The sequence below is a fragment of the Lunatimonas sp. genome (assembly GCF_020832325.1).
In the GTDB taxonomy this organism is placed as follows: Bacteria; Bacteroidota; Bacteroidia; order Cytophagales; family Cyclobacteriaceae; genus Lunatimonas.
Genome location: NZ_JAFIEU010000006.1, coordinates 1 through 105232, shown reverse-complemented (window position 1 = coordinate 105232; position 105232 = coordinate 1). Strand labels below are relative to the sequence as shown.

General features: G+C 48.1%; 69 protein-coding genes. 40 read left to right on the top strand and 29 right to left on the bottom strand.

The window, feature by feature from the left end; genetic code table 11:
• The first annotated feature begins 394 nt into the window (after window positions 1-394).
• From JJU34_RS01535 to JJU34_RS01525, 3 genes are all read left to right on the top strand, one after another.
• Window positions 395-1435 carry a Fic family protein gene (locus tag JJU34_RS01535; protein WP_228690550.1) on the top strand — a complete coding sequence of 347 codons (1041 nt, stop codon included), beginning with the start codon at window positions 395-397 and terminating at the stop codon, window positions 1433-1435.
• 234 nt (window positions 1436-1669) lie between these two features.
• Window positions 1670-2260, top strand: coding sequence for a hypothetical protein (locus JJU34_RS01530; protein WP_228690549.1), 591 nt, complete (start codon window positions 1670-1672; stop codon window positions 2258-2260).
• A gap of 350 nt (window positions 2261-2610) precedes the next feature.
• Window positions 2611-2781: a hypothetical protein gene (locus JJU34_RS01525; RefSeq protein WP_228690548.1), complete on the top strand. Its 171-nt coding sequence runs from the start codon at window positions 2611-2613 to the stop codon at window positions 2779-2781.
• Window positions 2782-2966: 185 nt separating this feature from the next.
• Here JJU34_RS01525 and JJU34_RS01520 read toward each other — a convergent pair whose 3' ends face one another.
• The gene (locus JJU34_RS01520; RefSeq protein ID WP_228690547.1) at window positions 2967-5138 is read right to left on the bottom strand and encodes a carboxypeptidase-like regulatory domain-containing protein; all 2172 of its coding nucleotides are present in this window, start codon (window positions 5136-5138) and stop codon (window positions 2967-2969) included.
• Between the two features lie 175 nt (window positions 5139-5313).
• Between JJU34_RS01520 and JJU34_RS01515 the strand changes: the two genes are divergently transcribed.
• Window positions 5314-6180 carry a phosphoenolpyruvate hydrolase family protein gene (locus tag JJU34_RS01515; protein ID WP_228690546.1) on the top strand — a complete coding sequence of 289 codons (867 nt, stop codon included), beginning with the start codon at window positions 5314-5316 and terminating at the stop codon, window positions 6178-6180.
• Window positions 6170-6922 carry an AAC(3) family N-acetyltransferase gene (locus JJU34_RS01510; RefSeq protein WP_228690545.1) on the top strand — a complete coding sequence of 251 codons (753 nt, stop codon included), beginning with the start codon at window positions 6170-6172 and terminating at the stop codon, window positions 6920-6922. The genes JJU34_RS01515 and JJU34_RS01510 overlap by 11 nt, the downstream gene beginning before the upstream one ends.
• An 84-nt stretch (window positions 6923-7006) precedes the next feature.
• Here JJU34_RS01510 and JJU34_RS01505 read toward each other — a convergent pair whose 3' ends face one another.
• Window positions 7007-7792 (bottom strand): NIPSNAP family protein, encoded by a 786-nt coding sequence (locus JJU34_RS01505; protein ID WP_228690544.1) that lies wholly within the window; start codon window positions 7790-7792, stop codon window positions 7007-7009.
• A gap of 119 nt (window positions 7793-7911) precedes the next feature.
• Here JJU34_RS01505 and JJU34_RS01500 point away from each other — a divergent pair, with 119 nt between their 5' ends.
• The 4 genes from JJU34_RS01500 to JJU34_RS01485 all read left to right on the top strand — a co-directional run bounded on the left by JJU34_RS01500 (window position 7912) and on the right by JJU34_RS01485 (window position 11393).
• The gene (locus tag JJU34_RS01500) at window positions 7912-8193 is read left to right on the top strand and encodes a GH3 auxin-responsive promoter family protein (RefSeq protein WP_228690543.1); all 282 of its coding nucleotides are present in this window, start codon (window positions 7912-7914) and stop codon (window positions 8191-8193) included.
• A gap of 191 nt (window positions 8194-8384) precedes the next feature.
• The gene (locus JJU34_RS01495) at window positions 8385-9332 is read left to right on the top strand and encodes a UDP-glucuronic acid decarboxylase family protein (RefSeq protein WP_228690542.1); all 948 of its coding nucleotides are present in this window, start codon (window positions 8385-8387) and stop codon (window positions 9330-9332) included.
• 462 nt (window positions 9333-9794) lie between these two features.
• Entirely contained in the window at window positions 9795-10193 is a 399-nt protein-coding gene (locus JJU34_RS01490) for a response regulator transcription factor (RefSeq protein WP_228690541.1), read from the top strand.
• Between the two features lie 6 nt (window positions 10194-10199).
• Entirely contained in the window at window positions 10200-11393 is a 1194-nt protein-coding gene (locus JJU34_RS01485; protein WP_301005302.1) for a sugar transferase, read from the top strand.
• Here the strand turns inward: JJU34_RS01485 and JJU34_RS01480 are convergent.
• Window positions 11390-12625, bottom strand: coding sequence for a glycosyltransferase (locus tag JJU34_RS01480; RefSeq protein WP_228690540.1), 1236 nt, complete (start codon window positions 12623-12625; stop codon window positions 11390-11392). The two genes, JJU34_RS01485 and JJU34_RS01480, sit on opposite strands and share 4 nt — an antisense overlap.
• A gap of 86 nt (window positions 12626-12711) precedes the next feature.
• Here JJU34_RS01480 and JJU34_RS01475 point away from each other — a divergent pair, with 86 nt between their 5' ends.
• Window positions 12712-13956 carry a glycosyltransferase gene (locus JJU34_RS01475; RefSeq protein WP_228690539.1) on the top strand — a complete coding sequence of 415 codons (1245 nt, stop codon included), beginning with the start codon at window positions 12712-12714 and terminating at the stop codon, window positions 13954-13956.
• A gap of 10 nt (window positions 13957-13966) precedes the next feature.
• On the opposite strand, the gene JJU34_RS01470 is transcribed toward JJU34_RS01475, so the two are convergent.
• The 7 genes from JJU34_RS01470 to JJU34_RS01440 all read right to left on the bottom strand — a co-directional run bounded on the left by JJU34_RS01470 (window position 13967) and on the right by JJU34_RS01440 (window position 24532).
• Complete coding sequence (locus JJU34_RS01470) at window positions 13967-16678, bottom strand: phosphoenolpyruvate carboxylase (RefSeq protein WP_228690538.1); 2712 nt, start codon at window positions 16676-16678, stop codon at window positions 13967-13969.
• Window positions 16679-16794: 116 nt separating this feature from the next.
• Window positions 16795-18132 carry an oligosaccharide flippase family protein gene (locus tag JJU34_RS01465; RefSeq protein WP_228690537.1) on the bottom strand — a complete coding sequence of 446 codons (1338 nt, stop codon included), beginning with the start codon at window positions 18130-18132 and terminating at the stop codon, window positions 16795-16797.
• The gene (locus JJU34_RS01460) at window positions 18129-19268 is read right to left on the bottom strand and encodes a glycosyltransferase family 1 protein (protein WP_228690536.1); all 1140 of its coding nucleotides are present in this window, start codon (window positions 19266-19268) and stop codon (window positions 18129-18131) included. Before JJU34_RS01460 ends, JJU34_RS01465 begins: the two co-directional genes overlap by 4 nt.
• Window positions 19265-20182, bottom strand: coding sequence for a glycosyltransferase family 2 protein (locus tag JJU34_RS01455; RefSeq protein WP_228690535.1), 918 nt, complete (start codon window positions 20180-20182; stop codon window positions 19265-19267). Before JJU34_RS01455 ends, JJU34_RS01460 begins: the two co-directional genes overlap by 4 nt.
• Window positions 20148-21611 (bottom strand): O-antigen ligase family protein, encoded by a 1464-nt coding sequence (locus tag JJU34_RS01450; protein ID WP_228690534.1) that lies wholly within the window; start codon window positions 21609-21611, stop codon window positions 20148-20150. The genes JJU34_RS01455 and JJU34_RS01450 overlap by 35 nt, the downstream gene beginning before the upstream one ends.
• 12 nt (window positions 21612-21623) lie before the next feature.
• Entirely contained in the window at window positions 21624-23765 is a 2142-nt protein-coding gene (locus JJU34_RS01445) for a lipopolysaccharide biosynthesis protein (protein WP_228690533.1), read from the bottom strand.
• A gap of 2 nt (window positions 23766-23767) precedes the next feature.
• Window positions 23768-24532 (bottom strand): TolC family protein, encoded by a 765-nt coding sequence (locus JJU34_RS01440; protein WP_228690532.1) that lies wholly within the window; start codon window positions 24530-24532, stop codon window positions 23768-23770.
• A gap of 152 nt (window positions 24533-24684) precedes the next feature.
• Between JJU34_RS01440 and JJU34_RS01435 the strand changes: the two genes are divergently transcribed.
• Window positions 24685-25314 (top strand): acyltransferase, encoded by a 630-nt coding sequence (locus tag JJU34_RS01435; RefSeq protein ID WP_228690531.1) that lies wholly within the window; start codon window positions 24685-24687, stop codon window positions 25312-25314.
• Window positions 25315-25375: 61 nt separating this feature from the next.
• On the top strand, window positions 25376-26074 hold the full coding sequence (locus JJU34_RS01430; RefSeq protein ID WP_228690530.1) for a LytTR family DNA-binding domain-containing protein: 699 nt from the start codon (window positions 25376-25378) through the stop codon (window positions 26072-26074).
• A 10-nt stretch (window positions 26075-26084) separates the two neighbouring features.
• Here JJU34_RS01430 and JJU34_RS01425 read toward each other — a convergent pair whose 3' ends face one another.
• Window positions 26085-30197 (bottom strand): response regulator, encoded by a 4113-nt coding sequence (locus tag JJU34_RS01425; RefSeq protein ID WP_228690529.1) that lies wholly within the window; start codon window positions 30195-30197, stop codon window positions 26085-26087.
• A gap of 331 nt (window positions 30198-30528) precedes the next feature.
• On the opposite strand from JJU34_RS01425, the gene JJU34_RS01420 reads away from it, so the two are divergent.
• The gene (locus JJU34_RS01420; protein ID WP_228690528.1) at window positions 30529-31707 is read left to right on the top strand and encodes a glycosyltransferase family 2 protein; all 1179 of its coding nucleotides are present in this window, start codon (window positions 30529-30531) and stop codon (window positions 31705-31707) included.
• Window positions 31708-31726: 19 nt separating this feature from the next.
• On the opposite strand, the gene hrpB is transcribed toward JJU34_RS01420, so the two are convergent.
• The 3 genes from hrpB to JJU34_RS01405 form a co-directional block, all read right to left on the bottom strand.
• Window positions 31727-34216: an ATP-dependent helicase HrpB gene (gene hrpB / locus JJU34_RS01415; protein WP_228690527.1), complete on the bottom strand. Its 2490-nt coding sequence runs from the start codon at window positions 34214-34216 to the stop codon at window positions 31727-31729.
• Window positions 34217-34388: 172 nt separating this feature from the next.
• Window positions 34389-34898, bottom strand: a complete 510-nt coding sequence (locus tag JJU34_RS01410; protein ID WP_228690526.1) for a DUF2911 domain-containing protein — start codon at window positions 34896-34898, stop codon at window positions 34389-34391.
• A 76-nt stretch (window positions 34899-34974) separates the two neighbouring features.
• Entirely contained in the window at window positions 34975-36120 is a 1146-nt protein-coding gene (locus JJU34_RS01405) for a Gfo/Idh/MocA family oxidoreductase (protein ID WP_228690525.1), read from the bottom strand.
• A gap of 289 nt (window positions 36121-36409) precedes the next feature.
• Between JJU34_RS01405 and JJU34_RS01400 the strand changes: the two genes are divergently transcribed.
• The 4 genes from JJU34_RS01400 to JJU34_RS01385 all read left to right on the top strand — a co-directional run bounded on the left by JJU34_RS01400 (window position 36410) and on the right by JJU34_RS01385 (window position 41782).
• Complete coding sequence (locus JJU34_RS01400; protein ID WP_228690524.1) at window positions 36410-37360, top strand: SMP-30/gluconolactonase/LRE family protein; 951 nt, start codon at window positions 36410-36412, stop codon at window positions 37358-37360.
• 8 nt (window positions 37361-37368) lie between these two features.
• Window positions 37369-38634 carry a mandelate racemase/muconate lactonizing enzyme family protein gene (locus tag JJU34_RS01395; protein WP_228690523.1) on the top strand — a complete coding sequence of 422 codons (1266 nt, stop codon included), beginning with the start codon at window positions 37369-37371 and terminating at the stop codon, window positions 38632-38634.
• Window positions 38635-38651: 17 nt separating this feature from the next.
• A complete protein-coding gene (locus JJU34_RS01390; RefSeq protein ID WP_228690522.1) occupies window positions 38652-40106 on the top strand; it encodes an arylsulfatase in 1455 nt (484 codons plus the stop codon).
• Between the two features lie 101 nt (window positions 40107-40207).
• The gene (locus JJU34_RS01385) at window positions 40208-41782 is read left to right on the top strand and encodes a sulfatase (RefSeq protein WP_228690521.1); all 1575 of its coding nucleotides are present in this window, start codon (window positions 40208-40210) and stop codon (window positions 41780-41782) included.
• Between the two features lies 1 nt (window position 41783).
• Here JJU34_RS01385 and JJU34_RS01380 read toward each other — a convergent pair whose 3' ends face one another.
• Together JJU34_RS01380 and JJU34_RS01375 are read right to left on the bottom strand one after the other, a co-directional pair.
• Complete coding sequence (locus JJU34_RS01380) at window positions 41784-43562, bottom strand: SLC13 family permease (protein ID WP_228690520.1); 1779 nt, start codon at window positions 43560-43562, stop codon at window positions 41784-41786.
• 3 nt (window positions 43563-43565) lie between these two features.
• Window positions 43566-45875 (bottom strand): acyl-CoA dehydrogenase, encoded by a 2310-nt coding sequence (locus tag JJU34_RS01375; protein ID WP_228690519.1) that lies wholly within the window; start codon window positions 45873-45875, stop codon window positions 43566-43568.
• A gap of 124 nt (window positions 45876-45999) precedes the next feature.
• Between JJU34_RS01375 and JJU34_RS01370 the strand changes: the two genes are divergently transcribed.
• The 3 genes from JJU34_RS01370 (at window position 46000) to JJU34_RS01360 (ending at window position 50399) form a co-directional block, all read left to right on the top strand.
• A complete protein-coding gene (locus JJU34_RS01370; RefSeq protein WP_228690518.1) occupies window positions 46000-47241 on the top strand; it encodes a polysaccharide deacetylase family protein in 1242 nt (413 codons plus the stop codon).
• Window positions 47242-47244: 3 nt separating this feature from the next.
• Window positions 47245-48294: an alginate lyase family protein gene (locus JJU34_RS01365; RefSeq protein WP_228690517.1), complete on the top strand. Its 1050-nt coding sequence runs from the start codon at window positions 47245-47247 to the stop codon at window positions 48292-48294.
• 155 nt (window positions 48295-48449) lie between these two features.
• Window positions 48450-50399: a heparinase II/III family protein gene (locus JJU34_RS01360; protein ID WP_228690516.1), complete on the top strand. Its 1950-nt coding sequence runs from the start codon at window positions 48450-48452 to the stop codon at window positions 50397-50399.
• A 224-nt stretch (window positions 50400-50623) separates the two neighbouring features.
• Here the strand turns inward: JJU34_RS01360 and JJU34_RS01355 are convergent, their stop codons facing one another.
• From JJU34_RS01355 to JJU34_RS01345, 3 genes are all read right to left on the bottom strand, one after another.
• The gene (locus tag JJU34_RS01355) at window positions 50624-52882 is read right to left on the bottom strand and encodes a penicillin acylase family protein (RefSeq protein ID WP_366512658.1); all 2259 of its coding nucleotides are present in this window, start codon (window positions 52880-52882) and stop codon (window positions 50624-50626) included.
• Window positions 52883-52979: 97 nt separating this feature from the next.
• The gene (locus JJU34_RS01350; RefSeq protein ID WP_228690515.1) at window positions 52980-54857 is read right to left on the bottom strand and encodes a CocE/NonD family hydrolase; all 1878 of its coding nucleotides are present in this window, start codon (window positions 54855-54857) and stop codon (window positions 52980-52982) included.
• A gap of 53 nt (window positions 54858-54910) precedes the next feature.
• A complete protein-coding gene (locus JJU34_RS01345) occupies window positions 54911-55639 on the bottom strand; it encodes an RsmE family RNA methyltransferase (RefSeq protein WP_228690514.1) in 729 nt (242 codons plus the stop codon).
• Between the two features lie 59 nt (window positions 55640-55698).
• On the opposite strand from JJU34_RS01345, the gene JJU34_RS01340 reads away from it, so the two are divergent.
• Window positions 55699-56589: a 6-bladed beta-propeller gene (locus JJU34_RS01340; RefSeq protein ID WP_228690513.1), complete on the top strand. Its 891-nt coding sequence runs from the start codon at window positions 55699-55701 to the stop codon at window positions 56587-56589.
• Window positions 56590-56622: 33 nt separating this feature from the next.
• Here the strand turns inward: JJU34_RS01340 and JJU34_RS01335 are convergent, their stop codons facing one another.
• The 10 genes from JJU34_RS01335 to zupT all read right to left on the bottom strand — a co-directional run bounded on the left by JJU34_RS01335 (window position 56623) and on the right by zupT (window position 69312).
• On the bottom strand, window positions 56623-57165 hold the full coding sequence (locus JJU34_RS01335) for a ferritin (protein ID WP_228690551.1): 543 nt from the start codon (window positions 57163-57165) through the stop codon (window positions 56623-56625).
• Window positions 57166-57456: 291 nt separating this feature from the next.
• Window positions 57457-59331 (bottom strand): CocE/NonD family hydrolase, encoded by a 1875-nt coding sequence (locus tag JJU34_RS01330; protein ID WP_228690512.1) that lies wholly within the window; start codon window positions 59329-59331, stop codon window positions 57457-57459.
• Between the two features lie 116 nt (window positions 59332-59447).
• Window positions 59448-60944, bottom strand: a complete 1497-nt coding sequence (locus tag JJU34_RS01325) for a M28 family peptidase (protein WP_228690511.1) — start codon at window positions 60942-60944, stop codon at window positions 59448-59450.
• A 265-nt stretch (window positions 60945-61209) separates the two neighbouring features.
• Window positions 61210-61938, bottom strand: a complete 729-nt coding sequence (locus tag JJU34_RS01320; RefSeq protein WP_228690510.1) for a pseudouridine synthase — start codon at window positions 61936-61938, stop codon at window positions 61210-61212.
• Between the two features lie 2 nt (window positions 61939-61940).
• Window positions 61941-63143, bottom strand: a complete 1203-nt coding sequence (gene mnmA / locus JJU34_RS01315; protein ID WP_228690509.1) for a tRNA 2-thiouridine(34) synthase MnmA — start codon at window positions 63141-63143, stop codon at window positions 61941-61943.
• A gap of 180 nt (window positions 63144-63323) precedes the next feature.
• A complete protein-coding gene (locus JJU34_RS01310) occupies window positions 63324-64478 on the bottom strand; it encodes a lactonase family protein (protein WP_228690508.1) in 1155 nt (384 codons plus the stop codon).
• A gap of 103 nt (window positions 64479-64581) precedes the next feature.
• Entirely contained in the window at window positions 64582-65448 is an 867-nt protein-coding gene (locus JJU34_RS01305) for a bile acid:sodium symporter family protein (RefSeq protein WP_228690507.1), read from the bottom strand.
• A gap of 21 nt (window positions 65449-65469) precedes the next feature.
• A complete protein-coding gene (locus JJU34_RS01300) occupies window positions 65470-67038 on the bottom strand; it encodes a hypothetical protein (RefSeq protein WP_228690506.1) in 1569 nt (522 codons plus the stop codon).
• 147 nt (window positions 67039-67185) lie between these two features.
• Entirely contained in the window at window positions 67186-68469 is a 1284-nt protein-coding gene (locus JJU34_RS01295) for an acetylxylan esterase (RefSeq protein WP_228690505.1), read from the bottom strand.
• Window positions 68470-68484: 15 nt separating this feature from the next.
• Window positions 68485-69312: a zinc transporter ZupT gene (zupT, locus tag JJU34_RS01290; RefSeq protein ID WP_228690504.1), complete on the bottom strand. Its 828-nt coding sequence runs from the start codon at window positions 69310-69312 to the stop codon at window positions 68485-68487.
• Window positions 69313-69558: 246 nt separating this feature from the next.
• Here zupT and JJU34_RS01285 point away from each other — a divergent pair, with 246 nt between their 5' ends.
• The 19 genes from JJU34_RS01285 to JJU34_RS01195 all read left to right on the top strand — a co-directional run bounded on the left by JJU34_RS01285 (window position 69559) and on the right by JJU34_RS01195 (window position 104733).
• The gene (locus tag JJU34_RS01285) at window positions 69559-71034 is read left to right on the top strand and encodes a mandelate racemase/muconate lactonizing enzyme family protein (RefSeq protein ID WP_228690503.1); all 1476 of its coding nucleotides are present in this window, start codon (window positions 69559-69561) and stop codon (window positions 71032-71034) included.
• Between the two features lie 342 nt (window positions 71035-71376).
• Window positions 71377-71979: a sigma-70 family RNA polymerase sigma factor gene (locus JJU34_RS01280; RefSeq protein ID WP_228690502.1), complete on the top strand. Its 603-nt coding sequence runs from the start codon at window positions 71377-71379 to the stop codon at window positions 71977-71979.
• A 115-nt stretch (window positions 71980-72094) separates the two neighbouring features.
• Window positions 72095-73111, top strand: coding sequence for a FecR family protein (locus JJU34_RS01275; RefSeq protein ID WP_228690501.1), 1017 nt, complete (start codon window positions 72095-72097; stop codon window positions 73109-73111).
• 244 nt (window positions 73112-73355) lie between these two features.
• On the top strand, window positions 73356-76880 hold the full coding sequence (locus JJU34_RS01270) for a SusC/RagA family TonB-linked outer membrane protein (RefSeq protein ID WP_228690500.1): 3525 nt from the start codon (window positions 73356-73358) through the stop codon (window positions 76878-76880).
• A 50-nt stretch (window positions 76881-76930) separates the two neighbouring features.
• The gene (locus JJU34_RS01265) at window positions 76931-78484 is read left to right on the top strand and encodes a SusD/RagB family nutrient-binding outer membrane lipoprotein (RefSeq protein WP_228690499.1); all 1554 of its coding nucleotides are present in this window, start codon (window positions 76931-76933) and stop codon (window positions 78482-78484) included.
• A gap of 94 nt (window positions 78485-78578) precedes the next feature.
• The gene (locus JJU34_RS01260; protein WP_228690498.1) at window positions 78579-79526 is read left to right on the top strand and encodes an RraA family protein; all 948 of its coding nucleotides are present in this window, start codon (window positions 78579-78581) and stop codon (window positions 79524-79526) included.
• Between the two features lie 47 nt (window positions 79527-79573).
• The gene (locus tag JJU34_RS01255) at window positions 79574-80851 is read left to right on the top strand and encodes a mandelate racemase/muconate lactonizing enzyme family protein (RefSeq protein ID WP_228690497.1); all 1278 of its coding nucleotides are present in this window, start codon (window positions 79574-79576) and stop codon (window positions 80849-80851) included.
• A 158-nt stretch (window positions 80852-81009) separates the two neighbouring features.
• The gene (locus JJU34_RS01250; RefSeq protein WP_228690496.1) at window positions 81010-81942 is read left to right on the top strand and encodes an RraA family protein; all 933 of its coding nucleotides are present in this window, start codon (window positions 81010-81012) and stop codon (window positions 81940-81942) included.
• Between the two features lie 105 nt (window positions 81943-82047).
• Entirely contained in the window at window positions 82048-83538 is a 1491-nt protein-coding gene (locus JJU34_RS01245) for a mandelate racemase/muconate lactonizing enzyme family protein (protein WP_228690495.1), read from the top strand.
• A 178-nt stretch (window positions 83539-83716) separates the two neighbouring features.
• Window positions 83717-84370: a sigma-70 family RNA polymerase sigma factor gene (locus JJU34_RS01240; RefSeq protein ID WP_228690494.1), complete on the top strand. Its 654-nt coding sequence runs from the start codon at window positions 83717-83719 to the stop codon at window positions 84368-84370.
• Window positions 84371-84792: 422 nt separating this feature from the next.
• Window positions 84793-87981 (top strand): TonB-dependent receptor, encoded by a 3189-nt coding sequence (locus JJU34_RS01235; RefSeq protein ID WP_228690493.1) that lies wholly within the window; start codon window positions 84793-84795, stop codon window positions 87979-87981.
• A gap of 19 nt (window positions 87982-88000) precedes the next feature.
• Window positions 88001-89482, top strand: coding sequence for a RagB/SusD family nutrient uptake outer membrane protein (locus tag JJU34_RS01230; protein WP_228690492.1), 1482 nt, complete (start codon window positions 88001-88003; stop codon window positions 89480-89482).
• Between the two features lie 388 nt (window positions 89483-89870).
• The gene (locus JJU34_RS01225; protein ID WP_228690491.1) at window positions 89871-93182 is read left to right on the top strand and encodes a TonB-dependent receptor; all 3312 of its coding nucleotides are present in this window, start codon (window positions 89871-89873) and stop codon (window positions 93180-93182) included.
• 19 nt (window positions 93183-93201) lie between these two features.
• Window positions 93202-94995 (top strand): RagB/SusD family nutrient uptake outer membrane protein, encoded by a 1794-nt coding sequence (locus JJU34_RS01220; RefSeq protein ID WP_228690490.1) that lies wholly within the window; start codon window positions 93202-93204, stop codon window positions 94993-94995.
• 179 nt (window positions 94996-95174) lie between these two features.
• On the top strand, window positions 95175-96254 hold the full coding sequence (locus JJU34_RS01215) for an alginate lyase family protein (protein WP_228690489.1): 1080 nt from the start codon (window positions 95175-95177) through the stop codon (window positions 96252-96254).
• 54 nt (window positions 96255-96308) lie between these two features.
• Window positions 96309-98231, top strand: coding sequence for a heparinase II/III family protein (locus tag JJU34_RS01210; protein WP_228690488.1), 1923 nt, complete (start codon window positions 96309-96311; stop codon window positions 98229-98231).
• Window positions 98200-101004, top strand: a complete 2805-nt coding sequence (locus tag JJU34_RS01205) for a polysaccharide lyase family 8 super-sandwich domain-containing protein (protein ID WP_228690487.1) — start codon at window positions 98200-98202, stop codon at window positions 101002-101004. The genes JJU34_RS01210 and JJU34_RS01205 overlap by 32 nt, the downstream gene beginning before the upstream one ends.
• Window positions 101005-101029: 25 nt before the next feature.
• The gene (locus JJU34_RS01200; protein WP_228690486.1) at window positions 101030-103189 is read left to right on the top strand and encodes a polysaccharide lyase family 8 super-sandwich domain-containing protein; all 2160 of its coding nucleotides are present in this window, start codon (window positions 101030-101032) and stop codon (window positions 103187-103189) included.
• A gap of 131 nt (window positions 103190-103320) precedes the next feature.
• A complete protein-coding gene (locus JJU34_RS01195) occupies window positions 103321-104733 on the top strand; it encodes a BNR repeat-containing protein (RefSeq protein WP_228690485.1) in 1413 nt (470 codons plus the stop codon).
• Window positions 104734-105232 lie beyond the last annotated feature (499 nt).

The window sequence follows — 105232 nt, the reverse complement described above, 5'->3', positions numbered from 1 at the left end:
TTGAAGCTCCTGTAATGGGAGTAGAGCGAAGGGGTGAGCATACCATGTTTCGACTTCATTTACAACCTTGATTATTCAGGGGAGGATTTATGGAAAAGAAGCAGAACCACCGCTACCTAATGAAGCTAGCGCATTACCTTTCCCGTTTTTACGGGAGTTCCGTGGGAAGGTAGGGGTGAATTGGAAATCACGAACGCCGCTTAGAAATAATAAATACAGTGAGTAAATTCCCCTGCGTGACCCGATTAGTAGCCAGGCGAAACGAATCCACAACACGAAATCCGAACGACTGAAAGCAAGGACACTTTTCGTATCATAATCCTATCTAAACGTATCAAATCGTACTTGAAGTTTCAGATCATCATCGTATATTTGCGTATCGAATCGAATCAAATTGAAAAACATTGTATATAATTTTACGCTGGATATTGATTGGAAACTGATTAACTTAATCAGCAAAATAGACCGTTTTGATGCAAATTGGACAGCTATTGAGCGTAAAGAAGGACAAAGCCTCAAAGAGTTAAAAAGCATTGCCACTGTGCGAAGCGTAGGTGCTTCAAACCGTATTGAAGGCAACAGGATGAGCGATGAAGAAGTTGATGTGTTGCTTCATAAAATTGACATTTCCAATCTTACTGACAGAGATTCGCAGGAGGTAGTCGGATATTTTGAAGTATTGGACTTGATTTCGGAATCTTATGAAAATATCGGCGTTACCGAAAGCCATATCAAGTTTTTACACAACGGTTTGATGAAATACAGTGCCAAAGACCAATGGCACAAAGGCAATTATAAGGTGCATAGTAACGCAGTAGAAGCATCATTTCCTGACGGCACACGACAAATCATTTTTCAAACCACCCAAGCGGGATTTGCCACCGAAGACGCCATAAGGCATTTGATCCATTGGTATCATTCAGAAACGGAAGTGCACACGTTAATCAAAGTAGCATCTTTTGTTTATGATTTTTTGAGCGTTCACCCATTCCAAGATGGAAACGGTAGATTAAGCCGTTTGATTTCAACGCTTTTGCTGCTCAAAAATGGCTATAAATGGATACAATACGTGAGTTTTGAGCACGAAATTGAAAATCGAAAAAAAGAATATTATCAAGTTCTCAGAAGTTGTCAGGCGCAACGCCCAAACGAAGATGTAACCGAATGGATACTATTCTTTTTGAATTGCTTGGCAAATATTCAGTCACAACTGCTGACAAAATTGCAAAAAAGCGGTTCAGAGACACAACTTTCGCATAAAGAAAAATCAATTTATATAATTATCCAAAATCGTCCAAACATACAGTCGGGAGAAATCGCTGAAAAGTTGGCGATACCTGCACCAACTGTAAAACGCATTTTGTCAGAGTTGGTCAAAAAAGGACTAATTGAAAAACAAGGAAACGGACGAAATGTGAGTTATACGATAAATTAAAAATGAAATCTGAAAGAACAAATGACCCAACAAGTATTAAGAACGCCCAGCTACTAACATACAAGCCTCACGTCCTGACGCGTCAGGAGTTCTGTGGGAAGGTAGGGGTGAATTGGAAATCACGAACGCCGCTTATACATAATGAATACAGTGAGTAAATTCCCACGCCTGAACCGATTGGGTTGCAGATATAAAACTTTAGAAGTACTTTAGATTTTATTATACTCAAATACGATGTCAGATAATCAGTCCCTTTTAATCAGAGCGATAATTTACGGAACATTTATAATTGGACTTGGATTCGCATTGATAGGTGTATGGTTAGTTTATTTTGGAGCTAGTGGTGAAACTGAAATTTATTTCTTTGGCCAAAATTTTAAATCTGTTAATGTTGGGATTAGTGCAGTTTTCATAGGTGGCGCTATCATAGTTATTTTAATCAAGCGTGCATTTAAATCAATTGACCTAGGAATTAATAACTCTACTTTTAATAAAGATAGAACCGATGGGCTATCTGAAAAACAAACCCCATCGCTGAATATTATTACAGAACATAGAGAAAACTCTACTATCAATAAAGATAGAACCGATGGGCTATCTGAAAAACAAACCAGATTGCTGAATATTATTGCAGAACATAAAGAAAGAGGAATTTATACAATGCAATTAGAAAAAGAAGCTGGTTTAGGACTGAACCGTGAAGGTATTATTTATCGATGCAGGGATTTAGAAAGAAATGGCTATATAACCATCCAGGCATTAACTGATTTTCTTTACAAAATAACCAAAGAAGGTGAAGAATATTTAAAAGTAAATAAGTCATAAAATACGCAACCTATCGAGTAGACCGCCTCGCTAACCGTTAAGTTGACGAGGTGCAGCGCCTCTCACACCACATTCGCGTCTCGTCCTCCCCACAGCCCGGCCCTTTACTAAAATGATCCACCGAGGCGGATCATTTCTTAACGCTCGGCTCCTGTTCACTGAATTGTAGGTCACGATTTGAGGTAATAGGAAATCGAGCATCCAAAAAGCGAATTTCGGAGACTTTCGTGTGTCAAACATGCGAGATTCAATCCCGATAATCCGGGACAAGTTGTGGCCATTGAAAATATTAAAATATACATTATAGCATATATTAAGTAATCCTTGAGAATTATTTCGTACAAGAAGTTATGCAGCATTCAGCATCAAAAATTATAGGAAAACTTGTAATGCTTATAGGATTAGGTATGTGTGTATATGGAGGTGTAGTAAAAGAGGGTATTTTTGGCGCTATTGGCGGGCTGGTTACTCTATTAGGTAGATTTATAGACGAATATTTTGATGAGTGGTTTGGTTCATAGTGGTTTAAACACTGAAGTAACTATATAAAATGAGTATAGAATTATGAGGTAGGAAGGATTAATTTGAAAGTAAAAAAGAGCGACCAAACATCATTTAGCCCACTAGCGAAAAGCCCTGATTGATGCATTGATCTATCAGGGCTTTTTATGGATAGGGGTGGTTCAAGCTATTCTTAACTACCTAGCTATTTCGCCAGCGGATCAGGCCTCATTTGAAATTGATACACTTTACTGGTGGTGCCTTTTCCGCCTTCCATGTGAAATGGGGTGCGGGTACTGATGGTGGCCCAAAGGCCTCTACCTTTCCAGCCGGCGTCGGGGTCATCGATGCGTCCATCTACCCACTTGGTGTAAAACCCGAGCGGATAGGGAACCCTGAGAACTACCCACTCTCCGTCTTTGAGGACCAGAAGTCCCTCTGATTCGTTTCCGGTATTAATCGGGATATTTTCGCCTAGTCCAAAGGTGTTGAATTGGTCTACCCAGGTATAATAGCTGCCTTCGGCGCTTCCTTCATAGGTCACACCTTTCATTTGAGGAAGCGGCTCCACGAAAAATGTCCAGCCTTCGGGACAATGCTGACCGGTAGCATCCGGGCCAATAAGTGGTCCCTTGCACTTGCTCCGGTCAAAGCTAGCCATGTGACCGCTCGCAAGTGCTACCCAAGCTATGCCATTGCGGTCAATGTCCATGCCTCTTGGGGAAAAGCCCTTTACGGGTTCCCCCTCCGCATCTAAGGGCAGTTCAAAGTATTCCGTCAGGGCTGTTTCAGAAGGGTTATCTCCCGGTTCTATGCGAATCAATCCTCCGGGGTAGCCCAGCGTGGAACCCCACACGGATCCATCCGCGGCAGGCGAGACTGCATAGAGCCCCTTTGCAATGCGCTTATCTTTTTGCGGGTTAACGGGGTCGTTGGGTTCTACATAGTCATCCCGCCTACCGTTCCCGTTGGTGTCGAGGATCAAAGGCGTCCAGCCTTGGGAGGCAACCTCGTCGCCGGTTTCGTCAAATTTCTTCACGTCCAACCACCCTACTACTGGGCCGCCACCACTAGTCCAAAGGGTATTGTTTTCATCTTCGGCAAACATCAGGTGGTGGGTGCTGAAGCCGGTGCTGATATGGGTGTATTCTTTGGTGTCGGGATCGTAGACACCTAGATGCCTGCTGGCGCGGTCCATTGGAAAAACACGGGCAGAAGGGTGACTCGAGCCCTTTCGAAATACGTCGGGGTTTTCAGGAGGCCTTACCGCCGCTGTAATCCATACCCGGCCATTTTCATCAAACATCGGGTTATGCACATTTGCTTTGCTATTCCAGATTGGTTCGTCTCCCCAATAGGGCGAGGGGGCGGGCATTTCGGTTCCCGAAGCCGGTTTGGTGGCCTCGTCACGCACGGTAAGCGGCACCTGACTGATGGTGTGGTTCACCGGGTCGAGTACAGGGAGGTAATCTGCGCTGGCTTCCAGCGCGCCATAAATCAAGCCATACCCATTTACAGTGGGGTTTCGTCGGTCTGTGGTGACTAAGTCGTGAAGGTAGGCCTTGGGATCAGCCCAGTCCCATTGGGTGATCACCACGTTTCGTTCCAGCCCTTCGGGCCGTTTTGGCGTTTCTGGAAGCTCCCCCGCTGCTATTCGATCTGTCCAGTCGGCAAACATCTTCAGTACGCCTTCTTTGCCTAAATTTGCCACCGAGGAGACCATGTTCGCCCCAGCTTGTCCAGATCGTATCCGTCTTTCCCACGCATGCACGCCTGATTCAAAGCTTCCCAATGCTTCCGGGATATTTCTGGTTCCAAGGCCACCTAATTGATGGCAGGCTAGACAGGTACCGGATTTTACCTGCCAAAGGAAATGGGCCTGGCTTTTTATCTCCGGGGAGAGGCCATTTCCGTCGGGACCGGTTCCGGGAAATTGATTTTTATCCGGAACATGTAACAGGGCGTACCAATAGCCTGCCGGGTAATAGTAGGCTGCTGCGGCTTTGTCTGGCGCAAGCGTCGCCCTTAGGTTTTTGACAGTTCCGGGTTGGACGCGTATTTTTTCTGAATCCACCAGCCCATACCCCCGCACCCACACGTCATAGGTCGCATCCGGTAGTTCAGGGATAAGATACCGGCCCTCTTCGTCTGTGACCACGATTTTGGCAAATCGCGTGGGCAAATCATGGGTTTCAGCGATCACCCAGACCCCAGGTTCGGGGCCATCTGGACCGGTAACCTGTCCTTCGATGATGCCGCTGTCGGTTTTTCCGTCCTGTTGTTGGTTGGCGTTGCACGCTGCTAGCAGAAGTATGGCAACGAATGCGAGGGTGGGAGCATACGTTCGCACGGGGTAAAAAATGGCGGGGATCTTCATGTTTTTACTGGTTTGGTTGGGTATATTGCTGGTTTTCAAGTTAATGCTATTTTCGCTGAAATCAAATACATTCGATAGCTTTGTGCGTCGCAGGCAAGCGGATAGACAAACGCTTGAATCAACGTTAGATTTAGGGTAAATTGCGGTATCTTTTATTTAACCCAAGCAGAGGAATATGCCAAATCCATGGACAGGTAAGGGAAATCCTTACACGCGTAAAGAAGTACGTGAGCGGCTGAGAAGCACATTGAATAAGCAACAAGCCATTATAGCGGCGGGTGCCGGTACGGGTATCAGCGCGAAATTTATCGAAAAAGGTGGCGCGGATCTGATCATCATCTACAACTCCGGACGCTTCCGCATGTCAGGGCATGGGTCCACGGCGGGTTTGATGGCCTATGGTGACGCCAATGCGGTGGCCATGGAAATAGGTGAATTTGAGGTGCTACCAGTCGTGGAGGAGATTCCTGTCATCTGTGGTGTGCATGGATCAGATCCCCGCAGACGCATCTGGCATCATTTGCTCAAAGTGAAGGAAATGGGTTTTTCCGGTATCAACAATTTTCCCACGCATTCCATCGTAGATGGGCATTTCCGGCAGGTGTTGGAAGAGACCGGGATGGGCTTTGACAAGGAGGTGGAAATGGTCCGCATTGCTGACAAGATGGATTTGTTTTCCATCGTCTACGTGGCTAAGCCCGAGGAGGCCAGTCAAATGGCCGAGGCCGGTGCGGATGCCATCATTTCACATGTCGGTACCACCGTGGGGGGGTCTATTGGGGTTACAGGGGCGACTTGTAGTATGGAGGAAGCCATCGATAGGACGCAGGAAATCATTGATGCATGTAAAGAGATCAATCCCGAGCTTTTTTTTCTGTGCCATGGGGGACCTATCAACACGCCCGAGGATGTACGGGAGGTACTTTCCAAAACTACCGCCCACGGTTTTGTGGGAGCCTCGTCCCTGGAGCGCATGGGGGTAGAGCAATCCCTCACTGATCTCACCAGGTCCTTTAAATCCATTGGGTGGCATGGAGATTGACCAGCTTGTCGAAGATTTGCAGCGCTTAGGCGTTCGTGAAGGAGGTAGCCTCTTGGTTCATGCGTCCCTTCGGTCATTGGGGGAGTTCCCACAGCGGGCTCAACAGGTACTCGCTGCACTGAAGTCGGCGCTGGGGGCCTCAGGGACCCTGCTGATGCCGGCGTTGTCCTACAAGACAGTCACCCAAGAGCAGCCGATTTTTGACTTGAACGCTACGCCTTCCTGCGTAGGGGCGCTTTCAGAATATTTCCGAACCAATGGGGATGCCCTTCGAAGCATGCATCCAACCCACAGTGTCTGTGCGTGGGGAGCGGATGCCGCTTGGTTTGTGGAGGATCATTTGCAGGATCGAACACCGGTAGGCCCCCACTCACCCTTTTCCAAATTGCGGGAAGCGGGAGGCTATCTCTTGTTTTTGGGCTGTGGATTACGCCCAAACACCAGTATGCACGGGGTAGAGGAGGAGGTTATTCCCCCCTATTTGTTTGGATCCGAACGGGAATATTCGCTGATTTTTTCAGATGGAACAGTTCAGGAGAAGCGTTATTTGCCGCATGATTTTTCAGGTTACGAGCAGCGTTATGACCGCTTGGCCCATTTGTTGGACGAGGGGGAGCTGCGTTTTGGAAAGGTACTGCGCGCGGACAGCTACTTGCTTAGCGCAAAAGCAGTATGGGAAAAGGGGCTGGAAGCTTTAAAGCGTGACCGTTTGTACTTTGTCGATAAAATCACGGTCCATTGATCGGTGTGCCAAGGAAAAACCTTCGTCTAAAAAATGGAAGAGGAAGCTACCAGAAACGGGGTAGCTTCCTCTTCAATAATCTGCTTATAGGTCTGAGTAGTCGGTAGGGTACAACAGACGGGTATCGTTTTTGGATACCGTATTCCGGTATTCCTCCAGGTCTTTCATGGCCTCCCAGTCGGGATCTACGCGAAACGCATCCCATCCAGCATTGCGGGCTTCCATATTTTCAAAGGTGGTCATGTACATTAGGTTGGGCATGTTGGCACCTGCGAGCGTTTCTGCATAAAACACCGGGTTGAACTTCAGCTTATCAAAGATATCAATTTCTCCGGAGTTAAACATTTTGACTTTTTGTTGATACAGTCGCTCCGTTGCAGCTTCGTAGCTTCTCAACTCATAGATGCGGTCTTTTTTAGGGCCGGTCACGCCGGAAGCTTTGTAGCGAGGAGCGCCCGTGAATGCCTGCATCAGCGCCACTTCCATGCGTTTGTAGGGAGCCTTGTCGTGTGCAGCCTGAATGTATTCCCTTCCGGCAGACTGGTACGCTTGGTCCTTTGCCAGCTTTCCGGGCAACGAAAAATAGCTCTTGGAATTCGGGTAGGGGATAAACACGTACACTTTCTTGCCCGCGTCGGGCTGGGAGGCTATGGGTTTGAATACCCCCACTTCCTTGATGCCATGGCGGTGGGCCGCGGGTAGGAAGGCATTCTTCAGGTAGCTGTCAATCATTTTTTCCTGAGCCTCGCTTTCTATGTGATAAATTCTAAGTTCATACAGATCCCTCTTTCCATCTTGGGCGAGGGCCGAAGAAGTTAGCGTAACCGCAACAAAGAGGCAAACGGATGTGACTAGGTAGGTAATGTTCATGTTGTTTTTTTGTTTTTGATTAAAAGAGGTTTACTTGTTTACGTAAAAGTAGTGGATTATACGCGAATAGTTGTCTTCTTTACACCAATGGGTAAAAAATAGGGCCGATTTGCCCCAATTTGACAAAACTCCGAGGGGGCTATCGTAAAGGTGAAATCGAAGAGCAGGTTCTATTAACGAAAATAGACGAATGTCTCCAGGTTCTCAATGATGATTACAAGGTGGAGCGTATGCATGCCCTGAGAGAAGTGAGGATAAGCATCGTTTCTCCTTCACTTTTTTACGGATGGTTAAAGGCGCAAGGTAAAGAAGGGGGGCAAAACAGATTTCCAAGGGTATTAAAAGGAGACAAGATACAGAACTGGCTGGAATTCCTCAGATCCAATGGAACGGAAGTATAAGACACTGTCTCTACAAATTGAACAATATGCCTACATGGAAGTCTGCCAAAAAGTGATGGTGTAGAAATTTAAGCAGTAAAAATTAGCGTATATTTTTAATTTATCCATATTTTTATGTTTTGGAATAACGAACATTCAAGAGTTGATTTTATTGGGTAATTTGTTGATAATCATTTTATAGGTTTAGAATTATGAAAAGAATTTTAGTTACCGGTGGAGCCGGTTTTTTGGGAAGCCACCTCTGCGATGTACTGTTAAATGAAGGAAATGAGGTGTTGTGTGCGGATAATCTTTTTACAGGCAGACGGAAAAATATCCATCACTTGCTGGAAAACAAGAATTTTGAGTTTTTGAGGCACGATGTGACGATGCCATTGTATGTGGAAGTGGATGAGATTTATAACTTAGCGTGTCCGGCAAGCCCGATCCACTATCAGTTTGATCCGGTTCAGACTACCAAGACCAGCGTGATTGGTGCAATTAACATGTTGGGGTTAGCCAAGCGCTTAAAAATTAAGATCTTGCAGGCTTCTACCAGTGAAGTATATGGTGACCCAGAAATTCATCCTCAGCCCGAGTCGTATAAGGGAAGTGTGAGTGTCACCGGTCCCCGGGCCTGTTACGACGAAGGGAAGCGTTGCGCGGAAACCTTGTTTTTTGATTATAACCGCCAACATAAGTTGAAAATTAAGGTGATGCGTATTTTCAATACTTACGGACCGCGCATGAATCCATACGATGGAAGGGTAGTAAGTAATTTTATCGTTCAGGCGCTTAAAGGAGAGGATATTACCATTTTTGGAGACGGTACCCAGACAAGAAGCTTTTGTTACGTAGATGACTTGATATCCGGAATGTATAAGCTAATGAATAGTAGGGATGGGTTTACGGGACCGGTGAATATCGGCAATCCGGTGGAATTTACCATGCTTGAGCTCGCTGAGAATGTGTTAGACCTTACCGGTTCAAAAAGCAAATTAAAGTTTTTGCCCCTGCCCCAAGACGACCCGATGCAGCGTAGGCCGGTGATCGATTTGGCCAAAAAGGAGTTGGATTGGGAACCAAAAATCCAATTGCGCCAAGGGCTGGAAAAAACCATCACGTATTTTGACAAAGAGCTAGTAGATTTGGATGGGTGATATTTGCTAGACGAAAGAAAAAAATACCGAGCCTGAAAAATGCTTGGTATTTTTTTTACCCGAATAAATACGCCAAAATGCTATTTGAATATACTTATTTGATATTTATACGTTTTGGTACCAAGAAGCTTTATTTTAGTAGTTATTTTTTTAGTATTTCCCTGTAGATAAAATGCTTTTATTCTGTTGTTTTTGTGTTTGAATAGTATATTAGTAGCAAAATTAGCAGCTTTGCATTTATCACCTATATTGAAACACAACGAATCTGCCTGAGGCAGACAGGGATGACATCTGAATCGCACCGAATGGCATATGACTTGATGCCTAACTTGTCACCGAGCTGCGGAATGAATTAAACAATTATAGACATATGAAATCGAGCATGACGCAAGCAACACACGTAGGAACGATTGTAATACGTGCGAGATTCCATCTGACCGTTAAAGAACAAATTATAAACACATGAAAGGGCCCCTAAACATACTCGCCATTGACGACGAACCCTCCGTTTTGTTGATCATACAGCATTACTTTAAGGAAAAATTTCAGGTAAAGGTCCTCAATAAGCCTGCCGATGCGATTACGTGGATGCAGGAGGGAAACCTTCCAGACATCATCATTTGTGACTTAAATATGCCCGAAATCAGCGGGGAGGAGTTTATTGTTTTTCTTAGATCTTCTGGTTTTTTCTCTACTATTCCCGTGATAATGCTCTCGGCTACCGAGTCTTCTGAAAAGAAGATTGCGATTTTAAATGCGGGTGCGGATGATTTTATGGTCAAACCATTCAATCCCAAAGAGTTGGAGGCCCGCATTAACTCCATTTTGAGGAGGTTGGGTAAATTGGAGTATCTACAGTAGCTACATATGGATAATTCTAAGCCAGTGATGGCCTTGATTTCCTCCGATTCCGTGGTGTCGGGGCAAATTATTGGAGTGTTGGAAGAAAGCTATGAGATCATCCATTTTACCAACGGTATTTTTTTTTACAACTCCCTGACAAAAGATAAACGAGACTATACCTTTGTACTAAGTGTATCGGCAATAAGGGATGTGCATGGCATCGCATTAAGGAAGACGATGATCGATTTGGGATACAGCAATACTCCTTTTTTCTTGGTAGTTGACGAAATCAAACCAGATACCGTGAAAGATGCGCTAAAAGGCGGTGTCACAGATCTTTTTGATTTGCCGCTTAAAAAGAAAAGACTGAAGAGTAGATTGGATTTCCAAGTCAGCCATCCAGTTTTGAACAACAGCAAGCGGGAGATTCATATGGACCCACGTTTGAAACCCTATAAGATTCCTTTTATTAAGCGTTTGGTTGATATTCTAGCTTCCGGCACTGCATTGCTGTTGCTGTCTCCCCTGTTTTTGATAATAGGTATTCTGATCAAGTTGGAGTCCAAAGGTCCGGTATTTTATTACTCCTATCGGGTAGGCACCGGGTATACGATTTTTAAGTTTTACAAGCTCCGATCCATGCAAACGGATGCGGATGCGAAATTGAAAAATTTGAAGCACCTGAATCAATATACCATTGCCCAGCATAGTAAAGATGCCCCTGAGGCAGATGTGAAGGAAATCTGCGAATTTTGCGAGCAGGCAGGCGGAGGTTGCATGCAGCCGCTGTACGATGACAAGAAGGTGGTCTGTGAACGGCTATATATGGCCAAAAAACATACCAATAAAGAAGCTGCTTTTATTAAGATCAAGGATGATCCAAGGATCACCAAAATTGGTAAGTTTATCCGAAATACCAGTATTGACGAGCTTCCCCAACTTTGGAACGTACTGAAGGGAGACATGTCCTTGGTAGGCAACCGTCCCCTTCCGCTTTATGAGGCCGAAAAAATCACCACAGATCGGTATGCGCTGCGGTTTTTGGGGCCGGCAGGTATTACAGGATTGTGGCAGGTAGAGAAAAGAGGGCGAGGCGAAATGTCCGAAGAAGAGCGCTTGAGCATGGACAACGACTACGTCAAAAACTTCAGTGTTTGGTTCGATATCAAGATTATTCTTCGTACGATCCCGGCGTTATTCCAGAGCGAAAACGTTTAATCGCGGACTTTATTTGTAGTAGCTTTTTCGGCCATTTCCCAAATTTGTGCTACGCGGTTTTCCCAAGTGTTCTCAGCGGCTACCTGATGCCTTGCTGCTTGCTTTTCGGGATTATCAGAATTTATCTCCTCGCCAATCGATTCCGCGAATTTATCAGGATCCTCCTCCAGCCGTATCACCGTACCAAAGGCTTTGATATCCTCTGAAAAAGGAGTAGCTACGATGGGTTTGCCGGATGCCAAGTATTCGTTGATTTTTAAGGGATAGATACTTTTGGTGACCTCGTTGATCAAAAAGGGGAGGATCAGCACATCAAAATGGGCGAGGTAGTCGGGAAGTAGCTCGATAGGCTTAGGCCCCAAAAAATACAGGTTGGGTATCGCGTCCAAGTCGATGTCAGTACTAGACCAATGGTTTCTGGGTCCAATCATCACAACCGACTTATCTGCATGCCTGGTACAAATTTTTGCCAGCAAGTCGTAATTTGACCGGTGGCAGATGTTTCCGGTATACCCAATGAGGGGTCGAGGGATACCCTCCAAGTCATTCGGAACAGGAATTTGGGCTAAATATGCCCGTCTGAAGGTCTCGAAATCGGCTGCATTGGGAAGGTAATTAACGGGTCTTCCGGAAAGCATGGTTAAATCAGCCTGCAGCTGCCTGGAGGTGACTATGCTCAGGTCCGCATGGCGTATGGCCTGAACTTCCGCAGGGGCACCATGCTTGCGCAAGTAGGGTTCCAGTGCACGGATATTGTCTCGGGACTGATAGATGAAATATGCTGGCTCAAAACCCCTTGGTAGCTTGGAGAGGTAGAGCGGGTTGAAGGAATTGAAAAAGATAAAATCGCCCAAACATAGCAAATTTAATGCCTGCTTGATGCCGGAGGCCAGGATGCGGTCGTTGACCCCGGCGAGAAAACGGTACACAATTCCTTCAGGTAGCCAGTTGACAGGAATCATCAGCCGAGGGGTCAGCGCAAACAAATGTTCACCAAAGGCCTTTAAAGGTTTCAACTGATTCCTACCCCACCAAAGGGCGCTCTTACGTTGTCTGACAGAATCTTTTTTCCGTTCGCGAAAATAATCGAGTAGGGTATAGGGATAATCGACGTAGATAACCGGTTGATTTTTGGAGAAGGTTTTGGCAAGGGACCACGCAGCGGAGGAAAAATCACCGTCCCAACGGGACATACTGATCATGACGATTGGAAGCTGTCTAAGATTTGGCATAAAAGGCAAAAATAGTAAATGGAATTATCGAATTAGCTTCAATAATATGGTAAATTTACTAAATAAACCATCAAAATTTTAGCGTTTTGAGTATACTGATAGCCCTCTCCCTACTTTGCGGATTTTACCTCGTATTCCCCTTTGCCATTTCCTTGGTTTCAGTGTTTATTGCAGATGAGGTGACACCTGATGATGAGGCAACGCCTAGTAGTAACTTTGCCTGTATTATCACGGCTTACAAGGATTTGGACATTGCCTGGCCGTTGGTGCGGTCCTTGCTTTCGCAGCGGTATCCACATTTTCACGTGTATTTGGTTGCAGACGTAGTGGAAAATCCAACCGCACAGCTTTTCGATTCTCATTTTAGTTTGCTCATACCACCGGTTCCGTTACACAGTAAGGTGGCGTCTCTAGACTATGCGTTAACGCATTTGGCAGAAGGGCACTCGCATGTAGTGGTATTCGATCCGGATAACTTGGTGCCTGATCATTTCCTCTCGGTTCTGGATCGCTACCACCAGGCCGGATTTGACCTGGTTCAAGGGAAGCGAATAGCCAAAAACATAGATACCACGTACGCAGCATTGGATGCGCTGGGTGAATATTACTACGATTATGCCGTTAGGAAAGCACTATATCAACTGGGTTCCTCTTCAACCATCGCGGGTTCGGGCATGTCCGTTCGGTTGGACCTATACCAAGATAATATTGCCAGAGAAATGGAGGAATTTAAGGAGAAAGGTGTGGTGGTATCGGAAGACAAGTCCCTGCAGCTTCAGATGGTGAGCAATGGGTTTCGTATCGCCTATGCTGGTGCAGCGATTATTTTTGACGAGAAAATCAGTGCAGCGCATCAGATAGGAAAGCAGCGTGGACGTTGGCTTAACAGCTATTTTCGGCACAGCCTGCAGGCGTTGGTTGCTTTTGGCAAAGGAGTCATGCGGGCAGATTGGAACGCCATGTTATTTTCGGTGGCTGTGCTGATGCCTCCGATGGTGGTGTTGATGGCACTAACGTTCTTCTTGATGGTGTTGGGTCTGATCGTTAAACCGGTGTTGTCATTAGCGTTGTTAGCTGCTGCCATTACTTTCGTAATGGGATTTTTGGGGATTTTGGTGTTGAATAGAGCTCCTAGGCCTGTGCGGCGTGCCATCCCACAGATACCCCTGTTTGTCATGGGTCAAATCTCTGGCTTTCTTAAGATTAAAAAAGCCAACAAGGATTTTATGGCCACCGAGCATTCGTACTTAGTGGAAATAGACGATGTGTGGGCAGCCCGAAAACGTGAATTCAGGTATTTGTCCCATTGGTGGACCGGTCGGGAAGCCTAAGCAGATCGTTTTATCCTGTGTTTTTTAGCCCATTAGAAAGCGCTGTGGTGATCTCCAATATGCGGGTAACCAGCACTTCGTCGCTGACTGAAGAATCACTCTTTTTGTGCCGCCATTCCTTCAGGAAATGAATTTGCATTTTGTGGAGCACCCGAAGGGCTAGGGCTCTTCGCTGCATGCTATGCAGTTGACTCTGTCGTCGGATTTCTCTGGGCTTGGTGAATAGCAGATCCAATTCTGTCAAACACCTTCGGTGTTCCTCCAGAATGTTGGACATCATTTCGTTGCGTACCGTTTCGTCTTTGACCATATCTGCATATTCGGTCATCAACTGGGTGTCGGCCGTCATCACGTTGGTTTCCAGTTGTATGAGGATGTACCGAAGAAAAGGCCAAGATTCCGTACACGTTTTCAAGGCGGCGTATTGGTCCGGGTCTGAAATCCGTAGCGTTTCCATCCCTTTGCCTAATCCATACCAGCCGGTAAGGTTGAACCTGGATTGACTCCAACTGAAAACCCATGGAATAGCCCTCAAGTCAGCCAAAGTGCGTGTTCCTGTTCTACGGGAAGGCCTGGATCCGATTTTACTCAACTCGAGCACATCGATGGGCGTGGCTTCACTGTAAAAAGCCAAAAAGGAGGGATGTTTGATCAAGTCCGTGTAGTGATTGTGGGCATATCCCGTCAGTTTTTTCATGGCTGATTCGGGATACTCCTCCGGTGCCGGAGGATAAACCGTCAGGCCAGTTTGAAGGGCCACCCCAGAAAGCAACATTTCCAAGTTGTAGGTCCCATTTAGGAGGTTTGCAAATTGCTGGGCGATCGTTTCGCCCTGAACCGTTAATTTCATACTGCCATCCATGCTTCCGGGGGGCATGCTCTCCAAGAAACGGTGGTATTTACCACCTCCCCGACTAATGGTTCCGCCTATGCCATGAAAAAAACAAAGTTTAACCCCATGCTTTTTACCGAGCTGTGATAGTTTTTTTTCTGTGGTAAATATCTGCCACCGGCTGCTGACGATTCCCCCGTCCTTGTTACTGTCGCTATATCCTAACATGACCTCCTGCACATTGGATAAGGTCTCCAATTTTTCACGATGCAGCGGGTGCTGGAGAAACGCCTCCATTACTTCTTCGGATCGGTTTAGATCATCGATGGTCTCAAATAGGGGGACGATCCGAAAGGCATGTTCGCTGAGTCCAACCTCCCTTAAGAAAAGGTAGATGGTCAACAGATCGCTCAGCGTTCTGGTCATACTGATGATAAACGAGCCGATACCCTTTGTTCCATACTTAGAGACATGCTGAAAAATAACCCGATAGCAGTCCAACACCTTATCTGCTTCCGGGCCAAAGGACCTACCGGATACGGCAAAGGGTCTTTCGTTTTTTAACTCTTCGTTTATCCACGCTACGCGCTCAGATTCGTTCCATTCCCGGTAGGGTTTTCGGTTTGGCAATACCTTGGCTAGGATTTGCTCTATCGCTTTTTCGTGGAACTCGCTGTTCTGTCGAATGTCCAATTTGGCCAGATGAAACCCGAAACTGAGGACCTGTCGTTCCAACGGGAACAACACGTCTCTAACGACACGTTGCGCATTGATGCTTTCAAGGCTTTTTCGCAAAACCGCCAGATCTTCTAGTAATTCCTCAGGATCCCGATAAAAGAAAGCGGCGGAATCCCACCCTTCAGATTGGGTGTTGTTCAGTGCAAGGACCATGAGGTTTACAAATTGTCGCCAGGGTTCGTACGGATTTCGAGTTACTGCCTGCTCACCCAATGCCCCGCTTTTTTTGAGCTTGGAAGAAATGGCATTTTCCAATATCCAGGGTACGGGATTCCTTATTTCCGAATAACTCAGGTTGCCTCCCAGTTGGACCAATCCCTTTTCCAGTAATTGAAGGGCCTGCTGTCGGTGGGCTGTGAGGGTTTCGGCCGTAATTGAGGCGGTTACGTAGGGATGCCCATCCCGGTCGCCTCCCACCCAACTGCCAAATTGCAGCCTTGGAAAGGTCCGTGCATTCAGCAAGGGCCCTGGATCAAACCCCATTTCCTCCCAACTTTGGAGAAGCTGTTTGTCTGTTTTATGAAGGGCTTTCGGAAAAACCTTGTTGAAGTAATGCATCACATTTTTCCGCTCCATCGCTACGGTCGGCTTCTCCAGCGACACCTCACCGGTACGCCACCAACGCTCAATCAATCCCTGAATCTCCTCTTTAATTTGGTTCTTCTCAGGTGCAGTCCAGTTTTGGTTTTCCCGCTTTACCAGAAGCAGGTAGAGTTCTCGATGCAGGTCCAGCACCGACACGCGTTTGGCTTCGGTTGGGTGTGCTGTAAGTACCGGAGTGACATGTATATGGCTTAGGATGGCAAGCATCTGCTCTTCGGTAAGGCCTTGTTTCTTCCATCGGTTTAGCGTTTCGCCCCATGAACCTCTAATGGAAGCCGTTCCTCCTTCGTTGATGATTTTTCGACGAAATTGAACAGCCGCATTTTCTTCTACCAGATTCATTAGCTGTAGGTAGATGCTGAGAAGCTGCACATGTTTTTCCTTTAAATCTCCAATCATCAAACTTTCTTGGAACTCACCCGATTCCAGAAAATCCGCCAACTCGCTTTCTTGCAAGTCATTGAGTACCTCCGTGAAGCAGGCACGTAAAAAATCCATGTCTTGGTTGATTTTCTCAAAAAGGTTGGTCAGTACGATAGGTTGGTTCATGATTTTTCGTGATTATTTGTGAAGCTCAGATGGATAAATGTACTATGCAACTTCGTCAATCGCAACTATGCGAAGGATGGATTGATAGATTAGTGGCTATTTTCAGCTAAATCCAACTACTTGCCTTTTCTCTTTAACTTTGATAAGATCAATCCAAGCAGCTCGGGGTAGTACCTAATGCCCGCAAGAAGTGCCCGACCTAACCGGATAGGAAGGAACCTTGCGAGGATAAATTGCTTGATCACCGCGGTGATACCCACGGCCAATACGAGGCCATAGGCCGCCCCCATCAATCCGAAGCGCTGAATGAACACATAGCTCAATGCGGCCCCATATACAAAGGTTCCAAATACCATGATCATGTTAAAGAAAGGCTTACCGATGGCATCTAGAAACACGCCTGCCTGCCTATCCAAAGGTTTAATGAGTGCAATCAGCGCAACGATGCGTAGAAATGGCGCGGCATCCAAGTATTCCTCCCCGGCTATAAACAAAATAATATATTCGGCAAATAGCAGGTTGATAACCCAAAAGGGTAGGGTGATGCTTAACATCATGCCCAGTGTTTTCTCGTAAATAGCAGCTACCTCTTTTATTTTTCCTTTGTCGTATGCTTCAGACGCCTTGGGGTAGGAGATGGATGCTATGGAATTAACCGGGATTTCCACCATGTTCATCACCCTTCCGGCGGTATTGGCCAATGCCACCTGAACGGGTGACAGCAGGGCTCCGAGTAGAAATTTGTCCAGGCTGTTTGTCAGCATGGAGATTAGATTGGTCCCAAAGACGTATTTTCCAAAATGGAAGATCTGAATAGCCCATTCCCTGTGCCAACCCCATATCACGCGAAAATGGGCCTTGACCTGATATGCCGACATGAGCGTAGCCATAGCGAAGGTTAAATTTTGTATCCAGGCCAATCGGGATAGCGTCAGTGCATCGGGATTCCAAAAAAAATAGAGAATGAACAGAAATAGCGGCAAACTCTTGCTGACTCCTGCAAAAAAGTACGCTTTAAAATCGTAGGTAGCCTGCATCAGCACCAAATTGTGGGTATGCAGCACCAATACCGGTAATATTGCGGTAAAAATCTTTAGTATTTCTGCTAACCCAGGAGCATTGAATAGGGATTCCGCACGATCGGCAAAGATCCAAAGCAATGCGATGAAAATACCCGTCAGCAAAGCATTCAGCCACAGCGCGGCCCCCTGAATCTTGGCCCGGTTGGTTGCGTCCTGATTTACCAGAAACTTGATCAGTCCATTTTGCAGGAATCCGTTTCTGGCCATGTCCACGATAGCCGTGATGGTGATCAGCAGTACCCATACTCCGAAGTCGTTGGGAGATAATATCCGAACCAGCAGCATAAATCCGACGAATCCCAAAACAAAATCGATCCCTCGGTGCATCATCGTATAAAATCCGGAACTCAGCCAGTACGTTCTATCGCTCATGGCCTCATTCGGGTTGCCTGTTCATACATGCCCCATACTTTTTTCGCGCCTACTGCGTAACTGAAAAGTGGCGGTCTTTGAAAGCCTTTTTCAGCTAGTTCCTTTCGGAGGGTTTCGTTATCCAGTAAGCTTGCCATCGCTTGGGCCAGTTCTTCCGGGTTAAACGGGTCGACTAAAAGAGCAGAATCTCCGGCTATTTCAGGCATGGAAGAGGTATTCGAGGTGATCACTGCGCACCCACATGCCATTGCCTCTAAGATAGGTAGTCCGAAGCTTTCACGAAGGGATGGGTACAGAAAAAAAAGGGCTTTGGCGTAGATAGCGGGCAGGTCTTGATTGGGGATGTACCCGGTTAGGTGGATCTTTGGGCGAAGCGTGGCGCCTCCGATTTTGTCCAGTAATGCCGTGAGTTCCGACTCCCCAAAGTCCGGCATCACCAGCGGTAGGGGCAGCTTGCCGGATTTTTCCAGCAGGAGGAGTGCTTTGAGAACACCGATCAGGTTTTTTTTAGGGTCGGTATTGCCCAAGAAAAGCATAAACCGATCGGGAAGCCCGTATTCAAGTCGTTTTACTTCTTGGATCTCTTCCGAGACCGGTTGGAAATGGGGGCTTACACCATTGTGGACCACCCGAATCTTGTCGTAGGGAATCTGTGAGAAATGCTCCTGTATCCGTTTTTGCTCAAAGGCCGACACAGTGAAAACAAAGGACGCACGCGGTACTACCCGGGGTACGTTCCACCGCCTGTACAAATTGCCCAGACGTTGATACCAGGTGCCAGACTTTAGGCTGATTTTTTCCAAGTAAATGATGTCGTGCAGGGTTAATACCAGAGGCGTTTTGCCCCAGATGGGCGCAGTGTTACTGGTACAGTGCAATACATCCAACTGATATTTTTTCGCAGCCCTTGGAAGGTGCCATTGTTCCCAAATGGGGTAGGGACTCTCTTTTAGCTGTATGATGCGGAAATTAGCAGTTTCTTGTATACAGGAATTGTCTTCTACCTGGTTGACGAAGATGAAGTAATCGTTTGTCTGGTCAATTTCCTGCAAATGCCGAATCAGTTCCACTGCCACCATGTCCATGCCGTGCCGTTTCTTTCGGAAAATACGCTGCGCTTCGATGCCTATCCTCATTTTCTCAGCGGTTTAAGTTCTGGGTTATCGTGCAGATTTTTGATTGTAAAGCTGTTAAAAAAGCCTCTTAGGTAGGCCTTTGCGTGGGACGTTTCGCCTTTGAACAAGTAAAAGAGAACGTTTTTGGGGACTGCTATTAGGAAATAATAAATCATGGTGATGGCAAATATCGGCCACTCAATATTCCTGCGGAGAAATACCCAGCGGTTTCTACTCATATAATAGGTTTTCAGCAATGATTTTTTTCCCACGCTCATCGATTCTTTGTGAAGAATGACCGAGGCGGGTTCATACCAAATTTCGAAGCCCGCCTTTTTGATCCGCTCGCAGTAATCCAGCTCTTCGTAGTATAGAAAATATAGCTCAGCCATCATTCCCACTTCCTCTACCACCGATCGGGGAATAAACATGGCTGCCCCATGGGCCAGTGCAGTTACCCTTGCCTGATCATACTGTCCTGCGTCTCTCTCCATATAACCTATAGCGGTTCCTCTCCCTGTTAGCTTGCTGATGGGCGTGTACCCGGCATATTGGATAATGTCGGGTTCGTCGTAGTAGCGTATTTTGGGACAGACCAATCCTACCTTGGTGTCGGACTGGGCTCGCTTCAGCAAGGCATCAATGCTATCAGGAAGAATTTCCGTATCGTTGTTGATAAGGTAAAAGTATTCGCCTTTTGCTATCTCCATTCCGCGGTTATTTCCGCCTGCAAAGCCTTCATTTACAGGATTTGGCACTAGAATTACCTCGGGATATGCTTCCAAAATGGGCGATGGATCTTCCTTCGAAGCATTGTCTACGACTATGTATTCCAGATTTGGATAATTTATTTTCCGGAATGACTGTAACATGCCCAACGTATGTTCCAGTCCATTGTAGTTAATGGTGATGATGGAGACGAGCGGTTGCTTCATGAGTGTGGGTGATTTTTGGTTTTTCTAGGATTTCGTTGTCTAAGTCTACGGCGAGGAAGAAGTAGGCCCATGACATGTAAATAATGATTCCCGTAGGCATTTGGCCGAGAATTGGGTTTCCATAGCTGGCGACTAATATGCCGAAATTTCCAGCAAAAAGAGCGAGGAGTTTCTGCCGAAGGCGTGGGTCTTTTACTTTCCAGATTTTCAGCAGTCCTATGAGGGAAATATATGCCAGAATAAATAGGTGCAGTGATAGCCCGATTATGCCCATTTCTGCCCAGATTTTTACGTACCAACTGTCGTTGGGGGTTTCGGCCAAAAAGGTGCCGGGACTGAAGCGCTGTCCCCAAGAACCGGAAGTGCCAATTCCCCCGCCGAACGGTCGGGTGGCAAGGTACATTTTAAACCGTTCCTGATTGAGTTTTCTAACCGTCAGGGAGGCGTCCTGCGGATCTAATGCGGACCGCATGCGGCGTATTTGGTAGTTTTGATTGCCGATATTGCTGAATTTCAAGAAGAAAAATAATGCTCCCAAGACTAGGATACCCGTTCCCATAGTGGTAAAGTTCTTTGACGCAAAAAGATACGCCATTGCTCCAGCAATCGGTACAAACAGCGCTCCCCGGGTCCCGGAAATCACCAACAGGTAAAAAAACAACAACGCCATTACGCCCAAGGTGATTCGGGTCTTGGTGGGAAATGGCCCTACAGCCAAAATAGCGGCCATAAGCCCGGCATGGCCGATTCCAGCCCCGAATTGCCCGGCATCCGAAAAGAAGGAAAAGACCCGGAGGTTGCCAAAGAGGATGTGGGTGGTCCTTGGCCCGGTATTCAACCACCGCTCCTCGGCCGCATCCACACCAAAGATATATTGACGGAGACCCCAGATGGATGCGAGTAAGGAAAACGAGAATATCAGTTTAAAAAAACGATCAAGGTCCTTGTTGGTTCGCGCATAGAGTAGGGTGATAGGTATCGTCAGCACCATGTAGAGGGCAGTGCCACGGACGGCGTAAAACCATGCGGCGGTACTTCGGGCTTCCGGATTGGCAATCTGGGCTATATTGTACAGCAGCCAAATACCGGTCACCACCATCAATCCATTTTCCAATTTATTGAAGTCCGTCTTGAGGTTGGTATGAAAGGCTGCGGCAACAATGGAGAGGATAAGCGCAAAATCCACCGTCAGTCCCAAAGGAAGGGAGGGCAAGTATCTAATAACGCCTATGGCCATAAAGGCACAACCAATCGTAAAGTATAGTGCATTTCGGGGATGTTGTAGCACCCAATAAAAAAAGACTACGGCTATTGGTATTGCAAAAAGAGCAGCGATACCCAGTATATTCAGGTAGGTCACCATTACCAACGCCGTCAGGATCGTAGCTGCAATCAATAAAAAAACCTTGATTTTCCCCTGGTTCTCCATCGGTAAGTGCGGTTAGGAAACCATCCTTTTCACCCATCGTCTGAGTTTACTTCTCTTTTTCGGGATCTCGCCATTTAGGTCCTCGACCTCCTGGACTCCCAGGTTGTTCATCCAGATTAGATGGGGCACCGAAACCGACCCGGAGATGCTTTGCAGTGCGATTTGCTTGGACTCTGGCCAAGCCTGTGCAGCGTCCAAAACTAATACGCACACATCGGACTGGTTGATGAGGGAATAGTTTGCGTGGCATGCGGTGAGATTGGGCAGTTCCAAGATAAAATAATCTGTCTGGCAGGTCGACAGTCGCGTGTTCCACGCAGGGTTTTTTTCTTCCATCAGGTCCACCGATGGATCGTAGGTTTGGCAATTCACCTTATGTCCGGATTTATTGGCGTGGGGGGCAAAATAGGTCACGGTGTTTTGTTGGGCAAGTAGCTTTTCGATTAAGATTTCGATGAGAAAGCTTTTTCCACTTTCCTTTGTGAGGCTATAAAGGAGAATGAAATGGGGTTTGCTGTCATGAGAGAGGTATCGGTTGAGATTGTTACCTAACTGCGTGATCAACTGATAGCGCATTTCGTCTTTGAATACGGCCTTGGAAATCTTTTTTTCGTTGATCCATCCGCCACCTACCGGCAAACCGGTCAATTTCTCCGCTTGTTTGGCTGATTTGATCGTGGGGTCGATAAAAAACAGCAGGATCACCAAGGAAACGGTGAAAAACCCACTGCCAAACATGCCGCCTACTACGAGAAACAACTTTTTGGATGCCAGAGGTTTTTTAGGGAAGAATGGTTCGTCTATGAGCTTTTGGGGTGATGTCATCTCCAAATCATATTTTTTGAGGTAGGCCATGTTTAGGCCATGGAGGATGGACAGGTACTGATTTTCGTTTACGCTAACTTCCCGTTCCAATCGCTTCAGTTCGGCACCCAAAGGAGCGAATTCATCGATTTTGTCCTGTAGGTATTGCTTGCGTTCTTGCATGACTTCAATGGCTTGCACCTGTTCTTCGTAGGTGAGTTTCAGCTTCAGCCACTCATCCAGTGCTTCTCTTCGCTGTAGTCCCTCCAGGGAAATACTGTTGTTAAAAAGGAGGTTGGACATATCCTCGATTTTCTTGTGCAGCTGCTCAATTTCAGCGGTGATTTGCTTTCGGTATTCGTCTCCGTTTCGGGTAAGTTGTCCGCCTTCTAAAGCAAGTTGCTTTGCCACGATTTCTTTTTGCACCTCACTGATTTCGGTAATCAACGCCTGTCGTTTGTCAAAACCTTCAAATAGCGACTCGATCTTGGAAAGGTTGGAAAGTGTACCGGAAAGAATACGTTTGGAGCGCTCTTCGTCCTGTTCGTGTTCCAGTTTTGCGATGTCTAGGTATTTTCCCTGCTCGTAGTAGTTGAGTATGCGGTTTTCCGTCATAAACTCTTTCAACTCACCCTCAGCATTTCGCAGTTTTAGTTGAGCGAGTTGAAGTTGCTCCTCAAAATATCGGATGGAATTGATGTTCTCAGCTTCTTTGATGCCGGAGTAGCGCTCCATAAACGCCTCGGTGATAAATTTCAATGTGTAGTAGCAGTTTGCGGCATTACTGGAGCGAAAGGTAACTTCCATCATGTCAGAGGACGCTTTCCGTGCCACGAACAATTCCTCGATGATTTTGGGTACACTGTAGGTGGGATGTTCCCGGAGAAGGTACTCAATAGGCGATTTGGGGTTTGCCTCTAAGTGTTCGATCACCCTGCGATGTGTTCGGTCCAGGTCATTTGGGACTACGAGTTTATTTCTCAAATCCTCGTCAATATGGGCTTTTAGTTCCTCAAAGCTTTCCTCATGGAGTATTTCTGGATCAGGTTTATCTTGGATCAGGTGCAATGAAAGCAATCTGAGGGATGCTTGGGTGACAGTCTCCCGAGACCTTAATAGGAGCGTTAGATTATCAAATAAGTTGTTGGAGGTGTAAAAATCCATGCGGATAGCTCCACCGTCATTGACCCCGCGGTCCGTGGTAGGGTTGGTAAAAACGATTGCGGAGCTTTCAAAACGCATTGGTAAATTCTGGGCAAGGTAAAATACCCCAATACCAACAGCGATGGGCACCAGAAGGATCAGCCAAAAATTTCTCAGCAAAAGCCGGATGAGTTGCTTTAAAGTCATAACTACCTAAGAATTTCAATAACCGGGATACCGATCAAGACCTCCAATTTCTGAATGGATCGCATAAAATTCATTCGGGCACTTTCGTACTCCGATTGGGCGATGGCATATATTTCCGCATTTCTCACATACGCTGTGCCATCAATAGCTCCGTTGGCATACTCCAGTTCTAGCTGCATCAAGTTGCTTTTTGCTTTTTGCTGCATGTCGTAACGAATATTCATCATCCGTTGGGAGGAGATCACCATGTTATACTCTTCTATCACTTGATTGGTGATGGTAAGCTCCATTTCTTTGGTTTTAAAGTATGTAGCCTGTAGCTCGTGTTCCTGTAACTTGATCCGATCCCTTCGGGTATAAATTTCGGAAAGGGGGATGCTAAGGTTGGCTCCTGCGCGGTAGCCGTTGGCAATGTTGGATAGATCTCCTCCTTGTGGTCCCGTCGCAATGATTGCTTGGTTGCCATATCCATAGTCTACATATCCACGGATAAGCGAGGACCATGATTTTTTGGCAAGCCGTACCCTGGCTTCCGCCGATCCAATGAGCTCTTCGTTTAGTTTAACCGTGGGATGGTTGATCAATGCAAGGTCTATCAAAGAATCCAACGGTGGGAGCTGGTCTTCGATTCTCTTATTTAGGTCAAAATAGCCAATCTCTCGCGAATCATCCTGCGCTGAAAGATGGTGAGTAATCAGTAGCGCAATTGTAGCCATGGTGACTTTCAAAAAAAGTGAACTTGACACCCGCAAAGCTCCCAAGTTCATTTTTATATGTGTTAAAATCATTATTTGTAGTATATAATTAAAATCATGCCCGATCACTAACATCCGGGTTTAAAATTAATCTGTTTTATATTATTCCTTTTTTTGAATTTAATATTTCTCGTTCTATATTCAAATGAAGGATCATTTAAAATATGCTGAAAGATAAAATAAAAGAAAAGGTTACGGAAAAAAGTCTGGAGTTATTTGACCGTCCATTTCGAAATAATCTGGAGCGTCTAACGACGTATTGGCATGTGTTCCCTGTGTTATTTACTGCGTTTTGGCGACTTGTAAATGCTAGGATGCGCTTGAGAAAATGCGAGCTAGGACGTTTGGTTGCTTTGAGAGGAACCCCCCGGGTGGAGGGCAGCGGCACAATCAGGATCCACGACCGTGTGCGAATTTGGTCGCACATGGGAGTGACTCAATTATATGCAGGGAAACGTGCCCTGCTGGAGATTGGTGAAAACACCTTCGTAAATACAGCGACCATTCTTTCCGCGAGTAAACTCATACGCATAGGAGCCAATGTGCAAATTGCCAATCAGGTGATTATCATGGACGGCGACTTTCATAAAGTGGGTGCTAGCCGTGAACCAGGAAAAAGTGAAGGCATTGTCATAGAGGACGATGTGTGGATAGCCACCAGGGCCATGGTGCTCAAAGGCGTAAAGATTGGAAGAGGCGCTACAGTGGCTGCTGGATCTGTGGTGACAAAAGACGTACCTGCTTACACACTCGTAGGAGGTGTTCCTGCAAAACAAATTAGAAAATTACAGTAATCATATCTCAAAAAAAATCTGCTATTTTCTCTATTTTTCACCTATAAAACCAACTAAATTGATGTTGAATTGTATTGTAATTGACGACGATCCGGCCGCCATCGAGGTGTTGACCTACTATATTTCCAAAACCAAGGACATTCTATTGAAAGCCTCATTTACCGATGCGATCGAAGGCTTAAACTACTTAAAAGAAAATAAAGCCCAAATCGACCTGATATTCCTGGATATTGAGCTTCCGGAGATGAATGGGTTTGAGTTGCTGAAACATAGTCAATACACCGGTTCACTTATCATCATTTCTGCCAATCATCAAAATGCTATTTCTGCGTTTGAAACCAATGCTTGTTTTTACCTGCCGAAGCCGTTTGGTTACGACCATTTTCTCCGAGGCGTAGAGAAATGCAAAGAAACAGCCATGAAGGTAGACCCAGATGCTTATTCGGGGGATTTTATCTTTGTGAAAGACGATCGTATATTCAAAAAAGTATTATTCTCCGATATCCATTATTGCGAGGGAAAAGGTGATTACATCAACATCAAATGTTCCAATCAGTCCTTCGTCATTAAATCCACCATTTCAAATTTTTTGGAAAAGCTTAATGGCCATGCCGAATTTATTCAGGTGCACCGCTCTTGGGTTATCAATTTACAGTTTTTGACAGATTTTGACAATGACACTGCGGTAGTTTCCGGAAAGATAGTTCCTATCGGGGCCAAGTATCGTGACCAACTTAAGAATAGTGTGAAATTTTTATAGGGAATAGGAGTTACTCCTTTTCCATTAAAAACTCTTCGATCAATTTCCGCACGATCTTTTCCTCACGCGCAAAAGCCGAAAGCACCTCATCAGCACCGGAAAGGCTTTCTTCCATGCCCTCAAATTTTAAACTAATGGATAACATCTCGTCCAAGCCGGCAGTCAGCGCAGATCCTTTTAGCTTGTGCCCCTCAGACCTGACCTGAATCACGTCCTTACGGGAAATAGCCTGGGTGAGTTTTTGCTGTGACAACTGTATCTCCTGAAGTGTCAGGCGCAATACTTCTCGGATTAAGGTTGGGTTGTCACCCATGTATTCCTGTAGTTTTTCGATGTTGAAGTGATTTTTTGATCCGGCAGAGGCGGGATTCTCCGAAGGGCTTTCGGCATTCGAAGAAGTCTTGCCCAAACCAGCCTCCTCCGGAAGCCATTTTTCAAATACGCCCCGAATGCTGGCCTCTACGATGGGCTTGGGAATGAAATCAACCATCCCAATATCCAAGCAATGTTCCCGTTCGCCTTTCACGTTTCCGGCAGTTACAGCTACTATTGGGATATGCAGCAAACCTGCATGGGTCCGTATTTCTTGCGTAGCCTCGTGACCACTCATTTCGGGCATTTGAATATCCATCAAGATGATGTCTGGCAATACTTCAATTGCCAACTCAACCGCCTCCCGGCCATTTTTAGCTTCAATGATCTCTGCATTAGGAGAAATTTTCTTCACGATCGTTTTGGCCAAAAACATGTTGATGGTGTTGTCCTCCGCTATCAGGACCTTGAAGGTTCTTACCATCGTCAAATCACCTTCCACCAATTGTACATTGGTGTTGACTCGATTTTTTGGATTAATCTTTCCAAGCGTTTTGACCAAATCGGCCAATTTGATGGGCTTTGCCAACTTGCCAGAGACATGAAGTTTTTTGCAGGCATCGTGAATAAATTCATCATCGGCCGAACTGTGAAGCAAAAGAATGGGTAACTCCGAAACCGGCTCTGGAAAGCTTTCCCGGATTTTTTTGATAGTCTCGAGTCCATCCATGTAGGGCATATTGTAATCCATCAACACCACGTCAAATTCAGGAAAAGCCTCCAGTTTTTCCAATGCTTCGTACCCATTTTGCGCCTCGGTCACCTGGATATTTTTACTTGTAAGGAGCTCTTTGACTATCAATCGATTGTTCACGTTATCGTCCACCACCAGGGCATTCTCTAAAAATGAGAGATCCTCCCAGTCGATCTTGTGGCCAGCTTCCGTATCTAGGTGGAGGTCAAAGAAGAACGTACTTCCCTTGCCCATTTCGCTGTGCAGGTTTAGTTCCGTTCCCATCATCTTGAGTAGCTTGTTGGATATCGTCAATCCCAATCCGGTGCCACCGTATTTTTTGGTGGTAGAATTGTCCTCCTGTGAAAAGGCATCAAAAATTTTTAACTGCTTGTCTTTGCTGATACCTATACCCGTGTCTCTTACCTCAAACCTCAAAATAAACTTCCTAGGTCCGGTCTGTCCGACTTTATAGATCTTAAGTTCGATTTCGCCTTGTTCCGTAAACTTCACTGCATTGCCTAACAGGTTAATCAGGATTTGCTTCAGACGGATTTCGTCTACAAATATGTACCGAGGGAGGTCTAGGGATAGGTTTAGCAGCATTTCTACCCCCTTATTTTGGGCTTGGAACGATATCACATCAGTAGCCTGTCCAGCCAAATCGTAGATGTCTGCCTTGCTCACATCCAACTCCAGTTTGCCAGCCTCTATCTTTGAGAAATCAAGGATATCGTTGATGATGTTTAGCAGGGTATTAGCCGATTGATTGACTATATTCACGTACTGCATTTGGGAGTCGCTCATATCAGACTTACTGAGCAAGTCTGTGAATCCAATGATCCCGTTTAGCGGTGTGCGGATTTCATGGCTCATGTTTGCCAGAAACTCAGACTTGGCCACGCTAGCTTTTTCCGCCAATTCTTTTGAGTTTCTGAGCCTTTCTTCCAAATTCTTTCGGGCGATAGCATTGCCGATCGAGTTTGCAAAACTTTTGAGCAAAGAAAGTTCGGCATCAGACCAGGTTCGGTCAAACTTGCATTCATCGTATCCGATAAAACCCCAAAACTCCTCCCCGTTAAAAATGGGGATGGTGAGAACGGATCGTATCAGTTGGGACTCCAGCAATTGCCTGGTTCCGTTGTTTTCCGGCAGGTCCGAAATAATCGCAGAGAAAGAGAGCCCCTCCTGCATGGGTTCGAAAAAATCACTAAAAAATGCGATTGGCACATTTTGTAATTCCGGGTTGTTGATCATAGGCGGAGCGTCTGTCGAACTCCACTCGAAGCGTTGTGAGGTGATTTGTTGGCCCTCTTCGTTTAGCCCATTTTCAAAAAAATAAGTTCGGTCCACATTGACCGCTTTTCCAATGATTTCTAAAGAGTTGGCAATGGCTTCGTACAAGTTGGCATTGGAAAGTAGCTCATCGGTAGCAGTAGAAATAGCCTGTAGCATTTGTTCTTTTTGCTGGATGATTTCTACGCTTTTTACCTGATCATCGATGTCCTGTATTGTGCCGTAGAGGTAGTTAATTTCTCCTTCCTCTACGTTTGCTTCCCCTATGATCCTTACCCATATTTCTTTTCCATCTGCGGTGATCAATTTCAGCCTTTCATCCCAAGGCTTGCCATGGGACTTGGCAAGTTCAATGATTTCCTGCATGCGGTCCCTGTCCCGCCCTTCTTTGAAAAAGAGCATGGCTTTTTCCAATTCGGGTATGTATCCTTCGTCCACCCCATGGATGTTTTTGGTGATCTCGGTCCAGTTGAGGTCACCCTTTGTTAGATCGTATTTCCATCCTCCCACTCGCGCCATCATGTGCGTTTGGGTAAGCAGTTCCTTCGCGTTTTGAATACTTCTTTCCAGGCGGAGACGCTCAGTTACATCGATTGAGTTTCCTATCACGTAGTTTGTTCCCAAGATGTCCTCTTCCAGCGTATTGCTGTAGAGCCAGACCTTGTAGGTTCCATTGGCCAGTCGGGTAGTCATTAGCCCCTTGGCGATTCCTTGTTCGTGGATTTCTTCGAAGTACCGGTCGATCTCCGGGTGATACTTGGACGGTATAATGTCCCAAAGGGTTTTGTTTAACAGTTCCTCCACGGTATATCCTAGTAGTCGAGCTCCCAGGTTGTTGATACTTAGAAATTTTCCATTGAGGTCGTGGGTTAGCATCAAACCCTGGCTATTTTCGAAAAATGAACGGAATTTGTTTTCGCTCAACTTCAGTTTTTCTTCTTTTTCACGTTCCGCCGTAATGTCCCGGCCGATTGCAAAAATCCATTTGTTTACTGTATCGGAAGCACCAGTCCAAGAAAATATTTTGTAATCTCCTCCTTTTGTTTTCAGACGGTGGCTAAAATGGAGGGCAGGATTGCCGGAAATGAGCGACCTTATTTGGTTTTCCGTGAGAGATACATCCTCTGGATGAACCAAATCTTCCAAAGATTTTTCAAAGAGTTCCGTCTCGCTGTAGCCCAAAAGGTTTTTGAAGGCCTGATTTACCCGCGAAAACTTGCCGTCAAACCGGATTACACAAATAAGGTCTTGGGATAACTCCAGAGCCTTGCTCATCAGTTTTTCGTCAAAAATCCGGTTTTTTTCTATAATTACGTCAAACACCTGTTCAGACAATAACTTCATGGTTTCAAGCTGAGCGGCGGATGTTTTTTTTTGGGAATGGTCCGCAATGGCAAATACTCCCAATACCTCACCTTCTTCCTGAATGATAGGAACCCCTGCCCAAAAGCCAGGGATATCACCTTGAATCAAAAAATCACCTGCAGGAACATCGGCTTCCTCGTGGATATTTTCCAGGATACGCAATTCCTGAAGCCCTCTGTGAAACTCCTTGAAGTGGCCTCCAAGGTGGATTTCTCCGGCTTCTACACCTGCACAGGATTTAAACCAAATCTCAGATTTTTCAAAAAAAGCGATGTAGCCGTAGGAACAATCCATGCTTTTTAATCCAATCTTGAGCAGCCTATCCAATGAGGCATTTTTCACACCCCTTCCCAAATAATAGTTTCTTGAGCCCTTCAATGTTCTCTTACCTCCTTGGCTATGACCAAAATCATTCATCTATCAAAGTTGCTTAACCTGTGCTATAAAAGTGACAAAACTTTACAAGCTATAAAAATAAAAGGAAAAATGTATTTATTGCCCAATATGCCAATCAATTTTCTGCGAAAGAAAAAGTAGATCAAAATAATTTCTAATTTTACCGAACTGGCATAAGAGGAGCCACTTTTTCTTGGATTGACAGCATAAATCGAACCGTGAAAGGCGGTAGGCGTGACGCACCCGTCGCACAGTTGGATAGTTATTCAACAAGTGATGTGTCTTCCGACCTTCGGTATTGTATCGTCTGACCATTAAAAAACAATTATAAACAGGTGAATGTAGTTAGTTGATGGAAATTTTGTTTTGGATCAGCATCTTTATTGTGTTTTACGCCTTTCTCGGTTATGGGATTCTCCTGTACGTGATGGTGCGGCTAAAGCGCCTATTTCGTGGAAAAATAGAGGCTGGAGAAGGCCAAACTAGCTTCTATCCGGACGTTAGCCTAGTGGTTCCCTGTTACAACGAAGCGGATATTATCCGGGAAAAAGCCCTCAATTGCCTGGCATTGGATTATAACCCCGATAAGCTGAGGATTTTTTTTATCACAGACGGTTCCACCGATAACTTTGGGGAGGTACTTGCTGAATTTCCTGCAATCACCCTGCTGCACGAAGACCGCCGTGCGGGTAAGACAGCAGCAGAAAATCGAGCAATGACAGTAGTTGCTACTCCATTTGTCATTTTTTCCGATGCCAACACGCTGCTGAATAAGGATGCGATCAAAAATATCGTACGGCATTTCCGCGACCCAAAGGTGGGCTGTGTTTCAGGCGAAAAGCGGGTTTATACTGCCGAGAGTGATACGGCAAGTGCCGCTGGTGAAGGGATATATTGGAAATACGAATCATTTCTCAAAAAACTCGACTCAGATCTGTATAGTGCGGTGGGTGCTGCAGGTGAGCTGGTGGCGTTCCGCTCCAATCTGTATGAAGTCCTGCCGGAGGATACCATTTTGGATGATTTCATGCAATCGCTGCTCATAGCCTCTAAAGGCTATAAGATCGTGTATGAACCGGATGCCTATGCGATGGAAACGGGGTCTGCCTCGGTGGATGAAGAACTCAAGCGCAAAGTCCGGATCAGTGCAGGAGGCTGGCAGTCGATGCACCGCCTATTGGATAAGATTACTCCCTTCAAACAACCCACCCTGTTCTTTCAGTACCTCTCGCACCGGGTGCTTCGTTGGACCGTGACCCCGTTTTTATTGATTTTGGTGTTCTTTGTAAATTTTGTACTTTGGGATTCCGGTTGGGTGTATCAGGCGATCTTCGTGGCCCAGATACTGTTCTATACCGCAGCCATGATGGGGTATATGCTGGAAAACAGGCAGATCCGCTTGAAGATTCTGTTCGTGCCCTATTATTTTTGTGTGATGAATTACGCAGTGATCGCCGGCCTGATCCGTTTCTTAAAAGGTGGGCAGAAGGGCGCTTGGGAGAAGGCCAAGCGCAAAGAGCTGCGAACTTGACGGATTCAAGATGTGTGAGTTACACTGATCCTTTTCGTCTCACCCCTCGAACCGCTTCGGCTTGTAAGGGGTCTTCCGGCCAATAGTGCTTAGGGTACCTCCTGCGCAATTCCTTTCGGACCTCGTGATAGGCATGGTCCCAGAAGCTTTTGAGGTCTGAGGTGACCTGCACCGGTTTGTAGCCCGGAGAAAGCAGATGTACGACTACCGGCACGGTGCCACCGTTAATCCTGGGTGTTTCCATAAGCCCGAAGAGTTCCTGTAGTCTCACCGGTAGCATCGGAGGCTCGCCATCGTCCCGGTACACCAGTTTTATGTTTGACCCGCTAGGCACCTGAATGGCATCAGGAGCCAAATCCTGCATCTGCACTGCCAAGTCGTATGGAATGCTATGCCGCAGCACATCGAGTAAATTGATTTTTTTGAGGTCTGCTTTCGTCTTTACGCTTGTCAGATACGGGGATAGCCAATCTGCACAGGTCGCCAATAGGTGTTCAGTGTGTACATCTGGAAAGGAATCCTCTGGGTTCCAGGTCTTCAGGCTTAGGATGCGGTTTTGCCATTGGATGACCTCGGGAGTGAAGTCCAATAACTCCCGCCCTTCCCGCTGTATGGCGGATAAAATGGCCTCGTGTATCCGTTCCTGGTTAGGGTTTGAGAGCGGGGAGGTATGCAGGACCAGTTGCCCCAGTCGCCACTCTTCTTGACAGACCAATCCTCCTTTTTCCGAGTCCCATACGATTTTTTCGTACACCTTCACCATGGGCTTCAAATCGGTTGGGTCCAGTTGGGCAGCGAGGAAAACCTTTCCAGTCCGGTCCCGGTCATCTAAGTGCGCGATGGCTATCCACGCGGCATGGGCCAAGTCGTCTTGGCGATTGATAGCAGCCAATTTACCGTTTGAAAGCATAAACTGGGCACCGTTTCCAGGCCTGGCAGAGGCGATTCGTTCCGGATAGGCGTGCGCCAATAGCAACCCCGTTCCGTAATGATCGTACTTTCCGGATTCGGCCGGTATCCCTAGAATCTTCCGGTATACATCGGCCACTTTTTCGATTTTTTCCAGTTTTTTATGATGAAAGGGCTTGGCCCGGTACCTTCTTAGCAGGTCTATCCGTAGGTTGATGTCCACGCCGGCCTGTTCTTCCAAGGGATCTTTTTCTTCGAGGATAGCGGCAATATCGGTAGCGAGGCAGGGATCACCGATTGTTTTTCCCATAAGTAGCATGTGGGCAATTCTCGGATGGCAGGGCAGTTGGTACATATCCTCTCCATGAGGGGTGATCTTTTGCCGCTCCAAGGCCCCCAGATCTTCCAACAACTTAGCGGCCTGCACCAATGAACCTGTCGGGGGTGGGGTAACCCAAGTAAGCCTTTTGGGGTCCGTATTGCCCCATTTTGACAGCTCCAACACGAGGGGACAGAGGTCTGCCTCGAGGATCTCCGGCGTACGAAAAGCTGGACGTGCTAGCTGGGAGGCTTTGCTCCAAATCCGGTAGCAGGTGCCTGGGGAAAGCCTGCCAGCTCGGCCCGCCCGTTGATCGGCAGCATCCAGTGTCACGGGAAGGGTGACCAGCTTGGTCATCCCCGTTTTGGGGTCAAATTTTGCGCTTCGCGCATAGCCGGCATCTACCACTACGTGTATGCCCTCTATGGTCAAACTGGTTTCGGCAATGGCTGTGGACAGTACAATCTTCCGTCTGCCCTGTCGGTCGGGTTGAAGGGCAGCCTGTTGCCGGTGGTGCGGCAGGTTTCCGTAGAGCAGCTGGATTACTGCCTCTGTTTTTAACGATTTGAGCAGTTCAGCGGTCTTCTTGATTTCACCTTGCCCGGGCAAAAACACCAGTATATCTCCCTGGCTTTCGGCAAGGGCCCTCCTCACGGCCTGAGCGCAGCCCTCGGCAATCACCCGTACATCGCAATCGCCCAGGTAATGGGTGGTAACCGGATACAGTTTGCCCTCACTCTTTACTACCGGTGCATGTAGCAGTTCAGCCAGGGGTTCGGTGTCCAAGGTAGCCGACATGATAAGAATTTTAAGGTCCGGCCTCAATACTTCCTGAATTTCCCGGCAAAGGGCCAGTCCCAAGTCAGAGTGGAGGTTTCTTTCGTGAAATTCGTCAAAAATTACGAGGCCCACCTCCTCTAGCGCATTATCCCGCTGCATCATGCGGGTAAGGATGCCCTCCGTAATTACCTCCAGTTTGGTCCTTGCAGATACGCGGTGGTCAAAGCGGATCCGGTATCCTACTTCCTCTCCAACCTTTTGTCCAAGCATTTCTGCCATTCGAAAGGCGATACTACTAGCAGCGATCCGCCTGGGTTCAAGCAGGATCGTTTTTTTATCCCTTAGCCAAGGTTCTCCCATCAGGGCCAATGGGAGGAGGGTGCTTTTCCCTGCCCCCGGTGGCGCGTGCACGATCACCGTGGAATGATGGGTGAATAGAGCCTTTACGTCGGGGACGACTTCTCCTACAGGAAGATTTTTTAGGTAATGATCCAACGGCATAATCCGAAATTTATAGATAACACCTGTCAAAACAAAAAGGGTATCTTGAAGTGACAGACCATCTATACTGACACACAGGTATTTACTGACACACAGGTATTTTTATTTGTGCGGGTAAAAAAAAAAGCTGCCCTTTACCGGGCAGCTTCTCAAGGATGGTATATCAAACCGATTACTCGATCTTTACTTTGGCTCTACCGTATTCCCACTTTACCTCCATACCATCTGCCTGGATCTCATAAGTGAGATTTTCAGTTAGGGTGGAGGTTTGTCCAGAGGCCACATTTACCCGTAGGGCATCCTGACTCTGATCGTACTGAGTACCCCATTGGCCGGTCTGCTTGTTGAAAATAAACGTGCTGCTTCCTTCATTTGGAATGATGAAGAAACTGTACTTACCAGCAGGCAGTTCCTGACCTTGTACTTTGATGGCTTTGGAAGTTTCAAAAATGGTGGCTTCGTTTGCCCCCGCTCTCCATACTTTTCCTAAGGGCACAAGATCTCCAAAAATCGTTCTTCCTTTGACGGCAGGACTGCCGTAATTTACGGTAATGTTGGCACCGTTAATAGTACCTTCAGCTTTTTTTGGAGGGCTTGCCCGTTCTTGGCAGAAAGACATAAATACCACCGTTAGCATGAGCAGGGAGGATATCCCAATCGATTTCAGCGTAATTGTTTTCATGTGATTATAATTGGTTTTGTTGAGTTTGAGAGAATACCTAACAGAAACGCATTTTAACGCCTGTAGGTTTGGAAAATTAGATTTTTACCCAAGCTTGTTTACGATGACTTTCAATGATCCGCTCACAGATCAATAGCTCTCGGTATCCGTCTTCGAAGGTCGGGAAGGTCGGATTTTCGGGTTGTTTGCCTGCTTCGATGGCCGCGTAGACCTCTTTAAACATTTGCTTGGAGGTATCGGGGAATCCTTCGTTGTGCCCTCCGGGGAAGCTGATAAGCTTGGCGGCCTCGGGGGAAAATAGCGAAGGATCCTTCATCAAATGATGGTTGGCGGTCTCGCGCTTTCCGACCCAAAGCTCATTGGGCCGCTCAGAGCACCATTCAAAGTTGGACTTGGATCCGGCTATCTCAATGTTTAGCCTGTTCTTACGCCCTGCATTCACCTGGCTTACGGTTACCGAACCTTTGTTGCCGTTATCAAAGCGTAGCATCACCGTGGCATGATCTTCGGTATTAATGGGAACCTCTTCGTAGTCGGAGGCTTGCAGCATTTTCCCACTATAGGTTTCTATGGCTTTTAGAGGCTTTAGACGGGTCTTGTGTACAGTAGAAAAATCCGCCATCACTTCGGTCACCTTCAGCCCAGTCACATACTCGGTCAAGTCCAGTAGGTGGGAACCGATATCTGCGATGGCCCGGGAATCACCGGATTTGTCTGGTTCCAGTCTCCAGTTGTAATCAGTCTGCAAAAACAACCAATCCTGTAGGTATGATCCCATGATGGAGTATACATCGCCCAAGTCGCCAGACTCCCGCATGGTCTTCATTTGACGTACCATGGGATAATAGCGTAAGTTGAAATGAACGGCATTGACCAGTCCGGTTTTTTTTGCCAGCGCGACAAGTTCTTCCGCCTCTTCGATTTTGGTAGCCAAAGGTTTTTCACAGACCACATGTTTGCCCGCTTCCAATACAGCTTTGGACTGGGCGTAGTGCAGGAAATTGGGCGTACAGATGTGCACGGCTTGGATTTCCCCGTCTTTTAGCATGTCTTCGAAGAGCATAGCCTTTTCGATGCCAAGAAGTTTGGCCTTTTGTTCGGCCAGTTCCTGCGAAACCTCGCAAAGGGTACTTACTTCGATATTTGGGATGCGACGGAGCGCTTCGATGTGGGCAGGTCCGATAAATCCGGTACCTACTACAGCTACTTTGATTTTTTCCATAGGGTATACTGTCGTAATAAGATGAAAATATAAGGCCTAAAGATAGCCCCAAGTTTTTATTTTTCATCTGTCTAGTACTGATTTTTACCGGTGCCATGGCTGCCTATCCGCCTCTGAAGGAGTCAATGTCAATTGCAAAAACCAGATCCTAGTCATTCCCAAGGAGCAGATTATTTTTTGGTATACGAGTTCAGCGATGGTTGATTTCCATGGCGATCTGCTGAAATTGTGCAAAAAATTGTGCTACTTTATACCCTCTATTACCCAAATGAACTTCTAAATCGATCGGATGATGAACCCTAAAAATTTCCTACTGCTGCTATCAGTGATCATTTTCAGCTTTTCCATGGGCCTAATAGATGCCCCTGCCCAATCTGTGGTCAAACTGAATCCAGCCATGGATCGTATCGTAGACGAACACGTGCAGGTAGAAAAACTGGCCGGAGGCTTTGCCTTTACAGAAGGACCTGTTTGGAGTGCCACTGAGGGCTACTTACTCTTTAGCGATATACCTGCCAATACCGTCAATAAGTGGACTCCGGATGGGAAGGTAACTCCCTATCGCCAGCCGAGCAACAACGCAAATGGACTTACCTACGACAGGTCCGGAAACCTGCTCCTTGCGGAGCATAGTGGTCGAAAAGTTGGAATTTTAAGCCCTGACGGAAGCTATGCTTCGCTGGTGGATAGCTATCAGGGGACTCGGTTCAACAGTCCAAACGACGTTATCGTGGACCGTAAAGGAGCGGTTTATTTTACAGATCCTCCCTATGGACTGGACAAGGCAGCAAGCGATACTTTGGGGTTTAACGGGATTTATAGGTATGAAAAAGGCAAGCTGACCCTCCTCGCCAATGACCTGTATAGACCCAATGGTCTTGCCCTTTCGCCAGATGAAAGGGTATTGTACGTCGCAAATTCTGACAGACCTAAAAAGTACATGAAATACGCCATTGCCAAAAATGGAAAAGTCGGCAAAGGCCAACTTTTCTTTGATGCCTCAACATTGGAAGGAGCGGGTTCCCCCGATGGGATCAAGGTGGATGTGGAAGGAAATGTCTATGCCACTGGGCCGGGCGGTGTACTGGTTATCAGCCCGCAGGGCAAGCACCTAGGTACGATTCGCTTTCCAGAGGTGCCCGCAAACCTAGCTTTTGGAGGTGCAGATAGGAAGACCCTGTATGTTACTGCCAGAACCGGCCTATATGCGGTTCAAGTAAAAATCCCAGGCAATAACTAAGGACGGCGATGGAATCAAGTAGACGGAAATTTATCCGAAATGCGGCCTTGGCAGGTATAGCAGGTACAGGCATTCGTTCCAGCCAAGTGCTGGGCGCAACCCCTCAACCGAAGTCGGATTTTGCTGATTTGGATAAATTACTGGCCGAGCCGGTTCTGGATATGTCTCCATTCACCCGACCTATTGTTGTGAAGAGCATCGAATTGCTTCGGTTTGGCGATAACTTTCTATGCAGGGTTCGATCTACGGATGGGGCCGAGGGTGTCTCCGTGAGCAACAACTTGGTGATGACCCATTTGTATCCGATTTTTACGCGGAGAGTTCAGCCCTTCTTTATCGGAAAAGACCTGCGGGATTGGGAAAACCTGTTGGAAGAAGTGTATGTGTACGAGTCCAATTACAAAATGCAAAATTTGGCATTTTGGGTACCCTTGGCTACGCTGGAGTTTGCTGTATTGGACCTGATGGGGAAAATGGTAAACCGGTCCATTGGACAGTTGCTGGGCGAGATTCACCACCCGCGGATTGCCGTGTACCAAGCTAACAACTACCGGGGCAAATCGGCAGAGGAATCCATAGACCTGATCGAAAAGCACGTCAATGAGACCCAAGCGAAAGCACTGAAGTTCAAGGTAGGTGGTAGAATGAGCCATAACCGGGATTTTCCCCCGGGACGAACCGAAAAGCTGATCCCCTTGGTGCGGGAACGGTTTGGAGAAGACATGGTCATCTACGCGGATTCCAACGGCTCCTACACGACCGATGAGGCCATTCGGATCGGAAAGTTGATGGAGGAATACCGCTATGATTTTTACGAGGAGCCGGTGCCCTTTGATTGGTATCCCGAAACCCTGGAGGTCGCACAAGCGCTGATTATTCCCATTGCCGGTGGCGAGCAGGAGCCCAGCATGCGGAATTTCCGCTGGCTGATCGGTCACCGGGCGCTTCAAATCGTGCAGCCGGACATCTTCTATTTTGGGGGTATGATCCGGTCCATGAAAGTAGCCCGCATGGCTGCTGCCAGAGGCATGGAATGCACTCCCCATATTTCAGGGTCTGGTTTGGGATATTTGTACATGATGCATTTTGTGTCTGCGGTGCCCAATGCAGGTCCCTACCACGAGTTTAAGGGGTTTAATAAAGAAATCCCTTTAACCTGTGCCACCTCCTCACTTAGCAGTGAAAATGGCGTGGTCCAAGTGCCGTCCGGACCTGGCTTGGGCGTCGAAATTGATCCAGCATACATCCAAAAACACATCCTAGTAAACGCATAAAACCTACCTTCATGTTCATGTTAAAACCGTTAGTGTACACTCTATTCCCTGTATTTTTCTTATTGGTCTTTTCCTGTAGTCCACAGGAGGCGGAAACGACCGAAAGACCCCCAAATATTATCTACATCCTCGCCGATGACCTTGGCTATGGGGATCTGGGGTTTCTAGGTCAGGAGATCATTCAGACCCCTCACATTGACCGGCTCGCCAAAGAGGGACTGGTCTTTACCCAACATTATTCGGGATCCACGGTGTGTGCGCCTTCCCGTAGCACCTTGGTGTCCGGCCTACACACCGGTAGAGCGCCCGTGCGAGGAAATTACGAAATCCTACCAGAAGGGCAGTACCCGCTCCCTGACTCGGTCAAGACTATCTTTGAATTTATGAAGGATGCAGGCTATGCCACGGGAGCGTTTGGTAAATGGGGCCTCGGCTATCCACGCTCAGAAGGAGATCCCAACAATCAAGGAGTGGATGTCTTTTATGGGTACAACTGCCAACGCATGGGCCATAATTACTATCCCTTCCATCTGTGGCACAATCAGGACTCGGTGGTCTTTGCCGAGAATGCGGGAACAGACCTAGGTGTGTATGGACCCGAGGTGATTCACCGGGAGACGCTTCGATTTATCGAGGACCACCAGCATCAGCCCTTTTTCCTGTACGTGCCTACCATCATTCCCCACGCGGAGTTGATCGCTCCGGATGCCTATATGGAAAAGCACTTGGGCCGATTTGAAGAAAAACCCTGGAAAGGAGTAGACGAAGGTCCCACGTATAAAATGGGAGGTTACATGTCGCAGGAAAACCCTCGGGCAGCCTTTGTCGCCATGGTGGAAATGCTGGATGAGCAGGTGGGAGAGATCGTTTCCAAGCTGGAGGAACTGGGATTGAGAGAGAATACCCTGATCATTTTTACTTCCGACAACGGTCCCCATCGGGAGGGCGGTGCTGACCCCGATTTTTTTAACAGCAATGCCTCTTTTCGCGGATACAAACGGGATTTGTACGAGGGAGGAATCCGGGTGCCTATGGTCGCCAATTGGCCCGGAAAAATCAAGCCAGGGAAAACGGATCATATCTCCGCATTTTGGGATGTGTACCCCACCTTGGCCGAACTGACCGGAAGGCCGGTAGATCAGTCCTTGGATGGGATTTCTTTTCTACCCACACTCCTCGGAAGGCCGGAAGCGCAGGTACAGCACGATTATCTCTACTGGGAATTTATCGAACAGGGTGGAAAACAGGCCATCAGAAAGGGAGCTTGGAAAGCTATAAGACTTAACCTAAACCGCGATGAGAATCCGCCCATAGAACTGTATAACCTGGCAGAAGACTTGGGAGAGACCCAAAACCTCGCCGAGCAGCATCCCGAAATGGTCGCTGAAATGAAGCAATTGATGGAAAATAGCCGCATACCCAATCCAGTATTTAGACTTTACGTTTCCGAACTTAATACACCCGTTAGATGAAATCGAGCATGACGCAGCCGTCACACACTGGGATGCCCCGATAGCTATCGGGGTAACCATGCGAGATTCCATCAGACCTTTGAAAAACAAAAAATAAACACATGAAAATACATGTTCGACTGGCAGCTGTTTTGCTGCTTGGCGCCCTTTTTTCCTGTCAGAAAGAAGATCAACGCCCACCCAATATCTTATTTATTTTAGTAGACGACCTGGGTTACGCCGACCTGGGTTTTTCCGGAAGCCCATTTCACGACACTCCTCACTTGGACCAATTGGCAGGGGAAAGTTGGCAGTTTACCCACGGGTATTCGGGCAGCCGTGTTTGTAGCCCGGCTCGTGCTACGATCATGACCGGTCAATTTACTGCGCGTCACGGGATCACCGATTGGATAGGAGCGAAGACGGGAGAGAACTGGCGGGAACATAACCGTTTCGATCCCATGTTACCGGCTGATTATCAGCATGCCCTGGACCCTGCTCATACCACGCTGGCAGAGGCCTTCAAAGCACAGGGTTACCACACCTTTTATGCCGGTAAGTGGCATTTGGGCGATGAGGGATCTTATCCGGAGGATCACGGCTTTGACCGAAATGTGGCAGGTTGGGACAAGGGATCGCCGGTGGGTGGTTTTTTCTCCCCCTATCAAAACCCCAAGGTAGCCGATGGGCCGGCGGGCGAAAACCTGACCACGCGTCTAGCGCGGGAAGTGGCCGCTTATATGGAAGAACAGCGAGAACAGCCTTTTTTTGCGATGTTATCCTTTTATGCCGTGCATGCGCCCCTTCAGACTACGCAGGAAAAGTGGGCGAAATACCGGGAAAAAGCGCATCAATTAGGCGTAGCGCCGGAAGGCTTTGAGATGGGGGAGAAGCTGCCTTTCAGAAAGGTACAGGATAATCCGGTATATGCCGGATTGGTGGAGTCTGTGGACGATGCCGTGGGCATTGTGATTAATCAACTGAAAACACTGGGATTATACGACAACACCATCATCGTGTTTACCTCGGACAATGGAGGTGTAGTAGCTGGAGATGCCTTTGCTACGAGTAACCTGGTGGTAAAGGGCGGAAAAGGACAGCATTGGGAAGGGGGAACCCGTGTACCGTACCTCATCCGCACCCCGTACGCACAGCCAACAGCGACGATCACTTATCCCGTAACCGGAGCGGATTTCTTTCCTACCTTGTTGGACCTGGCAAACCAACCGCTCTTGCCTACGCAGCACTTGGACGGGGTCAGCTTGAAGCCGCTATTACAGGGCTACGAGTTGCCGGAACGTTCGCTTATCTGGCACTACCCGCACTATGGCAATCAAGGAGGAGTGCCTTCCAGTGTTATCCGTAAAGGACCCTGGAAACTGATTCACCACTGGGAGGACAACCATCAGGAGCTCTACCACGTGCTGGATGATCCCCTGGAAACCGAAAATAAAATCCAGCAGCATCCTGAAGTGCGTGCGACGCTGGGGACCGAACTCAACCATTTTCTGGAGCAAACCTATGCGAATCTACCCCAGCCGGACCCCATGTTTGACAAGGAGAAATACGACGCCAGGATAACGGACATGCGAACCAGGCTATTGCCTAACCTGGAAAAACAACGGATGGATTTTCTGGATCCTACTTGGCAGCCCAACCCAGATTGGTGGGGCAGTCAGCCCGTGACGGTGGACTGAACTAGGGTCCGAAAGGTGGCCAAATGAGCAGAATTAGCGGGATCGCCACCGCAGTGATCAATACCGTCAGTGGCAAGCCCAGTTTCCAGTAGTCCCCAAACCGATAACCCCCGGGACTCATCACCAAGGTATTGGATTGATGCCCGATGGGGGTAAGAAATGCAGCCGATCCACCTATGGCCACAGCCATAAGAAAAGGATCGGCAGACGCATCCATCGATGTGGCAATTTTGACGGCAATGGGGGCCATCAGTAGTACAGTGGCTGCATTGTTGATCACAGCTGAGAGCAACATGGTCACAAACAACAGGATGGCTAGTAATCCCCACACCGGAAAGTCCGTCCCCAGCCGCATGATTTGACTGGTGATGGTTTCGGCAGCGCCACTCGTCTCGAAGGCGATCCCTACCGGAATCATCGCCCCCAGCAAAACGATGATGGGCCAATCGATGGCTTGGTAGAGGTCTTTCACGGGTAAAATCTTACTGGATACAAGCAGAAATGCTGCGAGGATAAAGGCGATCTCTACCGGAATCAGCTCGGTGACGATGGAAGCAATGGTGAGAACAAACACCACCAAAGCAAAGATAGTCCTTTTGGGTTTTCCAATTTCGAGTCCACGTTTAGCCAAGGGGTAGCAACCCATGCTTTGAAAGATGGCTGACATCTCGGAAGCCAAGCCCTGAAGGAGTAAAACGTCTCCGGATTGAAAGGTTACGTGGTCGATGCGCTGACGCAGGGTGCGGTTGCTACGAGCTAGAGCGAGCAGATTTACTCCATACCGGGAGCGCATATGGATACTGGCGGCTGTCTCTCCGATGAGCGGTGAATGCTCGGTGACAATGCCCTCCGTAACCTGAATCTCGCTGCTTCCCTCGGCTTTTAAGTACAGGTTTTCATCGCCTACCAACTCCGCTTTTGTCTCTTCCAAGAATTTAGTCAATACGTCCGTATCGCACTCCAGGATCAGAATGTCTCCTTCTCGAAGTGTTAGCCAAGGATTGGGGGCATGGATACGCTGCCGGTGCCTGACCAAACCAAGGACTTTGATCTCCCGGTCCTCTTGAAGGTCTATATCCCTGACTTTCTCTCCGATCAGCGAGGAGCCTTCCGAAATGAGCACTTCCGTAATGTAATTATCGATCTCAAAGGAATAGCCTTCTTTTCTTGCAGCCTGTCTTTTGGGCAATATCCGCCACCCGATCAAAGAAATAAACACCAATCCCGCAACCGTAACTGCCACTCCTACCGGACTGAAGTCAAACATCCTGAAAGGGCCATCCAATGTGCTGGCTCGGTAGGAGGATATGATGATGTTGGGAGGTGTCCCTATGAGGGTGTTCATCCCGCCCAGCAAGGAGGCAAAAGCGATGGGCATGAGGATCACCGATGGCGAGTAGTTGTTTTTTCTGGCCAATTGGATAGCTACGGGCATCAATATGGCCAATGCACCGATATTGTTCATGAAACCGGATGCCACTGCTACGATGGTACACAGAACGCCCACTTGTAGGGCAACAGAAGATCCTACCTTGTCCATCAATTGCACGATGATGTTGACCAATCCGGAGTTCTCCACCGCCTTACTGACCACCAGTACGGCGGCTACCGTGATCACAGCCGTGTGGCCAAACCCAAGAAAGGCTTCCTCTTTGGGTACCACGCCGCAAAGCGCCAAAAATACTAGCGCAAGAATGGCGACCAAATCGTACCGGGGCTTTCCCCAAATAAAAAGCACCAAGGCTACGGCCAAGGTGCCAAAAACCAACAGTTGCTCCATGGGCTAGGAAGACTGCTTCGTTAGAATTGGCGCTGACAGACAAGCCTCTGGAATGTCAAAAGCATTCACCAGCGGTACGGCGTCTTTGCGGATTTCCCAGCACAGCTGATTGATCAGTTTTCGGATCGCTTTGGTTTTGACTCCTTCCAGATAGCCTTGTTCCAGGTACCAGCCTTTGTTTTCCTCAATGGTATGTAGCGCGTAGAGATCACAAAGCTTTTTCAAGACCTTTTCGTAAGACTGGCCTTTGCTGGTCTTGACCGCATGAATAAACTGCTCCAGCACCACTTTTTCGATAAAGGCTTTCCCTACATTGACAAAATGGTGCTGACACACGTTGAATGCATCAAACGGATCCATCCCATCACCAATCAGTCGGCGCATCCGACGGGCGGCAGAATCCACCAGGTCACTGGCCCGGTAATCGAATGCGTTTAACTGAAAGTCCGGGTCGGTCAGGTGCGATTCGTCTGTATTGCGGACGATGAGAGGGTTTTTTTCCGTCAGGGAGGTTTTGGTCTTGGACGCCACGTACGTGACGATTGTAAAGAAATTCATGTTTTCAAACTGATCCCGGTAGGCACTTAATCGGCTTTTTGCTACCAGTTGCATGAGTACGGTATTGTCTCCCTCGAAGGTCGTATAGATTTCTGTGTCGTTCTTCAGCGCATCGATTCGGTTTTCCGACAGGTACCCCTTTCCCCCGCAGGCCTCGCGGCACTCTTGGAGGGTGGCGGTGGTGTTCCAGGTAATGTAGGATTTTAGCCCCGCAGCGAGTGCTTCCAATTCCTGCATTTCCGATTCCTTTCGCTTCATAAACCGTTTGGTCATGTACTGCATGGCAAAGTGTCCGGCGTAGGTTTTGGCCAAAAGGGGCATCAGACGACGCTGGTGCATGCGGTAATTAAGAATAGGTACTTCCTCCCCCCCCTCTGGGCCAAACTGACGCCGTTGGTCTCCGTAGCGGATTGCAATGGCCAGGCCGCTTTTGGAGGCCGCAATAGCCGATCGGGGGATGCCGATCCGGCCGCCGACCAAGGTGCCCAGCATGGTAAAGAAGCGCTTATTGTCGCTGGCTATTGGGGTTTCAAATTCACCCTGCTCATTTACTTTGGCGAATCGGTCCAGCATATTCTCCAACGGAACGATCACCTGGTCAAAGGATATCAATCCGTTGTCGACGCCATTTAGGCCCATTTTTCTACCGCAGTCCTCAATGTGGATTCCGGGAAGTGTGGAGCCGTTTTCATCTCTTAGAGGAACGATAAACGCGCTAACCCCGTAGTCAGTGCCGTCAATGATCAGCTTGGCAAAAACGGTGGCCATTCGACCGTGCAGGGCGGCGTTTCCGATATATTCTTTGCGAGCCAGCCGATGTGGCGTATGGATGGTAAAGGTTTTATCGCGGTGGTGGTAGGTTGCCGTGGTTTCGATACCCCGCACATTGGATCCGTGATTGGTTTCGGTCATGGCAAAGCAACCGGGAAGTTCCAGCGTACCGATTTTGGGAAGGTATTTGGCATGATGTTTTTCGGTGCCCAGAGACAGAATACTCATTCCCCAAAGTCCAAACTGCACCCCAAACTTGATCACCATACTCAGGTCTCGATAGCTCAAGGTTTCCATGACCGAAAAGTACGCCTCCATATCGCCTTCTCCTCCCTGAGCCCTAGGGTATCCGATTTTTCCGAATCCGGCATCTGCCACGATTTTGCACCAGATCAGTACCTGCTCGCGGTAGACGGCCAGGTCCCCGGGATCTACATAGTCAAAGGCTGGCTTTTGAATCAATGATTTGACCTTTCGGATAATACCTGCCTGATCGCCGTCTAAGAAACGGGCCAATTCCTCGACGGAAAAGGCCATTTCTGTTCCATGTGCTGTGGTCTGTGTGGGGTGATCTTCCTTAAACCGGTAGATGGCGCTGCGCCCGACAATGCCGAGATTTTCCTCTAGTTTTTGTAGGTCCTTTGCCAATTGCCTTCCGTTTTCTTTTACCCAGTCGGCAGGTAACTCTTTTTTGGCAAGCGCCAAGCTGATGTCTGCGAGGTTATTGTACTCAGCCCCTCCCAGTACGACAGCCTTAACAGTGGCAAACCAATGGGCTATTTCCTGTCGATCAGGGGCATTGCCCTGCGTCACTTTTGTCAAAAGTGTAGCTTTGTCTTCTTTTTCCATCCAAGTGAAGTCACGTATGATGGATTGAAGGGTCTGCCATTCCTGATCCCGCAAGACGGCGTCAGACCAGATCACGTACAAAAAGGGATAAAAAACTAGGTTTTTCGCTGTTGCTGTTGCCTTTGTAGCTTCCATAAAAAGGTATTTTAGGGATTTTGGTTTAAGTTAACGATTATCTTTTCAAAAACAGTGCTGAAAATTTGTGGATTTTACGCTATTTTACATCACGTCTAAGGACATAACCCATGAATGACTGATTATGAAATCCTCCAACATCCTGTTCAGCTGCTTTTTTCTTTTTGTATACGTAAATTTCTCTGCATTGGGTCAAGAAGTTAAATTTCCGTGGCCGGAAGGCAAGAAAATGGCACTTAGCCTAAGTTTTGATGACGCCCGAGCCAGCAATCCTACCCACGGCATACCACTTCTAGACGAATATGGCATTCGGGCCACTTTTTTTGTGGTTCCCCAAAGCGTGAAAAATAATCTCGAAGGATGGCAAAAGGCGGTGGTCACTGGCCACGAAATGGCCAATCATTCCATTGTACACCCGTGCAGTGGCAACTTTGTCTGGTCGCGAAACAAAGCCTTGGAAAACTACACCCTGGACAAGATGCGGGCGGAGCTATTGCAGGCGAATTTTGAAATAGAAAACCTTTTGGGAGTAACACCTACAGTGTATGCCTATCCCTGCGGACAGATGTACGTGGGTAGGGGGCAGTATGCACAGAGTCTCGTACCCCTGATTGCGGATCTTTTCGTGGCGGGTCGTGGGTGGTTAGCCGAGGCACCTGTAGATCCCCTCTATGCGGATTTGGCCCAGATCACCGGAATAGAGATGGACAATAAATCCTTTGATCAGGTGAAGGCCTACATCGACCAAGCGGCGGCCAACGGGCAGTGGCTGGTATTAGCCGGGCATGAGACCAATGAGTCCGGACGTCAAACCACCTACTTGGAAACCCTTCGGGAATTGGCCAAGTTTGCCCAAAACCCCGAAAGCGGTATTTGGATTGCGCCCATCGGAGAGGTGGCGGCCTATGTACAAGCGACGCGAAAGGCCATGGCTGACACCACCAACCTGCCACAGCTGGTACGTGCCGCTCCTGACGGAAAGCTTCACTTGACCGCAGAAAACGGTAGCGGAGTGGGACCTCGTATTGAATACATGCCCGATTGGCGGGCCTTTGGCTGGTTTACGGGGAAGGATCAGGTTGTGTGGGAACTGGATGCTCCCCGTAGTGGAACGTATCAGGCCATTCTGGAATGGTCGGTATCCGACGAGGAAGCAGGAAAAGGATTTGTGCTTGAATCAGAGGTAGACGCCATCCGGGGCCGGGTAGAGCGTTCCGGTTCTTGGGAAACCTTCAAGACACTGTCTATCGGGAAGCTAAACTTGGAAGGGGGCTATAACAAAGTGGTTTTTCGCCCCGAAGAGGATTTTGGTTCCGTGGGAGCACTGCTAGATCTGAAGCAGATCACGTTAATTCCCGTTTTCTAAGCCATGTGGGCACTGCTTCTTTTTGGATTGTGTTGGAGCCAGGCACCACCTGCTGCCAATCTTGACACGTGGACTACCTTGCTCTATACCAATTCGCAGTCGTTTGATCCCAAGGTCATTCATGCTGAGACAACGGATGCGCTGCGGCAGGATTTTCAGCGGGAAAAATCTATCCCTCCCCGTCCTGTCGAACGGATTTTCTATGAGGGCTTGCTAAATAACGATCCCCGCCGGATGCAAACAGAAGAACATTTGCGGGATATGGATCGCCTGGCTTTGTTTTATTGGTACCATAAGCTACAGGACACCCAGGAGGTTGCTCTGCCCATGAGGAAATTGGCGTTGGCATGGGTATCCACCTATTGGCCCGATGGGAATCCGATCAATGAAAACAAATTGGTGCCACTAGTGTATGTATATCCATTGTTGTCGCCCCATTTGAATGAAGAGGAAGACAATCGGTACCGGGATTTTCTATCTCATTTGGCACAGCGGGTTATGAATTTTCCCAAAACACCCATGAACAACTGGGAAACCAAGCGCATCCACTTGCTGGGAGTTACGGGGATGGTATTGGGTCGAGGCGACTATATCGATTGGGCCGAGAGCCGCTTTCGGAACTATGTGGATCAGTGCCTCTTTCCGGATGGCACCAGTTCGGATATCAGGCAGCGGGATGCGTTGAGCTACCACGTCAGCGCGTTGAAGCCCCTTTGCCAGCTCTTGGTTTACATGGAGGCCAAGCAGTCGGGCAGGGGGGCGGAATGGTTTTTTTATACCGGGGATTCTGGTGGTAGCCTCCAAAAGTCCTTGAAGTATGTATTGCCCTATGCCAAGGGGGAGGCCGTTTATGCCCAATGGAACAACAGCACGGTGACCTTGGATAAACAACGCGCGGAAGCTGGCTTGGCGGAGTACCAGCCGGGGGTAGTGTACCAGGCAGATCGGGCCTATGATACCATGGCGATGGCATCCCTGTTTGATTCCAGTCTTGGCCTGACCGAATGTCAGCAGATCGTTTGTCAGGTGGCCCTACAGAATCCATTCCGATGATACGCAAATACACGGGCCTGGGTCCAAAGAAACTTTGGAGATTCAACCTATTTTTGACGTTAAGTTGTTATAGTGTGGAAAAATGCGTATTATTCGAATGGATAGTGCTTTCGGCTTAAAAGTGTATCATCCCTTCATATTAGACCCAGAATACCATGAATTACGGCATATTCGTCACGACCTTGTTGCTCCTGTTAGTGAACTTACCGGATGTGGCAGCTCAAAAGTTGGTCAGCGGAAAATACACCCTGGTTGAGTTGGAAGATAAACTTATACCCCATTCGCAATGGAAGCCCTTTCCAGCTGCTTCGGATAGGGATGCTTGGAATGCTGTGGACCAAGAGACCTTGGATGCGTATCTTAAGACGGCCAGTGAGAATATCGGTTACGAGTGGCCCTACATACCCGCTACCAAATCCCTATTGATCGAGCGAACCGGTGACCGGGACGAGTACCAGGCAGTGACGTTTCAGAAGCGCCGGATGCTGGGAACCATGATCCTCGCGGAGTTACACGAGAACCAGGGTAGGTTTATTGATCCTATTGTGAACGGTATCTGGTCTATCTGCGAGGAGTCCTTTTGGGGAGTCCCGGCACACCTTCCAAAGACAAAAGAAATTTCCGGGCTGATCGATGTGACCAAGCCCTTCGTGGATTTATTTGCTGCGGAGACTGCTACCTATCTTGCATGGGCCGATTATTTTTTTGGAGATCAGTTTGACCGGATTTCTCCCCAAATCCGAAAACGTATACGGCACGAGACCCAGACCCGGATTTTCCAGCCCTTGATGAATCAGCATCACGGCTGGATGACGGCCAATTCGAATGGGCGTCCGCCGAATAACTGGAACCCTTGGATTGTTTCTAATTGGATCAATACGGCGCTGTTATTGGAGGAGGATCCGCAAAAGCGGACAGCCATGGTCCACAAGGCTGTGGAAGTATTGGATAATTTCCTAGATCCCTATCCGCAGGACGGGGGATGTGATGAGGGCCCAAGCTATTGGGGTGCCGCCGCCGCTTCCCTGTTTGACTGCCTTTCCCTCCTAAATCTAGCGAGTGGAGAAGCTTTTGCGTATGTGTACGACGACGAAAAAGTCCGAAACATGGGCAAGTTCATCTACCGGGCGCAGATCAGCGAAGAGTACTTTCTGAATTTTGCCGACGCAGATCCGCAGCCAAAGATGTCCGCGGCCATGATCTATCGCTATGGTCAGGCCATTCAGGATCCCGACATGATGCGGTTTGGGGCTTTCTATTGGGAGCCTTTTTCGGGTTCCCTGCCAAACTTCCATTACTTTCGGAATTTCTTTGAGCTCTTTGTACAGGACGAGATAAGGCAGGCCGATAAAGGCTTACCTCTTCCCAAAGACGTGTGGCTTCCCGATATACAAGTAATGGTGGCCAGGGATCAGGCAGGTACAACCGATGGGTTTTTTCTTGCTGCGAAGGGAGGGCATAATGACGAAAGCCATAACCACAATGATGTCGGAAATTTTGTGGTGTATTACGATGGGCAGCCCCTCCTGATAGACGTGGGACGAGGTACCTACACCCGTAAGACCTTTAGTGATGACCGCTACACAATTTGGTATAACCGTTCTGATTTCCACAATCTACCGACTATCAACGGGAAGGTGCAGCTACCAGGCAGTCAGTATAAGGCGACGCATGTTTCGCACCAGGGCCGGCCTCAGGTATCGCAGATGACGCTGGATATCCGTCAAGCCTACCCGGAAGCCGCTGGCGTGGAAAGCTGGGAACGAAAGATTGTGCTCAACCGAGGCAGACAAATTAGCTTGGATGATGTGGTCTCTCTAAATTCTGCCACTGGCATTACCTACCATTTTATGACGATCTATCCAGCAAGTGTTACACGACCCGGCGTGTTATCGATTCCATTTGTCGGCAAAGACGGGGTAACCAAGAATTTCGAATTGAGATACAATGCGCGTCAGATGGAAGCTTCTGTGGAAAAGGTCCCGCTTGAGTCACCCGAGGATAAGGGGATTATTACCAAGTGGGGCGACAGGATCTACCGGGTAAATTTCGAGGTAAAGAAACCCAAGGCAAAAGACAGCTATCGGTTTGTGGTAGCGAATTGATAGATGCTAATCGAATTCGGTGGAGAGCTACAATAATTCACCATCGCAGGTTCACATCACATACCAACAAGCGTTCGTGTCTATGCTGCATTCGGTTGATTGGTCAGCAAATCCGGAGCATAAAACACCTTGCGCGCCTGAAAACAAACCGACCTGAGAATTCCAGGGTGTAGCGGAATAACCAACACCAATTTTCTTTCCTATTTGAACTCATTTGCCTTGGGTTACCGCCCCATTCCCGGACGGTAGGTCTTTTTGGCGTGTTTGAGGATGTCTTCTCGGTAGAAATTAACCTCTTTGAATTCGCCCTGCGCATAGATCTCGGCCTGATCGTAAAAATGGGGAGAAGAGGGATCTCCGCTTTGACCTCCGGCCAATAGGCTTTTAGCCCGTACCTTTTCTCCAAATTCCACTGCAGCTACAAAACTATTCCCTACCGTTCCGTAGATCTTCTTCGTTGGAACCGAACTTCGCCCCACGTAAGAAGCTAATGAGCCCCAAGTAGCCGGTGCAAAAGGGACTGGTATGCTTGGCTGTTGGTCATCGAATGGATGGACAATATCGCCCGTTAGCCGTTGGAAGCGGTTGATTTCTCCCCAAGGCGTCTCCCAAGTACCGAAATCCCCGGTCAGATTTTCCAGGGCTTCCTCCAACGCCTCCAATTTCATGGCGTCTGAAGTGTATTGGGCTAGAAAATCGAACAAGTATACTTCTTCTGGTCTTTCCAAAGATCTCGCTCTTTCCAAAAGCGCGGTTCCCCAAAAATGTGCCAAGGACATGGGCACGGAAGTTAGTCCAAAGCGTAAGTCCCAGTCTGAAAGCTGCTTGATCGGTTTTTCGAGCGAAGTTTTCCGCGGATCCCCCTTTTCCAGTCGGTCATAGGCGCTCTTTAACGCCGGAATTAATGGCTCAAAAGCAATGAGGTACGAGTCGTATCCCAGCGCGATGAGGTTGTTTAGTGTAAATCCACGTTGGTTGCTTAGAAGCCTGACCGCATTCAGTCCACGGGCATTTTCTGCATCCGGAGCCATGTAGCTGGGGTAATTACCTCTCGTGGGGCTATTTACGCCTGCAGCGGTAAAAGGTGTTGAATTGCAATTTTGAATCCATCCGTTTTCAGGGTTGAATAGGTATACCAGTTCCTCGATGGGGTGGAGCCCCTTCCAGTCTGTGTCGGGATCGCTGCCGTCTACTACACCTGCCCAGTTGTAGGAGGGGTTGCGTACCGGCACAAAATTTCCATGGTAATACGCAATATTTCCATCCTTATCGGCATATACGGTGTTGTTGGAGGAGTTGGTGCGAAGTTGCATCACCTCCTGAAATTCCCGGTGATTTTTGGTTTTTGTCCTGAGGTAGGATTGAGTCAGGGCTTTTTCCCTTTCCACCATCAGTTGAATGGCAATCCAGTGTTCGCCTTCCGAACGGATGACGGGACCATGGTGGCTGTAATAGGCGGTTATGGTTTCTGAGCCTATGGAGTTTCCATCGGCATAGTCAAGGGATATTTCCTTTTCTCTCATGGGAAGCCACTGCGAGCCATGTTTGTATTGGTAACTACCCTCGTAGGCTCTAACAGTCAGTGCATAATGGTCGATTACGTCCGTACGCGACGAGGTATGCATCCAACCGTTGAAGGGATTGAAGCCTTGGTAAATGAAAAACTGTCCCCAAGTTACTGCACCGTAGGCGTTCAGGCCTTCCTCGCTTTGCATGTGTACCTCCGGCCTAAAGTAGAAGGAAGTATGAGGGTTGATAAACAGCAGGGCGTTGCCGTTTTGGGTTAGATCTGGGGCGATGGCGAACCCGTTAGATCCGCTGGGGTTTTCTTCCAGTTTCCATTCTGGTTCGGGCAGGTAGCTCTGGTATTGGTTTCCGTAAAAGGCCTTTAGCCCGGCGGGTGATATGCGTTCTATATCTCCCCCTATGCTGCCCTCGCTGAAGGCCAAAGCCATCCAGGGTTCAAACCGGTTTAAGAGCTTGGGTTTTATTTTTGGGTTTTCGGCTAAGAAACAGTTAATTCCGTCGGCCCAGGCATCCATCAGGGATTTAAGCCAAGCGGGGCTATTGGCATATTCCTGCTGCAGGGTATCCGGATCGATGTACAGTTTCATCCGGAGATCGGTAAAGATCTGGTCTTTGCCCAGCACCTCCGCGGTACGCCCCATGGCCGTGATATAGTTCATCTCTACCCGATTGAAGTCGTCCTCGCATTGCGCATAGATCATCCCAAACACCGCATCGGCGTCCGTTTTCCCAAACACATGGGGAATGCCCCATTGGTCGCGGATGATTTCTGTTTGTCTACTATGCTGGCGCCAGCGCTGTTTTTCCGTTTGAGCGGTAGCGAGGAACGGCATGGCAATCAAAAATAGCAGCAGGAAATTTCTAAGAGACCTAGTGCCGCATTTCAGCAAGAACATGGAATTTTCAAAAAATAGTAGTCTTTGATCAATGGTGGAACGCGTAATCCTCAATTTCATGGTTGAAGTGGTTTGGTGGTTAAGGTGGCTTTTAGCGAGCAGTTGCTAATTTGAGTAAAGGCCAGCCTCAGGAGATTCCGGAGACTGGCTTTTAGGGTTATTTAATGATGGGCAATCGGATGCTGCTGGGATAGCGACGGGAATGATGAATTCGGTTGTTGGCTACGATTCCAACAGTTTCGTCATAGTTATTCCCACCCGTATTCAGATTTCGGTCAAAACGCGGGAAGTTAGAACTGGATACTTCAATACGGATTCGGTGTCCCTTTTCGAAGTAATTACTCGTAGACATAGGGGTTAGGTTGACCTCGTAGACGTTACCAGCCTCCATAAATACCTCTTGCTCGTAGCCTTCCCGATAGCGGACCCGTTGGATGGTTTCGTCGAGATTGTATGCACGTCCGTCGGGATACACGTCTATCAGCTTGATGGTTACATCGGTATCCTTAACGTCTGACGAAAGATAAAGCGTGGATTCGATAAAACCACTGATCTCAATCCCTTCGGACAGTGGTTCGGAGGTATACACGAGTATATCTTCCCTCAGTTCCATTTCCTGCTGGTCAAAGGCGCCACCCTGAATAGCGGTGCCCGTGCAGCAGACGTTTCCGCCGTAGGAAGTCACCGGATTCATGGGGTCATAGGTAAAGCTGTCTGGGTTGTCTCTGATTGGGCGTTTCGGAGTAAGCATACCGTCTCCGTTTCGGGTGTTCGCCCGGCCTTTGCTATCTAGGTAAAACGTTGTCATTTCTGCATTTGCCGGAGGCCAGGTTTTGGACTCCTGCCATTTATTGGATCCCATCGTGAAGTATTTTACTCGGGGAAGGGTTTCGACAATTCCATTTTTCTCTTCCTTCAGCCAGTAGTCAAACCAACCGTATACCAGCGCATCGTAGTCCAATCGGGCGTCGCCCATATTTCGTTCGCCGACTACCGTGTTTTCCGTTGCCCGCGTGAATGCACAATGCAGGGTGGGTGCAATCACCAAGTATTGATTATCCCGAATCTGTGGGTCAGAGGCATTTTCACGTACATGGTTGAAGAGTGCTAAGTTGGGGCTACTGGCCACGTCGTACCAGGATACAAACCAAAAACTTGGCACTCCAAAGTCCATATTGTCGTGGTAAAGACCGCCTTCGTACCACTTGGGATCGTTGGGTTTTCGGGTGACCATTTCCTCAAAGATCCCCTTGGGTCCCTGTGCGTTTTTGATAATATCCTGCACAGGGAGGTGTGCAAGGCCCTCTGACCAATCTACACGGGGATATCTGGGTGCCATGTCGTAAAAGCGCTGCAAGCGCAGAAGGTCTTCCTGTCCGATACCCTCGGGCAGTTTGGGAGCCATGGGGTCGTGTTGGGTACTGTACAGCCAAGCGATGAATAGCATTTGCGTGGCTCCGCCCCTGTACCAGTTGCCCTGCTCATAGTATTCTCCAATACGTCCTACTCCGGCCCCGTATCCTTGGGGAATCATCGCCGCATGGGAAGGATGGTCCAGTGCAGCCACCGCCATCTGCCATTCGGCAGTGGAGGAGCAACCCAAGGTGCCGATTTTACCATTGCTCCAGTTCTGTTCTGCCATCCAAGAGAAAGCGTCGTAGCCATCTGTCAATGGGGTACCGAGGATGTCCCATTCTCCCTCAGAAAAGAACCTGCCCCGTTCGTTTTGCACCACGTAGGCATAGCCACGTTTGACTGCCTGATAGGCCGTCTCCAATGTTCGCGTCGCCAATTCACCATCCCGGTAGGTGTTGAAGTTGTAGGGAGTTCTAGAAAAGATAATGGGCACCGGCTGATCTGTTTTGGGACGGTAGATATCGGTGGCCAGACGTACACCGTCCCGCATGGGCATCATGACTTTCTGGTTTATGACGGCAATTTCCGCCAATTGGTTTAGGATGTCAGCCTCTTGCGCGTAAGTAAATGCCGAGATGCATACCAAGCAGGCTAATAGGTGAATTCGTATTTGTTTCATGACAATTGGACAAGTGTGTAGAACGGTTGGTCAAACCTTGGAAATTTAGACGATCAAGTGGGGGGGCTTTGTGAGGAAATGGTATTTATCAGTTGCAAGCTGTGTACCACGGCAAGTCCGGCAGTTTCGGTTCTAAGTCGATTTTTACCAAGAGAGCAGGGTGTGAAACCTTGGGCTACAGCTTCCTGAATTTCTTTGGGAGCAAAATCCCCTTCCGGGCCTACCAATACAAGGTAGGAGTGTGCCGGTTTGGCCTGCTGTACGAGATGTAGCGGAATATTTTCATCCACAAAGCAGATAAATCGTTGGAAGTTAATCCAGTTTTTATCGTGGATAAATTCGTCAAAGTCTCGGATTGCATTGATTTCGGGCAACCAAGTCTGAAAACTCTGCTTACAGGCATTGACGGTTTTCTTGTAGATACGTTCGTAGTTGATTTGGTCCTTTTCCGAATTTTCCGAACGGATGAACGTTATTTCGTTTACACCAATTTCGGTGATTTTTTCCATCATCCACTCCACTCGGTCAGGGCTTTTCGTGGGTGCGATGGCCAGATGGATGTAGTGTTTGTCCTGAGGCACGAACTCTTCCTCCACAATCTGAAGCACGGCTTTTTTGGGGTGGTTATCTTCGATCCTACAGGTGAACAGCGAACCCTTGCCATTGGTGAAATACACCAAGTCACCAATGGGTTTTCGAAGTACACGGGTCAGGTGTTTGGATTCGTCCGGATCCAAGATGAGCTCATCTCCTTTGATGTCTTTTTGAAAAAAAAGCTGCATTCGTTTTGTAAGTTGAAACGAAGATACATACTTTGACGACTTATTCCAAAACTACGAAGATGGCACCGAGAGAGTATATAAAATTGGTAGGTTTCGTATTTTTAGTTGGTACTGCGGTGTCATGCCGTCAAACTTTGGATGTAGTGGACGATATCTTGGCGTTGGATCCTGAGACTGCAGTCGAAAATCTGCCACTTTCTGAGCTAGCTACTGAAATCCGATATGTAGCGTTGGAAAACGAACCGGAAAGTATGTTGGTGAATGTGCGGGAGATTATTATCCGGGAAAATTACATCTACGCATTGGATCGGGTTCTCAAAGCCGTTTTTGTGTTTGATCATCAAGGGAAGTATATCGGTAAATTAGCGCGATTGGGAGAGGGTCCAGGGGAGTACCAAAACATGCAGCATGTATTGGTGGATGAGGATGAGTCGTTTATTGATGTGTTTGAGTTTCGGGGCGGCCGCTCGAGGATCCTTCGGTTTTCCAATTTGAGCTTTGAGTTACTGGAAGAATTCCCGATTCTTCTCCCCCAAGCCAATTCCTTGAGGAGGGACCATAGCGGAAGGTGGTATTATTTTTCTGCTCAGCAGATGGATAATGAAATTAACGATGGGTTTACCAATGCAGATTTAATCGTAGTGGAACAGGAGAGTATGAAGCCCACGTTGTTTTTTGAAAAGCGAATCGAAACCGATGGTTCTTATTTCACGGCCAATTCGGAAAGTTTTTCTACAAACGACAAAGGAGAGCTGTTCTTTTCAAGGATGTTTGATAACCGTTTTTATCTCTTGTCTGAGGGGGATGTTTCTTCGTTTCTTACGGTGGATTTTGGTGAGAAGGGAGTGGATCCGTCTTGGGGATTGAAAAGTACCCGCGAGCAAATGGATTTTTTGTATAGCAATGAGGTGCCCACAAAAGAAAAAAAACCGGTCAGCTCGAATGGCTGACCGGCTCCTTTAAAAGGTATAGCTACTAGGGATTTATTCCTCGATCGCTGCATGTAGCTTGCCCAACTCTTGGTCGATGGTCCATAGACCGATACCTTCTTCTCCGATGATATCAAAGAGTTCCAGAGCACGTCTTGCAACGGTTTCTTCTTCCCGCTGTTCGGTCACGTACCATTGCATAAAGCTGAAAGTAGCGAAATCTTTTACCATAAAGCAGTGGTCTACGATGGTATTGATGGACTTGGTTACTTCAATCTCATGCTCCAATATCAGCTCAAAAATCTCACGCAACGAATTGAAGTTATGTCTGATTCCAGTTATCTCGGGTTGGATGGCATGGCCACCTGCATCGTTGATATACTTGAAGAGCTTGAGCATATGTTGCCTTTCCTCGTCGGCATGGTCATAGAGGAATTTGGCCGAATTGGCGAAGCCCATCATCTCGCACCATGAAGCCATGGACAAATAATATGCGGAGGATCTGCCCTCCATTTCCACCTGTTTGTTGAGTTTCTTTTCTGTATCTACTAGTAAGGAACGCTTCAAGGTGACGATTTCTTTTTCTGCTGTCTTCATATACATGGTCGTCCGGGGTTAGGTTTACATTATTCTGTTGGACACTCAAATAAACCGAATTTTCGGGATAAAGTTCCAATCTGTTTCCTGATTTTTGGTATTTAGAATTGGTATAATTAAAATCGATGAAATAATGTTTGGTTTGTTTGGATTAAGTTTAAATAAGAAAGGTGTCGGTAGATAGATCAACGAATAGCTTTCTCGTGGAGTCCAAGAGTTTGTATCTACCATAGGTTTTCTAAGAAACCTGCCGATCAAAATGTTCTTGTATTTTCACACCTTACTCCCCCACTATTTTTTGAGTACCTGTACCTGCAAATAGCTAGGATGAGAGATGGAGTGGTAAACTCTATGAGTGGCCCGAACAAAGTCCATATCTTCAGCTTTGAAGATGTTTTCAACATAACGCTGCGGATTACGATCGATCAGCGGAAACCAGGTGCTTTGGATTTGTACTTGAATCTTGTGCCCCTTTTTAAATGTATGTAGTACATCCTGCAACTGAAAATCCACCTCTGTTACCTCGTATGGTACGAAGGGTTTTGGTTCGGAGAAACTCTCTCGATACCTGCCCCGTATGGCCTCAGACCGGACCTTCAGGTGGTAGTTACTCAAATCCATTCCCTCCTGAACATGGTCGTGATTGGGCGTATTACCAGGAAAGACATCTATCAGCTTCACCACCCAATCTGCATCGGTTTCGCTGGTAGATACCTGTAGTCTAGCCATAATCTCTCCGGCAAGTGTTACATCCTCATCCAAGATTTCGGTTTCAAAGACGAGTACGTCAGGTCTCCGTGCGGCAAAACGTTGGTCGTCTGCCATGTATTTACGGGGGGTGAAGTTGAGCTTGATGTCCTGGGTATAAGGTACGGGTTTTTGTGGATCTGAAATAAATTCCTGGTATCCAAAACCGTCTGGCTTTTCTGTGTTCAGTTTCCCGTTTGCTTGAATAAAGTAGTTGACCGTCATGGCGTCCGCTGGAGGCCATTGATCAAAGATTTTCCATTCGTTGGTTCCAGTATCGAAAAGGTAAGCTTCGGGCAGGTCGGTTTTTCCGTCGCCAGCACCTTTTAGAAAATGGTCAAAAAAGCGAAACTCTACCTCCTGTTGGTACCATGTAGATAACGAATCACCAAAATACATGCTGGATACTACCTGTGGGCCCGCTTCAAACGACCAATCTCCATGTGACCATGGTCCCATTACCAATGTGTTGTAGGCAGATGGATTATTCTTTTCTATTGTTTTGTAGATGGTCAGTGGTCCATAGAGGTCCTCTGCGTCAAACCATCCGCCCACGGTCATTACCGCAGGCGTAACATCTTTTAGGTGGGGAATAATCGATCGTTTCTGCCAAAACTCATTGTAATCAGGGTTTTCCTTTAGTTGTTGCCAGAAGAAGTTGTCCGGGCCGTAATAATTGTCAGCGTTTTTAAGGGATCCCATATCCATAAAGAACTGGTATCCATCTCTGGTTCCTGGGTCCACCATCTGGTACCAGGGTTTGTCCGTGGGGCTTTCTTTCTGGTAACCAAAAACAGTGGTGGCCAGCCAATAACTTAGGAAATAAGCGCCATTGTGATGAAAATCGTCGAAATAGAAATCCCCTATGGGCGCTTGAGGCGATACAGCTTTTAGGTTGGGATGTGCGAAGGGCAAGGCAGCTGCAGAATAAAATCCAGGGTAGCTGATACCCCACATGCCAACCCTGGCATTGTGGTTTTTTAAGTTTTTGAGTAGCCATTCAATGGTGTCAAAAGTGTCGGTACTTTCGTCGATGGCTTTGGATTTTTTGTCCCTAAACGGTACAGTTGGCCTCATATTGTCGTATGTGCCTTCAGACATCCAGCGTCCGCGTACGTCCTGGTACACCACGATGTAGCCGTCTTGCATGAGAGAGGGTGAGGGAGAAATAGAGGGACGGTAGCTACCTTCACCATAGGGTCCTGCGCTGTAGGGAGTCCGCTGCATCAAAATCGGGTACTTTTTGCTTTGATCTTTTGGGCTGTACACTACGGTATGCAGATGGACCCCATCTCGCATTGGGATTTTATACTCGGTTTTATCGTAATTGATGGGTACATACTCCGCGTGTTGTCCGAAAGTCAAGGATACGGACACCCAGTTTAAAATCAAAGTAGTGAGGAATACAGTCGTTTTCATGGGTACATGGGATGTTTTTGAGGTTCAACCTATCGCAGATGTGCACTTAGCTACCTATTACCAATTGATTTATTGGTGAGGTATTCCACCTTGGTGCATGAAATTTCAACGGTTCGCTAATCCAGCTTGTACAGGGCTTTTGCGGCTTCTTCGTATTTATCGCCGGCCTTCCATTTGGGCTGTGAGGGTTCGTTGGCAATCTTTTGGGCGGAAAGCAGGTAAGATTTCCAATATAGCATGGCGTAATCCAAGTCAAAATTATCCACTTGATCAGACACCTGATGGTAGTGTTGGGCGATTTTGTCGTCAAATGCAGTAAATCCTAAGCTAAAGGTAGGCGCGGGAATTCCTTGTCGTGCAAAATTAACATTGTCAGACCGGTCATAGAGACCCTGTTCCGGAGAGGGGTCGGGTATTGCTCGGAGGCCAAATTCGCTGACAGCCGCCTCAATCAGCGGATCCACGGACGTTCTTCCCAAGCCTACGACGGTCACAATCGAGGTGTCGTTGTATCCGGCGTTGTCAATGTTCAGGTTGTAGACAATTTGATGGAGGGGTAGGAGGGGGTTATTGGCAAAATAGCCAGATCCTAATAGGCCTTTTTCTTCGGCTGTCCACGCGCACAGTAGGATGGATCTTTTTGGAGGATGCTGGGCAAAGAATTTGGCGGCGTTAATCACTGCGACGGTGCCCACTGCATTGTCTCTTGCACCGTTGTATATGGAGTCGCCCGCTGCATTTGGTTTTCCCACTCCCAGGTGATCGTAGTGTGCCGAAAGCATGATGTACTCATTTTTCAGGTCGGCATCCGTGCCTTCGATGTAGGCAATCACATTTTTACCCGTGATTTTTCGGTTCTGTTTGCCGCTTACCTGCGCTTCTACTCGATCGGGGCGGTCACTGATTTGCTGAATGAGTTCGCCACTCAAGTCTTTCACCCAGATATAGGGAATGGCATCGCTACCGTCTGGATCGTAATCTAGGGTCAATTGAGGCTTATTTAGGTAATTCACCAACAGACTCCAGGGTGTGGTGGGGACATTGTACATTTCAATAATCCCAGCAGCACCTTTTTCTTTGGCGAGGGCAAGCTTTTCACGGCCGGAGGCAAAAAGATCGGACGGAGACAGGCGGTTGGGTTGGCCTACCCGTACCACCACCATTTTACCGGCGACGTCTTTACCGGCATAATCCGATTCCATCCCGTAACCTGCCACGACGAGGTCAAAGCTACCCTGTATGTCCGGTCCATCCAATACCAGTAAATCCTCCCCATGGGTCAGCGTTTGGTTTCCAAAGCGAAGCTCTCCCTTCTTTGGCGGAGCAGAATAGCGAAAAGGTACTGGTTGGAAAAAGTCGCCTGCTTGATCCAATGGCTTGGCGCCGTAGCGTTGAAATTGTTCGGCAATGTATTTGGCAGCGATGTCGATTTCCGGCCTTGCAGGATCCCGACCCATCAATTCGTCCGAGGCCAAAAACCGGAAATGAGAGATGGCTTCCTCCCGTTCGATTTGTTGGTCAATGGCGGCTTTTTGAGCTAGAACGTTTTCATTGCCCAGCAAGGTCAATACGGAAATTACCCCAAGTGAGAAGATGTGCTTGATGCGATACATTCGGTGTCTGTTTGTGAAAATCTTATGTCAATTGTAGTGGAGAAAAGGGAACCAGTTGAAGATTGACCCTTCGGAAGGGTCCTGTTACCTGCTTTAACTCCGAAACCAAAGATAGCAAAAACTTCCCACCTCACAGAGGCATTATGGTATTAGCTGATTGGGGAGGAGAAAACACCCCTTAAACGAGGAAACAGCATACGAAAAAATAGCAACAGCGAGGTATTGGGTAATAGGTCCAGGAGGTTGCTTGGTTTTTGTGGTCTGTCTAAGTGTTAGGTACCGTGTCTGCCTCAGGTATTTTCCATCCCAATTGTACCAAAACTGCTCTAAAATAGGGGGGAGGGGTCGCTAAAACGGTGACCTTGGATTTTTGGTAGGGGTGGTAAAAGGACATGGACCATGCATGTAGCAAGAGTGAATCGCACCGAAAGTGACGGCGAAAGAAGGTATTTTGCTTGTTGTCTCCGTGGGTGGTGTCTCCGATAACGTAGTGGCGAAACCGTGCGAAATGCCGCCGTATTTGGTGCATCCTTCCGGTATGGGGATAGATTTTGACCAGGCTGTAGCGGCTGCTTGCATACCGAGGAGAGGAAGCAAAGGGAATCTCAGCTTGATCCAAGTGCCAGAATTCGGTTTTGGCAGGCTGTAGGTCCTGGGTCAGGTCTTTTGCCAGCGGTGAATCGATAAAGCCATGGGGTTCAGGAATATACCCACGTACGACAGCAAGGTAGTACTTTTGAATGTCCTGAGTGGCAAAATCCGGTTGTAGTCTTGCCGTTGCGTCCGATGACTTGGCAAATAATAGAATCCCAGATGTGGGCCGGTCCAGTCGATGCAGGGGATTTACCTTTAAGCCTATCTGATCCCGCAGGAGCTGCACAGCAAAGAGCGCCTCCGGGTCACGCTCCAAGGGGGTCTTATGGACCAGAACTCCGGCAGGTTTGTTGATGGCGATATAGTGTTCGTCTTCGTAGAGGATTTCTAACGGCTCCATGTTCAATAGATCGTTCCAGAGCCGATGGTTTCTTCCCCGTTGTACCAAGCCACAAACTGACCGGAGGCGATTCCCCGCTGAGGTTCCTCAAAGAGTACATATAGCCCATTGGCTTCCATCTGTAGGGTTGCCCGGCTAAGTGGTTGCCGGTATCGGATGCGGGCCAGGTAACGTGCTTGTTCTCCTGGATTAAGGCGTAGGTCTTCGCGGATCCAATGGATGTCATCCATCGGCACAAAGAGGCCCTCGCGAAGCAGTCCCGGATGGTCTTCGCCCAAGCCCGTGTAGACAATATTGGCCTGGGTGTCGGTGGCGATTACAAACAACGGCTTTCCGGTTCCGCCTACCTGCAGTCCTTTGCGCTGCCCGATCGTGAAGTAGTGTGCACCGGTGTGTTCCCCAACTTTTTTGCCATGCTGGGGCTCATAGGTTACTGGCAGGCAACGGTGCTCCAATGAATTCCCCTCCCAATCCGCCGTCGTGGGCACCATCTTGTCTGCATACACCGGGGAGTCTTCTGGAATCACTAAGATATCCCCCTTTTTGGGCAGGAGTTGCTGCTGGAGAAATTCAGGCAGCCGTACCTTTCCTATAAAGCATAGGCCTTGGCTGTCTTTTTTGTCTGCGGTGACGAGTTCCTGTTCCTTGGCGATTTTCCGCACCTCGGATTTTTGCAGGTGCCCGATCGGGAATAGGGCCTTTGCCAGCTGCTGCTGATTAAGTTGGCACAGAAAGTAGCTTTGGTCTTTGTTGGGATCCACGCCGGCAAGTAGCTGAAAGACGGTTTTTCCGTCTCGCTCGATTTCACCTTTTCGGCAGTAATGGCCGGTGGCGACGAAGTCAGCCTTTAACTTTTCGGCAGCTTTTAAAAAAATATCAAACTTAATTTCCCGATTGCAAAGGATATCCGGGTTGGGGGTGCGTCCCGCCTCGTATTCTGCAAACATGTAGTCTACGATTCGTTCGCGGTACTCCTTGCTAAGGTCAATGGCTTGGAAGGGGATTCCGAGTTTTTCGGCTACCAGCATGGCGTCCGTACTGTCTTCCATCCAAGGGCACTCATTGGAAATGGTGACCGACTCGTCGTGCCAGTTTTTCATAAACATACCGATCACCTCATACCCCTCTTGCAGGAGTAAGTAGGCGGCTACCGAGCTGTCTACGCCACCGGATAGACCTACGACCACACGTTTTTGTTTTTCCATGTTTCGATAGTTTCAAGGACTAGGAATTGGATGAAAATGAAAAACAAAACTACGCGGTAAAATGGTTCAGAAGCGTGCGTGGCACTGAAAATATTTCATCTGTCTATGATTGTTTTTTGCGGTCCCACATTGTCCCGGTTTATTGGGATGCCTGCCTCGTCGGCAGACAAAGGCCGGATATCACCGGGAGTTGATAAAGAGCTGTTCGATGCACACAGCCCGGGGAATTTCCACCCGCATATCGGTGGGGGTCAGGGAACCGTTGATGGAGTCAAAGGCAAAAACCACGATGTTATTGCTTTCCATATTGGCCACATAGACAAACTCTCCAAGAGCATCCATGTGGAAATTTCTGGGGTGTGCACCTTCCGAAGGCACGTGACCCAGTGCGGTCAGAGTTCCCTTTTCTGGGTTGATTTGGAACCTCGCCAGATTGTCTTGTCCCCGATTGGAGGCGTAGAGCCATTTCCCGTCCACGGAAATATGGATGTCTGCGGCCGAGTTTCGTTCACTTTGCACGTTGGTGCTCAGCATGTTTACCCGTCCCTTCGGTTTTAGTCTCCCGTTTCGGGTGTTCACTTCGTAGATGGCAACGGTGTTGGACAGTTCTTCTACGGAGTATGCATAGGGGATATCTGGATGAAGGGTGAAGTGCCTGGGACCTGCCCCCGGTGCAGAACGAACAAAGCCCCGCTTCACAGGAACCAAGGTACCTGTATTGGGTTCCAACCTGTAGGTAATTATCTTGTCTGCCCCCAAGTCTGAGGCATAGACGAACCGACCATCCAGTGAGGGAACTACTGAGTGCATGTGGGCACTGCTTTGACGTTCCGGGATTTCATTGCTTCCTTCGTGCTGAAAGACAGAACTGGCGGGATGGAGACCTCCGTCTTCCCGGATCTTATAACTAGCCAGATTGCCACCCTGGTAGTTAGATACAAAAACCACCTCTCCACTCGGATCGACACTTACGTGACAGGGGCTGGCTCCGGCCGAGCTCACCTCGTTGATTTTTTGGAGCATTCCCGTGCTGCTATCGATTCGGTAGGAGATGATGGTCCCATTGGGGTCATTTTCCTCCATTCCCTCCCGATAGGCAGCATATAAAAATTGGTTGCTGGGGTGCAAGGTGATGAATGAAGGGCTTTTTCGGTCATGCACGGTTTGAATTTCACTGAACTGCTTCAATAACCGGTCAAATTCCAATACATAGAGTCCTTTGCTACCGGCTTCTGAAAAAGTGCCTACATACCAAATTTCTTTTTTAGCGATCTGTGCTTGGGACAAAGACATGAAATAGAACAGGGAAAACAACAATCCAATAAATGAACGCATCTTTTTTAGGTTTTATGCTTACCAAACCTACAAAATACGCATATGTTTGGATAGCACAAGGATTATTTTGTCAGCGGTAGCATCCTTGGATATTACAACACAACTACTTAGGAACGGCAGCCTTTCGGGTATGAATCAAAATAACGACCGCAGCAGTAAGAAACATCAATAGGCTATAGATGGCAATGGGGATAGTCATCTCGGAGTTTTTCAGGAGGGTCGCTGCAATCATGATACCTAGGGTGCCGTTTTGAATACCCGATTCGATGGATATGGAAATTTGCTGTGCCTTAGGCAGTAGCAGCCATTTGGCCAGGTAATACCCAATTACCAGAGTCGCAATATTGAGAAAAAGGGTTACGGGTCCTGCTTCGGCAAAAAAGGCCGGCAGGGACTCCCTTTCTTTCAGAATAGCTGCCAGAATGATAATTACAAAGAAAACCGCAGAAGCGAGGCGTACCGGCTTGTCTGCGCGGGCTGAAAGTGCGGCAAACCGATGATTCAGGTACATGCCTATGGACACGGGGATGACGGTTACGCCTACGATCTGCACGATGGTTTGTCCAACCGGAAGGGTAATACTGCCCTCCTCACCAAAATGCTGAATGGCAAAATTGACAATTAGGGGAATGGTGATTACCGTAATAAACGAACTTACGGCCGTCAGGCTGATGGAAAGTGCGGTGTCCCCGCGGGAGAGGTGGGTGATCAAGTTAGAAGTGGGGCCGCCGGGGCATGCTGCAAGAATCATCAACCCGACGGCCATGGTGCCTGTCAGGCCAAAGCCGAGTATAAGCAGGTAGCCGATCAGCGGCAGCAATAGGATCTGTGCAGACAAACCCAATAAGATTGCCTTGGGGTATATAAAGATATTTTTAAAGTCCTTCACCGTGAGGGACAGCCCCATGCCCAGCATGATGAATGCCAGTGCCAAAGGTAGAAATACAGCCGTTAAAATACTTTCCTGCATGGTTTTTTGGGTTTAGGTGTATTAAGGTTTTGGTGATTGGGCTAACTCTTGTAAAAGGTCCAGTACCGCTGCATGGATGGTTGGCGCTGTATTTGGGCCAAGTGAGTTGACTTCGCCGTAGGGCGCACGATCGCGTTCGTAGGTGAAAGGGGGTTTTTCGTCCCATTGGCTTTTGGGTACGATGTACCCGATCATGTCATTTGCCATCCCGCTAAAAAACCGAATTCTGCCGGGCATTTGGCTTCGGATGGAGGGCACTTCTACGGGATCTATGCCAAAGTCAGCGCCCGTGGGAGATTCGACCCCACCGTTTAGGATTTCGGGGTACAATTCCCCTGGCACATGCACGAAGGAGGCGGGACCCAAGGTCCAGGCAGCCACCTCCGATCGAATATGTCCCCAGCGTGTAAAGCCCCGGTCAAAGATACCAATCCAAGCGGCAAGACGAAAGAGGTTGTTATCCATGGCCAGCTCCAAGGTTTTGGCGCGTAGGGCAATACTTCCTTTCTGAACTTCCAGCATACCGGCCTGCATGGTCTCAAAGGTCATTTTTGCCAGTGCCAAGCCCTGTGCATCTACTTTTTCGACGCTTTCTTCCAAGATAAGTTGGTCGGAGTAGGGGTGAATGATCGGGTGGTTTGGCCTGGTGGTCATCAATCCACCCAAGGCCCCGTTCATAAACAGGGCCACACCTCCCAGTCCTTCATGAAGGAGGCTGTCACGGTAGTAAATCCCGTTTTCCATGTACTCCCGCCAGTAATGGGGAAAGTCTGAACTGATCTTGGTATTTCCAGACCAGAAGGTTTCGGGGTGATTCCCCCAGTTCAGGAGTGTTCCCAACGTTCGGTCATCCTGCTTGGAGAGGACCTGCATGATTCGGATTCCTTCATCGTACACAAAGGGTTCCCTGGAGTCGCCAACTAAAGTAAGGGATGCGGTTTCGTTAATGGCAAGCTTTAGATAGGCCGGTTCAGCACCTAAGGAAGCCTCCTCCAAGGAAGCGAAAATGCCTTGCATCACCTGTTCTTTGTAGGCTGGATCAATGCCGCTTGTGTAGGGGTTCGGACCCCAAAGTCCCATCAGGTCTGGAGAAGAATGCACATGCGTGCTGGCTACCACCAGGTAATCCAAGCCCAAGGTCTCTTGAAAGCGCTTTCTGACCGTCACCACATCATCGTGCCCAAATCCGATCATGTCGATCACACAGATACCCAATCGGGTGGCACCGTCATCTAGTACCATGGATCTGGCCCAGAGTGGATCATTCACTCCTGTAGCGGGCCGATTCTGGTGAAATCCTGCCAGCCACACGGCATCAAATTTTCCGTTATTGTTTAGATCGTGATAGCTATCACCCTGATCGGGTTTGTACCGCGCATTGCCTTCTGTGTCGGTCCATGTGTCGAAATCTACGGGGGTAATGTCTCTCTTTCCAAACCCAACCTGGATCTCGCCGGCACGGCTTGGGGCGATGTGTAGATCCAAGGTATAGTCGGGGTGTTTGTCGGCAAATTGCCGCCAGGTGTAGATAGCACCCCCGACCACTAGGATAGAAACAGTGATCAGTAGGACCTTGAGGAATGTTTGCATGTGTCTATAATTGTGTTTTTAGCTTAGTCTACTACCCGCCTGACGGGTCCAAACCGTCAGGCGGGCTCTGGTTTTTTAAACCATTGGGCAGGCTCGGTTTCGTATGCCTAGGGCTTGTTAGACAATACAGCGTTTTTTGGAATCCGGCTATCTTACTCCCAGCTTTTCTAACATCCACTGGTCTCCTTCCTGACTTTGTTCGGCATAGCGCCAATGGGCGGCATCCTGGTACAGCGACAAGGATTTTTCGGAAGGAATCACATTGTAGGCGGCGTACATGGAGGTGGGGGGACAGACGTTATCGTTGAAGCCAAAGGAATAAAGCCCGGGTATGTCCACAAATCGGGCAAAATTCACCACGTCGTAGTAATAGGAGGTTTCAATTTTTGCCGTTTGGTTGGTATACGCATTGCGGAACAGGTGAGGCCATCCACCAGCCCGGCCATGCAGGTAGCCCGTAAGATCAGAAAGCGCGGGGTAATAGCTGACTAGGTACTTGATTCGATGGTCCAAGGAGGCAGTCACAATGGACAGTGCGCCGCCCTGACTGCCGCCCATGACACCGATCTGGGTGCCGTCAAAGGATTCCAAGGAGAAAATAAAGTCAACCGCCCGAATGCAGCCCAGGTATACCCGCTTATAATAGTAGCGTTCTCGGTCTTCCAGGTTGAACGTATTGTAATTGGCAAGGGCACCTTGCGCTAAGTCCTGATAGAGGCTGGATTGGTACAAATTGACCGGGACTCCATGTATACCGATTTGCAGGGTAATGATATCTTTGTCGGCGTGTAGCTCCTGATAGGGGCGCACACCGGCACCGGGGACTACCAACAAGGCAGGGTATTTTCCGGGCTTTTTTGGTTTGGTAAGGATGCCATAGATCCTTCCAGATACATTTTTGAAGCTAACATGGTAAACGTCGGAGTGATGGGTGGATTTCTCCGGGATCAGGGTAAGGGTGGGTTCCAGCGGGATATCGGCAAGCTCCCTTTTTTTGGCATCCCAAAATGCCCTAAAATCCTCGGGCAGCTTGGTGGTAGGCTGGATCTGTTCCGGTTCTATGCCGGCTGTACCAGTATTTTCATAGCTGACGCCATTTTCGGTGTAGCTTACCTTGCAACGCACAAAGCCAGGCACACTCATCTTTCCCGCTTTTATTTTGCCTGTACCTTCTTTTAATGTCAACGTCCCGCTATGCGTCGGTTCCATCATTTCCGGTCCCGCAGCGAAGGTAATCGCAGCCTGGGGGACCAATTTCCCAAACTTGTATACCGCCACATCAAACTGGATCTCCTCCCCGGTGGTGTAAATCCCATCAGCTTTAGCGGGACTCACCATGATTCGGATCAATGGACCGGTCTGGGATTGCGAAAAGCCCGCTGTCGCCACTAGGCATAGGAGGAGGAACAGGAAAAGTTTCTTTGGTGTCATGTTTTTTGGTTTATGTTAACTGAGTAATACCAAACTGATGCCCATGATGCCGATGCCGGCAATCATGCCCCACTTGGTGTGTGTTTTATAGCCCATTTCATAGGCGCTGGGAATAAGCTCAAAGGAGGCGACATACACCATGATGCTGGCGACCAGTACATTTACAGTAGCCAAAAGCTCTTGGTCCAGGTATTTGAAAAATAGGAAATAGGCGATTAGCGCACCGAATGGCTCGGAAAGACCGGATAACAGGCTAATCAGGAATGCCTTGGTTTTGTTTTGCGTAGCGTGGTAGATAGGCATGGCCACTGCCAAGCCCTCCGGAATATTGTGAATGGCGATGGCAATGGTGATACCGAGGCCCAGTTGCAGATCCTGCATGGATGTCAGGAACGTAATGAGCCCCTCGGGCAGATTGTGGATCGCTAGGGCCACTGCGGTTACCAGCCCGGCTTTGTAGAGTTTTTTGGTCTTTTTTGGAGATCGCTGCACATCCTCCGTATTTTCTACCATGGGAACCTTCAAGATGCCAAATTTGTCCATGAGGAAGTCCATGCCCCGGGCAATGATGGCAGAAGCCAACAATCCCCCGATAAATAAGATGGCGACCCTGGAGTAGGCGGTTTCACTACCCAGTTGTTCACTCAGGTTGTTGATGGATTTGAGGATTAGCTCCACAAAGGAGATATAAAGCATGGCACCTGCCGACAGTCCAAGGGAAAACGCCAAAAACTTTTCCTTACGGGCATATTTGATGAAAGAAACCAGTCCGCCAATACCGGTTGATATGCCGGCGATGGTGGTAAATAAAAAGGCAAAAAATACTTGGTTGTCCGACTCCATACGTCTTTTTTCCGATGAATTGACTGCAAATATAGAAAATTGGCCCACTATGCGCTTATTTTTTGGGAGCAAAGAAAATTAAATTCCCTGGGTTTTGAGTTGGATAAAGGAATTGGAACGATTTGGCTTTTGTAGTAGATAATTCTTTACCCCAACCGGATAAATGGTTACATTTAAGGACCAAGGCATCCCTTCAGATCGAAGCTGATGTCGATGACTAGTATCTACCCATTAAATCCAAAAACCATGAAAAAAAGTATTGCTCATTTGTTGCAGCCTGTTGAAAGTCCGCAGAACGGTCCTGATTCCGCCGCCGAAAAGGCCGGTATTGCTCCCCTAAAACCCCGTCCGGAAACAACCGGCCGGCGGGATTTTTTGCAGAAGGCCGGCTTGGGAGGATTGAGTCTCGGAGGACTGATGATGTTGCCGGTAGAAGACACCATCGCCCATACCGCTTCCAAGGTAAACCGCCTGTCCAACCCTTCCGAACTCAAGATAACGGACATGCGCATCGCGCAGTACGGCAACGTGCCTATTTTAAAGATTTACACCAATCAGGGAATTCACGGGCTAGGAGATGTAAGAGATGGCGCAGACAAACGCTATGCACTCATGCTGAAATCAAGAATCCTGGGAGAGAATCCCTGCAATATTGAGAAAATCTTTAAAAAGATCGAACAATTCGGAGGACATGGCCGACAGGGAGGTGGGGTATCCGGGGTTGAAATGGCGCTTTGGGATTTGGCGGGTAAGGCTTATGGCGTACCGCTATACATGCTCTTGGGAGGTAAGTTTCGGGATAAGGTGCGAATTTATGTAGATACACCTACCATGCCGGATCCGGACCAATTTGCCGAAAAGATGAAGGAGCGAGTTGATCTGGGCTTCACCATGCTGAAGATGGATATCGGAATCGGTTTGATAAAAGACATCGAGGATACCTTGACCAACAAAGAACCTTGGATGCCACTGCGCGGATGGACAGACAGGGACGTGATGTCTCACGCCCAGACCAGGCATCAGCATACCCATATTCAGATCACCCAAAAAGGACTGGAAAAGATGGTTGAGTTTGCGGCCAAAGCGCGGGAGAAGGTAGGCTACGAGATTCCGCTGGCTATCGACCACTTCGGTCACATGGGCTATAATGAGATGATCAAGTTAGCGCGCGCCTTTGAACCGTACAATATCGCGTGGCTCGAGGACCTGATCCCTTGGCAAAATACCGAACAGTGGAAGCGTATCACAGAGGCTATTACCACGCCAACACTAACAGGCGAGGACACTTACCATAAAAAGAATTTCAAGGACCTGATTGAGAACCGCGCTGTAGATATCGTTCACCCAGATCCAGGTAGTGCCGGAGGGTATTTGCAGACCAAAAAAATCGGGGACTATGCAGAGGAATTCGAGATAGGCATGGCCATCCACCATGCGGCGTCACCCATTACCTTTATGGGCACGGTGCATGCGGCCGCTGCCACGTACAATTTCATTGGCCTGGAACACCACTCCGTCGATAACCCTTGGTGGGAATCGTTGGTTACGGGTATAGACGGCCCCTTTGTGGAAAATGGGTATGTCAAGGTTCCCGAAGCACCTGGGGTGGGGCTTGAATTGAACGAGGAGGAGGTGAAACGCAGGCTGCGTCCTGGAGAGGAATTCTTTGCGCCAACCGATGAATGGAATGAGCTAAGATCCTGGGATAGGACTTGGAGTTAAGAATATCCAGCCAGCCTGAGGAATAGAGGCATGGTTTTTCGGATTCCGGTAAAAATGGGCCGATAGACTGCGGAAACAGGTAGTCCCAGCAAACGAGGTACAAGCAACCTGGATTATCTCCCCAGAAGCATTTACCTGAAAAGGCAGACGGAAAAAAGTCTGCCTTTTTTTAAATTTTTTCAAACCATGGGAAGGTTTAGGTAGTATTTTGCCAAACTCGTGATGTCTGGTATAAAAACCGGTTGAACCTGAAATTTTGACGTTTAAATGGTGTGATTACATCGGTTATAGTTGCTAAATTCATTGAATATGATTTACTTGTAACGATTATTGCTCGTGTACATGGTAAATTCAATAAACCCGGAAATCCCTCAATTGGTCAGCAAATTGCGAGAAGGAGATGAAGCGGCCTTTTGCGCGTTGTACCGTAGGTTTGCGTCCAAGGTGTATGGGACCTCGCGTAAAATGGGGATGCCACACGAAGATGCGGAGGGAATTGTACAGGAGGTTTTTATGAGGATTTGGAAAAACCGTCAAAGTCTCAAGGACGAATTGTCTTTTAATGCGTACCTATTGGCTATCCTTAAATCGTTGATTTACAAGCAGGCCAAGCAGGTAGCGAGATTTCAAGTATATACACAGCACACCCAGGCCAAGCAAGAGAAAGACCAAAACATGGGAGAGGTTTCACTCTTCTACGAGGATCTGAGGCAGTTTTCCTCTTATGCGCTTTCCACCTTGCCCAAGTGTCAGAAAGAGGTGATTGAGCTCAGATATTTACAGCATCTCAGTTCCGAAGAGATATCGCAAAAACTCTCCATTTCAAAACGCACGGTCGAAACTCACATCTATAATGCGACCAAGTCGCTTCGGGAAAAACTACTTGGTTCCAAGACGCTACCCTCTGATCTATTGCCGCTAATTGTCTTCTTTTTAATAGATTGACGTAGGTTTTTTCGATTTATTATATTTTTAGACGGATTGTTAAAAATTCTGTAAAATTTAAGTTAGACGTACGTAAATCCTGGCGAATGGGGATATATCTCTGTAAATGGCGGAGATGGTAAAACGTTTGGTCGAAACATGGAGGCGGCTAATGGTAGGTTCCCTTTCAGAGAAGGAGTCATCTGATTTCATTAAGGAGTTGGAATCGGATGAGGGAAAGCGTCTTTTTTACAAGGCAGTCGAATCCAGTTTCACGGATCCTACTACATCGGAAGCGTATTCGGATTGGGACAAGGAACGCGTGTTGCAGCAGCTCCTAGAAAAAAAAAGAAAGACTGATCGGCATTGGTCTGTTCCTTTCTTACGCCCAAAAAAGTGGTATGCTGCCGTAGCTGCCAGTTTGGTTTTTGGGACATTCTTCTTCACCGGTGCATTGGAGTTTCCTGATGCAGAACCTGTGCCCGCTGCGGATGGCGTAGAGGAGCCCACTATAGTGGTGAAATATAACCCAAAGGGCAAAAAGACAAAGATACAACTGCCCGACCTTACTTGGGTTTACCTGAATGCGGATAGCTATCTGGCGTATGAACAGGGCTTTCCAAATGGCCGGGAGGTAAGGTTGGTAGGAGAGGCTTTCTTTGATGTAGCAAAGGATTCGTTGCGCCCATTTACGGTGCTGACCGGCAGCGTGCATACTACGGCATTGGGAACCTCCTTTAATATCCATGCCTACAGCGATAGCCGTCAGATTCAGGTGACACTGGCAACCGGCAAGGTGAGGGTTCAGGATCAGGTTTCTGCTTCGGAGCTACACCTCCTCCCAGGGGAAGCCCTTGCCAAAGGAGATTCCCATGTACCCATGCGAAAATATTCGGTGGACGCCGATGCCATCGTATCTTGGAAGGACGGCGTTTTGCAGTTTGAGCAGATGCCGCTCTCCGATGTGGTACGCTTACTGGAACGCTGGTACGGCGTTACCATACACGGCCCATCCGTTTGGCCCGAATATAAGTGTTCGGGCACCTTTCGCAAAAACGAGTACTTGACCAATGTGCTCAAGGTCCTTGGACACAGCATAGGGTTCCGCTATACGATCGATGAAAAGCATATTACCATTCATATTAAACCTTAAACCTATGAACTACTCAGTACAGCCTCCGTTTTTTTGCCATCCACCTCCTTGCCTAGCATCGGATACCTGAAACAAAATTGTCGACCACCTTACATTATGCCTGATTACCTATAGTCAGATCAGGCTTGCCACACCATCGGATATTTCCCGTATGTGGGAGGCTCCGTTGCCTATTCCAACAAACTGGGATGGACACCAAAGAACCATACGAACTACATGAAGAACAAATTAACAGAACCCAAAAATGAAACACATTGTATACCAAATCATGCGGAAGGTACTCCGCTATTTCCTCGTGGTTGCGGGGATTTGGCCGGTTACATTTTCCGCAGCATGGGGCCGCGCAGAGGGGCCGACCGTAAGAAGCATCGAAGAGGTGATGGTGCGTTTGGATGTGAGGGAGGGTAATCTCCACACCATCTTAAAGGCGATAGAACGTAAGACCGAGTACCGATTTTTTTATACCGACCAAAACCTGAAGGATGTAAATACTATCCGCTTGGCAAAGAACAGAGGTTCGGTGGCTGACATTTTGACCGACATCGCTTTTCAAAAGAAACTGCATTTCAAGCAGGTCAATAATACAATCAGCGTAAAGTCTTTGGAATCAGCTAAAAACGACACTTCAGTTGAAATCTTAATTGATGACTATGACATCGACATCCGCGGAACGGTCACTACTCAGGGTGGAGAACCTATTCCTGGGGTAGCCGTATCGGTGGCAGGCACCACGCTGGGCACCATAACCGATATAGACGGCAAGTTCAGCCTGACTGTTCCGGACAATGCCACTCTGGTGATTTCCTATATTGGCTACGCTACTCAGCGGGTTCAAGTAGGCACAAGGACCGTGGTGGACATCGTGTTGGTGGAGGACATCGCCGCCTTGGAAGAGGTAGTGGTCACGGCACTGGGTATAGAACGGGAGGCGAAGAGCTTGGGCTATGCAACTACTTCCGTGTCATCGGAAGAAATGACTATCAACCGTACCCCCAACTTTATGAATGCACTTCAGGGCAAGGTCGCAGGGGTAAATATCAGTAGCCTAGGTTCCGGTCCCGCCGGCACGAGCAAAATCCGGATCAGGGGGCAGTCTTCCTTTGGCGGCCAAAACCAACCCCTGATTGTAATCAACGGAATCCCGGTAGACAATACCAATTTTGGGGCCAATCCCGGGAATCAGGGGTCCGATGCATCCAATACCGACCGAGGCAGAACCCGGGTATCGGATGGGGGCGATGGCCTTACTAGTATTAACCCAGACGATATTGAGACCATGACCGTTTTGAGGGGCGCGGCTGCGTCGGCGTTGTATGGTGCCCGAGCCAAGGACGGGGTCATTATGATTACCACCAAGCAACGAAACCGTGGTCAAGGAATAGGCGTGGAATTCAATACCAATTACACCGCTGACAGTCCCATGGATTTTACGGATTGGCAATACGAATACGGGCAGGGGGAGAATGGTATACGGCCTACCTCTGCAAATCCCGTGTCCGGTGTGTGGAGTTTTGGGGAGCGCTTTCAGCCGGGCATGACGCAAGTATTGTTTGGCGGAGTGGAAATCCCCTATGTGGCGCAACCCAGCCATATCAGCACCTTTTACCGTACGGGACATACCTTCACAAATACCGTAACGGTGTCATCAGGTGGGGAGTTTGGAGGATTTAGCCTTTCTGTTTCCAATCTGGAAAATCAAAGCATCGTGCCGAATTCAGGTTATGACCGCAAGACCATCAACCTGGGATTTACCCAAGAAATAGCCAAAAAACTGATTGTCTCCGGTAACATGAACTATTCGCTGGAAAATATCAAAAATCCCCCCCAGATTGCGGAGCAGGATATGAGTACCCCCACTGTACTGAATACACTGGCCAACTCCATGCCGTTATCTCTGATGCAGGAGAAAATGGCGGATGCCAATGGGAATGAATTTGTTTTTTCCCGTTTCAGAAACAGAACGAACCCTTACTGGGCAACGTACGAAAAGTTTGATAACGTTCGAAGGGATCGTATTTTCGGAAACATCACAGCTAGATACAACGTGGCCGAATGGCTCTTTGTCCAGGGCCGGATCGGGCAGGATTTTTATGCCAGGGATCAGGACTATAACTTCCCCACAGGCACTGCTTCCCTTCCCAACGCTCCTGTAGGATTTGTGAACGGAGACTATGTGCAGGACAACCGCCGGTTTAGGGAGGTCAATGCAGACTTTCTGATGGGGGCAAATAAAAAATTCGGCGATTTTGCTACATCCCTGACACTTGGCGGCAACCAAATGTACCGAAGAATGGATCGAAACAACGTGGTCGTCAATGATTTTATCGTAAGAGACCTATACACGGTGATGAACGGGAGGGTAAAGGATCCCATTTACGAAATCTCAGAAAGGCAGGTAAATTCTTTGTATGCCATGGCGGAAGTTTCCTACCGCGATTACCTCTTTTTAAATGGTACGGTCAGAAACGATTGGTTTTCCACGCTGGCACCGGCAAACAGGAGTATTTTGTATCCGGCCGTGACGGGTAGTTTTGTGTTCTCTCAGCCTTGGGAGAACTTCCCCGAGTGGATTTCCTTCGGAAAGATCCGTGCGGGCTATGCCGAGGTAGGCAGTGACACGGATGTGAGCCCTTATGCCGACAACCTCTTTTACCGTGTAGAAAACAATCAGTTTCCCAATCCCGCAGGGCAGTTGCAGCCAGTGGGGGTGATCAATGCTTCAACTGTTCCCAACGCCAACCTGAGGCCCATGCGGGTATCGGAGTGGGAGACAGGCATCGAAATGAAGTTTCTCGACAATCGATTTGGCTTGGACCTTACGTACTACAATAAAGTGACCAGTGATCAGATACTGGGAGCTCAAGTATCGGATGCCTCGGGATACCTTCGCCAATTGATAAATGTAGGCGAAAGTAGCAACCGTGGGGTGGAAGTACTATTGACCGCCATTCCGGTGCAAACCAACAATTTCATGTGGGAGACGAGCATCAATGCTTCCTGGAATGTGACCAAAACCTTGAAGTTGGGTCTGACAGAGGGAGATTCAGTGATTACAGTAGGTACTGCGGTGTACGGCGGTGAACTCCGTCAAGTAGTAGGAAAACCCATGGGGCAGATCTACGGTTTTGGATACCTGAGAGATCCCCAAGGCAATATTGTCCACGATGCCAACAACGGCAGACCCCTTCGGACCGCACTGCAGATTCCCTTCGGTTCGGCCATTCCTATCTGGGTGGGAGGCTTTATGAACACCTTCCATTACAAAAACCTTTCGCTGTCTACGCTGATCGATTTCAAACTTGGTCATAAAATGTTATCCGGGACGAACTTCAATGCGTGGCGGCATGGATTGCACAAGGGAACCCTGGTTGGCAGGGAACAAGGTTTTGTGATTGGGGAGGGAGTGAAAAACGTGGGTACCGCAGAAAATCCCTCCTATGTACCCAACGATGTACAGACCGAGGTGCAGACCTTTTACGAAACGGTACGCTCAGCCAATATGATCGAGGAGTTTATTTACAATGCCGGGTTCTGGAACCTACGTCAGGTGACCATTGGCTATAACCTAACTCCGCTCTTACCGGCTAATTTTTTCATCAAAAGCCTCCGGGCAAACGTAGTCGGAAACAATGTGCTGGTTATCAAAAAATGGGTACCTAACATTCACCCCGAAGAATTCGGTTTTACTTCGGACAACCTGATGGGTCTAGAGGCCCACGGGCTGCCGGTGACCCGAAGCATTGGATTTAACCTGAGCTTTAAATTCTAGTAGGAATGAAAAATTTAGGTATCAGTTTCAAACTCAAAAACCATGGCGTCATGAAAAATCTTCTGAAAGCCCTTTGCATAAGCCTTATTGTACTTTCACCGCTTACGAGCTGCGACAATGGCTTCGATGAAATGAATATTAACCCGGTGCAGCCTACTGCGTTGGATCCGATATACCTGATGAACCGAGCGGCGTTGTTTTCGACGATTTCTGCCACTTCGCTAAATTATGAGGCGGCCATCGTGCAGCAGATCGTTTCTCCAAATGGCGGCGTCTTGGCCGGAGGTAACTTCAATCAGTTGAACCGAGCCTTTTCTATTGGCACTTGGAATAAGTATTACCGGGATGTGCTGAAACATACGGTGGATGTGAAGCGGTTTACCCGAGACAATCCGGATAGAAATAACTTATATCAAATGTCCCGAATTCTACATGCGATGTCGGCGATGATTCTCACCGATACCTTTGGAGACGTTCCGTATTTCGAAGCAGGACTGGGATTTCTGGAGGGAAAAATAGATCCTGTGTACGATCGGCAGGAAGACATCTACCTCGACGTGCTCAACGAGCTTCAGCAGGCGACTGCTGCGCTGAATCCATCCGGTAGAATCGAAACGGGAGATATTTTCTATGGTGGCGATGTAGTTAAATGGCGAAAATTGGGCTATTCGCTCATGCTCCGTGCAGCCATGCGCCATACCAAAGTGAATCCCACCAGGGCCAGAGAGTGGGTAGAGCGGGCAGTGACAGGTGGTGTGATGACCTCCAATGCCGATAACCTGTTCATCAAGCATGACTTTAACTACGCCAACGAGTTGGGAAATACGCTCAATGCGACGGAAGCAAATAATTATTACCTAGCAGAACCCTTCGAGCGGTTTCTCAGTGAAAATAATGATCCCAGACTGGGTTCCATTGCGGTCCGGTTTATTGGTGCGGGAAGTGGACCGGACCAGAACAATGCGCTTGCCGGCAACCCTGCTCCGGGTGTCACCTTATCTCGAAATCCTGCGGATCAAATGGGGTTCCCCATGGGATTTGATAACCAAACCATCGGGTCTGTTGTGCAGTCTAGAGGATTAAGGAGCTTCTACGAGTTTTCCCAAGTGGATAGAACCCGCATGACAGCCAGAGATGCACCGATCTTTCATGTGACCTATTCCCAAACTTCGCTGTTGCTGGCAGAAGCTGCCGTGAGGGGATGGGTGGCTGGAAATCCCGCCGATTATTTCACGCAGGGCATTCGGGCCAATATGGAGCAGATGGCTAGCTATGGGCCTAGTACGGCGATTGCAGAGGCAAGCATCAACGCCTATATCGCTGCTCATCCACTTGATGCGGGTAACGCTATGCAACAGATCGGAGAACAATATTGGGTAGCTTCATTTCTTAACGGGTACGAAGGCTTTGCCAATTTCCGAAGGACAGGGTATCCCAATTTGGCACCCAATCCATATCCAGGTAAGGATATCAGCGGTGATTTTATCCGAAGATTATCCTATCCGGATGCAGAGTTTTCCGTCAATAATGCCAATATTCAAGCTGCGGTAGCCCGACAGGGTCCCGACAACTTGGATACCCGCGTTTGGTGGGATACGCCTTGAGTTGTCATTTGAAAGCTTATAATGGCAGGCTTTTCACGGTAATCTGGAGGGCCTGCCCCTGTTCTTGTTCAACCTTTTGTAACCCCTAAAGCGTATGATTTCAATCCGATTAACCCTACTTATTTTTTGTGTTTTTATCGTTCTACTGCCCATAAGTCAGGTTTTGGGCCAACAAATCAGCAAGGAGGAAATGCTCTTTCTTACCCAGGAGTGGGAGGGAGAGCGTTTTGAAGATGGAAGGCCAAAGGTGTCGGACAACCTCTTGCAGCGCATGAAGCTGGTAACCCATGAGGAGGCTTGGGCAGTAATGCGCAATGCTGGCTACAAATACCAATATGCAGAGGGCTGGCAGATGATTAATCCGGATTCGGTCTTGGTGGGCCGCGCGCTTACCGCCACCTTTATGCCAGGCAGGCCCGATATTCACGATGCCATAGACAGGCGCGGGAAGGCTGAGGGGAAGCGGGGGCAGAATACCTGGCCGGTGGATCTCTTGGTGCAGGGAGACGTCTATGTGGCCGATCAGTTTGGGCTGCATGTAGATGGTCCCACCATAGGGGATAACGTAGGCAATGCCATTTTCGCGAAATCGGGAAATGGTATCGTATACGATGGAGCAGTAAGAGATATTGATGGGCTCAAGGCTATGGGCGGTTTTACCTCATTTTTTACCAGCTACCACCCGTCCCATCACAATCAGCAAGGTAACCTCAACACGATGTTAATAGGCATCAATCGGCCGACCAAAATCCGACAGGTGACGGTCATGGCGGGTGACGTGGTGTTAGGTAGAGACGGAGGGGTTTCCTTTATTCCTCCCCATTTGGCAGAGCGGGTAGTCGTTACATCGGAGATCGTTCGTTTGAGGGACATGTTTGGCCATCAGCGGATCCGAGAAGGGGTCTATACGGCGGGCCAAATAGATACCCGTTGGGCGGAGGAGATAGAGCGGGATTTTTCAAGGTGGCTAAATGACCGTATCGACGAGTTACCGGTGCCTAGGGAGCAGATTCAGGAAATCCTAAAAAACCGCACTTGGTAACAATTACCCACTGAAAATCAATTTATCAAACCCAAAACAATATACTGATGGCGAAAAACGTAAACAGGAGATCTTTTCTGGGCAAATCAGCCCTCGCCGGCCTGACAGGGGCGGCATTTTTATCTAATTATGGAACAGGCTTGGCGGCAGCCGTGGAGCGAATGCCCACCCATTCCAATCCCTCGGAGTTGAAAATCACCGACGTGAAATGCGGCTACGTCCGTGGTGCTGTGTACGTAAAGGTGTATACCAATCAAGACGTATGGGGGTGTGGTGAAGCGGTGGATGCCATTCACGGAACCTATCACCTGGTGAAGCGTCTGGGTAACATGATCAAAGGACAAAATCCGTTAAATCCCAACCGTCTGGCAGAACAACTTCGAAAGGGAGCTTTTTTTGCGGGCGGCCAGTCGGGTGTTTTTGTGGCCGTCTTGACGGCTATTGAAACGGCCCTGTGGGATATCACGGGCAAAGTTTTTAATGTACCGGTCTATCAGTTGCTTGGTGGTAAGTTCAGAGATAAAATCCGGGTTTACTGCGATACAGCCCTCTATACCGCCACGAATCCGAAGCCATCAGACTATGCAGAGGCTGCAAGGGGAGCGGTGAACCGTGGGTACAACGCGGTGAAATTTGATGTAGACGATGGCCGTGACCCAAATAAATACGACCGATTCAACTGGACGGCGAGTCCCGCGGAGATCGATCGTATGTACAATGCCATCGCAGCCGTGCGCGAAGAGGTAGGGCCGCACATCGATGTTTGTGTGGATATGCACGGCAGGTACGATGCGGTGACCGGACTGAAGATGGCCAAGATGTACGAGGACCTTAATTTGATGTGGTTGGAAGAACCTATACCGGCCGATAACCCCGATGTGTACAAGCACATCACCCAGCAGACCACCACGCCCATTTGTACCGGCGAAAATATCTACCTCGCCTACGGGTTTACCAAATTGCTTAGCGATGGGGCAGTGGATATCATTATGCCCGATATCCAAAAAGCCGGAGGGCTGGGAGAAGGTCAGCGGATTGCCAATCTGGCAAACCTGTACTACGTGCCCTTTTCCCCGCACATGGTAGCCTCTTTTTTGGGAGCAATGGCTAGTTGCCATGTTTGTGCATCTGTGCCGAATTTCCAGATTATGGAGTGGCAGATTTACATGGACACGGATCAGATGTGGCAGGATATCGTGACCTATGACGGCCCAAGGACCGAAAACAGCTTTATTACGTTGTCGGAAAAACCAGGGATAGGCGTAGAGATCAACGAAGAAGGCATGCGGAAGTATGCGGTACCGGATGTGCCCTTTTTTGAATAGGATCTGCAATGCCCTTGAAATCACTTGGATGAACCATAAAAGCACAACGGGCTCGTGAAAGGGGAGAAAAACCATTCGTACAATCCTACGGCTATGTTTCGTAAAATCTTTATCTTTAACCCAAATTGATCAAAGATATAATCATAACAATCGAAGAAATGAATAGACTCTCATTCGTGTGTTTTCTTTTAGTGTTCATTTGGGGAGAGCCCCTGTTTGCACAGCAGATATCTCCAACTCCCGAACAAATCATCGCTTTGACCTCCAAGTGGACTGGCGAACGCTTTCCAGACGGCCGTCCAAAGGTTCCGGATGAACTGCTGGAGCGACTTAGTAATGTGTCCATGGAGGAGGCTTGGGGAATTCTCAGGAATCGGGGATATAACAATCAATTTGAAAACGATTGGATTATCCTGCGAGATGACCAGGTGATGACCGGTAGGGCGGTAACTGCCCAGTACATGCCCCTAAGGCCTGACGCCAATGATTTGGTGAAGGAAATCGGAAAGAAAGAAGGCAGAGCGCAAGCCGGAGGAACGAATTCCTGGCCGATAGATACCTTGGTAGATGGAGACATTTACGTGGCCGATGGCTTTGGAAAGATTGTGGACGGCACCTTGATCGGTGATAACCTGGGTACTTCCATCTATACCAAGTCGAAGCGTGGAGTGGTCTTCAACGGAGCGGTGCGGGACATGGCCGGGCTACTGGAGATTGAGGGTTTTAACGGTTGGGTAAAAGGTCATGATCCTTCGTATATACAGGAAATGATGCTTGCTACCATCAACTATCCGGTAAAGATAGGCCGGGCACATGTGCTTCCCGGCGATGCGGTATTGGCAAACAAATGGGGGGTGATCTTCGTTCCTGCCCATTTGTTGGCAGACTTGGTGATCAACGCGGAGTTCATCGTGTTACGCGATGAATTTGCGCTTGAGCGGCTTCGAGCTCAAAAATACACTCCAGGACAGATCGATAGCGCCTGGAGTGATGCGATTAAAGCCGACTTTCTAGATTGGCTGAGTAAAAAGCAGGATCTCCCCATGAGTAGGGCAGAACTGGATGAGTTTATGAAGGATAGAACCTGGTAGATTGCGTTTAACCATTGTATGAATAAGTGAGATTTCGGCCACGGAGGATGTGTGAGTTTACATATTTCCGTGGTCTTTTTTTTAAACCAATTAACACATAAACCTATGAAACAATATTTAAAAGACATCATTGACCGATGTACCAAAGAGGATCAGTTGGCGGCCCAAGTTCGGGAAGCGGAATTAACTCATCCAGAGACAACAAATGAGCGGAGGAGTTTCCTGAAGAAAACCATGCTCGGTGGGTTGAGCTTGGGTGCGTTGATGGGAGCATCCATAGAGGATACCATGGCCCATACCACTTCCAAAGTCAACCGATATTCCAATCCATCTGACCTGAAGATTACCGATATGCGCGTAGCTGTGCTGCGCAATGTGGGCAGGACACCCATTATTCGCATTGACACCAATCAAGGGATTTACGGTCTGGGCGAAGTTCGCGATGGGGCAGATGAGCGATATGCCTTGATGCTAAAAAGCAGGATTCTGGGCTTAAATCCCTGTAATGTAGAGATGCTTTGGAAGATCATCAATCCCTTCGGTGGCCATGGAAGGTTAGGCGGTGGCGTTTGTGCGGTGGAGATGGCGCTTTGGGATTTATGTGGAAAGGCCTACGGTGTGCCTGCGTGGCAGCTTTTGGGAGGCCGATATCGAGACAAAGTGCGGCTCTACGCCGATACGCCAGGGATGGATGACCCCGCTGAATTTGCCAAGGTGATGAAAGAGCGAACCGTAGACCAAGGGTTCACTTGGTTGAAAATGGATCTTGGGATACACGTGGTGGCTGACACGCCCGATGCATTGGTCAATTCAAAATTCTGGAACGGCGCCAAAGGCCAATACGATACCCGCGATTACATGAGCTACGGTAGCACGCTGCATCCGTTTACCCAAGTTCAGATCACCGATAAAGGACTTGAAGGGTTGGCCAAGTACGTGGAGTCTATTCGCAATGCCGTAGGATACGAGATTCCGCTCTGTGCGGACCATTTTGGGCATTTTGATGTGAACAACTCCATACGTTTCGCCCGGGCCATGGAGAAATACCGCCTTGCTTGGTTGGAGGATATGGTGCCTTGGTTTCATACCGATCAATGGAAAACCCTTTCTGATGCAATCGAAACACCCACCTGTACGGGAGAGGATATCTATATGCTGAAAAATGGGTTTAAGCCTTTGATAGATGCTGGTGCAGTGGATATTGTTCACCCCGATCTGGGAACCTCTGGTGGACTATTGGAAACGAAAAAGATTGGCGATTATGCAGAGGAGCATGGCATCGCCATGGCCATGCACATGGCCGGATCGCCGGTATGCTTTATGGCAAACGTACATTGCGCTGCGGCTACCCAAAATTTCTTGTCGCTAGAGCACCACTCCGTGGATACGCCCTGGTGGGAAGACCTGGTAACCATGACCGGTTCCCAGCCTATGGTTACCAAGGGCTTTGCAAATGTACCGCTTGATGCACCCGGATTAGGGATAGAACTCAACGACGAGGTGATGAAGGAACACCTGTTTCCTGGAGCTCCTGGTTATTTTGAGCCTACACCCGAATGGGACCAAAAGCGCTCATGGGATAGAACTTGGAGCTGATAACGGCCGAATCGTACCAAAAAGCCCGACAACCCCTGCCCCTGGGTTGTTGGGCTTTTGCTTTATAGGAAAGTTGTGTTTCAGGTCACACACAAAATATATAGCTCGCTTTTCTTTTGATTTGTTGTTTTTTTGATTAATATGGACAGGTTTATCTACCCTATCACCCTTTGCTGTCATGGATCCCTTGAAGCATACCCAGCTTACAACTCCTGCGGTCTCCAACGAGCTAAACCGCGTTTTTCCACTTTCTGATAGAGAGTTGTGGGATAGGTTTTGCGCTGGTGACGAGGGCTGTTTTGTCACGATTTACCAAACCCATATCAACCACCTGTTTCATTTTGGATGTCAGTTTTGTGAGGACAGGGAATTGGTAAAGGATTTGTTACAGGATTTTTTTATCTACCTAAGAAGTAACCGAAGGGGTTTTGGCAGTACCGATTCCATTAAGTTTTACCTGCTCAAGTCTTTTCGGCGCAAAATCATGGCTACGCTCAAACGCCTGCGTAAAGGCTCAGTTGACCGGCAACGGTTTATGATGGACCAGTTTACGGTGGAGCTATCGTGCGAAGCCAAGTTTATTCAGCAGCAGCTTGAAACCGATATGATTCAGGACCTCAACCGGGCTATTGCCTCACTGGATAGTCGGGAGCGTGAGGCGATTTATTATTTTTATTACCAAGGTTTGGGATACGAGCAGATTGCAGAAATTTTTGAATTCTCCTACGTATCGTCTGCACGTAGGTTGATTTACAAATCCTTAGCAAAACTCAGAAAGTTAATGGTCTTGCCGGTGCTCGGATTTTTTGTAGTGGCCAAACCCTTCGAATAACTATTCCTGTTAATTGTAACCAAATCTCCTTTCCAAAATTCATCCGTTGGCAAGCAAGAACGCTTGTTTTATAACAAAATAAAACCTCTCCCTCAATTTTGGGAAGAGGTTTTTTTAATAATTGAATAAACCTGTTGTATTAGCAAATATAATACTATTATTTATTATTAAATCGGTTAATTGTGCTGTATATGAGTCTTAATTGATAATAATATTCAGTTATTAATAAATCAATTAATATTGTATATTAATATCCTTCATTCGAATAATGGTATATTTAATACTGTAATTTTGGGTGTTTAATGTAAATAAAACATTAAAATATGTAATTAAATAATTTAAATTGAATAAATGAAATAAACCTACGAAAAAAAACTGCATTAAAGCATTTCTCAATTTCTTAACCTTAAACCCTAATTAACATGAAAGTAACGTTACAGCACCTTACACATAAGGGTGTAAGGACCATCTGTGTAGGAACAGTGGTCCTGAGTTCGTTTGGGTTGGCTAGTTTTCCGGCGTTTAGCTATGGCGCCATGGACTTGCCCGCACCAAACGGTACGCCGCCAGCAGTATTTGTAAATGCCGATCCATTGCCGGCTGATTTCCGTAAGGATGTCACCGGAACCGTTTTGGATCCCAACGGAGACCCCATGCCAGGGGTAAGTGTGTTGGTGCAGGGTACCACGACAGGTACTGTCACCGATTTGGATGGGAAATTTTCCATCAACGTGCCCGATGGGGGAACCTTGGTGTTTTCCTTTATCGGATATGAAAACCAACTGGTGGTCGTTGGAGACCGCACGGTCGTAAACGTGACCATGAGAGAGGATGCCACTGCTTTGGATGAGGTGGTGGTAATCGGCTATGGTACCGTCAAAAAATCAGATTTGACAGGGTCTGTGGGTTCAGTAAGAGGAGACAAGCTCATAGATCGTTCCCAGCCCAATGCCGTGAAATCACTTCAGGGTCGGATAGCCGGTGTGGAAGTGCTCAACAATCAGAATTCTCCCGGTGCCTCTGCACGTATCCGTATCCGGGGTGTCAATTCCATCAACTCGGGTGTCAATCCCCTGTTTGTAATCGATGGGATCATCGGTGCAGACCTGAATATGATCAACCCCTCGGATATTGAATCTGTAGAGGTATTGAAGGATGCCTCCTCCGCGGCGATATATGGAGCTCGGGGTGCCAACGGCGTAATCCTAGTTACCACCAAACGGGGAGAGAAAAACCAAAATCAAGTATTGTATGACAACTTCGTGTCTGTCTCTAACCGGGCGACCACCGTACCCAGGTTGAATGCGCAGGAGTTTATGGATGTGTACAACCGTGCGTACGACAACGCGCAAAAGTACGATCCCTCCGGCTATGCGCAAGGCAGGTATGTGCGTGCGAATCCATTGGATTATCCCGATCTTTTTGATTCCAGTGGACGGCCGTTGTACGATACCGACTGGGAAGACGAGGTATATGGAACAGCTTGGGCGCAAAACCACAACCTGGCCTTCCGTGGCGGAAACAACCTGACCTCCTACAACGTGTCGTTGGGATATACCAACGAAGATGGCATCATGATGAATTCTGGGTTTGAGCGTTTTACCGGCAAAATTGCCTTGGATTCAGAGGTTAAATCCTGGCTTACCGTAGGTGGTAGCATCCTAGGTACAAAAAGCACGCGACGGGTAGTGGACGATGCAAACGGTGCATTGAATGTGGCCAGAATGGTGGCAGAAGCCTTGCCTTTTCTACCCGTACGGTATCCAGACGGTCGATGGGGTGCGAATGCCGACTGGCCGGGAACAGAAGGTGCCGAAAACCCCGTGCGGATTGCGCAAAACCGCTATACCGACGTAAACCTGAATCAGATGTATGCGGACTTCTACATGAATTTCAAGATCACCAAAGATTTGGAATTTAAGTCTACGTTCAGCACTATCTTTGATAGCCAGAAAAACAACTTCTATTCTTCCCGAACGCTTCGGCTTTTGTCAGCTGACCAGCGGGGTATCGCTACCGTCTCTACCAACCAACGGCTGTATTGGCAAAATGAAAATTTTGTCAATTGGAATAAATCCATCGGAACAAGGCACCGGATCAACGGGATGTTCGGTTTTAGCTGGCTAAAAGACAGCTTTGAAAACCTAAGCGTACGAAGTGAAGGCTTTATCGATGATTTCTTTGAGTGGCGGAATATCCGTGCTGGCAACATCATTCCGATAGCCGGTATCAATGGAAACGTTGGTGCGTATGCGTTGAACTCATACTTTACCCGTTGGAATTACAGCTTGGACAACAAATACCTGTTCACCGTGACCGGTAGATACGACGGGTCTTCCCGATTCGGGGGTAACAACAAGTTTGCCTTTTTCCCTTCGGTGGGAGTGGCCTGGAGAGCCTCTGAGGAAGGCTTCATGCAGGGAGTCGATGCGATCAATAACCTAAAAATCCGTGCGAGTGCGGGTTCCACCGGAAACCAAGAAATAGGCAACTTTAATTCCTTGCAGTTTTTAGGAACCTTTAACGTGCTGAAGGCTGCAGGCAATGAAATTGGTGTGTCGCAGACCTCATTTGGAAACCCCGATTTGAAATGGGAATCCACCGATCAGGTTGATTTTGGGTTTGAGCTAGGTTTGTTTAATAGCCGGGTGATGGTAGAAGGTGACTTGTACTACAAGCGTACCAAAAACCTGCTCCTAAACGCACCGCTGCCTTGGTCTACCGGATTTGGTTCCGTGCTACAGAATATTGGTTCTGTAGAAAACAAAGGGATCGAACTGACCATCAATACCGTCAATATGGAAAGGGGAGATTTTTCCTGGAACACCGATCTGAACTGGTCTACAAACCGAAACAAAATACTACAGCTAGGTGCGAACGATGCAGATATATTCCCGGGACCCTGGTTCCTTGGACAAACCAATATACTTCGAGTAGGCGAGCCGATTGGATCCATATGGGGAAGGGTGCGATTGGGTACCTGGAATCTAGATGAGGCAGACCAAGCGGCGCAATACGGTTTGCTGCCAGGAGATATTCGATGGGAGGATTTGGACAATAACGGAGTAATCAATGCAGATGACTCCAAAATCATTGGCAGGATGTATCCCAAATGGGTAGGTAATATTACCAACACCTTTACCTACCGTAATTTTGACCTGTCTTTTGAGTTTAGGGTAGTATATGGCCAAGATGTAATCAACGCCACCAAACACTCTGTGGAGGATCGGCAGACACTGGCAAACAGCTATGCCACTGTATTGGACGCTTGGACCCCTGAAAACCAAAACTCCATGATTGCCGAGGTGCGGGCTTGGGGTACACCCTACCTGACCAATATGGATACCCACTGGGTGGAGGACGGATCCTTCGTTAGACTTCAAAACCTCATGTTTGGATACAACATACCTGCGCCTATTCTGAGCAAGTACAATATTTCCAGAGCCAGGGTATTTCTAAGCGGTCAAAACTTACTGCTATTCACCAAATATACAGGATACGATCCCGAGGTAAACACCTTTGAAGGTGCCGGACAATTGCCGCAAGGCCTTGACTTCTTCCCCTTTGCCAGGCCCAGAACGTTCAGTGCGGGATTAAACATTGCCTTTTAACCCTTAACCATGCATTATCATGAATAGACCAATAAAATATATCCTAGCGATCGTAGCTTCTCTTGGACTCCTGTCCTGCGAGGGCTTCTTAGAAGAAGATCCGGCTACCCTGACCACTCAGGCTGAGCTATCCAGTCCGGAGGCCGCCCGTGCCTTGGTAACCAGTATATATGCAAATGTGAACGTAGTCGTGACCGGGTCCGGCGGATGGGGTGGAAATACCCTCTCGCTTTTGGAGTTCATGACCGGAAAGGCGGATGGCGTGGCACAAACCGAAGGTTTCCGGTTTAATCAATTGACTTATGACTCCCAGTCCTTTTATATAGACACCTATTGGAGTCAGTTGTATCAGGGAATTCTCCGTTGCAACGTGGCCATCGAACAATTGCCGCGATACACTGCCTTGTCGCAAACCCAGTTGAATGACTACCTAGCCGAGGCAAGGACTATGCGGGCGTTTTATTACTTCTACTTGGTCAGAATGTACGGAGATGTGCCAAAAATCAGTGAACCGGTAAAAGCACTCGCAGATGTAAATACCCCCCGTTCGCCTGTGAAGGAAATCTACGACGATATTATCCTTCCGGATTTGTTGTTTGCGGAGACTTCCGGATTGGCTTGGAGAAGACCCAACGGCGAAGTGTCCAAAGGATTTATCAAGTCGCTTTTGGCAGACGTTTACCTGACCTATGCCGGACACCCTGTAAATGCCGGACAGTCTGCGTATGTAGAATCTGCCCGAAGGTCCAAGGAAGTAGTGGATCTGAAAGGCTCTACCTTTGATCTATTTGACGAGTACACCGACATGATTTTGCCGGCCAATAAAAACAGCCGGGAATTTATTTTCCAGGTGCAGTTTGACAAGATCAACCGAAACAACCCGCTTACCCCAGTGTGTTTGCCTACTTTTGCGGGGATCTCTGTGTACTCCAATGAGTTTGGTGGATTGGTTCCTCGTTTTGAGTTTATAGACAGCTACGACGCGGGAGATAAGCGTGCCGAAGAAAAGCAGTTTTTCATTTCGGAATACAACGGTCAACAGCTTGGAGGACGCTACATTTACAAGTGGTTTGACAAGGTAGCCATTGATCAGGATGCCCGATCCGAGCTGAACTTCACCATATACCGCCTTGCAGACGTGATGCTGATGTATGCGGAGGCGTCCAATCGGGCAGAGGGAGGACCCAACGCCTTGGCATTGCAATGTGTCAATGATATCCGGGACCGGGCCGATTTGATTCCTATTTCGGGGATGAGCGCGGATGCGTTCGAGCAGGAAGTGTGGAATCAGCGTTATTTCGAACTATGCTACGAGGGGAAACTTTGGTTTGACATGCTGCGCACGAGGAAGGTGCGCAATGACCTTACGAAGGCATACGACGACTTTGTAGGTCACCGAAATGTGTTCAATGCAACCTTTGCGGAGCGACAGTTGCGGTTTCCGATTCCGCTTCGGGAAATAGACGTAAATGCTGCACTCACCCAAAATCCAGGTTTTTAGCAGATTAAGCGCCTATTTTTGTATACTATCTTAAATAAGCCGTCCATATTCCGTATGGACGGCTTTTCTTTTTTGTAACCGGTAAATAAAAATAAAATGAAACTATTTTGTATTTGTGTATTTTGTCCTATATTTCCCGAGTAAATAGAATTAGCAATACTCCCATACCAATAAAATATTATTTTTTAGAATCGAGAAAGCGTAACTAAGAGATTCTTTATTAAGCTGGATAGAGATTTGATTATTTGTTGTTGGGTGTAAGGCTAGTGAATGTGAACCATATACCCAATTTGCCTATGATGTAAGCTGACCAATCTCGTATCTGAAGCGCCTAGCGTTTCTATATTTACTCTCAATTCCTCAAATAACTTAACAACAAACAAACTTTATGAAAACAAGTTTACGAAACCGCTTCCTGCCGGGGTTAGTCTCGGCGGGTATGATGGTGGGCTGCGTACTGCTGGCAACAGACGTATTTGCCCAACAAAGGGTTTCTCTAGATGCGAATCTGGAGAGCATTAACATGAATCGATCCGTCGTTGCGTCCAACAGAAAGACCAACGAGGTACTAAAGGTGAAGGCCTTTGACGTAACGATTACCGGTACGGTAAGGGACCAAAACGGTGAACCTATTCCAGGAGCGACCGTTTCCGTACCGGGAACCAATCTAGGAACCGCCACCGATATGGACGGAAAGTACTCGATCACCGTTCCCGAGGGGGTTAATTTGGTCTTTTCTTTTATCGGATTCGAAAGTCAGACGATTTCGCTCGGGAACCAGCGAATTATCGACGTTACCTTGGTAGAGAGCACCTCTTCCCTGCAGGAAGTGGTTGTAGTCGGTTACGGTACACAGCAAAAAGTGAACCTGACGGGAGCGGTAGGTGTAGCTACCTCAGAGCGTCTACAGAACCGACCAATAGCGAACGTGGCAGAAGGCCTTCAAGGTGTGATTCCAAACCTAAACATTGCTCCACGAAACGGTGACCCAGCGCAAAGTCCCGCATTTAACGTACGGGGATTCCAGTCGATCAATGGTGGTTCGCCATTGATCTTGGTGGATAACGTGCCCATGGACCTCAACCGAATCAATCCCAATGATATTGAGAGTGTTTCGGTATTGAAAGATGCAGCTGCTGCAGCCGTGTATGGTGCGCGTGCGGCATTTGGAGTGGTTTTAGTTACAACTAAAAGCGGAAAAGCCGGTAAGGTTTCTGTGAGCTTAAACAGTCAGTTTTCCTTGGCTAAGCCAATTTTCAACATGGACCCCATCACTGATCCACATGATTTTGTAAATGCCAGGAACCTCGCAAACATCCGGACAAACGGCGTTCCTACCTTTGATCAGGACATGGTAGAGGGTACCCTGCGTTGGAGAAATAATCCCATCCCGGAAAACGAGTGGGGCATCGTAAATGGTAACCTTCGGTTTTATGGATTCAATAACTACCAGAATGATATCATGATCGACTATGCACCCACGCAGCAGCACGATTTGTCCATTTCTGGTGGTTCTGAAAACTCCAATTACTTTGTATCCTTTGGCCATTTGAACAAGGACGGATATCTAGCGGTAAATAACGAGAACTTCAAGCGTTACAATGTCTTGATGAAAGGTGAGTTCAAGGTTTCGAAATGGTTGACCTTGGAAGAAAAACTAGTAATTAACACGCAACGCAGCGACAAACCTTACTTTTATAACTGGGATGTGAATATCAACTCGCTTGCGCGGGTAAACCCCATTCAGCCCATTCAATTCCCTGATTTGCCCTATTACTTAAATCCAGGTGACCGGGAAATATACGAACCATTTATCGGCAAATATTTTCAGGGGACCAATTTCTGGCCTTACCTGAAAGACGGTGGACGGTCCACATGGACCAATAACGATATCTGGATGACTCAGGGGGCCATTTTGACACCGGTAAAAGGGTTGAAAATCCAAGGTAATTTCTCTTATAACTTTGTTACTAGAGCAGAACAGGACGTGGCAAGTAAGGTAGAGGTAGTCACTCCAAACATTACCAATCCTGCCAACATAATAAATAATGGTTTCAGTGGGAACGATTTTATCAATGAACGTAGCGAGTTTAATCAATACTATGTGATAAATGCCTTTGCGGATTATCAGTTCTCACTACCAGCAAAGCACAACCTGAGTACAATGGTTGGATTCAATCAAGAGTGGGGTCAAAATAAGTTCGTAAGGGCCCAGAACAATACGTTGATTACTCCAATGATTCAAAACTTGAATGCAACAATCGGATTGCAACAGACCTTTAGTGGTATGAATCATAATGCGTTGCGTGGAGCATTTTACCGATTGAATTATATTTTTGATGACCGTTTCCTTCTTGAGACGAATGCCCGATACGACGGAACCTCCCGTTTCCCAAAAGATAGTCGTTTTGGTTTCTTCCCATCAGTATCTGCTGGTTGGAGGATATCAAACGAAAGTTTTATGGCGGGAGCAAGTTCTTGGCTGGATGAATTGAAGGTAAGGGCTTCCTACGGAGAGTTGGGCAATCAATTGCTGGGAAATAACTTCTATCCCTACATACCTACAATGGGTATTGGTCAATCCGCCTTTATGATGAACGGCGCAAACCGTACGCCGTTTGTGTCTCCTGCCGGCTTGGTAAGTCCGACCCTTACCTGGGAGACAGTGGTTTCCAGAAACGTAGGCTTGGACTTTACACTACTTGGTGGAAAAATAGATGCATCGGTAGACGTATTCCAGCGGGATACGAAGGATATGTTGATGCGTTCTACCTACCCATCTATCCTAGGTACACAAGCGCCTCAGGCAAACGCAGCAGACTCCAGAACCACCGGTTGGGAATTGGCTTTGACTTGGAAAGACCGATTGAAGAGTGATTTGAGCTACGATGTGACCTTGGCATTGTCCGATTGGACGGCCACGATTACTAAGTTTGACAACCCTAATGGGGCAATTCCTAGTGGGATTATTGCTGAGGGCGGAAACGCTCAATACTATGTAGGTCAGAAAATAGGTGAGATCTGGGGTTACGAAACGGTTGGAATCTTCCAAACTGCGGATGAGGTTGCAGCAGCCGCTGACCAGAGTTTTCTGGGAGCCAACTGGAGACCAGGCGATATTCAGTATGCGGATCTGGATGGTGATGGCCGTATTACCCCCGGTAATAACACCCTGGCAAACCCCGGTGATAGAAGGATCATTGGCAACACCACACCAAGGTTAAGTTTTGGTATCAACAACAACCTCGCTTGGAAAAACTTCACCTTGAATGCCTTCTTCCAAGGTATTTGGCGCAGGGATTTCTGGCCTTCTGATGGTAACTGGACTTGGTTCTTCCCATTCAATGCTGGACACGTAGAGAAGTACTTTATTACCGATTCTTGGTCAGAGGATAACCGGGATGCCTATTTTGCCCATCCCCATATTTCTACCAACGACAAGAAGAATATCCGGCCTCAAAGTCGCTTTATTCAGAATGCAGGCTATATCCGCTTAAAGAACCTGTCAGTTGGGTACGATATTCCTTACAACATCATTAACTCCATCGGCATGCAAAATGCAAACGTGTATTTTGCAGGGATGAACCTGTGGGAGTATTCTCCGATACGCAAACCGCTTGACCCTGAGACAATTTATGCGGGAGCCATCGAGTACCCAATGCAGCGAATTTACACACTGGGTGTTAGGATAACTTTCTAATCCGTTAACGAACTAATAAATGAAAAAGCACATATATAAACTCAGGTTTCTGCTAGTATCCTTGCTGATGCTGGGTGCCTGTAACGACGATTTTCTGGAGAGGTACCCATTAGACCAGATCAGTAACGAGACTTTCTGGAATACGGCAAACGATTTGGCGACTTACAATAACGTCTTCTACCACATGTCCATGGATGACATAAATATCCCCATTATGTTAGGCCATCATCAAGGGTTTGACAGTCAGGTAGCATCTTATTTGATGGTGGATGGATTTGCGGACAATTTGGCACCAAACCATGAAAGACACATGCCCTTTATGCAGGTCCGTGCCGGAAGACAGACGGTGGTTACCAATTCCACCGGTATTGCCAATCAATGGTATGGATTTAGGGGCTGGAATTTTGTGCGAGCAGTAAATATTGGGTTGGCCAACTACGGCAGGGCAAATATCCCCGACAATATCAGAAACCGTTACATCGGCGAAGCACGACTGTTTAGGGGATGGTTTTACCATCACATTGTGAAAATGTTTGGTGATGCTCCTTATGTGGACCGTGAGTTGAATATAGATTCCGATGAACTATTTGCAGCAAGAACTCCACGAGTAGAAGTCATGGACAAGGTGTTGGAGGATTTGAATTTCGCCACCGCCAACCTTCCCAATAACTGGGGTGATGGCAACAACCCGGGTCGACTGAATCGCTGGGCAGCGCTGGCCATTAAGTCAAGAATTTGCCTGTTTGAAGGTACGTGGAGGAAATACCATGGTTTGCCAAACGCAAATACATGGCTTACGGAAGCAGCGAATGCCGCCAAGGAATTGATGGATAACGGTCCACATAGCCTATATTCTACCGGAAACCCTGAGATGGATTACAATGCCTTCCACAGAACCTTGTCCGATTTGACCGGAAATCCAGAGGTTATACAGTGGAGACGTTACCGGTTGGGTATTCGCACCAATCACGTTCAGGATTACTATTCTTATTCCGGTGGTGCCACCCGTGATTTGGTGGAAGATTACCTGTGTACCGACGGTTTACCAATCACTTTGTCAAACCTTTACCAAGGAGACGAAACAGTGGAAAGTGTATTCGTAAACAGGGATCCCAGATTACGACAGACTGTATTGCATCCGTCAGATGCCGGTTTTTACAAGTACCATAATGCAGATGGACTACCTTATCCCCGTCTTGCTGGTCAGCCAGGAGGTAGAACTTCTTCCACTGGTTACCATGTGATCAAGCATTATAATGCAGACGATATGATTGGAAAGGCCTTTGATACCGGTGAGTTTCCAGCGTTGATTCTTCGATTTGGAGAGGTATTGCTTAACTATGCGGAGGCGAAGGCTGAGCTTGGTGAGATCACACAAGGCGATTTGGATGCAAGTATCAATAGATTGAGAGATCGGGTGGGTATGCCTCACCTCACGCTAAATCCTCCCATGGATCCCCGATATGCGAACGATGGAGTATCTTCTCTCATCGTGGAAATTCGCAGAGAGCGAAGGATCGAATTGATGGGTGAGGGATTCAGATACGACGATATCCGCCGATGGAAGCAAGGCAGGAAATTATTGAAGAAAGATATGGGTATTCAATGGAACGCGGCTGCACAGGCCAGATTCCCCGGAGCGCTTATTCAGACTAGTGTAGATCCCGATAATGGTAAGACTTATATCGACGTGTATAAAAATACCGATTGGGCTGTTCCAGTTTTTAACGAAGCGAAAAACTACCTATGGCCTATTCCGCTAAACGATTTGGCTCAAAATCCAAACTTGGGACAAAACCCTGGCTGGGATTAAGCTAAGGAACGTGTAACATGTATGCAAACCTGCTGATAAAGGGATCGAATAGCTAGGCTGTTCCTTCGCTGACATCAGCAGGTTTTTTTATGAGCGGTGGGCGAATTTCACCGAATCTTCTCATATTTCAGAGTAGATAGCCAACCCAATAAATCCATTAACCCATTATTGACCTAACTATGATGCAAATTGCTCGTTCAATAGGAATTGTATGGATGATCCTGTGTTCCTTTTGTTTGGGATCACCGCTGAGTGCACAGGGAATGCACCCCACGGCACAGATTTCCTATGTGAAAGCGCAGATCAATGGGGCCCGTGAGCCATATTTTTCAGCTTATCAACAGCTTATAACCTATGCAGATTCTGCGTTGAGCCAAAAACACCACGCCTTGGCAGATTTTTCCGTTCCGGGGTTTTACGTAAACCCGGATGGCCACCGCAACAACTCCAAAAGTCTTCAAACGGATTCTTTTAACGCCTATGCCTTGGCCCTTGCTTATGCGCTGAGTGGCAAGCGGAAGTATGCCAAGAAAGCACGCTATTTCTTACAGGCGTGGTCCAGTACGAATACCGCTTATAGCCAAGCCGATGGACCGCTTGTAATGGCCTATTCCGGACCTGGATTGGTTATTGCTGCTCAGCTCCTTAATGATACCGGACAGCTTTCCGGCAAGGAACGGCAACAAATGGAAGGCTGGGTAGGCGAGGTGTACCGCGTGGCCTGCAACGAGATCAGGAACCGAAAAAACAATTGGGCAGATTGGGGCCGGTATGGATCTGTGCTAAGTGCTGCATTCTTAGAGGATTCCGATGAAATGGCGGAAAACATCCGGCTGATTCAAAGCGACCTGCACCACAAGATTGCACCTGATGGACACATGCCCGAGGAGGTACGCCGACAGGACCGGGGCTTGTGGTATACGTATTTTTCATTGGCTCCCATCACGGCGGCCTGTTGGGTCATTCAGCAGACGGATGGCACGGATTTACTCCGAGGACAAGCCACCGGCGCCACGCTTCAGTCGGGCATCGACTACCTCTTACGTTTCGTGAAAAATCCGGAATCTTGGCCCTGGCACGAAAACCAACGCCCAGGTTCGCCAAGCTCTTGGCCGGGAAACCTACTAGAAGCCATGGAGGATATCTATCAGCAGCCAAGTTACGGTGCCTATGCGGTCGAAGCTAGGCCAATTGTCTATCCAGTCCATCATTTTGCATGGACCTTTCCTACGTTAATGAAACCCAAACAACAGTATTGACTCCATTTCAATTGGTATACACACATAACCCCATTCCTACAATCAACCCAAACCATGAAGACTTTCCCAAATCTCAAACAATTAGCCGTCTCTCTTCTGCTTGCGGCATCTTGTGCATTGGTTACCTTGCCCCTCCATGCCATACATACCGGTCGGAATCTATCCAAATCGGAGCTTGGACTGCCAGCCAATGACCCTCAAAAACTGGAAAATCCCATAACGGTAACCTACCTAAAGAGCAAGCTTCGAAAAAGCGGCCCCAAGCTGGTATTGACGCCCGCATTGGAGCGGGAGGTAAAACGAAAAATCAAAAGTGACCCCTTGGTAGCCAACTATTACGAAGGGGTAAAGCTCAATGCCGAGCAGATCCTAAGCGAGCCGGTATTGGAGCGGGTGATGATTGGTAGGAGGTTGCTCAGCACTTCCCGGGAGATGTTGTATCGAGTCAATATGCTGGGAATGACCTATCGACTGGAGAAGGACAAGCGATTTTTGACGAAACTCAATGAAGAACTTGTGGCGGTTTGCCGGTTTTCGGATTGGAATCCCTCACATTATTTGGATGTGGCCGAGATGGCCACGGCGGTTGCACTTGCCATTGACTGGGTAGGGTCTGATCTGCCAAAGTCTACAGTGGACATGGCAAAAACCGCCCTGATCGAAAAAGGAATCAATCCCAGTTGGGAGGGACGCCATGGCTGGATTAATGGAACCAACAACTGGAACCAAGTATGCAATGGGGGTATGATTGCCGCTTCGATCATGATCGCAGATCGGGACCCCGAGCTTGCGGCAAAGACCATTAGCAGGGCATTGGATGGCATTCCTCATTCCATGGAAGAGTATGGGCCCGATGGGGTGTATCCCGAAGGTTCCACGTATTGGGGATATGGCACCGCGTTTTCCGTATTGACCTCAGCGATGTTGGAGTCGGCCTTTGGCACGGATTTCGGCATTGCCGATTATCCCGCTTTTAAGGAATCTGCCGCTTTCCGGTATCTCAGCATAGCGCCTTCCGGATGGTACTATAACTTTGCCGATTGCGGTGACAAGCATGGTACGGCGGGAGATATCGTGCTGGCCTGGTTTGGAACCAAAACCGGAAACCCGCTATACATTGAAAAAGAGAATTTCTCCCAATCGCCTGCCAGCATGGGCAAGCTTAACCGGATAGGGGGAGCCGGATTGGTATGGCTGGCACAGTTTGAACCCAAGCAGGAGGCAGCCCTTCCCCTGGCTTGGAAAGGTGATGGCTCCAATCCCATAGTTATTTACCGTGGTCAGCAGCAGGGTCCCAATGCGTATTACTTCGGTGGCAAGGGTGGCCGGGCGACCATCAGCCACGGGAACATGGATGCAGGATCCTTTATCTGGGAATTAAACGGCGTACGCTGGGTGATTGATCCCGGAAATCAACCCTATAACGAGTTGGAGATAACAGGCTTTAACCTGTGGGGCAATTGCCAAGAATGCGAGCGTTGGACGTTGCTTACCAAAAACAACTACGGTCACAGCACACTGACGGTTAACGACGCGCTGCATATAAACAATGGCTTTGCCCCCCTGGTAGCATTTGATGACAGAGCCAAGCCCCAATCTACCTTTGATCTGACGCCCGTGTTTGGCGATAACATCAAAAAGGCCCATAGGAAGTTTATCAAGCCAGATGATCGTTCCATAGTAGTGGAAGACCATTTGGAAATTAATGAAAACACCCAATCCATTACATGGCAGCTAATGACCCAGGCTGATGTGGAAATCGTGCCAGGCGGGGCTATTTTGCGGCAGGATGGAAAATCGGTCAAGCTGGAGAATATCTCCCATCCCCAGTTAATGGTATCTGTAGTTTCTCTAGATCCCGCACCACTGGAATTGGACCGTCAGATGGAGGGACTCAAGCGTTTGGAGATCCGGATACCTGCTTGGACCATCCAAGGTGACAGCGATGTCATTCGGGTACAATTATCCGGCAATTGATTATTCATCGGCCATGATTTTCATCGGCAGGTTTTACCGAGCAAAGGAAGCTTTTCGTAAGAAGCTTCTTTTGCTGACGTTTACGGTAATAGGGAGTACGTTTGGCTATTCCCAATCGAATTTAGAGCTGTTGAGGAATAGGGTTTTGGAAGACAAGCTCTCCGGTTCCGTATCTGAGATGGAGGTGCGCACCATGTTGAATACCCAAAGCCCTGAAGGGTATTGGCCGGCTATCGACTACAATGACGTCTCCCGAATAGGCTTTGAACACAGGGTGCATGTGGTCAACATCGAAGTGATGAGTCGTGCCTATCGCTTGGAGAAGTCTCCATTGAAGGGATTGCCTGCCTTAAAAGCCGGCATTGATGCAGCTATCGATTACTGGTTAGCGCACGATTTTATAGCCGATAACTGGCACACCAATGAGATCGCCAATCCGACGTCTTGGATAGCTATCTTATACCTGATGGATGGGGAATTGTCAAATGAACGTGTATCCGGGATTTCTGCATTGGCATCCCGGGCAAACCTTCGGGCCTGGGGTGCGAGGCCGGGGGGGGATCTGATTAAAATTGCGGGTTTGTCCGCAGAGTTGGCATTATTCCATCGGGATTCGTCCGGTGTAAGGACCGCTGTCGATGCGATGGTGGCAGAAGTATCGATTACCTCCGGTATGGGGATTAAGCCCGATTTGGGCTTTCACCATCGGTCTGATAGGGTCACTTCCATTTTAGCGTACGGTACCGGCTATGCGGCGACCTTTGCCGATTGGGGTGTTCGCCTTTCAGGTACGGATTTTATGTTTCCGGAGGCATCTACCCGCCTCCTGGTAGACTATTACTTAGATGGTATCTGCAAGTCCATGGTCCATGCTTCGTTCAAGGACCCGGGTGTGATCAATAGGGGCATGTCAAGAGAAGGAACGTTGGCACCTATTGGTCCGGAGTTGCCGGCCAAATTGCTTTCTTTTACCGATTACCGTAAGGAGGAGCTACAAAATGTGGTGGCGATCCGCACAGGTGTGCAGGTACCAAACCTTTCCCACAACCGATTTTTTTGGCATTCAGAGTATTTTAGTCATCAGCGGCCAGGTTTTTTTGCTTCTGTTCGCATGCATTCAGAAAGAAACCATACGATGGAAGCGCCTCATAACCAAGAGTCGCTTAAGATGCACCATTATGCCGATGGTTCTAACTTTATTTCCCGAACAGGGGACGAGTATTTTGATATTTTCCCGGTATGGGACTGGCAGAAGATCCCTGGCACCACGGTAGTTCAAAAGCCGGAATTACCCCATTGGAATCAGATCGCCAAGCCGGGGAAGTCCACCTTTGTGGGGGCTGTAACGGATGGACTATACGGTGCGTCAGTATTTGACTTTCAAAGCACCCATGATCCCCTTCGGGCAAAGAAAGCCTGGTTTTTCTTTGACGACAGCTACATTTGCTTGGGTAGTGCCATTTTTTCGGATGCAGACTATCCTGTAGCTACAACGATCAATCAAACACTTAGCCGTTCGATGGTTCAGGTCGGGTCTGCCTCAGGCATGCAGCAGCTTGCAGCAGGAATTCGGGAGTTTGAAGCGATATCCTGGGTAGTTCAGGATAGTGTTGGGTACCTTTTCTATGAACCTACGACAGCCTACGTATTGAACGATACTCGGACAGGTTATTGGCAGAGCATTGCAAATAGCCAACGTATTCAGCGAAAGCCAGCGGTGTCCAAAGATATTTTTGCGCTATGGATAGATCACGGTATGAAGCCACAGGGGGCTGGATACGCTTACTCCGTACACCCCCATGTAGCGGCGGCCGATATGGAACGGATTGGAACGGATTCACAAGTTGAGGTGCTGGCCAACACCTCGCAGGTACAAGCGGTGTGGCATAAGGGCTTGGAAATGGCCCAAGTGGTCTTTTACGAGCCGGGGAGGATTGAACTACCCAGCGGTGTATGGATTTCGTTATCCATGCCTGGAGTGGTCCTGACAAAGATGGACGGAAAGGTGATTTCTGAAGTATCCGTAGCAGACCCGTCCAGGTCGGAGAAGGCCTGTACATTGGAGTTTGGGGGATCGTTTGTGGGATACGGGCCATTTTGGAAGGCCTCTGCTGCCGGGACTTCCTCCACCTTGCAGGTGCTGCTTCCAGCTGGAGACCAAGCTGGCAAAAGTGTAACTGTTAAAAATCATACAGCATCCGGTACAGTTCCCTCATTCGATGAGGTAATGGTTAGTGGATCCGAGAAGCAACCCGTACAGGTAAGAGGTGAGCGGTATATAGGCGAGCATTTTGGGGGTGGCGTAGTTGTCTGGCTAGACGAAACAGGATCGCATGGGCTGGTCGCCCCCCTAAAAGATCAAAAAATATACAGCCCTTGGCGGAATGGCAGGGCCTTGCAGCCTCAATTATACGGAGACCATGGAGATCGTTTAGTCAATGCGGTTGGGGATGGTATATATGCGGGAAGAGACAATTCACTGCTAATCATTGCGCAACAAACGGCAGATAATCTTTCCGGAGACTTTGCCGCTAAGGTGTGTGCAGCGTGTCAGGAAGGTGGTTATGGAGATTGGTATCTGCCCTCCAAGGCAGAACTCGACATTCTCTTCCGTTCCATGGACTTTCTGGACGGATTTGAAGGCGAAATATATTGGAGTTCCTCGGAATACAATATTGGGTTTGTCTGGGGCCAGAATTTCCGAGGGTATGGGGGTAGCTACCCACTGAATAAGGGCAGCAACTATGCGGTTCGTTGTATTCGAAAATTCTAACAGAATGAACGTTTGTTTGACAACTATGAAGCAAAAAGTAAGCAATTTATTCATCGGATTGATCCTCATTGCATGGGTATGTTTGGTTCCAATGGCCGTATATGCCAATGATTTTGACCGAATAAAAGGACGAATTGTCGCGGGTTTGCTGGAAGGGGACATCGATGCGGCTACCGTAACAGAGCTACTGGACAGTCAGCGAGCGGATGGCACCTGGCCGGGTATCAACTACGAAGACGTATCCCGTACCGGTTTTGAACACCGGCTACACAGTGCAAATTTGGTCCTGTTAAGTAAAGCCTACACGCATCGGGGGTCCAAATTCAGAAGGAACAAGCGGGTGTTGCAGGCGATTGAGCGGGGTTTGTCCCATTGGGTGGAGCATGATTATTTCTGCGATAATTGGTGGCACAACCAGATAGGCACTCCCATGAACATGGTGCATGTCATGTTGCTGGTGGGGTCCTCCTTACCAGCTGACTTGGTGGAGGCGACGCAGCCCATCATTGGCAGGGCGCACCTAAACGCGTCGGGGGCCAGACCGAGTGGTGACCGAATTAAGATAGCCGGAATTTTAGCAAAAAACCTGCTATTTATCAATGACCTTTCGCAGTTTGAGGAAGTGATCAAGGTCATTGAGGGAGAGATCAAATTTGCCGAGGGCAGGGGAATGCAGTATGACTATAGCTTCCATCATCGGGAAGACCGCGTGAACAATACCCTGTCCTATGGATTGGGCTATGCGGATGCCTTTGTGGAGTGGGCGGTGTATGTAGCGGGCACGCAGTACGCATTTTCAGAGGAGAAGAGCCGGCAATTGGTTGATTATTACCTGGATGGGATTGCCAAGACAATGGCCTTTGGTAAATATCCCTATACAGGGGCCAAAAATCGGAGTATAGCCCGCCCGGGTGCACTAAATCCACTACCTGCCGATACACCTAAGAAACTGCTGCTCACCACGGACTACCGCCGTCTGGAACTGGAGGAAGTGATTGCGACCAGGGAAAAAGGCATTAATCGTCAGACCCGCTCTCATAGTACTTTTTTTTGGCATTCGGAGCATTTCACCTTTCAGCGTCCACACTATTTCGCATCCGTTCGGATGTACTCCACCCGAAACGCAAACATGGAAGTACCTTACAACAGTGAGGGGTTAAAAAATCATCATCGGGGAGACGGGACCAACCATTTAGCCGTGACCGGCTTGGAGTATGCCGATATTTTTCCGGTTTTGGATTATCAGAAAATCCCAGGCGCTACTATTCTCCAAAAAGAGATTCTGCCGGATGAAAACCAAATTCAAAAATGGGGAAGTACAGAGTTTGTGGGAGCAGCAACAGACGGTACGTATGGGTTGGTTGCCTATGATTTTAAAAGTGCCCACGATCCACTGAGCGCGAAAAAGGCTTGGTTTTTCTTTGACGAGGGCTATGTGTGTTTGGGAGCGGGGATAGAAGCGCGGTCCGGGAGAGCAGTATACACCACGATAAACCAAAATCTACTGCAAGGACAGGTTGCTGTTTCTAAAGGGGCCGGACACCGGATGCTTCCAACGGGCTCCCACGAGCTGGATGGCATTCCATGGGTATTTAGCGACTCTGTGGGATACGTATTTCCGGAAAATCAACTGGTGCGTGTTGCGAGTGGCCCTGTCAGCGGAAGGTGGACCGATATCAGTCAGCAAACCAGCTCACCAAAAGAATTGGTAACGAAAGACGTGTTTTCCCTTTGGCTGGACCACGGGTCCCGTCCGGGAAATGGCACCTATAGCTACGTGGTCTTTCCGGCGGTCAGCCGTTCGCAAGTGGCTGAGTTGGCCACCAATATGCCCCTGCAGATAGTAGCGAACACCAGGGATATCCAAGCCGTAAAGCATCCGGACAGAGGTCTTTATCAGTTGGCGTTTTACCGGGCCGGGTCGTTGGAACTGGAGGATGGATTGACGGTGAAAATGGACTCTCCGGGACTACTGATGATTCAGTTAGCCGATGGGAAAGTTGTTAAAATCACCGGATCAGACCCCACGCGTAGGTTGGCAGCATTAAATTTTCGCATAAGCCATGCCCTCTCCGGTACTAGTGGAATGGCCACGCTAGCCACACAAGCTGGAGACACTTCCGTGCGGTTGGAGTTGCCACAGGGAATGTTTGCGGGTAAAAGTGCGGTACTGGAATTGAAATAACGAAAAGAAGATTAGACGCATGAAATCGAGCATGACGTAGCCGTCACACGCAGGTTATACTATCAATCATGCGAGATTCCATCCCGATAAACCGGGACAGGTTGTGACCGCTGAAAAACAATTATAGACACATGAATTCGAAACCAAATGCTGTGAAACATGCCATAGGCTACTTAGGTACTGCCCTGGTGACTGCAATGTCTTTTTTCTCCTGTCAACAAGAGGAGACTTGGAAGGTCATCGACGAGCGGGATCAAAAAAAGGAAGTGGTGGATCGGATTTTTGTCGATTCCGTATGGGCGGGGCACCCGGTGGGTTTTTCCTTGCTCACAAGTGGGGACAGGCAGTACATCGCCTATTACGATAAAAATCGATACATGACTGTAGGGCAACGGGATTTGTCAGATCCCTCGTTTACGCTACACACGCTTCCGGTGTTTGATAGAGAGGTAGGCGAGGGGACCAGCACCATTTTGAACTGGGACAGCCACAATTCGGTGACGATCGGTATAGATAGGGAGGGGTATTTGCACGTATCCGGAAACATGCACGTGCACCCCATTACCTATTTCCGATCGGAGCTTCCTCGTGACATAACTACGCTGGTGCAGCACAAAACCATGGTTGGCACCCATGAAACCCGTTGTACCTATCCCCATTTTATGACCAATCGAGAAGGGGAGTTGCTGTTTCACTACCGGGATGGCGGAAGTGGGAACGGAAACGAAATTTACAATATTTACGACACCCAAACGAAGACTTGGAGCAGGCTTTTGGATACGCCACTGACCGATGGACAGGGGTTGATGAACGCCTATGCTTCCCAACCCAAGCTATTGGATGACGACTGGTACCACATGTATTGGGTATGGAGGGATACCCCAGACTGTGAGACCAACCACGACCTTTCCTATATCAAGAGTCCAGATCTTACCCATTGGTTTGATGCGTTTGGGAATCCCGTGACCTTACCGGTTACCTTTGACCAAAAATCGGTGATCGTAGCGCCCATACCTGCGGGAGGTGGGATTATCAATCTGGCCGCGAAACTGGTGTTGGATGACAACTTACAGCCCGTGATGGCCTTTCATAAGTACGACGAGAAAGGGAACCTTCAATTTTACGTCACCTGGCTCGAAGGAGATGCCTGGCAAAGCAAGCAGGTCACCGATTGGGACTATCGCTGGGAGTTTTCTGGCAGAGGGAGTATCGTATTTGAGGTTCGCATTGGTGACTTTCGGCGTCGGGCTGACGGTACGTACGAATTGGGCTACGATCACATAAAATATGGAAAGGGGACCATGCTATTGGATAAAAAATTTAATCGGATCGGTGAGGTGCACAAGCCCACTTCGATGATGGAGGAAACATCGGTAGAAGGCGACTTTCCCGGACTTCAGATCCGTTCAACTGGGGATTTGGGACATCCCGAGGATGGCAAGACGTACCTGCTTAAGTGGGAAACGCTGCCGCAAAACAGAGATCGACCCCATCCAGAGCCTTGGCCGGGGCCCAGTGCCATGTACCTGTATGTGCTAGAATAGCAGGTTTGGTAGTTTACATGCTTCGCGATATTTTTAAGGGATATAAGCTTCGCGATATTGGTAGATATACGCCTGCGGCGAGAAATTGGGTTACGGTCGGGAAAGCGGGGTCGCTTCGGGTTTTTGGTTTAGGAAAGGATGTAGGATCGTAATTCTCGCGAATCTTAAATCTTACGTCTAACGTCTTATATCTCTGATATATGCCTTCGGCGATATTTTTAAGGGATATAAGCTTCGCGATATTGGTAGATATACGCCTGCGGCGAGAAATTGGGTTACGGTCGGGAAAGCGGGGTTGCTCCGAGTTTTTGGTTTAGGAAAGGATGTAGGATCGTAATTCTCGCGAATCTTAAATCTTACGTCTAACGTCTTATGTCTCTGATATATGCCTTCGGCGATATTTTTAAGGGATATAAGGTTCGCGATATTGGTAGATATACGCCTGCGGCGAGAAATTGGGTTACGGTCGGGAAAGCGGGGTCGCTTCGGGTTTTTGGTT

What these genes read in the sequence shown, in the direction of transcription:
- JJU34_RS01275 (WP_228690501.1), top strand. Translation starts at nt 72,095, where the DNA reads ATGGTAAAACGTTTGGTCGAAACATGGAGGCGGCTAATGGTAGGTTCC.
- JJU34_RS01465 (WP_228690537.1), bottom strand. Translation starts at nt 18,132, where the DNA reads ATGAGCGATAGAACGTACTGGCTGAGTTCCGGATTTTATACGATGATG.
- JJU34_RS01390 (WP_228690522.1), top strand. Translation starts at nt 38,652, where the DNA reads ATGTTAAAACCGTTAGTGTACACTCTATTCCCTGTATTTTTCTTATTG.
- JJU34_RS01285 (WP_228690503.1), top strand. Translation starts at nt 69,559, where the DNA reads ATGAAAAAAAGTATTGCTCATTTGTTGCAGCCTGTTGAAAGTCCGCAG.
- JJU34_RS01335 (WP_228690551.1), bottom strand. Translation starts at nt 57,165, where the DNA reads ATGAAGACAGCAGAAAAAGAAATCGTCACCTTGAAGCGTTCCTTACTA.
- JJU34_RS01360 (WP_228690516.1), top strand. Translation starts at nt 48,450, where the DNA reads ATGAATTACGGCATATTCGTCACGACCTTGTTGCTCCTGTTAGTGAAC.
- hrpB (WP_228690527.1), bottom strand. Translation starts at nt 34,216, where the DNA reads ATGCCGTTGGATCATTACCTAAAAAATCTTCCTGTAGGAGAAGTCGTC.
- JJU34_RS01350 (WP_228690515.1), bottom strand. Translation starts at nt 54,857, where the DNA reads ATGAAACAAATACGAATTCACCTATTAGCCTGCTTGGTATGCATCTCG.
- JJU34_RS01215 (WP_228690489.1), top strand. Translation starts at nt 95,175, where the DNA reads ATGATGCAAATTGCTCGTTCAATAGGAATTGTATGGATGATCCTGTGT.
- JJU34_RS01445 (WP_228690533.1), bottom strand. Translation starts at nt 23,765, where the DNA reads ATGACTTTAAAGCAACTCATCCGGCTTTTGCTGAGAAATTTTTGGCTG.
- JJU34_RS01255 (WP_228690497.1), top strand. Translation starts at nt 79,574, where the DNA reads ATGGCGAAAAACGTAAACAGGAGATCTTTTCTGGGCAAATCAGCCCTC.
- JJU34_RS01310 (WP_228690508.1), bottom strand. Translation starts at nt 64,478, where the DNA reads ATGCGTTCATTTATTGGATTGTTGTTTTCCCTGTTCTATTTCATGTCT.
- JJU34_RS01525 (WP_228690548.1), top strand. Translation starts at nt 2,611, where the DNA reads ATGCAGCATTCAGCATCAAAAATTATAGGAAAACTTGTAATGCTTATA.
- JJU34_RS01220 (WP_228690490.1), top strand. Translation starts at nt 93,202, where the DNA reads ATGAAAAAGCACATATATAAACTCAGGTTTCTGCTAGTATCCTTGCTG.
- JJU34_RS01330 (WP_228690512.1), bottom strand. Translation starts at nt 59,331, where the DNA reads ATGAAAACGACTGTATTCCTCACTACTTTGATTTTAAACTGGGTGTCC.
- JJU34_RS01245 (WP_228690495.1), top strand. Translation starts at nt 82,048, where the DNA reads ATGAAACAATATTTAAAAGACATCATTGACCGATGTACCAAAGAGGAT.
- JJU34_RS01530 (WP_228690549.1), top strand. Translation starts at nt 1,670, where the DNA reads ATGTCAGATAATCAGTCCCTTTTAATCAGAGCGATAATTTACGGAACA.
- JJU34_RS01225 (WP_228690491.1), top strand. Translation starts at nt 89,871, where the DNA reads ATGAAAACAAGTTTACGAAACCGCTTCCTGCCGGGGTTAGTCTCGGCG.
- JJU34_RS01480 (WP_228690540.1), bottom strand. Translation starts at nt 12,625, where the DNA reads ATGCCAAATCTTAGACAGCTTCCAATCGTCATGATCAGTATGTCCCGT.
- JJU34_RS01265 (WP_228690499.1), top strand. Translation starts at nt 76,931, where the DNA reads ATGAAAAATCTTCTGAAAGCCCTTTGCATAAGCCTTATTGTACTTTCA.
- JJU34_RS01425 (WP_228690529.1), bottom strand. Translation starts at nt 30,197, where the DNA reads ATGAATGATTTTGGTCATAGCCAAGGAGGTAAGAGAACATTGAAGGGC.
- JJU34_RS01510 (WP_228690545.1), top strand. Translation starts at nt 6,170, where the DNA reads ATGGAGATTGACCAGCTTGTCGAAGATTTGCAGCGCTTAGGCGTTCGT.
- JJU34_RS01420 (WP_228690528.1), top strand. Translation starts at nt 30,529, where the DNA reads ATGGAAATTTTGTTTTGGATCAGCATCTTTATTGTGTTTTACGCCTTT.
- JJU34_RS01410 (WP_228690526.1), bottom strand. Translation starts at nt 34,898, where the DNA reads ATGAAAACAATTACGCTGAAATCGATTGGGATATCCTCCCTGCTCATG.
- JJU34_RS01200 (WP_228690486.1), top strand. Translation starts at nt 101,030, where the DNA reads ATGAAGCAAAAAGTAAGCAATTTATTCATCGGATTGATCCTCATTGCA.
- JJU34_RS01340 (WP_228690513.1), top strand. Translation starts at nt 55,699, where the DNA reads ATGGCACCGAGAGAGTATATAAAATTGGTAGGTTTCGTATTTTTAGTT.
- JJU34_RS01495 (WP_228690542.1), top strand. Translation starts at nt 8,385, where the DNA reads ATGAAAAGAATTTTAGTTACCGGTGGAGCCGGTTTTTTGGGAAGCCAC.
- JJU34_RS01375 (WP_228690519.1), bottom strand. Translation starts at nt 45,875, where the DNA reads ATGGAAGCTACAAAGGCAACAGCAACAGCGAAAAACCTAGTTTTTTAT.
- JJU34_RS01450 (WP_228690534.1), bottom strand. Translation starts at nt 21,611, where the DNA reads ATGGAGAACCAGGGGAAAATCAAGGTTTTTTTATTGATTGCAGCTACG.
- JJU34_RS01505 (WP_228690544.1), bottom strand. Translation starts at nt 7,792, where the DNA reads ATGAACATTACCTACCTAGTCACATCCGTTTGCCTCTTTGTTGCGGTT.
- JJU34_RS01395 (WP_228690523.1), top strand. Translation starts at nt 37,369, where the DNA reads ATGGAATCAAGTAGACGGAAATTTATCCGAAATGCGGCCTTGGCAGGT.
- JJU34_RS01205 (WP_228690487.1), top strand. Translation starts at nt 98,200, where the DNA reads ATGTCATTCGGGTACAATTATCCGGCAATTGATTATTCATCGGCCATG.
- JJU34_RS01365 (WP_228690517.1), top strand. Translation starts at nt 47,245, where the DNA reads ATGTGGGCACTGCTTCTTTTTGGATTGTGTTGGAGCCAGGCACCACCT.
- JJU34_RS01370 (WP_228690518.1), top strand. Translation starts at nt 46,000, where the DNA reads ATGAAATCCTCCAACATCCTGTTCAGCTGCTTTTTTCTTTTTGTATAC.
- JJU34_RS01460 (WP_228690536.1), bottom strand. Translation starts at nt 19,268, where the DNA reads ATGAGGATAGGCATCGAAGCGCAGCGTATTTTCCGAAAGAAACGGCAC.
- JJU34_RS01270 (WP_228690500.1), top strand. Translation starts at nt 73,356, where the DNA reads ATGAAACACATTGTATACCAAATCATGCGGAAGGTACTCCGCTATTTC.
- JJU34_RS01300 (WP_228690506.1), bottom strand. Translation starts at nt 67,038, where the DNA reads ATGCAAACATTCCTCAAGGTCCTACTGATCACTGTTTCTATCCTAGTG.
- JJU34_RS01455 (WP_228690535.1), bottom strand. Translation starts at nt 20,182, where the DNA reads ATGAAGCAACCGCTCGTCTCCATCATCACCATTAACTACAATGGACTG.
- JJU34_RS01440 (WP_228690532.1), bottom strand. Translation starts at nt 24,532, where the DNA reads ATGAACTTGGGAGCTTTGCGGGTGTCAAGTTCACTTTTTTTGAAAGTC.
- JJU34_RS01380 (WP_228690520.1), bottom strand. Translation starts at nt 43,562, where the DNA reads ATGGAGCAACTGTTGGTTTTTGGCACCTTGGCCGTAGCCTTGGTGCTT.
- JJU34_RS01320 (WP_228690510.1), bottom strand. Translation starts at nt 61,938, where the DNA reads ATGGAGCCGTTAGAAATCCTCTACGAAGACGAACACTATATCGCCATC.
- JJU34_RS01435 (WP_228690531.1), top strand. Translation starts at nt 24,685, where the DNA reads ATGCTGAAAGATAAAATAAAAGAAAAGGTTACGGAAAAAAGTCTGGAG.
- mnmA (WP_228690509.1), bottom strand. Translation starts at nt 63,143, where the DNA reads ATGGAAAAACAAAAACGTGTGGTCGTAGGTCTATCCGGTGGCGTAGAC.
- JJU34_RS01230 (WP_228690492.1), top strand. Translation starts at nt 88,001, where the DNA reads ATGAATAGACCAATAAAATATATCCTAGCGATCGTAGCTTCTCTTGGA.
- JJU34_RS01485 (WP_301005302.1), top strand. Translation starts at nt 10,200, where the DNA reads ATGGATAATTCTAAGCCAGTGATGGCCTTGATTTCCTCCGATTCCGTG.
- JJU34_RS01405 (WP_228690525.1), bottom strand. Translation starts at nt 36,120, where the DNA reads ATGGAAAAAATCAAAGTAGCTGTAGTAGGTACCGGATTTATCGGACCT.
- JJU34_RS01490 (WP_228690541.1), top strand. Translation starts at nt 9,795, where the DNA reads ATGAAAGGGCCCCTAAACATACTCGCCATTGACGACGAACCCTCCGTT.
- JJU34_RS01325 (WP_228690511.1), bottom strand. Translation starts at nt 60,944, where the DNA reads ATGTATCGCATCAAGCACATCTTCTCACTTGGGGTAATTTCCGTATTG.
- zupT (WP_228690504.1), bottom strand. Translation starts at nt 69,312, where the DNA reads ATGGAGTCGGACAACCAAGTATTTTTTGCCTTTTTATTTACCACCATC.
- JJU34_RS01430 (WP_228690530.1), top strand. Translation starts at nt 25,376, where the DNA reads ATGTTGAATTGTATTGTAATTGACGACGATCCGGCCGCCATCGAGGTG.
- JJU34_RS01260 (WP_228690498.1), top strand. Translation starts at nt 78,579, where the DNA reads ATGATTTCAATCCGATTAACCCTACTTATTTTTTGTGTTTTTATCGTT.
- JJU34_RS01470 (WP_228690538.1), bottom strand. Translation starts at nt 16,678, where the DNA reads ATGAACCAACCTATCGTACTGACCAACCTTTTTGAGAAAATCAACCAA.
- JJU34_RS01210 (WP_228690488.1), top strand. Translation starts at nt 96,309, where the DNA reads ATGAAGACTTTCCCAAATCTCAAACAATTAGCCGTCTCTCTTCTGCTT.
- JJU34_RS01250 (WP_228690496.1), top strand. Translation starts at nt 81,010, where the DNA reads ATGAATAGACTCTCATTCGTGTGTTTTCTTTTAGTGTTCATTTGGGGA.
- JJU34_RS01385 (WP_228690521.1), top strand. Translation starts at nt 40,208, where the DNA reads ATGAAAATACATGTTCGACTGGCAGCTGTTTTGCTGCTTGGCGCCCTT.
- JJU34_RS01280 (WP_228690502.1), top strand. Translation starts at nt 71,377, where the DNA reads ATGGTAAATTCAATAAACCCGGAAATCCCTCAATTGGTCAGCAAATTG.
- JJU34_RS01515 (WP_228690546.1), top strand. Translation starts at nt 5,314, where the DNA reads ATGCCAAATCCATGGACAGGTAAGGGAAATCCTTACACGCGTAAAGAA.
- JJU34_RS01295 (WP_228690505.1), bottom strand. Translation starts at nt 68,469, where the DNA reads ATGACACCAAAGAAACTTTTCCTGTTCCTCCTCCTATGCCTAGTGGCG.
- JJU34_RS01240 (WP_228690494.1), top strand. Translation starts at nt 83,717, where the DNA reads ATGGATCCCTTGAAGCATACCCAGCTTACAACTCCTGCGGTCTCCAAC.
- JJU34_RS01195 (WP_228690485.1), top strand. Translation starts at nt 103,321, where the DNA reads ATGAATTCGAAACCAAATGCTGTGAAACATGCCATAGGCTACTTAGGT.
- JJU34_RS01305 (WP_228690507.1), bottom strand. Translation starts at nt 65,448, where the DNA reads ATGCAGGAAAGTATTTTAACGGCTGTATTTCTACCTTTGGCACTGGCA.
- JJU34_RS01345 (WP_228690514.1), bottom strand. Translation starts at nt 55,639, where the DNA reads ATGCAGCTTTTTTTTCAAAAAGACATCAAAGGAGATGAGCTCATCTTG.
- JJU34_RS01235 (WP_228690493.1), top strand. Translation starts at nt 84,793, where the DNA reads ATGAAAGTAACGTTACAGCACCTTACACATAAGGGTGTAAGGACCATC.
- JJU34_RS01355 (WP_366512658.1), bottom strand. Translation starts at nt 52,882, where the DNA reads ATGAAATTGAGGATTACGCGTTCCACCATTGATCAAAGACTACTATTT.
- JJU34_RS01520 (WP_228690547.1), bottom strand. Translation starts at nt 5,138, where the DNA reads ATGAAGATCCCCGCCATTTTTTACCCCGTGCGAACGTATGCTCCCACC.
- JJU34_RS01400 (WP_228690524.1), top strand. Translation starts at nt 36,410, where the DNA reads ATGATGAACCCTAAAAATTTCCTACTGCTGCTATCAGTGATCATTTTC.